We start from the raw sequence: 112,594 nt of genomic DNA on the forward strand, positions 1-112,594 counted from the left end.
CGGCGATATGGACCAGCAGATAGACCGATCCGAAATAAAGCAGGGCCGGGAAGATCGAGACCAGAACGATCTCGATATACGGAACCTGCGTGAACTCGCTCATCAGGAACGCGCCGGCGCCCATGAGCGGCGGCATGATCTGCCCGCCGGTGGAGGCCGCGGCTTCGATCCCGCCTGCCTGCGCGGGGCGGTAGCCGAGCCGTTTCATGAGCGGAATGGTAAAGGCCCCGGTGGCCACCACGTTGGCGATGGCCGAGCCCGAGATCGACCCCATCCCGGCGGAGGCGATGACGGCGGCCTTGGCCGGGCCGCCGCGCTGGCGGCCCGTCGCGGCATAGGCGAGGTCGATGAAGAACTTGCCCGCGCCCGTGACCTCCAGAAGTGCGCCGAACAGCACGAAGATGAAGATGAAGGTGGCTGCGACCCCCAGCGGGATACCGAACAGCCCCTCGGCCCCAAGGGTCAACTGGCTTGCCAGACGGTCGATGGAATAGCCGCGATGATTGAGGATGCCGGGCATGAAATCGGCAAGCCACGGAAGCTCGCCCCGCACGCCCGCGAAGGAATAGACGATGAAGACCGCGCCGATGATGGTCAGCACGCCGCCCACGGCACGGCGCGCGGCCTCCAGCACCACGAGGACCGAGATGATGCCCACGACCACGTCGATCTGGCGCGGGATGATCGCGTTGGCGATGATGTCGATATGCGCGGGCACCCAGTAACCCACAAGCACGCCGCACAGGATCAGCGGCCCGTCGATCAGCCAGCCGACCACCCCGCGCGGGCGGTGCTTACCGAAGACCGGATAGATCAGGAAACACAGGACGAGGATGAAGCCCAGATGGATCGGGCGCTGATAGAACAGCCCGAGCGGCTGGATACCCGCCGCGTAAAGCTGGAACAGCGACAGCGCGATCCCGACGACGGTGATCGCCTTCAACACGATCCAGGGTTGTTTCAGTTCCGGCGTCGTCGCCTCGGTCGTGTCCGTCATCGTGCCTCGTCAGGGGTCAGCGCGATGCGCACCCGTTCATGTTCTGCCAGTGCGGAGAGCGAGATTTCGCGGTCGCCGATCCGCAGGCGGTGGTCCACCTTCATCGAACCGGGGCGCAGGATATAGGCGTTGCCGGGAACCGGCTCGTCCAGATCCTCGATCCAATAGCCGCCTTGCCCGTCCGAGATCTGCGTGCCGCGACCGGGGATGTGGTCAAGCCCGGCGGCGAAGTCGGGCAGGTGGGAGCGGTCCAGCACCATCTTCCCTTCGCGGTAGACATAGCAGTCCGACACTTCGAACCCCTGCACGGAGTGGCGCCAGAGCACGCACCAGCCGTCGCCGGGTGCGACCTGTGCCTCGGTCAGAACCTCTCCGGTGCCCGCAAGCGATGCGGTGAGCGTCCCGGCGGCAGCGGTCATGGAAAAAGAGGAGAGGAGGAGCGCCAGAAGCGCCCCTCCAGAGTGCGCCGTCACGGGCGCAGCTTTTCCGGAATCTCGGCGCCCGCTTCTTCGTAATAGCGGATCGCACCGGGATGCAGCGGGATCGGCGTGGCCGACAGGGTGAACTCGACCGTGGTCTGGTTCGCCGCCGGGTGGACCGCCTGCATGTCGGCGATATTGTCGAACATCGCCTTGGTGATCGCATAGGCCAGATCGTCGGACATTTCCGACGAGGCGACCAGCACGTTCGGCACGCCCAGAACGGTCGTGTCTTCGTCGACGCCTTCGTAGATGCCGCCCGCAAGGGTGGTCTTGGCGAAGAGCGGCTGGATTTCCTGCGCCGCCGCGATCTGTTCGTCCGTCAGTTCGATCACGACGATGTCCTGCGTCGTGGCGAGGTTGAGGATGGACGAGGTCGGGGCACCCACGCTCCAGAAGCCCGCGTCGATGTCGCCGTTTGCCAGCGCGTCGGCGGTTTCGTTGAAGTTCAGGCGCTGCTCGTCGATGTCGTCATAGGTGATTCCGGCGGCGGTCAGCACTTGCTCGGCGTTCACTTCGGTCCCGGACCCCGGCGCACCGATGGACACGCGCTTGCCTTTGAGATCGTCGAGCGACGTGATTCCGCTGTCGGCCAGCGTCACGATCTGGATCATGTTGGCGTAAAGCGACGCGACGCCGCGCACCATTTCCAGTTGCTGACCTTCGAAGCGGCCGGTCCCGGTCTGCGCCTGATACACCGTGTCGGCCAGACCGATGGCGAGGTCCGCGTCACCCGTGGCGACAAGCCCCATGTTTTCGACCGAAGCGCCGGTGACTTCCGCCGTCGCGGTGTAGCCTTCGACATGGTTGTTGATGACTTCGGCCAGACCGCCGCCCATCGGGTAATACACGCCGCCGGTGCCGCCGGTCGCGACCGACAAAGGCGTCTGCGCCATGACGGGGGCAGCAAAAAGCATCGCAGAGGCCAGAGTGGCCTTGAACATATTCATGGATTTCCTCCCAGTTGGTGGGTCTCGTTCGGACCCGTCGTTCCGCAAGTCGGTTATTCCGACCGGACAGATGCATGAAAACCCAAGCGTGGGGCGGGCGTCAACACAAGTGGTTGCGGTAACGGAAATGAATGGGCGTCGGGGCGCGGTCCGGCACCCTCGTCGGCACCGGGCGACCGCGCTGTTTTCACTCCTGAAGACGCCGGTGCCTGAAGGCCGGACACGGGCGCGTCAGGCCCAGATCGTACCCGACCGGATCGTGTTTCGGACCAACGGCGACCTGACCCGGTTTCACCTCCGCACCTTGACGCGGGGGCCGGAAGGTGGCGACTACGGCAAGGAGCTTTGCGCCAAATCTGAGGACACACATGAAATTCGCGACAATCGAACACGACGGCCAACTGCGTTTCGGGCTGGTCGAAGGCGACGCCATTCATCTTGCACCGGAAGGCGACCGCCTGCGCGCGCATCTGGACGGCGACTTCGCGGCCTTGGCGACGCGTCTGCGGGGCGAACCGCCCCTGTCGCTTGCGGGCGTGACCTATGCGCCGGTCGTTCCCGATGCGCAGCAGGTGCTTTGCATTGGCCTGAACTACAAGGATCACAGGGCCGAGACGAAAGGCGAAGTCGGCACGACATACCCCGACAACCCCATCGTCTTCATGCGGTTCGCGACATCTTTGGCCGCGCACGGGGAATCGCTCCCGATCCCCGAGGTGTCCGAGGTGGTCGATTACGAGGCGGAACTGGCCGTCATCATCGGCAAGGGCGGGCGCTACATCGCAAAGGCCGATGCCATGAGCCACGTGGCGGGCTACGCGCCGTTCAACGACATTTCGATGCGCGACTGGCAGATGAAGGGCGAACAGTGGGGGCCGGGCAAGAACTTCCCCAAATCCGGGCCGTTCGGACCCGTCATGGTGACACCTGACGAGATCGGCGATCTGGGTGAGACGGGCATCCGCCTTATCCTCGACGGCGAGGTGCTTCAGGAAAGCTGGATCAAGCACCTGATCTTCGACATCCCGACGCTCATCTCCTATTGCTCGAATTTCGTGGAGTTGAGGCCGGGGGATGTGATCGTCACCGGCACGCCGGGCGGTGTCGGCTTCGTGCGCAAACCACCGATCTTGCTGGCGCCCGGCAAGACCTGCGTGGTCGAGATCGACGGGATCGGACGGCTGGAGAACACCTTCCACGCGGAATGAGCTTTGGGGCTGTCGACCGGGTCGACGGTGCGCCCGACTTGCGCGGTATCGGTCGGCCCGAATGCCAAGTGGCCCCATGCGGGCGCAGGCGCGTGGGGGCGACCCCAACCGCGCTGCGAATGCTTGGCCCTGTCCCAAAACGCCCGATCGCCCGAAACCCAACGAAAAAGCGCGACCCCGAGGGGCCGCGCTTTCGGTCAGGCTGCACGCTGGATCACTGGCGGATCGCGCCGCTCCAGATGTATTCGTCCGGCGTCGGTTTGCGCGAGATGAAGCCGTATTTGGCGAGGTATTCGTTCTCCGCATCCCACGCCTCGGCGTCGAACCCCGTCATGAACGGCGCGATTTCGCGGGTGTCGAGGTATTCCGGCGGCAGTTGCGTCTGCGCCTTGTCGACCGCACGCACCGCATCCGGGTTCGCGTTGGCATAGTCGTTGGCTTTCTGCATCGCCATGATGAAGCGGTTCATCAGATCCGCGTTTTCATCGGCCCAGTTCTTGTTGGCGGCGAACAGCACCGCAGGGAACCCGAAGGTCGAATTGTCGAAAACCTCTTTCAACTCGCGCAGACCCTTCTGGACGGACAGGTTGTAAAACAGACCGATGGGCAGGCCCGCATCGACCGATCCAGCTTCGATGGCCTGAAGCACGCCGGGGAAGGGCAGGTTGACCAGTTCCACGTCGTCACGGGTCATGCCGTTCTGTTCCAGCGTCCGGATAAGCGCCGAACCTTGCGGGCTGGCGATGCCCGGCAGGCCGATCTTCTTGCCCTTGAGGTCCGCGATGGACTGGATGTCGCTGTCGGCGGGCACCATCAGGCCGTAGGTGGCGATGGGGTTCTGATCCTGCGCGTTGACCACCGCGACGATCGGAAGCCCGTTGGCGACGGCCGCCGTCAGGGGCACCGCGCCGGTCATGGCGACGTGACGATCCCCGTTCATGAGCTGGGCGATGGCACCGTCCGGGCTGGCCCCGATCGCGATGTCCAGCTCGATGTTCTGTTCGGCGAAATAGCCTTGCTCCATGCCGATGAAGAGGGCTTCGAATTGGCCGACCGGCGAGCGTTCGACCTTGACGATGTCCTGTGCCGCGGCAGGCAGCGCGAGGGCGCAGGCCAGCGCCACGGCCATGCCGCGCGAGGCTTGGGTGAGTTTGGTGATGATGGTCATGTGTTCCTCCCTGAAATACGCCGATCCGACCCAGAGCGGCGCGTCTTTAGCGCATGATGTGATCCATCACGCGGTTTCTGTATTCGAAGAATTTCGGGTCCGACTTGGTCCTGATCTGGTCGCGATCCGGGCCGAGATCGACGTCCACCGTATCCACGATGGCCGACGGTTTGCCCGACAGCACCACAACCCGGTCCGCCAAATACACCGCCTCGTCGATGTCGTGGGTCACGACGATCACGCTGATCTTCAGCCGCCTGCGAAGGTCGAGCACAAGATCCTCGAGCCCCATTTTCGTCTGCGCGTCGAGCGAGCCGAAAGGCTCGTCCATCAACAGAATATGCGCGTCATAGGCTAGCGCGCGCGCAATCGCGACACGCTGCTGCATGCCGCCGGACAATTCCCACGGATATTGATGCGCCGCGTTTTCAAGTCCCACGTCCGCCAGACATTTGCGCGCGCGTTCCTCGCGTTCCGCCTTGGGCACGCCGCGCCCCTGAAGCGGAAAGGCCACGTTGTCCAGCGTGCGCATCCACGGCATCAACGACCCACGATAATCCTGAAACACCACCCCGATTTCGGCCAGCGGCTCGGTCAGCACCTTGCCCCCGACGCGAACCTCGCCCGAGGTCGCGGGCATCAGGCCGGACAGGCAGCGAAGCAGCGTGGTCTTGCCCGCGCCCGACGGTCCGACGATGCAGACGAAATCCCCCGGATCGACATGCATGTCGAGTTTCTCGATCACCTTCACCGGCCCATAGCTTTTCGACAGGCCATTCACCTGCATGGGTTGCGCGAGAGAGGTGGTCATGTTGCTTCCGTCCATTGTCGTCATCCCGTCTGCGCCCCGGCCTCGCGGAAATACCAGCGAAGCGTCACGCGCTCGATTTGCAGAAACACCGCGCTCAGGACGTAGCCGAGCACGCCGATCAGGATCGTGCCCGCCCAGGTCTCGACCATGGCGAAACGCTGCTTGTTTTCGTTGATGTAGAAGCCAAGGCCCGCCGAGGCCCCGAAGAATTCAGAGATCACCATGAGCACCAGCGCCACGGCGATGGCGACCCGGATGCCGGCCATGATCTGCGGCAGCGACGCCATGAGCAGCACGCGCCGATAGGTCAGCCCGCGCGGAATTCGAAACGCGCGCGCCGTGTCCGACAACTCCTCGGGCATCCCGCGCACGCCGTCGATGGTGTTGAGTAGGATGGGCCAGAGACAGGTGAAGGCGATGATGAAAATCTTGGGCGCGGCGCCGATCCCCAGCGCGATGATGACGATGGGCACGATGGCGGCGGGGGGAACGGACCGCAGGAAATTGAGCATCGGCATCGCCGCCTGCCGCACCTTGCCGTGATCGCCGATGTAAAGCCCGGTGCCGACCCCGATCAGGATCGCGAGGGCAAGGCCCACGGCCATGTTGGACAGGCTGACGAACATATACCCCAAAAGCGGCCCGTCCGTCAGATCGCGCCATAGCACGGCGAGGATTTTGGACAAGGGCGGAAAGTAGAACGACGTGGACGAGGCCGACAGGACATACCACGCCACGACCGCCAGAACCGGCAGCCACCACGCCATGAGGAAACCCCGAAAGGCGTGGGCGCGAAGGGCGGCTTTATGGGGGGATTTCGCCATCTTCACCGCTCCAGATGCCACGGCAGCAGCCGCTTTTCCAAAAGCTCCCACCCAAGGGTCAGAAGCACGCCCAGAAGACCCGCGTAGATCACATAGGCAAAGGCCTCCGGCACCCGGTTGGCGATGCGGCTCAGGTTGATCTGATAGCCCAGACCGTCGATCGGCAGGATGACCTCGGTGCCGACCGCGACGAGGATCGAAACCGTCGTCGCGATGCGCAGTCCGGTCGCGATATAGGGCAGGGCCGAAGGTAGGATGACCCGGAAGAACCGCAGACCGAAAGGAATGCGAAAGATCCGCACGGTATCGAGGATCGTCGGGTCCAGCCGCCGTGCGCCATAGACGGTCTGCACGAGGATCGGAAAGAAACAGGCGATGGCGATGGCCAGCACCTTCATCTGCGAATTCGCCCCGATGATAAGGACGAACAGCGGCAGCAGCGCCACCACCGGAAAGGCCCGCCCGAAGTCGAGGATCTTGCGCGTCGACAGCTCGAACGCCGGGAAGATACCGATGAGCAGGCCAAGGGGAATGGCCACGACCGCCCCAGCGACCGCACCCAGAAACCCGTCCCGCAGGGTGGCCCAGAGCGCGCCCTTGAAGGCCGGGGTGCTCCACAGCGCGACCATCTCGCGCGCGACGTCCGGCACCGGGGGCAGGACGTCAGGGTTGAACACCCCGGTCACGCTCCCAAGCGCCCAGACGAAGATCACGCCAATGACGACGGCGGCTTGTCGGAATGCCAAGCTCAAGACGTCCTCCCATCGCTTGTGCCTGACTATTTGGTCGGGCGTTCAAGCAGTTTCAGCTAACGGCAAGCGGCACCGGTCTGTCAATGCCGCTGGCCACCTTGGATGAGGCGGGCGCACGCATCGCGCCCGTCCAGCGTCGTTCAGTAACCGATGGTGAACCGCTCGCCGGTGTGCTCCGGCTTTTCCAGTTCGTCGACAAGGGCGAGCGCGAAATCCTCGAACGAGATCGAGGTGGGCGCGCCGTCCTTCATCAGCATGTCGTCCTTGCCATAGCGAAACGTCCCGGTCCGTTCGCCGGGAACGAACATTCGCGGCGGCGAAAGGTACGTCCAATCAAGGCCTTCCGAGGCTTTGAGTTGGTCGAGCAGATAGCCGCCCCGGATCGAATTCGGTTTCGCGACATCGGGAAAGCCCGGCTGTTCGACCTCGATCACCCCGTCCGGGTGCATCAGGCTGCCCGCGCCCCCGACGACGAGGTAGCGTTTCACGCCCGACGCCTTGATGGCAGGCAACAGCACGTCCGGGTCCAGGTCCACGAAGCGAACCGACGAAATCACCGTGTCGTGTCCCGCGATCTTGTCGGCAAGGTCGCTGCCGTCCCCGGACACCGCCACCGCGCTGACGCCGGGCAGGTCCGCGACGTTGTCGGGATTGCGCACCAGCGCCGTCACCTCGTGTCCGCGATCCGCCAGTTCCTTCAAGACCCGCGATCCGGCCTTGCCGCTCGCGCCGATCAGGGCAACTTTCATCTCATCCTCCATCCATTCGCTGTGCCGGTATCGGTCAAAGACCGAAGACCCTGCGCGCATTGTCCTCGCCGATCCGTTTGCGTTCATCCGGTGTCAGGTCGAGGGCCGCGAATTTGGCGACCTCCTCGTCCTGCCGTTCCATCGGGTAATCGGCCGCGAACATCACCTTGTCCGCGCCGAGCACCTCGATCGCCGCGCGCATCGGCGCGTTGAAATTCATCCCGCTGGTGGCGACCGTCACGTGGTCGCGAAAGTAGTCGCTGGGCTTGCGGGGGAGCGGTTTGGCCCCGGTCACCCCCATCTCGAACGGATAGCGATTGTCGATCCGGTCGAGCATGAAGGGGATCATTTCGCCCAGATGCCCCAGAACGATCCTGAGCTTCGGGAACCTATCGAACACGCCCGCCGCGATCATGCGCAGCAGGTGCGTGCCGGTTTCGACAGCATAGGCCCAGCCGACCGTGAACCCGGTCATCGCCATCAGGCCGCCCTCGATCCCCGCGGCAGGTTCGCGCGGGTGCAGATAGACGGGCACGTCCAGCGCCTCGGCCGCTTCCAGCAGGGGCCAGAACGACGGGTCGTCGAGATACAGGTCATTGGTGTGGGAATTGACGATCAGACCGTTCAGGCCGAGCGTTGTGATCGCCCGGTGGAGTTCCTTGGCCCCCTCACGCGCGGCCTGTGGCGGCGCGGCGGCGAGACCGCCGAACCGGGCGGGATGGGCGGCAATCGCTTCGGCCAGCCGGTCGTTGGTCAGCCGGGATAGCGCCAAGGCGGTGTCCGGGTCGAACTTCTGCACGCCGGGTGCGGCAAGGGCGAGGATCTGGACCGCGACACCATCGGCATCCATCCGGGCCACCCGGCCCTCACCGATGTCGAGCAGATCGTCCATGAACGGCCCGGCGATGGGCCCGGACTTCATGCTCGGGACGCCGCCTGCGATCCGCGACAGCTCGGCCACGACCTCAGGAATCATGAAGCCTTCTTCGACCGAGACGAGGCCCGGTTTTCGATCCGCCATTTGTCCTCCCCGGGGCCCTGTTCTCGCGCCCTCGGATCGAACGCTAGGTCAGCGAAATTCCCGATGCAAGAAATTAATTGGTCGCCTAACCAAATAAAAATTTCCGCCGGAAAGCCCTGAGAAACAGGGGTATTCGGGAGAACGTCTTGACATAATTGGTCAAATGACCAAACAAATTGAGGTAACGCCGGCCTCCGTCATGGGGCGGGATCGGTCATGGGGCGCGAGGCACGGATGCGGAAAATTCACGCGGTTCAGACGATCCGTCCCCCGTTCAGCGGTCCTGCGACTGACACGGCGATTCGCGGGTCTCGCGCCCGGCACTATCGAAACCTGAACCGGAGGACGACATGACACCCGATGACATCCAGACCATCACGCAGGGCTTCATGAAAAAGATCATGTGGGTCGTGGTGACCGAGCCGGTGGGACCGGAGGACGAGATTCAGGCGATGATGGCCGACCATCTGCGCCATCAGGTCGAGCTCGAGAACCGGGGCGTCCTGTTCGCGGCCGGACCGCTTTTCGACGGCGACGGGCCGCCGGTCGCGGGCATGTTCATCCTGCGCGCCGAGGACGAGGCCGCGGCCCGCGCCATTGCGGACCTCGACCCGATGCACCGCGCCGATCTGCGCAGATACACGCTTCGGCGCTGGATGATGAACGAAGGGCGCATTACCGTCACCGTGAACCTGTCCAACAGCACGCCGGAGCTTCCCTGATGTCCCAGTCCAGACCCGTCATTCACGTCATCCTCGCCAGTGTCCGCGAAGTCCGGCTGGGGGCCGCAATCGCGGACTGGGTGATGGCGCAGGCCCGGACACAGACCGGACTGTCGGTCGAACTGGTCGACCTCAGGGATCATTCCCTGCCGTTGTTCAACGAGCCGCACCATCCGCGCAGCGGCAAGTACACGCGGGAGACGACGAAAAACTGGTCAGCGAAGGTGAGCGAGGCCGACGGGTTCGTTTTCATCACGCCGGAATACAACCACGCCTATCCCGCGAGCCTCAAGAACGCGCTCGACCACCTGAGCGCCGAATGGTCTGGCAAGCCGGTCGGCTTCGTCAGCTACGGGGGCGTCGCGGCGGGCACCCGTGCGGTCGAGGCGCTGTTGCCCGTGATCGCCTGTTTCGAGATGAAGCCGATCATGCAGCAGGTGAACATCCCCTTCGTCGGCGCCGCCGTCGTAGACGGGGTGTTCAGGGCGGGCGACGTGCAGGTGCAGGCGGCCGAGGCGATGTTCGCCGCCTTGGGAAAGGCGCTGGGTGCGGCCTCAGACTGAGGCGACGAGGGCTTTCGCGGCTTCGGCCAGCGTGGCGTCGGTCAGGTCGGCAAGATCCAGAACCCGCTCCGGCTCGGCCTCGCGCCGGATGCGCTTGTAGCGCGGGTCGTAATGCGTCTCGACCAGATCGTGCGCCAGCCCCGCCCAGTTTCCGTCTTGGGCCAACTCGTGCCAGTCCCCCACGACCTCGCGCCCGTGGTATTTCACCAGCCGGTCGAGCGTTCGCGCCAAGCGGTCGGCGTCGTCCACGATATCCGGGTAGCTCGTCACCAGATGTTCGGCGCGGGCGGCGATCGGGGCGGTGACCTCGACATAGGGCGAGGCGAGCATGGCCTTCCACAGGGACGGCGGCACCAGCAGATCGCCGACCTTGCTGCTTTCGGCCTCCACGAAGGTCACACGCGCCGGGTCCAGCCGGGTCAGCGCCATGGCGATCCCGCTTTCAAACGCCTTCTGGCTGGGCTGTTCCTCACCCACCATCCCGAACAGCGACCCGCGATGAGAAGCGAGGCCTTCGAGGTCCAGCACCTGACCGCCCGCCGCCGCGATATGGTGCAGAAGCCGGGTCTTGGCCGTGCCCGTGCCGCCGTCGATCAGCATCAGCCGATGGGGCAGGGGCGCGCGATGCAGCATATCCACCACAAGCCGCCGATAGGTGCGGTATCCACCCTCGATCACATCGGCGCGCCAGCCGATCTGGCTGAGGATCGACGCGAAGGAATTGGACCGCTGCCCGCCGCGCCAGCAATAGACCAAAGGCTTCCAACCGCCTTCGCGGTCGGCCAGCGGCCCTTGAATGTGGGTCGCGGCATTGCGTGCGACCAGCGCCGCGCCGATCTTGCGGGCCTTGAACGGGTCTTCCTGCACATAGATCGTGCCGACCTGCGCGCGTTCCTCGTCGTTCAGCACCGGCAGGCTGATGGCGCCGGGGATGCGGTCTTCGGCGTATTCCGAGGGCGAGCGCGCGTCGATGATGTCGTCGAACCCTAGGGCTGCGAGGTCTGAAAGCGAGGTGATCCTGACGGACATGGGGTCTCCGGTCCTGACGCGGGCGCGTCGCAAGGATGTAGCGGATCGCGCCGCGCAAGGCCAGCCGCCGCACTTGCCTTTGCCGCGCCGCCGGAGGACAAAATCGGGCATGAGCGCCGACGCCCCCATCCTGATCTATTGCCGCTGGGAAGCTGCGGGCGGGATCGAACGAGTCAGCCTGAGGCTTCGCGATTTCCTGCGCCGCAATGGCGTGGCGGCTGAACTGGTCTCGCGCGAGGGGCATCCGGTCTTCGGGGCGGAGGTGCGGCGGCTTGCCGAAACCGATCTTGGTGGACGAACGCTCGTTTTCTCACGCAAGCGCGACCTGATGCACATCGGCTGGCGTGGCCTCGGCGCGCGGCTCGTCTATTGGCGGCATGTGCCGCTGGTCGGGCCTATGACGAAACGCCTGATGGATGCGGCGTTCATCGTGGCGATGAGCTGGCGGGCACCCGTCCTGTGCGTGTGCGATGAACTGGCCGAGCACCTTGCCCGATTGCCCCTTCTGCGCCGCGCCGCGCTTGCCGTCGCCTATGCCCCGGTCGCGCCGGATGTGCCGGCCACCATGCCGATCCGGCGGACGGATCAGCCGAAAAACCTTCTCTACGTCGGACGGCCCGGTGCGCAGAAACGGCTCGACAAGGTGCTTGCCGTGGTGGCCGAAGCGCGGGATGCCGGGCATCCGGTTCGGCTGCGTGTCCACGGCTACCCGCCGCCCAAGGATCAGCCGGACGGCGTGACCTTCGCCCCCCTGGGGTCAGACCCGCAGGCGTCGTTCTCGGAGGCCGACGCCCTGATCGTCTGGTCGGAATACGAGGGCTTCCCGACCATCATGGTCGAAGCCGCCCGCGCGGGCTTGCCGATCATCGCGAACGCCTTCGCCACCGGGCTCAGAGACTTCGAGCGGCGGATCGGTCCGCCCGCGCGGATCGAGGACCGGCCCGAGGCCCTGATGCGGGTCTTTACGCGCCTGCCACGCGGGTCGTATGATCTGAGCGGGGTACGGGACGAAGCACTGTGGCCGGTCTGGGCCAAGGTGCTGGGAGTTTCGATGCGAGACGAATGTTCGAAAAATGACATTCCGCCGCGCGACAATGCCGGTCTGCGGACATCGGATGTGTAATTAATGCTATACAGCGCCACCGCCGTCACTGGCCGTTCCCGCCTGATCCGCCGCCAAGCCGACCTGTTGCACTGGCTGACTGCGCCGCGGCCCGGCCCCGAAGTGCTCTGGTATCTGAACCCGCACACGCTGTCGCACCATCGCGCGGGACATTTCGCGACGAGCGGCGACGATCACGTGGTCATCGACGGTGGCACCACCGCCCGGATCGTGTCGAAGCTGACGGGGGTGCCCTGCGAAAGCCTGTCGTTCGACTACGCGGGCGTGGCCTGTGCGGCGATGGACCGCCTTGCGCAACGCGGGGCGCGGCTGGGTCTGATCGGCGGCACGTCCGAGGAGGTGTCGCGCGTCGCAACTTTTCTGCGCGAACGGCACCCCGGCCTTCGCGTCGTGCTGGCGGCATCGGGATATCGCCCGTCCCAGCGTCAACTGATGAGCGATGTGGCGGTCGCCAGACCTGACGTGCTGCTCGTGTCGATGGGTAGCCCCCGGCAGGAGGCGCTGGCGCTCGCCCTCAAGGCGCGGCTCGACCATCCGACCGCCATCGTGACCTGCGGCGCCTTCGTGCATCAGACCGCGCGTCATCCTTATTATCCCGAGGCCTACACACGCAGGAACCTGCGCTGGCTCTACCGCGCCTTGAACACGCCGCATATCGCGCCGCGCATCCTGCGCCACTACCTGCCGTTCCTCGCCCGCGCCGCGTTGCGCCGACCGCAGCTTCCCCTGCGGGACTAAAGGAACTCCGCCTGATCCTCGCGCGCCGCAATCTGAAGATCCTTCAGGAAATGCGGGTCCGCCGCATGAACCCGGTTCCACGTCGGGATGAACGGCGTCTCATGCGGGTTGTCGAGAAACACGTTGCCGGCGCGGATGATGTTCTCGGCGAACATCTCGATCGACTTCTCTTCCGCGTGGCGGTCGATGACCAGCCCGTTCATCTTGGCATCGTTGTAATACCCGTCGAGCAGATCGAGCGCCGAGCGGTAATAGGTCGCCTTGAGCGTGCGGAACACGTTGGGCGTGAACACCGTCCCATCCGCCGCCAGCTTGCGGAAGATCGCCTTGCAGATGTCGGTCGACATGCGCGACAGTCCGGTCGAGGCGTCTTCGGCGGACAGATCCTGATGCTTGTGATCGTAGGCGTCCGAGATTTCGACCTGACAGACCGACTTCGGCGCAAGGTTGCGCCAGGCTTCGGACAGCACGCCGATTTCCAGCCCCCAGTCCGACGGAATGCGCAGATCCGGCAGGATCGCGGTGCGCATCGCGAATTCGCCGGACAGCGGGTAGCGGAACGACCGCAGGTAGTCGAGATAATCGCGATCCCCGATCACCCGTTTCAGCGCGATCAGGAGCGGTGAGACCAAAAGACGTGTCACCCGGCCGTTCAGCTTTCCTTCGCCGACGCGCGGGTAATAGCCCTTGGCGACCTGATAGGGGAACGTCGGGTTCGCGACCGGATAGACCAGCCGCGCCAGCATCTCGTTCTCGTAGGTCAGGATATCGCAATCGTGGATCGCCATGACGGCGCTGTCGGCGCAGCCGATGAGGTAGCCGATACAGGACCAGACGTTCTTGCCCTTGCCCGGTTCCTGCGGCGCGAGGCCGAGGTTTTCCAGCCGGGCCTGCATTTCAAGCATCCGGGGGCTGTCGTTCCAGATCACGATATGATCCTGCGGCAGGCTCGCGAAAAACGCCCGCGCCTGCCGGAACTGCGCTTCCGTCGCGCGGTCGAGGCCGATGACGATGCGGTGCAGATACGGCACCTTGCCCAGCTCTTCCACGATATGCGGTAAAGCCTCGCCTTCGAGCTCCGAGAACAACGAAGGCAGGATCAGGCTGATCTTGCGGGTCTGGGCGAAGGCCGACAACTCGTAGTTCAATTCCTCCACGCCGCGTGTGCGCAGATTGTGGAGCGTCGTGATGTTGCCGTTCTGGTGGAAATCAGCCATGCCGCGAAGCTCCTCGGGAAAGTTCCAACTCGTCAATAACTTGGCCCACCGACAAGTTCCAGCCTTCGGGGCCGGGGTGGGCCGCGCGGGTGATGCGACCCTCCGCCTCGCCCATCAGGGGGGGAAGGGGCGCGCCGTGCGGATTGGGGATGATGACGCCGAAATCGGCGGCCTCGATCATTTCGGCATCGTTCGGCGCATCGCCCAAGGCCATCGTGTGCCGCGGCGCGAAACGGTCGACCAACTCGGCCATCGCATCGGCCTTGGTCCGTCCGAACGACAGTGTCAGGAACCGCCCGCCCATGCGTGCCGTGATCCCGCGTTCGCCCAGTGCCGCGACGAAGGCCTCGCGGCCCGGTTCGTCACCCGTCCAGATGCCCGGCTCGGAAAAGGCGCGCGCCTTCGCCAGTTCCGCCTTGTCGGTGGGCAGTCCGGTGATCCCGGCCACGCCCGCCGCGTCCAGATCGCCGAACCCGGTATAGGTCTTCCTGAGATCGCCCGGCAGATCGTCCAGCGCCGCGCGCAATCTGGCGTAATCGCCCGAGACCGCAGGGCGCGCCCCCGGCTCCAGTGTCCCGGCGCCGTTTTCGACGATGGCGGGCCACGCCGACAGCCCCAGTTCGTCGCGCAAGGGGCCAACTTCGGTCGCCGTCTTGGACGTGGACAGAACCACGCCGCCGTCCAGACGCGCCAGTCGGTCAAGCGCCGGGCGGGCGGGGGACCAGTCGTAGGTGTCGTGATCCAGAAGCGTGCCGTCGAGGTCGGAAAATATCAGGAGCGGCGGGTGAACCTGCGTCATGCCGGCCTCCGAGTCGGTTCAATGCGTCAGCCGATTGGACAATACCCGCGCAATGGCCGCAACGTCGAACTCGGCGCCCATCGCGTCGAACACGGGGCGCAACGTCTCGGGATCGGCGATTGTGTCCTCATGCCGCAGGTGAAAGCACCGCTCCGGGTGATCCTTGGCGATCGCGGCGAAGATGCCATCCATCCGCGCGATCAGGTCACGCACCTCGGCCTCCGGCTGGCTCGCCCACCAACGCGATTGTGCGACGGCGCCGGCGTCGCGCGAATTGAAGACGATGACCGGGTTTGGGAAACTCCGCAGCACCATGGCGACGAGGGCCGGAAGCGTCTCGGCCCGCTGCGGATAGCGGATTTCCTTGGTGCCGATCCAAGTCGCATCGGTCGGAGGGCAGATGACGCGGGCCGCATAGGCGAGGGCGAGGTCCTGCTCCAATCCGATTTCGTCGATGTTCTGCGCATTGAACCACGGATGATCCACGGCGCGCGGCTCGTCCCCCCAACGACGGTGGGCGCGCGTGGCGCGGGCGGTCGCATCGAACAGAACGCCGAGGGTATCGAAGGTCTCGCCGCCGATATGGCTGCCCGGTGCGGTGTTCAGAAGCCCTTGCAGAAGCGTCGAACCGGACCGGCCATAGGTGATGATGAACACCGTGCCGCGCAGATTCGGATATCGCCTGCGAAAGCGCCTGAGCGGGTCCGTGTCCCGCCGCGCGAGGGCCGCGCGCAGCCTTGCGAGCATGAGCCGGGGGGTCATGCAATGCCCCGCTGCGGCGTGGCGGTTTGCGATCGTTCGATGTGGCCCGCGATGCGGAGGAGCGTATCGCGGAGAGTGCCGTCGCCCGCATCCTGCGCCAGATCGCGCATCGCCGCAGCTTCGCGTGGGTCGAGCGGCATCCGGTCTGCCGCCGGTGCGATCAGGTCATGGTAGTGTCGCGCGAGGGCTACAAGGCTCAAGGTGCTCGCGTCGGTGGTGAGGTGTCGTGACAATTCGGCGTAGCCTGCGTTGACCCGGTCGATCTGTGTTTGCAGCGTCTCAAGCGTCGCCCTTGTCACGGTGAAGGCCGCCGCGTCTGGTGGCAGTTTGCCCAACCGCTCCTCTTCCAGCGTGTCGAGTCCGGGTGTCACGTTCGCGATGGGAGGGTGCGCGCGGCTAAAGGGCACTGTGCGTGTCGACCACAGCATGCGGCGTTTCAGCCACGGTCCTTGGCCCGCATAACGTAAGAGCCTGACGTGACCTGCGCCGAAGGTCCGGGCGAACCGCGCCCGGATCGGGTCTTGCGACAGGAAATCCGGGTTCATCGTCGCGGCGAAGTCGAGGAAGGTGCCGCGCGGCGTCGCGCCACGGCTCACCTGTGCATACCACGAGGTCAAAAGCGCCAAGGGTTCACGCACCGTGAAGATGATCTTGACGGAATAAAGCTCCAACCGGCGGCGCAGGGCGGCCAGCGCCAAGTCGGGGTCTTCGCACAAGGCAAGCTGGACGAATTCCTCGCTTGATATCAAGGCTTTGCGTTGCCGTGTTGAACCAAGTTCAGAATGAAGCGCGCCGAACGCCTCGTCGGTGCTCGGCCCGGTTCCGAACCAGCGTGGCGGGTGGAAGCCATGCTCTGTGGCCAGCGGGATCGCCAGCCCGGCATGGCTAGACGGTGCCGAAACACCACGCCCGGCTTTCGGATACAGCAGGCCCCGCCGCGCCAGCCCGGCGGCGTTGTCGGCGCAGTAGCTTTGGAAGGCCGAGGTGCCCGTCTTGTAGTGGCCGATATGCAGATAGAGCGTTTTCACGGGCTAGTTGATCCAGTGAAACCGGCCGAGCGCCCAGCGGTAGATGCGCAAGAGCCACGGTGTCAGCGCCGGAAATCGCCGCCCCAACCGCCGTCCGGCGATGACCACGCCGTGTTTCCAGGTATCGGGCCGCGACAGGCGCGCGCGCAGGCTGCGGTGCCGTCGTGTCGCCTCCAGCACCTCGAACCAGAACGGGGTCCGGGCGAGCGTCGACCAGAACAGGCCCGCGAATTCGACATCCGGTTCGCGCCAGGGTTTCTGATGCGCAGCGGCGAAATGAACGATGAACGGGTCGGCCTTGGCGGCGAGCGCATCGTTGCGGATCGGCACCGGCACGTTGTCATATGCGCCACGGTCGGAATTGTGGACGTTGAACCGTGCAGGCAGCGTGACGAACCGTTCACGGAAATAGACATTCAGAATGTCCTGATCGCGGAAGAAATAGCGGTTTCCCGCAACCATCTCCCGCAGGTCTCGCGACACCTTCGCCACGTCCATCGCAGCGAAGTTCATCACCATGACGCCTGCGTTGAAATACCGGGAAATCTGGTCTTCGGTCAGCCCCAGATCGTCCGAGAGGTAGGCGTACAGGTCCGGCACCTCCGGGTCGCGCGTGCGCACCCGCGTGGCCAGAACCCGCGTCATCAGCGCATCGGTCACGGCGGCCAGCGGCGCATCGTTCATCTCGGTATCGAACAGCTCCGCGACATCGCCACACAGCACGAGATCCACGTCGAGATAGACGAGGCGCTCCACGTCGGGCAGCAGATCGAACAGAAGGAACCTGTTGTAGGTCGCGTTGCTCGGCGCATGATGGCGGGCGCGATATTCCCGTGAAAACGTGGTCCCTACGTTGATCGCATGAAGCGTGACATTGCCATGCGCGACCGCGAGGGACCTTAGCAAGTCGAGATCCCGGTCACCGATATTCTCGTGCAGATAGAACAGGTTATAAGCCCGGTCCGGCGCCGCTTGTTCGATGAGCGAGGCCACCATCGCCGCAGTCTGGGGCAGGTAGGCCCGGTCCGAGGTGAAGGCCACGTTGACCGCACCGTCATTGAAGCGTGCGCCGCGTGCGAAGGGCACGACGAGGGATCGGCCGAGGTTCAGGATGTTGACCCGCTCGACCCGCGTCTCGGGGTGGTCGCGCAGATATTTGCGCATGAACGTGGTGAAAAGCCGCTCCGCCACGAAGCCGAGGTAGCGAGCATTGTAGGGGCTGACATGGGGGCGCGGAATATCGGCGGACCGCAAGGCTTCGAGCAGGTCGAAGGCCCAGCGGCAATAGGCATCGACAATCTCGCGCCGCGCCAGAAAGACATTGGCCAGCAACAGTTCGCGCCCGGCCCGGACGGCGCGAAAATCGTCCAGATAGGCGGGCGACACCTGCGCCATGCGCGCCTCGACGAAATCCAGATCGCGCGGGTCGTGTTGATCGGCGTAGTTCTCATCCACCGTCATCGGCATCCGGTGCGCGACGGGCAGCACGAGGTCGATCTCGGCGTTGCGCTGAAGCCACGTTTCGGTCGCCGCGGCGTAGTCGTCCAACCGGACGGCCTCGGGCCAGACCTCGGCGGCGGGGGAAGGGTGGGTGCCACTGAAATCCAGAAGCCGCCGGTAGTGCATCAGGCCCACATGCGTGGCATCCGTGTCGTTCTTCCAGGCCCAGTAGAGCGCCGTCAATTCGCTGTATGCGCCGTTATGGGGCGACAGCGTGTCGCCGGTATCGTCCCCGATCATCCCGTCGAGAGGGGCATCCGCCACCGCGCGCCCCACATGGATCGGAATGATCGAAGCACTCGCTACGACGGGCGAGGGAGTGTGAAAGGCCATATAGATCGAGGCTTTCATCGCGGGCTCCGGGGCAGGCTTCGGTCTGTCTACACGGCACACACGGTGCGGGTAAACCTAGGCCGTTTCGCGACCCACCTCATCGCGCGCCATCGATGCCTTTTTCAAAAGCCGCACCAGCGTTTCCGCTTCGTCCACGGACAGCCCCGTCAGGATTTCGTCCTGAAGCACGCGCACCTGCGGGCGCAACCGGTCGAGCATGACCACGCCGTTCTGGGTCAGCCGCAAGGCCTTGGCCCGCCGGTCGGTGGTCGAAGGACGGCGATCCACCAGCCCCTTGGCGACCAGCCGGTCAATGACGCCGCCAATGGTGACCTTGTCATAGGCGACCGTCGTCGCAAGCGTCGCCTGGTCTATGTCGGGGGCGTCCGACAGCGCCGCCAGAACCGCGAACTGGACCGGGGTCACATCCAGCCCGATCTCCGCCATATGCTCGCGAAACAGCCCCGTCGCGATCTGGTTCAGGCGTCGGATCAGGTGACCCGGCATGTCGAAAAAGATGGGGTTCGGTTCGCTCATGCCCGAAACGCTAAACCCCGATGCATCATTTGACAAGTATACTAATGATACGTATACGAACTACAGCGAAGCATGGATCAGGGAGGATATCATGTCGCAACAGCTTGGAACGCTCGAAGACCTGCCCGAAGAGTACCGCGCCGCGATGACCGAGGCGGGGGTCGCGCCGCTCTGGCCGATGATGCGCAATGTGCTCCCGCATGGGGCACCGAACCCGGTCACGAAACCCGGATACTGGAACTACGACGCGATCCGCCCGCTCCTCATCCAGGCCGGCGAACTGACCCCGGTCGAAAAGGCCGAACGCCGTGTGCTCGTCCTGTCCGATCCGGGGCGCGGGGCGGGGGCGATGCAGGCGACGGCCTCGATCTACCTCGGGCTTCAGTTGCTTCTGCCGGGCGAAACCGCGCCGGCCCATGTTCACACCCCGTCCGCGGTGCGCATCGTGGTCGAGGGCAAGGGGGGCTTCACCGTGGTCGATGGCGAAAAGCTCCCGATGGAGGAGGGCGATCTGGTCCTGACTCCCGGCGGCGAATGGCACGATCACGGGCATGAGGGGAGCGAACCCGTGGTCTGGCTCGACGCGCTCGATCTGCCGCTGTTCGTCTATCTGGAAGGGTCTTACGCCGAAGAAGGCCCGCTTCAATCCCAGCGCAACCGGCCCGATGCCAGTCAGGTGGAATACCTGTCCTCGGGCCTTGCGCCCGTGCGCCGCCCCGGCGAGAGCGCGCGCAAGTATCCGATGATGCGCTATCCGTGGGGCCGCACCGAACAGGCGCTGCGTCAGATGGCGGCCTATACCGACGGACCGATCGAACTGGATTACGTGAACCCGGAAACCGGCGAGGCGGTTCTGCCCACGATGGGGTTCACCGCCATGATGATTGGCGCGGGCGATGCGCTGGAACCCGTGCTGAAGTCTTCGTCTGCGGCCTTTCACGTCATCAAGGGGTCGGGCCAAGTCACGATCAACGGCGAAACCCTGACCTACGGGCCGAAGGATACGTTCACGGCCCCGGTCTTTGCGAACATGAGCTTCAGCGCGGCGGACGAGACCTTCATGGTCCGTGTCCACGACCGCCCGCTTCAGGAAAAACTGGGATATTACGAGGAACGCGCGAGATGACCACCTACCTGTTCGAACCCCCGGCAACACCGTCGATTCCGGTCAAGGGCGAGGCCGCCGGATACCCGGTCGTCCGCATTTTCTGCGTCGGCCGCAACTACGCCGCCCACGCCGCCGAAATGGGGGTGGAAGTGGACCGCGAAGCGCCGTTCTACTTCACCAAGAACCCGCAGCATACGCTCCACACCGGATCGACGCTGCCCTATCCACCGGGGACCGAGAACTTCCATTACGAGATGGAACTGGCGCTCACCATCGGCAACCCGGTGTTCCGCGCTTCTCGCGAAGAGGCCGCCGCGGCGATCCATTCCTATGGCTGCGCGCTCGACATGACGCGGCGCGACCTGCAACTCGTCGCGCGGGAAAAGCAGCGCCCCTGGGATCTGGGTAAGGATGTCGAGGGCACGGCGGTCTTCGCCGAACTGACACCCGCCGCCCAGATGGGCGAACTTGGCCCGCAACGCATCCATCTTGAGGTGAACGGCGAGGTCAGGCAGGACGCGACGCTTGCCGATCTGATCCATAGTTGCGTCGAGGTGGTGATGGACCTGTCCAAATTCTACCACCTCGCGCCAGGCGACGTCATCATGACCGGCACGCCCGCGGGCGTCGGCCCGGTGGTTGCGGGCGACCGGATCACGGGCGGAATCGACGGGCTGGCCCCCATCGCGCTCACCATCGGCGAAGCGGAGTGATGCGCCGGTAACCTGCGCGCCCGCGCCGTATTGTTGGACGCCCCGCTGCCCGCTAGCATCGGGGCGTTCGTGTTCGGAGGTCGGGGAATGTGGGGGACTGCGCGCAAGCGGGCGGGATGGGCTGCCGTCACGGCGCTGGGCCTCGTCCTGCTTGCGGCCTGCACCTCGAACCTGCCGGATCGGCAAACCGCCGACGGTCGCCGGGTGGACGGTGCGATCTTTCTTGCGCCCACCGGGCCGGAGCAGGCGGACGCGCGGTTCGACCTTCCTACCGGAGCTTGGCAGACGGCGCGCGTGACGTTGCAGTCCACGACCTTTCGCGATCAGCCCGCCCGCGTAACCTGCGACGCGCCTGCGGTCGTCGATGGCCCCGAGGGCCGAAAATGGGTCCGTCCGGGCGGGCATCAGCGCGTGACCGTTCCGGCGAAAGGGCAGGTGCCCGCGCGGCTTGAGCTGACCTCCGGCGTCACGACCTGCCGCGTAACTTGGGCGGATCATGTCATCACACTCACCCGTCCCGAGGTCGTGGCGCCATCCGTCGCGGCCGTTGACCGGGCGCGCGGCGCCTGCGTCTCGCCGCCGGCCGGCACGCTCGACCCGCTGGCACAGGCGTTCTACGCCCACACCGCCCTGTCGCGCACCTGCGCCCTGCGCCCCGGACCCGTCGAGATCGTCGAGACGCCGATCGATGCCCTCGCCGCGCGTTTGCAGGCGCTGACCGGTGCCACGTTGCGCTGTGCTCACTTGGCCGAGGGCAATCCCGACATCCGGCTCGATTTCTCGAACGCACCGAAGCTCGACCTGATCGTGCTCGCCTCGCTCCACGTCAGGGCCGACTACTGCGGCGCGCTGATGCAGCAGGCGATGACTTGGCACGCCGCGCGCGGGACGCCCGTGCGCATCCTCGCGACCGCCGCGCTGCAAACCGGGAAGGATCGCGATTTCTGGAACGCCTTGGCGGCGCGTTATCCGAACGTCCAGATCCAGTATTACCGCTGGCAACCGCGCGGAATCGCCACGCCCGCGACCGAATTCGCCGCCTTTCACCGGGCGAACCACGTGAAGCTTCTGATCGCGCTGTCCTCCGAACCGGGGCGCTCGCGCCTTATCATGGGCGGGCGCAACCTGCATGACGGGTTCTTCTTCGCCGAACCGTTCGAGATCGAGGATCACCCGGAACTTCGCAGCTACGATGACGAATGGCGCGACGGGCTGGCCTGGTTCGCCACGTTCGAGGATGTCGACCTCGTGATCCGAGACGATGCGACCGTGCGGCAGATCGCGGCACATTTCGGCAAGCTTTGGCGGCGCGACGCGCCCGGTCAGGTGCTTCGCCCCGCCTCGGAGCCCGGCCGGGTCGGGCCGGTTCCGACCGACGGTGTGATGCGTCACTTCATCTCGCAGCCCTGGGCCGACGCTCGCGCGCTGGAAGTGGATTTCGTCCGCATGATCGACGCGGCCCGCCGCGAGGTGACGATCGTGACGCCCTTCCTCTATCCGCCGCCTGCGGTCGACGCGGCGCTGGCGCGGGCGCAGGCCCGTGGGGTCGATGTCACCCTGATCGCGCGGCTCGATTCGACCGAGCCCTCGGCCCCGGTGACGCGCGCGCTGGCCAAGGATTACATGAACCGGCGCTACCGGGACTTCGCGATCTTCGACTACGTGCCGACCGAACGGATGATCCACACCAAGATTCTGGTGATCGACGGGCGGCTCGCCATGTCGTCTTCGGTCAACATGAATGCGCGCAGCTTCGGGCAGGACACGGAGAACGGTTTGATTTTCCTCGACCGGGCGATGGCCGCCCGGCTTGGCGCACTGGCCGAAACCTATCGCCAGCGCGCGCACCGGATCGACGCGCCTCTGCCGCTCACGCCGCTTGAACGCACGCTGGCCGCGATTCCCGCGATCCGCCCGCTGTTCTGACCGTCAGGCCTTTTTCTTGGCAGGCTTCTTCTTGCCTTTTCCGCCCTTGGCGGCCTTTTCGGCAATCAGGTTCACGGCCATTTCCATAGTCACGTCTTCCGGCTTCACGTCCTTGGGCAAGGTCGCGTTGACCTTGGCCCATTTCACATAGGGGCCGTAGCGCCCATCCATGACGTTCACCGGCCCGCCTTCGTCGGGGTGTTCCCCCAGCTCCTTCAGCGCCTTGGCGGCCGCCTGCCGTCCGCGCCCGGGATTGGCCCGCTTTTCCGCCAGCATTTCGACCGCGCGGTTCATGCCGATCTCGAACACGTCCTGCGGGTCTTTGAGGTTGGCGTACACCGGCTTCGCCTCGTCCGGGAGCTGGTGCATGACATAGGGGCCGAACCGGCCGAAGTTCGACTTGATCTCTCCCCCTTCCGGGTGCTGCCCGATGAGACGGGGCAGGGACAGAAGCGTCAGCGCCTTTTCCAGATCCATGTCATCGGCGGACCAGCCTTTCGGAAGGCTCGCGCGATCCGGCTTCTTGTTCTCTTCGCTCACCTCGCCGCGCTGGACGTAGGGGCCGAACCGCCCGGACCGGAGCGAGATTTCCTCGCCGTTCTCGTCCTCGCCCAGGATCCGGTCGCCCTGCGTTTCCTCGCCACCGCCGATGGGCCGGGTGTAGCGACATTCCGGGTAGTTCGAGCAGCCGACGAACCCGCCGGAGCGCGAGGTTTTCAGATGCAGATCGCCCGTGCCGCACAGCGGGCACTTGCGCGGGTCCGACCCGTCCTCACGCGGCGGATAAAGCTGCTTTTCCAGCGCCTTGTCGAGTTTGTCGAGCACTTCCGAGATGCGCAGTTCGCTTGTCTCGGCGATGGCGGCCGAGAAATCGCGCCAGAACCGGGCGAGCAGTTTCTTGTATTCGATCTCGCCCGCCGAAACCTTGTCGAGTTCTTCTTCCAGATCGGCGGTGAACTCATACCCCACGTATTGCCGGAAGAAGTTCAGCAGGAAAATCGTGACGATGCGCCCCTTGTCCTCGGGGATCAGGCGGCCCTTGTCCTTGCGCACATATTCCCGGTCCTGAATCGTCGTGACGATCGAGGCATAGGTCGACGGTCGCCCGATGCCCAATTCTTCCATCTTCTTGACCAGCGTCGCTTCGGTATAGCGCGGCGGGGGCTGGGTGAAATGCTGCTCGGGCGTGACGCTGTCCTTCTTGGTCGCGTCGCCTTCGACCATCTGGGGCAGGCGGTTCGCGTCATCCTCGTCGTCGATGACCACGTCGTCGCGGCCCTCTTCATAGACCTTGAGGAAACCGTCGAAGAGCACGACCTGACCGGTCGCGCGCAGGCCGACCTGACCATCGGACGACCCGATTTCGACAGCCGTGCGTTCAAGCCGCGCCCCGGTCATCTGGCAGGCGATCGTCCGCTTCCAGATCAGGTCGTAAAGCTTGCGCTGGTCGGGCTCCAGCCGCGCGATGTCGTTGGCCGAGGGATCGCGGCTCATCTCGGTCGGGCGGATACATTCGTGCGCTTCCTGCGCGTTCTTGGCCTTGTTCTTGTACACCCGCGGTTCGGCCGGCACGTAATCCTTGCCGTACCGCGTCGCGATCTCGTCGCGCGCGGCGGTCACGGCCTCGGGCGCCATGTCGATGCCGTCGGTCCGCATGTAGGTGATGTAGCCCGCCTCATACAGTCGTTGCGCGGTCGACATGGTCTGACGCGCGCCGAAGCCGAACTTGCGGCTGGCTTCCTGTTGCAACGTCGAGGTCATGAACGGCGCGGACGGGTTGCGGGAGGCAGGCTTGGCCTCGACCGACAGAACGCTCAGGTCCCGCGCTTCGATGGCGGCGACGGCAAGCCCGGCTTGTTGTTCGTTTTCAAGGTCGTAACGGTCGAGCTTCTTGCCCGCATAGCTGACCAGCCGCGCTTCGAACTGCTGGCCGCGCGGGGTCTGGAGCAGGGCCTTCACCGACCAGTATTCGCGCGGGTTGAACGCCTCGATCTCCATCTCGCGCTCGACGATCAGGCGCAGGCAGACGGACTGAACCCGCCCCGCAGAACGTGCGCCCGGCAGCTTGCGCCACAGGACGGGCGACAGGTTGAACCCGACGAGGTAGTCGAGCGCACGCCGCGCCAGATAGGCTTCGACCAGATCGCCATCGACATCGCGCGGGTTCTTCATCGCCTCGGTCACGGCGGACTTGGTGATCGCGTTGAACACCACGCGGCTGACCGGCGTGTCCTTCTTGATCGCCTTGCGTTTGCGCAGGGCTTCCTCGAGGTGCCAGGAAATCGCTTCCCCTTCGCGGTCGGGGTCGGTCGCGAGGATCAGATTGTTGTCTTCCTTGAGCGCGTCGGCGATGGCCTTCACATGCTTTCGGCTGTCGTTCCCGACCTCCCACAGCATCTCGAAATCGTTGTCGGGGATGACCGAACCGTCCTTGGGCGGCAGGTCACGCACGTGTCCGTAGGAGGCGAGCACGGTGTAGTCGCTACCAAGATATTTGTTGATTGTCTTGGCCTTAGCAGGGCTTTCCACGACGACAACGGGCATCAAAATCCTCTCGACTCGAATAAGGCGCTTGGGGGCGTTAGATGGGTCGCGGTCCGGGGGCTTGTCAATGGCGACCCGTTGGCAGGGTCGTGAACGACGCGGCGTCGGGCCTTTACCCGGTCCGCGAAATCAAGCCGCCGGGGGCACGCGAGACATGCCCTTCGAGTTCGAGATCGGTCAGTTCCGAGGCGACGTCGCTCGCGGGCATGGCAAGGTCGCGGACAAGCTGATCCTCCGACACCGGCGAGGGGCCGAGACGGTCGAGGATTAGCTGGTGCAGCGCGGCGGTTTCGGCCAGCGTGCGGGTCTCGGCCGGTGCCGGCGGGATGTCCACCGGCGCCACCTTGGCGACCGGGGCCGGGGCCGGATCGGCGGCGGCCGCCCGCGGTTCCGGCGCGGCGTTCTCGACACCCCCGCCGATCACGTCCAGCACATCCTGGGCCCCGCGCAAAAGCGTCGCGCCGTCCCGGATCAGCCGGTTGCAGCCCGTGGCGCGCGCGTCGAACGGGTGACCGGGAACGGCAAAGACCTCTCGCCCCTGTTCCAGCGCCATCTCGGCGGTGATGAGCGAGCCGGACTTGGCCGCCGCCTCGACCACGACCACCGCGCGCGATAGGCCGGAGATGATGCGGTTGCGCCGCGGAAAATGCCGGGCCTGCGGGGTCAGCGACATGGGCGCCTCCGACAGGCGAAGCCCGTCGCGCCCGATTTCCTCACCCAGAACCGCGTTCTCGGACGGATAGATCACGTCGACCCCGCCCGCCATGACGGCGATCGTCCCGGTTTTCATCGCGGCGGTGTGGGCGGCCGTATCCACGCCGCGGGCCAGACCCGACACGACGACCTGCCCTGCCGCCCCGAGATCGCCCGCGAGCTTGCGTGCCATCCGGGTGCCAAGCGACGAGGCATTGCGCGCGCCGACGACACCGACCGTGGGTCGTGCGAGCAGGTCGAGGTTGCCGATCGCCCAGAGGATCGGGGGCGGATCGGGGATTTCGGCCAACAGAGCAGGGTAGTCCGGTGCGCCGAAACACAGCATCTCGGCCCCGCATTTCACGGCCCAGTCGATTTCCTTGTCCACGACGGGAAGCGGGCAGACGCTGTAATCATCGACGCCCGCGGATTTCGCGACCTCCGGCAAAGCTTCGAGCGCGGCCCGCGCCGATCCGTGTTCGCCCATGAGCCTGAAGAAGGTGGTCACGCCCACGCGGCGTGAGCGCAAGAGGCGAAGCCAGGCCACCCGATCTTCCGTGCTTTGGGGTGGGGTGAGGGGGTGGTTGGAAGGGGATTGCTCCAAGGGTCACCTGATTCCGTCTCTTGCCCTCCCACCATGCGACTCAAATGGTTAACGGTAGGTTACCGCCGCCAAGATCGCATGTGGTCCCGGTCCCCACATGGCCCCGCCCGCTTCGGCACGAGCAATCACCCCCGGCCCGACCCCGCGTCCTCTTCTCTGTTTCGAAAATACTTCGGGAGGTCTGGAGGGCTGGCCCTCCAGAGCCGCCAACGGCGGCTCCCCCTCGCGACGCGCCGAAGCGCGGCGCAACCTCAGCCGGTCTGCGACCCGCCCACGGTCAAGCCGCCGATGCGCAGGGTCGGCTGCCCCACGCCTACGGGCACCCACTGGCCTGCCTTGCCGCAATTCCCGATACCGGGGTCCAGCGCCATGTCGTTGCCGACCGCCTGAATGCGCTTCATCGCCTTGGGGCCGTCGCCGATCAGGGTGGCGCCCTTCACCGGGGCGCCGACCTTGCCGTTCTTCACGCGGTAGGCCTCGGTGCAGGAAAACACGAACTTGCCGTTGGTGATGTCGACCTGACCGCCGCCGAAGCCGACGGCGTAAATACCGTCCTCCAGACCCGCGACGATCTCTTCGGGGCTGGCATCGCCGCCTTCCATGATCGTGTTGGTCATGCGCGGCATCGGCGCATGGGCATAGCTTTCGCGCCGCCCGTTGCCGGTGGCCTCCACCCCCATGAGCCGCGCGTTCTGGCGGTCCTGCATGTAGCCGACGAGCACGCCGTCCTCGATGAGGACGGTGCGCGAGGAGGGGGTGCCTTCGTCATCCACCGTCAGCGACCCGCGCCGATCGGGGATCGTGCCGTCGTCGACGACCGTGACACCCTTGGCCGCGACCTGCTGGCCGATCAGGCCCGAAAACGCGCTCGACCCCTTGCGGTTGAAGTCGCCCTCAAGCCCGTGCCCGACCGCCTCGTGCAGCAGGATGCCCGGCCAGCCATTGCCCAGCACCACGTCCATTTGCCCGGCGGGGGCCGCTTCGGCTTCGAGATTGACCAGCGCGATGCGCAGCGCCTCGTCCACGCTTTTCTTCCAGTGGCCCGGCTCGATCAGGGCCGTGAGACCCGCGCGTCCGCCGCCGCCGTGGCTGCCGCTTTCACGCCGTCCGTCTTTCTCGACGATCACGCTCACGTTCACGCGGGACATCGGGCGAGTGTCGGCGACCAGCGTGCCGTCGGGGCGCAGGATCACGACCTCCTGCAAACTGGCGGCGATGGTGGCGCTGACCTGAACCACGCGGGGATCGCGGTCGCGGGCATATGCGTCAATTTCGCGCAGGGTCTCGACTTTCACCGGGAACGCGGCATCGGTCATCGGGTCGTTGTCGGTGTAGAGCTTCACGTTGGTGCGGGCCGGGCCATCGGCCAGCGTCCCGCCCCCGGCACCGACCGCGAGCCGCGCGGTTTCCGACGCGCGCAGAAGCGAGGCTTCCGAGATTTCGGTCGAATGCGCATAACCCGCCGTTTCGCCGCGAACCGCCCGCAAACCAAAGCCTTCGGACGCATCATAGCTGGCGTTGCGCAGCCGACCGTCGTCGAAAACCAGCGCCTCGGAGCGGCGCCGTTCGAGGAAAAGCTCGCCGTCGTCGGCCCCGTCCGTGGCCGCGCGCAGGATCTGCAAGGCGCGGGCGTCGTCGAGTTGATCGTCGAACGGGCGGAAGGGCGTCTGGTCGGTCATGGGGTCCTTTTCTTCCTGCATTGATCTGCATCAATCGCATGTGAGATCATGCATATGTGCGACCTTGGGTAGCAGGATTTGTCTTGTTCCTAACACCCTAATATGGTTTTAGACGCGCGGGAGACAACGGGATTCCCGACAGCGTTCGTGGAAGACCCAATATTGTGACGCACCCCATGCGTCGAGACAGGAAGATAGGGAAGCAAAGAATGACCAAGACCCTGCGGCCTCTGGCCCTTCTGGCGGCAGTTTTCACCGGCACGGCGGCAATGGCCCAGGACCTCGAGGTCATCGGCAGACCCACGCCCGGCGGCACCGGGTTCCAGCCGGCGGCGACCGACATTTCGCAGGCGACCTTCGCGCTGGACAACCTGCTCCACATCATCTCGATCCTGATCGCGGGCTTCGTCGCCCTGCTGATTATCTGGGTGATCGTCCGTTACAACAAAGGCGCGAACAAGACGCCGGGCACATTCACCCACAACACCGGGGTCGAAATCGCCTGGACCCTGATCCCGATCGTGATCCTCGTCTTCATCGGCGCTCAGTCGCTGCCGGTTCTGTTCAAGCAGCAAGAAATCCCCGAGGGCGACGTCGTCATCAAGGTCACTGGCTACCAGTGGTACTGGGGCTACGAATACGTGGACGAGGAATTCGGCTTCGAAGGCTTCCTTCTCGGCAAGGACGAACTGGCCGAATACGGCTACGACGAAGACCTTTACCTTCTCGCCACCGACACCGCGGTCGTCGTGCCCACCGGCCAGAAGATCGTCATGCAGGTCACCGGCGCCGACGTGATCCATTCGTGGACCATCCCGGCCTTCGGCGTGAAGCAGGACGCTGTTCCGGGCCGTCTGGCCGAGCTGTGGTTCACGGTCGAGCCGGGCATGGAAGGCGTCTACTTCGGCCAGTGCTCCGAGCTTTGCGGCAAGGACCACGCCTATATGCCGATCACGGTCAAGGCCGTGACCCCGGAAGAATACGAAGCTTGGCTGGAAGAGGCGCGCGAAGAATACGCGGGCATTCCCCAGACCGTGAAAGTGGCTTCGGCCGAGTAAGCGGGCAGGGGCCGCACTGAAGCGGCCCCGACCGACACCCAGCGGGCCCGTCCGTGGCGGCGCGGCCTCCGAGGCAAGACGACCATGACTGACACCACCATTCTTGATCAGGATCGCGACGCAGGCTTCGGCGATTACTTCGCCCTGCTGAAACCGCGCGTCATGTCGCTGGTCGTGTTCACCGCTCTGGTCGGCCTTCTGGTCGCCCCCGGTCAGATCAACCCCTTCGTCGGCCTCTGCGCGATCCTGTTCATCGCCGTGGGCGGCGGTGCGTCCGGCGCGCTGAACATGTGGTGGGACGCCGACATCGACGCCCGCATGAAGCGCACGATCAAGCGCCCGATCCCGGCGGGCAAGGTCGAGCCGGGCGAGGCGCTGGGGCTTGGCGTGGCACTCACCGGCTTTTCGGTGATCCTGCTGTTCCTCGCGACCAACTGGGTCGCAGGCGCGCTTCTGGCCTTCACCATCTTTTTCTACGTCGTGATCTACACGATGTGGCTCAAACGCTGGACGCCCCAGAACATCGTGATCGGCGGCGCGGCGGGCGCGTTCCCTCCGATGATCGGCTGGGCGGCTGTCACCGGCGACATCACCATTGAATCGATCCTGATGTTCGCGCTGACCTTCGCCTGGACGCCGCCGCACTTCTGGTCGCTCGCCCTGTTCGTGAAGAGCGACTACAAGGACGCGGGCGTGCCGATGCTGACCGTTACCCACGGTCGCCGGGTGACGCGCAACCACATCCTTGGTTACACCTTCGTCCTCGCCGCCGTGGCGCTGGGCCTCGGCCTGACCTCGATCGGCGGACCTGCCTACATGGCCGTGGCCGTGATCCTGAACGGCTGGTTCATCAAGGGCGCCATCGACATCTGGCGCCGCACGGATGCGGACAGCGAGGCGGACAGCCACCTCGTCGAGCGGAAGTTCTTCAAGTTCTCGCTGTTCTATCTGTTCATTCACTTCGGGATGCTGCTGGTGGAAACCTCGCTCGCACCCCTCGGGCTGGGAGGCTGGTAATGGCTGGTCAACTGCGCGCAACACATGAACTGCACAACCGTCGCCTGTCGCGTAACGTCGGTCTGGGCATCGTGCTCGTCCTGTTCGTGGGGCTCGTCTACGGGCTGACCATCGCCAAGGTCGGCACCGACCCGAACGACGAACTGGGCGCGCCCTGGGCGCAGGCGCAGGAGAAGGCGGCGAAATGAGCGATCGGGACGAGAAACCGAAAAACCCGCTGAAATCGGCGCTGATGCTGTCGGGCGTCGTCGTGTTCATGGGCGCGATGGCCTGGGCCGCCGTGCCGTTTTACGACTGGTTCTGCCGCGTGACCGGGTTCGGTGGCACGACGGGCGTGGCCGCACAGGCCTCGGACACCATCCTCGACAAGACCATCAAGATCCGCTTCGACGGCTCGGTCGAGCGCGATTTCCCGTGGGAGTTCAAGCCGGTCCAGCGCACGATGGAAGTGCGGCTGGGCGAAACCGGCCTTGCGTTCTACGAGGCGACGAACACCTCCGACCGGCCCATCGCGGGCACGGCCAGCTACAACGTCGCCCCCTATTCGGCGGGCGGCTATTTCACCAAGATCGACTGCTTCTGCTTCGAATTGCAGGTGCTCGAACCCGGCGAAAGCGTGATGATGCCCGTCACCTTCTACGTCGATCCGGAAATCACCGAAGACCTTGACGCGAAGTTTGCCAAGGTCATCACGCTCTCCTATACATTCCACGAAACCGATCTGCCCGAGGAATACGCCGCATTGGATGCGACCGTAGCCCCCGAGGCGGATCAGAACTAAAAGTCAGGGACGGAAGACATGGCCCACGCCAAGAACCACGATTACCACATCCTGCCCCCGTCGATTAATCCGCTTTTGGCGGCGGCTGGTGCGTTCGTCATGCTCTTCGGAGCCGTGAAATGGATGCACGACTCCGGTCCGTGGATCTTCCTCGCGGGCCTGCTGGTCGTGCTCTACACCATGTTCTCGTGGTGGTCGGACGTGGTCGACGAGGGCCAGTCGGGCGACCATACTCCGGTGGTGCGGATCGGCCTGAAATACGGCTTCATCCTGTTCATCATGTCCGAAGTCATGTTCTTCGCGGCGTGGTTCTGGAACTTCTTCAAGCACGCCATGTACCCGATGGGCCCGGAAAGCCCGGCGGTCGACGGTGTCTGGCCCCCGGCGGGGATCGAGACCTTCGATCCGTGGCACCTGCCGCTCATCAACACGCTGATCCTGCTTCTCTCCGGGGCGGCGGCGACCTGGGCGCACCACGCGCTCGTGCATGAGAACAACCGCAAGGACATGAAGACCGGCCTGATTATCGCGATCCTTCTGGGCCTGCTCTTCACCTTCTTCCAGGCCTATGAATACTCGCACGCCGCCTTCGGCCTGTCGGGCAACATCTACGGCGCGACCTTCTTCATGGCGACCGGCTTCCACGGCTTCCACGTCATCATCGGCACGATCTTCCTGTTCGTCTGCCTGATGCGCGCCTATGCCGGGCACTTCACGCAGGAACAGCACGTCGGGTTCGAGGCCGCCGCATGGTACTGGCACTTCGTCGACGTCGTGTGGCTCTTCCTCTTCGCCGCGGTCTACATCTGGGGCGGCTGAACGGCCTGACGGTTTTGATTGCGAACGGGCGGGGGAAACCTCGCCCGTTTTTCTATGGGGCAGGGGACACGCCGCGAAATCGCAGTGTCTTGTCTAGAGCCTCGACCGGACCGGTGCTAAAGCCTCGCCATGTTCAAACAGATACTCGCCGCCATCCTCCTGTTCGCCGGCCTCGCGGTGTTCGTCAGCCTCGGGGTGTGGCAGCTCCAGCGGCTCGAATGGAAAGAGGCCATCATCGCCGAGATCGAAAGCCAGATCGGCGGCGATCCGGTGGCGCTGCCCGCGACCCCCGATCCGGGGGCGGACCGCTATCTGCCCGTCGAAATCTCGGGCACCTTCGGCGCGGGCGAAATCCACGTGCTCGTCTCGCACCGCGACTATGGCGCCGGGTTCCGGGTCATCGCGCCCTTCACCACGGACGACGGGCGCGCGATCATGGTGGATCGCGGTTTCATCCCGACCGCGCGGAAAGAGGACCGGCACAACCTCAGCGGCGCGACCGTTCAGGGCAACCTTCATTGGCCGGATGAGCGCGACCGGTTCACGCCGGAGGACGACGAGGCCGGCAACTGGTGGTATGCCCGCGACGTGGACAAGATGGCCGGGGTGCTGGGCACCGAGCCCCTGCTCGTGATCGCCCGCAACGAGACCGATCCGGCGATCCTGCCGATGTCGGTGACGACCGAGGCGATCCGAAACAAGCATTTCGAATACGCGATGACGTGGTTCCTCTTCGCCGTGACGTGGGTGGTGATGACAGGCTTCGCACTTTGGCGTATATGGCGCCGGAACCACGAACAGGCCATTCAGCCGTGACCCACGCCGCCTTGCGACTTGCAGGATTTTCACCCGATCCCCTCGAAAAGGGACGTGAGCCTGCGCAAATCGGCTGGCACCGGGCGGCGAATTCCTTCAAGGACTTCGCAGCGGATTTCCTGGGGAATTCCGCCACGGCGGACGATGAGGACAAGAGCAGATGAAATATGTCTCGACGCGCGGCACCGCGCCGGAACTGACATTCGAAGAAGCCATGCTGACCGGGCTTGCCCGTGACGGCGGACTCTACGTTCCCGAAACCGTGCCGACCATGAGCCATGACGAGATCGCAGCGCTTGCGGGTCAGTCATACGAGGATGTGGCTTTCACCGTGATGCGCCCGTTCATCGGCACGGAATTCCCGGACGGGCAGCTCAAGTCCTGCATCCGCCACGCCTATGAGGGCTTCGGCCACAGCGTGCGCGCGCCGATGGTGCAGCTTGGCCCGAACCACTTCCTGCTGGAACTGTTCCACGGCCCCACGCTCGCCTTCAAAGATTTCGCGATGCAGCTCATCGGCCAGCTCTTTCAGGGCGCGCTGGAGCGGCGGGGCGAAAAGGTCACCATCGTCGGCGCCACGTCCGGTGACACCGGATCGGCGGCGATCGAAGCCTTCCGGGGCTTGGACAACGTCGACGTCTTCATCCTCTTCCCCGATGGCCGGGTGTCCGAGGTGCAGCGCCGCCAGATGACCACCCCGTCCGAGGGCAACGTCCATGCGCTCGCCGTCGAGGGCGACTTCGACGATTGTCAGGCCAAGCTCAAGGATATGTTCAACGATTTCGACTTCCGCGACGAAGTGCGGCTCGCAGGCGTGAACTCGATCAACTGGGCGCGGGTGTTGGCGCAGGTCGTGTATTACTTCACATCCGCCGTGGCGCTGGGTGCGCCGCATCGCGAGGTGTCGTTCACCGTGCCCACGGGCAACTTCGGTGACATCTTCGCGGGCTATATCGCGCGGGCGATGGGCCTGCCGATCCGCGACCTCGTGATCGCGACGAACCAGAACGACATTCTGCACCGCACGCTGGAAACCGGGGCCTATACCAAGGCCGGCGTCACGCCCTCGATCAGCCCGTCGATGGACATTCAGGTCTCGTCGAATTTCGAACGCGTGCTGTTCGACGCCTACGGGCGCATTGGCGCGGTCGTGGCCGAGCAGATGGCGGACCTCGCAAGCGGCGGTTTCACCATCAGTCAGGGGGCCATCGACTTCCTGCGCGGTCAGTTCAAATCGGGCCGTGCGTCCGAGGACGAGACGATGGCCACGATCAAAACGACATACGACACGACGGGCGAGGTGATTTGCCCCCACACAGCCGTGGGCGTGAAGGTCGCGAACGAGCATCTGTCGGAGGTGCCGATGGTGACGCTCGCCACCGCGCACCCCGCCAAATTCCCGGCTGCGGTCAAGGACGCCTGCGGGCGCGATGCCGCCTTGCCGCCGCGCATGTCGGACCTGTTCGAACGCGAAGAACGCGTGACGAAGGTGCCCAACGACCTCGTCGCACTGGAAACACTGATCCGGAGCAAACGCCGCGCATGACCATCAACTACGACACCCTCCCCAACGGATTCCGCGTCGTGACCGAGCATATGCCGGGCATCGAAAGCGTGAGCCTTGGCGTGTGGATCACCGCCGGGGGGCGGCACGAACGCGTCGAGCAGAACGGGATCGCGCATTTCCTCGAACACATGGCCTTCAAAGGCACCAAGACGCGCACGCCGCTTCAGATCGCGGAAGAGATCGAGGATGTGGGCGGCTATCTCAACGCCTACACGGGCCGCGAAGTCACCGCCTATTACGCGCGGGTGCTGCGCGAGGATACGGCGCTCGCCATCGACGTCGTGTCCGACATCCTCCTGAACCCGGTGTTCGACCCGCATGAGATCGAGGTCGAGCGGGGCGTGATCCTGCAAGAGATCGGTCAGGCGCTCGACACTCCCGACGACGTGATCTTCGACTGGTTGCAGGAAGTGGCCTATCCGGGTCAGGCCATCGGCCGCCCGATCCTCGGTCCCGCCGAACGGGTGCAGGCCTTCGCCCAAGGCGACCTCGCGGGCTTCGTGGATGAGCATTACGGCCCCGACCGGATGATCTTCGCCGCCGCGGGGGCCGTCGACCATGACGAGATCATGCGCCTGTGCGAACAGGCCTTCGGCGGGCTTCAGCGCCCGTCGTCCACGCTGATCCAGCCGGCGGGTTTCGTCGGCGGCGAGCGGTCCGAGATCAAGAAGCTCGAACAGGTGCATTTCGCGCTGGCGCTCGAAGGGCCGGGGTATCGCGACGACGCGATCTACACCGCGCAGGTCTATGCCAATGCGCTGGGCGGCGGCATGTCCTCGCGCCTGTTTCAGGAGGCGAGGGAAAAGCGCGGGCTGTGTTACACGATCTTCTCGCAGGCGGGCGCGTGGTCTGACACCGGCCTCATCACGATCTACGCGGGCACCTCGGCGGGCGAGATCAAGGGGCTGGCCGAACTGACCATCGACGAATTGCGCCGCGCCACATCGGACATGACCGAAGCCGAAGTCGCCCGCGCCCGCGCCCAGATGCGCGCCGGGATGCTGATGGGGCTGGAAAGCGCCTCGTCGCGGGCCGAACGGCTGGCGCGTCAGGTGGCGATCTGGAACCGCGTGGTCCCGGTCGAGGAAACGGTGGAGCGGCTGGATGCGGTCACGCTGGAAGGTGTCACCGATTTCGCGACTCAAGTGGCAGGCGATCCGCGTGCCGCGCTCGCGATCTATGGCCCCGGCAAGACCGCGCCGAGCCTCGCCCAACTGACAGAACGGCTCGCCGCCTGATGCTCAGACGCCCGCGCAAGGTTCGGATCGACACCGAGAGGCTGACCTTGCGCCCGCTGACCCATGGCGATTTCAACGCGTGGACGGAACTGCGGGCGGCCAGCCGGGATTTCCTGACGCCGTGGGAGCCGACATGGGCCGCCGACCATCTGACGCGTAAGGGCTTCACCAACCGGGTCTACTGGGTCAATCGCTCGGTCGCGCAGGGGTCCGCCCTGCCGCTGCTCATTATCCGCCGCGCCGACAACGTGCTGGTGGGCGCGATCACGCTCGACAACATCCGGCGCGGCCCGGCGCAAAGCGCCACCTGCGGCTACTGGATCGGTCAGCCCTTCGCGCGCTACGGCTACATGCGCGAGGCATTGACGGCGGTGGTGCACCACGCCTTCACCGAACTGGACCTGTCCCGGCTCGAGGCCGGGTGCCTGCCCGAAAACACCCCGTCGCGGGGTGTGCTGGAAAAATGCGGTTTCAAATACGAGGGCGTCGCGCAAAGCTACCTTCAGATCAACGGGCGCTGGCGCAATCACGTGCTGTATTCGGCGCTGCGATCCGACCGGCGCGGGCGGACCGACGCGGGGTGATCCCCGGTTTTCCGACCGCACAAGCCTTGGGCGGAACCGCATCCGGACCCGCCGATCTTGCGCCCGATGTCGCGTTCCGCTTGCCATTCACGTCAGCAAGGCTTTCCTAATCGACAGAGGGCAGCGTTCTGTCCCGAGTCACGTCACGTTTTCCGAGGCCCCCCATGACGACCCCTTCCTTCCGCGAGTCCATCCTGCGTCACCTCACCTATTCCTTCGGCAAGGATCCGGATCACGCCATTCTTGAGGACTGGCGCATGGCGTTGAGCCTTGGCGTGCGCGACCGGATCGTGGACGCGTGGTTCAAATCCACCAAGCGCACCTACGACACCGGGGCCAAGCGGGTTTATTACCTGTCGATGGAATACCTGATCGGGCGGCTGCTCGAGGATGGTCTGGTGAACCTCGAGCTTGTCGATGAGGCGCGTGAGGTGCTGTCGGAGTTCGGCTACGACTACGACACCGTTCTGGCCGACGAGCCCGACGCGGCACTGGGGAACGGCGGTCTGGGGCGGCTCGCGGCCTGTTTCATGGAAAGCCTGTCGACCATCGGCTGCCCGGCGCATGGCTATGGCATTCGGTATGAGCATGGCCTGTTTCGCCAGAGCTTCGTGGACGGGCGGCAGATCGAACAGCCGGAGTTGTGGCTCGGCCAGCGTCACGCGTGGGAATTCGAGCGGCCCGAGGTGCGTTATCGCATCGGCTTCGGCGGCCATGTCGACGTGCGCGACGGGCATCACCGTTGGCATCCCGGCGAGGAGGTCGAGGCCGAGGCTTTCGACACCCCGACCGTCGGCTGGAAAGGCCGCTGGGCCAACACCCTGCGCCTATGGTCGGGCCGCGCGATCCACCCCTTCGACCTCGACGCCTTCAACCACGGCGATTTCGCACGTGCCGCCGCGCCCGAGGCGCTGGCGCGCACCATCTCCCGCGTGCTCTATCCCGACGACACCACCGAGCAGGGGCGCGAGTTGCGGCTGAAGCAGGAATATTTCCTGACCGCCTCGGCCCTGCGCGACATCCTGCGCCGGTTCTCCAACCAGTTCGGCGACCTGCGCAAACTTCCCGAAAAGGTCGCGATCCAGTTGAACGACACCCACCCGGCCATCGCCGGGCCGGAACTGATCCGCATTCTGGTGGACGAAAAGGGCTTCGACTTCGACGAGGCGATGGAGATTGCTCAGGGCTGCCTGTCCTACACCAACCACACGCTGCTGCCCGAGGCGCTGGAAGCATGGGGCGAGCAGCTTTTCGGCCGCCTCCTGCCGCGCCACATCGGCATCATCGACCGGATCGACGCCACCCACGCGGGCCGCAACCCCAGCCGCACCCAGTCGATGCGCGCCGATCACTCGGTCAAGATGGGGCAGCTGTCCTTTGTCATGGCGCACAAGGTCAACGGCGTGTCGGCGCTCCACACCGACCTGATGAAGACCACCGTTTTCTCGGAACTCCACGGCCTGCACCCCGACCGGATCGTGAACCAGACCAACGGCGTCACGCCGCGCCGCTGGCTTCTGTCCTGCAATCCCGGCCTCGCGGGTCTCATCACCGACAGCATCGGTGAGGGCTGGGTCGACGATCTGGAGCAGCTTTCGAAGCTGGAGCCGTTCATCGACGATGCCGGGTGGCTGGAGAAATTCGACGCCGTGAAGCGCGACAACAAGGTGTGGCTGTCGAACTGGATGCAAGGCACCTACGGGATGCTTGCAGACCCGGACGCGCTCTTTGACGTGCAGATCAAGCGCATCCACGAATACAAGCGCCAGCACCTGAACATTCTCGAAACCATCGCCCTCTGGCAGGAGATGCGCGAGAATCCGAACGCGGACTGGACCCCGCGCCTCAAGCTTTTCGGGGGCAAGGCCGCGCCGGGGTATTTCTTCGCCAAGGACATCATCCGGCTCATCAACGACGCGGCCAGCGTCATCAACAACGATCCGGTGACGCAAGGGATGCTCAAGATCGCCTTCCTGCCGAACTACAACGTCTCGCTCGCCGAGCGGATGATCCCGGCGGCGGACCTGTCGGAACAGGTCTCGACGGCGGGGAAAGAGGCGTCGGGCACGGGCAACATGAAGCTTGCGCTGAACGGCGCGCCCACCATCGGCACGCTCGACGGCGCCAACGTGGAAATCCGCGAACGCGTGGGGGCGGACAACTTTTTCCTCTTCGGGATGACGGCGGACGAGGTGATGGAACGGCGGGCGGTCGACGGCCACGCAGGCCTGGCGATCGCGGCGGATGAGCGGCTAAAAGGCGCGCTCGGCCTGATCCGGTCCGGGCGCTTCTCGCCCGGCGATCCGGACCGCTATCGCGGCATCACCGAGAACCTCGAAGGCCCCGACTACTTTCTCGTCTGCTCGGACTTCACCGACTACTGGCGTGCGCAGCGCGAGGTGGACGTCGTGTTCCGGGACGACAAGGCGTGGGACCGGATGGCGGCGCTCAACACCGCGCGCTCCGGCTGGTTCTCGTCCGACCGGACGATCCGGGGTTACATGGCCGACATCTGGGACGCGGAAAGCCTGTTGTGAGCGGAATTTGACCGGGGTCATTGATCCATGCGGCGAAGCGGTTAGGGTCGGACTATGGGCGCTAACATGACATCCCCGACCGACGTGCAGCGTCTGCTCGACGCCGATCACGACGACCCCTTTTCGGTGCTCGGGCCGCATAAGGCCGGGGACGGCCGCGTCGTGACGGCGTTCGATCCCGGCGTGGCGCGGGTGTCGGCGCTGGTCGGTGACCAGATCTTTCCACTGGACCCTGTCGAAGGCGCGCCGGGCCTGTTCCGTGGGCCGGTGGCCGGGACCGATCCCTATACCTTGCGCGGCGAAACCGACGAGGCCGCGTGGGACTGGGACGATCCCTACCGCTTCGGCCCCGTGCTGGGTGAGATCGACGAGTACCTGTTGGGCGAGGGCAATCACCTCAGGCTGTGGGAGGCGCTGGGCGCCCATGTGACCGAACATGAGGGCACCCAAGGCACGCATTTCGCGGTCTGGGCGCCGAACGCGCGGCGGGTGTCTCTGGTCGGTGACTTCAACCTGTGGGACGAGCGTCGCACGCCGATGCGCAGACGCGGCGGAACGGGGGTGTGGGAGATTTTCGTGCCGGGCTTGGGCGACGGGGCGCTCTACCGCTACGACATCAAGGGCGCGGACGGCACCGCCCAGCCGCGCAAGGCCGACCCGGTGGGCTTCGGGTCCGAGCACCCGCCCGCGAACGCCAGCGTCGTGCGCGACATCTCGGGCTACGGCTGGTCCGACGATCTGTGGATGCACACCCGCCCCGAACGCCACGACCGCCGCGCCCCGATCTCGATCTATGAGGTGCATCTGCCGTCATGGCGCAGGAAGGACGGGGGGCGGCCGTTTTCCTATGTCGAGGCGGCGGACGAGCTGGTGGCTTACGCCAAGGACATGGGATTTACCCATATCGAACTGATGCCGGTGTCCGAATATCCCTTCGACGGCTCCTGGGGCTATCAGCCCATCGGGCTTTTCGCGCCGACGATCCGCTGCGGCCTGCCGCACGAATTCCGCGATCTGGTGAACGCCGCGCACCGAGCCGGGATCGGCATTCTGCTCGACTGGGTGCCGGGGCATTTCCCGACCGACGCACACGGGCTGGGTCGCTTCGACGGCACGCCGCTTTACGAACATGCCGACCCGAAAGAGGGGTTTCACCACGACTGGAACACCCTGATCTACAACTACGGGCGGCGCGAGGTGTCGAACTACCTGATCGCCAACGCCTTGTATTGGCTCGAAGAATACCACGCCGACGGGCTGCGCGTGGATGCCGTCGCCTCGATGCTCTACCGCGACTACTCGCGCCCTCAGGGCGAATGGGTGCCGAACAAGGATGGGGGGCGCGAGAATTACGAAGCCATCGACATGCTGCGCCGGATGAACACCGCGACCTACGGGCAAGACGCCGGCATCATGACGGTGGCCGAGGAAAGCACGGCCTATCCCGGCGTCTCAGCCCCGGTCGATGCGGGCGGGCTGGGCTTCGGGTTCAAATGGAACATGGGCTGGATGAACGACACGCTCGAATACATCCGGAAAGACCCGATCTACCGCGCCCATCATCACCACCAGATGACCTTTGGCCTGAACTACGCCTTCTCCGAGAACTTCATTCTGCCGATCAGCCATGATGAGGTGGTGCACGGCAAAGGCTCGATGATCGGCAAGATGCCGGGGACCGGGTGGGAGAAGTTCGCGAACCTGCGCGCCTATTACGGCTTCATGTGGGGCCACCCCGGCAAGAAGCTTTTGTTCATGGGGCAGGAGATCGCGCAATGGGCCGAGTGGAACCATGACGGCGAGGTCGATTGGGCCTGTCTGGGCGATGACAACCACGCCGGGATGCAGGCGCTGATCCGTGACCTCAACCGGCTCTACACCTCCACCCCCGCGCTTTACGCCCGCGACGCGGACCCCGAGGGGTTCCAGTGGATCGAAGGCGGGGACACGCGCAATTCGGTGTTTTCGTGGATCCGGCAGGGCGAAGCGGGCGATCCGCCCGTCGCGGTGATCTGTAATTTCACGCCGCAGGAACAGACGGGCTATCGCATCGGTTTGCCCCATACGGGCCTCTGGCGCGAGGCGCTGAATACCGATGCGGCGATCTACGGCGGGGGCAACCGGGGCAACCTTGGCGGCGTCACCGCGACCGAGGGTGCCAGCCACGGCTTGCCGGCCATTGCGGAACTGACCGTGCCGCCGCTGTCGGCGGTCTATCTCGTGCACGAGGGGTAACGGCGGCCCGGCCGCCATCAGAGAGGAGAGGAAAGCCAATGCCGAACAGGAACCAGAGACTGGCCGCGCGAAGCATGGCCTTCGTCCTTGCCGGGGGGCGCGGCTCGCGCCTGCATGAACTGACGTCGAGCCGGGTGAAACCGGCGGTCTATTTCGGCGGCAAGAGCCGGATCATCGACTTCGCGCTGTCGAACGCGCTGAACTCCGGCATCCGCAAGATCGCGCTTGCCACGCAATACAAGGCCCATTCGCTGATCCGCCATTGTCAGCGCGGCTGGAACTTCTTTCGGGCCGAGCGCAACGAGTTTCTCGATATTCTACCCGCCTCGCAACGCTATAACGAACAGACGTGGTATCGCGGCACGGTGGATGCGGTGGCCCAGAACATCGACATCATCGACAGCTACGACGTGGACTACATCGTGATCCTTGCGGGCGACCACATCTACAAGATGGACTACGAGGTGATGATCCGGCAGCACGTCGAAACCGGGGCCGAGGTGACCGTGGGATGCCTCACCGTCGACCGGCACGAGGCGAGCGCGTTCGGCTGCATGGCGGTGGACGAGGGCGACCGGATCACGTCGTTCCTCGAAAAGCCCGCCGACCCGCCGGGGCTGCCGGGCGACCCCGACCACACGCTCGTCAGCATGGGCATCTACGTGTTCAGTTGGAAATACCTGCGCGAACGCCTGCTGGCCGATATCGAGGACGAAGGGTCGAGCCACGATTTCGGCAACGACATGATCCCCGACATCGTGCGAACCGGCCACGCGCAGGCGCACCGCTTCGGTGACAGCTGCGTGCGCGCACCGGGCGCCCCAGCCTATTGGCGCGACGTGGGCACGGTGGACGCGTTCTGGCGGGCGAACATCGACCTCACGACTTTCGACCCCGAGCTTGACCTTTGGGACACCGACTGGCCGATCTGGACCTATTCCGAGCTGACCCCGCCCGCCAAGTTCATCCATGACGAAAAGGATCGGCGCGGCTCGGCGGTCAGTTCGATGATCGCGGGGGGCTGCATCGTGTCGGGCACCGAAATCCGTGAATCGCTGCTCTTCACCCAGTGCCACACCAATTCCTATTCCTCGCTCGAACGGGTCGTGGCGCTTCCGCGTGTCTATGTCTCGCGCCATGCGCGGCTGACCGATGTGGTGGTGAACCGGGGCGTCCATATCCCCGAGGGGCTGGTGGTGGGCGAAGACCCGGAGGAGGATGCCAAGTGGTTCCGCGTGACTCCCGGCGGCGTCACGCTCATCACACAAGACATGCTGGACAGGCGGGCGGCGAGCCTATGACCAAGGTGCTCTCGGTCGCCTCGGAATGCGTGCCGCTGATAAAGACCGGCGGGCTGGCCGACGTGGTCGGCGCGCTGCCTGCCGCGCTTGCCGGGCAGGGCGTCGAAATGCGCGTTCTGGTGCCGGGCTATCCAAAAGTGATGGCCGCGCTGGGCAAGGCCAAGGCCGTGTTGACGTGGGACGACCTCTTCGGCGGCCCGGCCAGCCTGCGGGCGGGCAAGCTGGGTGACGGGGTGCTCTACGCGCTCGATGCGCCGCACCTTTTCGACCGGGAGGGCGGGCCTTACAACGACGCCTCCGGGGCCGACTGGCCCGACAATCCGCAACGCTTTGCGGCCCTGTCGCTCGCGGGCGCGCGGGTGGCGGCGGAGGGGATCAAGGGGTGGTCGCCCGATGTGCTTCACTGCCACGACTGGCAAGCAGGCCTCGCGCCGCTTTATCTGCGCGAGATGGGGGCAGGCGACCGGGTGGCCAGCGTTATCACGATCCACAACATCGCGTTTCAGGGCATGGCACCGGGCGACATGGCGGGTGCCCTTGGCCTGCCGCCGGGCGAGTTCACGCAGGACGGGTACGAATTCTGGGGCGATATCTCGGCGCTCAAGGCCGGGCTGGTCTATGCCGACAAGATCACCACCGTCTCACCCACCTATGCCGCCGAGATCATGACGCCTGAGTTCGGTGTCGGGATGGATGGGCTGTTGCAGGCACGGCAGGCTGACATTGTGGGCATCCTGAACGGGATCGACGGCGAGGCGTGGAACCCGCCCTTCACCAAACCTTCGGGCAAGGCCAAGCACCGGGCCGCGCTTCGGCGCGAATTCGACCTGCCCGATTGGGATGGCCCGGTCTGCGTCGTCGTCTCGCGCCTGACCGAACAAAAGGGTCTGGACCTTCTGCTGATGGCGCTGCCCGCGCTTCTGGACAACGGCGGGCAACTGGTCTTGCTCGGCACCGGCGAGCCGGGGCTCGAGGCCGCTTACCGTGACTTCGCCGCACAGCATCCGGGCGTGGCGGTGACCATCGGGTATGACGAAGACCTCGCCCACCGGATGATCGTCGGCGGTGATGCGATCCTCGTCCCGTCGCGATTCGAACCCTGCGGGCTGACGCAGCTTTACGGTCTGCACCACGGCACGCTGCCTGTCGTGGCCCTTACGGGTGGTCTGGCCGATACCGTCATAAACGCATCGCCTGCCGGATTGGCAGCGGGGGCCGCCACGGGCATTCAATTCAACCCCGTCACCGCGCAGGCCCTTGCGCAGGCGCTGATGAAACTGGTCAATCTGTATCACGATCAACCGACCTGGACGCAGATGATGAAAAACGCGATGGCCGCCCCGGTCGACTGGGGCCATTCCGCCGCCGAATACGCGGCGCTTTATGCGGGGATGGTCAAGGCCGGATGAGCGACAGACAGGTGTATGCCGGGGACCCGACCCGGCTTGGCGCGCATGTCGTGGGGGATGGCGTCAGCTTTTCGGTGTTTTCCGAGAATGCCGAGGCGATGCATCTGTGCCTGTTCGACGCGGACGGGCGCGAGACGCGGATCGCGCTGCCGGAGCGTGACGGCGACGTCTGGCACGTCCATGTGCCGGGCATCGGGGTGGGCCAGCACTATGGCTTTCGGGCCGAGGGTCCGTTCGACCCGAAAGCCGGGCATCGCTTCAATCCCGCGAAACTGCTGATCGACCCCTACGCGCGCCAATTGACCGGCCAGCCCGACTGGAACGACGCGCTTTTCGGCGGGGCCGAGGCACCCGACGACCGCGACAGCGCCCCATTCGCCGCCAAAAGCATCGTCGCCGACCCGACCTTCGACTGGGGCGGGGGCCACGCGCCCGTGACGGCGCTCGATCAGACGGTGATCTACGAGGCGCATGTCAAAGGGTTCACGCACCTCATGCCGGGGGTGGATGCGCCGGGAAGCTTTGCCGCCATGGCCTCGGACCCCGCGCTCGACCATCTGGTGAAGCTGGGCGTGACGGCGGTGGAGCTTCTGCCGGTCCATGCCTTTCTCAACGACCGGTTCCTCGTCGAAAAGGGGCTGGTGAACTACTGGGGCTATCAGACCGTCGGCTTCTTCGCCCCCGCGCCGCGTTACCTGTCCACAGGCCGGATCGACGAGTTTCAACAGATGGTCGCGCGCTTCCACGCCGCCGGGATCGAGGTCATCCTCGACGTGGTCTACAACCACACCGGTGAGGGCGACGAACTTGGTCCGACACTCGGTTTCCGCGGGCTCGACAACGCGAGCTACTATCGCCTCGCAGAAGATCCGAGCCAGTATGTGAACGACACCGGCACCGGAAATACGCTCAACCTCGAACACCCGATGGTTCTGCGCATGGTGCTGGACAGCTTGCGCTATTGGGCGGGCACCATGGGGGTGGACGGGTTCCGGTTCGACCTGTGCTCGACACTCGGGCGCACGGCGGAGGGGTTCGACCGGAACGCCGCGTTCTTCAAGGCGCTGAGACAAGACCCGTTGCTCGCCACGAAAAAGCTGATCGCCGAGCCGTGGGACATCGGGCCGGGGGGCTATCAGCTTGGCGCCTATCCGCCGCCCTTCGCCGAATGGAACGACCAGTATCGCGACGGTGTGCGCCGGTTCTGGCGCGGCGATCTGGGGCACGTGCCGGTGCTTGCGGACAAGATCACCGGGTCGGCGGGCCAGTTCGACCATTCCGGCCGGGCCGCCACATCCTCGGTCAACCTGCTGACCGCGCATGACGGCTTCACGCTGACGGACGTGGTGAGCTACGCCGAAAAGCACAACGAGGCCAACGGGGAAGACAACCGCGACGGGCATGGCGAGAACCATTCCGACAATATGGGGGCCGAAGGACCGACCAAGGACAAGCAAATCGTCGCGGCGCGGGCGCTGAGGCGGCGCAACATGATGGCGACGCTGCTTCTGTCGCAAGGCACGCCGATGATCCTTGGCGGTGACGAGATCGGGCACAGCCAGAACGGCAACAATAACGCCTATGCGCAGGACAACGACGTGACGTGGATCGACTGGGCACGCGCGGACGAGGCGTTTCGCGCCTTCACCGCGCGCCTCATCGCGTTCCGCAAGCGCCACCCGATCCTGCGTCAGAAACGGTTCCTGCACTCGGTGCCGCGCAAGGTCGACGGGGTGATCGACCTGTTCTGGTGGCGCCCGGACGGGCAGGAAATGACGCGCTCCGACTGGACCAACGGCCACAACCAGACGCTGTGCGCCGAGTTGCGTATCGCCTCGGGCACGCCGTCCTATGCACAGCGCGAGGATGCGATCTACCTTGCCTTCAACGCAGGCGATGCGGTGGCGCTGCAACTGCCCGCCTGCCCGGACGGCTTCCATTGGGTGCGCCACATCGACACCGCGCAGCCTCTGGCCGAACCCAAGGCGGTGTCCGGCGCCTACGATCAGGCCGAGACCGCCGTGGCCGCGCTGTGCATGGAGCGGATATGAGCGCGCTCGACGACCGCGCCGCACGGGCGGGCATCCTGAGCGAATACCGCGACCTGTTCGGTGTCTGGCGCGAAACGTCGGCGGAGACCAAGGCGGCCCTGCTGGCCGCGCTGGGCCTGAGCGAAACCGACCCGCCCGAGCCGGAGCGCGCCCTGCCGCGGTGGCATATCTGCGAACTGGGCGACGCCCCCGAGCTGACAGCGACCCCGTGGTCCATCGCCTACGAGGACGGCACCGAGGGCGAGGGGCAGGGGCCGTTGCCGCCGTTGCCCCTCGGCCGGCATCGGCTGGCGGCGGGCGGCGAGGTCTGCTGGCTGCTCGTCGCGCCCGCGCGGCTGCCGCTTCCCGAGCGCAGTTGGGGCCTGATGGTCCCGCTGGCCGGGCTCAGGCCCACGACCGTCGGCGGAATCGGGGGCTACGGCGACCTTGCCCGCATGGCCGAAGGGGCCGCCCGGCAGGGGGCGGCCTTTCTGGGGATCAACCCGATCCACGCGGGCTTCCCCGCCGATCCGGGCGCGTTCAGCCCCTATACACCGTCGCACCGCCGCCGCTTTGCCTCGGTCTACCTCGACACCGACGGGGCGCCGGGGGGCGATCTGATCGATTTCGGGGCCGAAACTCCGGCGCGCATGGCTGCGCTCGAAGTCCGGTTCGCGGCCGAGGGCGACGATCCGGCCTTTGCGGCGTGGCGGGCCGAACAGGGCGCTGGGCTTGACCGTTTCGCGACGTATCAGGCGCTGTCCGAACGCTTCGGCGCCTATTGGGATACGTGGCCGGTGGCCTATCAGACCCCGGACGATCCCAAGGTCGCGCAGGCCGCGCGCGAGATGGCGGATCGCGTCGATTTCCATGCCTGGCTTCAGTTTCAGGCCGAAACAGCGCTTGGTGCTGCGCGTGACCGGGCGGCGGACGCGGGCATGGCGCTGGGCCTCTACCTCGACCTTGCCGTCGGCACCCACCCGCACGGGGCCGAAACGTGGGAGGACCGCGACACGTTCGCTTTCGGGGCGAGCCTTGGCGCACCGCCCGACTCCTTCGCGCCGCAGGGCCAGAACTGGCAACTGGCGCCTTTCAACCCCGTGAAGCTGATCGACACCGGGTTCGAGGCGCTTGCCGCCACCCTGCGCCAGCAATTGCGGTTCGCGGGTGCGCTCAGGATCGACCATATCCTCGGGTTCGAACGCGCCTATCTGGTGCCGGATGGCCTACCGGGGGCCTATGTCCAGATGCCCCGCGACGCGATGCTCGCCGTCGCCCGGATCGAGGCCGCGCGGGCCGGTGCGGTGATCGTGGGCGAAGACCTTGGCGTGATCCCGGACGGGCTGCAACAGGCATTGCAAGACAGCGGCATTCTAGGCTGTCGCCTTGCCTGTTTCGAACATCGCGAAGATCCTCCGGTGTTCAAACGGCCCGAAAACTATGACGAACCGGTTATCGCGAGCTTCACCACCCACGACCTGCCGACGTGGAAAGGCTGGCGCGAAGGGCGCGAGATTTCGGTGCGGCGCGACATTGGCCTGACCCCGCCCGAGCACGCGCAGGGCATGTTCGACTGGCGTGGGCGCGAAGTGTCTGGGTTCGACTGGCTGTCGGGCCAGTTCCGGGGCGACGCGCCCCCGGAAAGCGCCGAGGCGATGTGGTCGGTTCTGGCCGCCACGCGGTCCCGGCTGGTGTCGGTGCAGGTCGAGGACGTTCTCGGCCTGTCGGCCCAGCCCAACCTGCCCGGCACGGTGACGGAATACCCGAACTGGCGCCAACGCCTGCCCGCCGGACCTGACGAGATCGCGGCGAGCGAGGGCCTGTCGTCGGCGGCCCGGATCATGGGCGACGCGGGCCGGACAGGCACCTGAGCGGCGCGGCGCACCGCCGCCCGCACCCTCGGCAGGCCGAAACAGGGTTGCCGGATCGGATTTTCCCCCTAAAAATAAGTGAGTTTCGACTTTCGATATTGTGCCGCCCACCGCGCGCGGCGTTTCGGATTGCTTAGAATGTATTGGTTCGGGGGGACCGCATTATGTCTGCACGCGTTATCGACCTTTCTTTTCTGACCACGGCGCAGGGCGTCATCATTCAGGGCGACGCGGCGGAAGACCAAGCCGGCTACAGCGTGTCCAACGCGGGTGACGTGAACGGCGACGGATATGACGACGTGATCGTCGGGGCCCCTTACGGCGACAATGGCGGCGGGAATTCAGGCGAAGCCTATGTGATCTTCGGTAAGGCGAACGGGCTTGCGAACATCGATCTGACGAGCCTGACCCTGACCGATGGGTTCATCATTCAGGGCGACACGGGCGGCGACAATGCGGGGCAGAGCGTTTCCGGCGCCGGCGACGTCAACGGCGACGGCATCGATGATCTGATCGTCGGCGCTCCCGGCGGCGACGACGGCGGCGGGCAGGCGGGCGAGGCCTATGTGATTTTCGGCAAGTCGAGCGGTATCGCGAATATCGACCTGTCGAGCCTGACCCTCACCGACGGGTTCATCATTCAGGGTGACGTGGCGAACGATCAGGCCGGTCACAGCGTCGCAGCGGCTGGCGACGTGAACGGTGACGGGATCGACGATGTGATCGTCGGCGCCTACGGGAGCGACGACGGAGGCAGCAACGCAGGCGAGGCTTATGTCATCTTCGGCAAGTCGAGCGGCATCGCGAACATCGACCTGTCGACCCTGACGCTGACCGACGGGTTCGCCATTCAGGGTCGTGCAGCGTCCGACTCCGCGGGGTGGAGCGTCTCTTCCGCAGGCGACGTGAATGGCGACGGCATCGACGACGTCGTGATCGGCGCGTTGAACGGCGACATCGGCGGGATCAACGCGGGCGAGGCCTATGTGATTTTCGGCAAGTCGAGCGGGATCGCGAATATCGACCTCGCAAGCCTGTCCCTGTCCGACGGGTTCCTGATCCACGGGGACAACGCAGGCGATCAGGCCGGTATCAGCGTTTCGGGCGCAGGCGATGTGAACGGCGATGGCTACGACGACGTGATCGTTGGCGCCTTCTTCGGCGACGACGGTGGCCCCAACGCGGGCGAAGCCTATGTGATTTTCGGCAAGTCGGGCGGTTTTTCGCATATCGACCTGACGGGCCTGTCCCCGTCCGTCGGAATCATCATTCAGGGCGACGTATCGACCGACTTCGCGGGCTACAGCGTGTCTGCCGCAGGTGATGTGAACGGTGACGGGATCGACGACGTCATCGTCGGCGCCTATTCCGGGGACGACGGTGGCGTACACTCGGGCGAGGCGTATGTAATCTTCGGCAAGGCGAGCGGGATCGGTCATATCGACCTGTCGACCCTGACGGCGGCGGACGGTTTCATCATTCAGGGTGATGCAGCCGGGGACGGCGCGGGACACGGAGTCTCGGGCGCGGGCGATGTGAACGGCGACGGGTTCGCCGATGTGATCGTCGGGGCGCTTTGGGGCGCAGACGGCGGCACGGATGCGGGCGAGGCCTATGTCATCTACGGCGGCTCCGCGACCGGGTTCGCGTCCGAGGTCGACATGTCCAGCCTTACGCCGCCCTACGGGGTCAGCATCCTCAACAGCGGTGCTGCATCGTCGGTCTATCTGGGGCGCGCGGTGTCGGGCGTCGGAGACGTGAATGGCGACGGGGTCGACGACGTCATCGTGGCCGAACCGTATTCCACCAACGGCCTGTCGCAGAACGGCGCGGCCTATGTCATCTTCGGCAAGGCGGGCGGCTTCACGGGCGACATCGACGTCGACGGGCTGACGGCGACGGACGGCTTCAAGCTGATCGGGGAGGGGGCCTTCGACCGCCTCGGCGACTACGCCTCGGCCACAGGCGCGGGCGACGTGAACGGCGACGGCATCGACGATTTCGTGATCGGCGCGCGGTTGTGGGACGAAGACGGCGCCTCGTCCGCCGAGGGCGCGGGATACGTCATATACGGCAAGACCTCGGGCCACGGGACCATCGACCTCGATACGCTCACGCAGACGGACGGTTTCGCGATCTACGGCAACGACATTTCCGGCGCTTTCGCGTCGGACGTCGCCGGGGCGGGTGACTTCAACGGCGACGGCATCGATGACGTGATGTTCGCCTCGCCCAACCTTCCCGGCCCCGATGGCGCGAACCAGGGCAAGACGTACGTGGTCTTCGGTGTGGCCGGCTCGCGCGCCAACACCGATGTCGCAAGCCTCGCGCCCGGCAGTTACATCGAGATCACGGGCGACGCCGCCATCGATTACTCGGGCCACGGCGTCGCCCATGCGGGCGACGTGAACGGCGACGGGATCGACGACATCATCATCGGCGCGCTCGGGGCGAACGGTGCTCAGAATGATTCCGGCGCGGCTTACGTCATCTTCGGCAAGTCGTCGGGGCTGGCCGACATCGACCTTGGAAGCCTCTCCTCGTCGGACGGGTTCAAGATCAATGGTGAGTTCACCGGCGATCAGTTCGGCTTCGACGTCGCGGGCGGAGGCGACGTGAACGGCGACGGGCTGGACGACGTGGTGGTCGGCGCGCGCTACAACGACGAGAACGGCACGTTCTCGGGCGCGGCCTACATCGTCTATGGCCGCTCCACGCCCGTTTCGACCATCGCGGCGGGCAGCCTGACCGCGAGCGAGGGGTTCATCGTCTATGGCGGGGCGACGCAGGACTATGCGGGTCTGGCGATCGCGATCGTGGGCGACATGAACGGCGACGGGCTTTCCGAAGTCCTCGTCACCGCGCATGGTCAGGACGACTCTGCCGTGGGCGCTGGCGCAGCCTATGTGATCTACGGGTCGACCACCGGGCCCGGCACGGTCAATCTCGACGACCTCTCTCCCGCTGTTGGCTTCGCGATGAACGGCGAATACGGCGGCGACAATTTCGGCATCGCGGCGGCGGCGGCCGGTGACGTGAACGGGGACGGGCTTGCCGATATAATGATCGGCGCCAACCTGAACGACGACATCGCGGCCAGTTCCGGCAAGGCCTATATCGTCTACGGTCGCGGCCCCTCGTCGCCGGTCGACCGCAGTGGATCGGCCGAACCGAACACGCTTTTGGGCAGCCCGTTCGACGACATCCTGAACGGCCTCGGCGGCGAGGACGATCTTCAGGGGTGACGGGGACGACACGCTCGACGGTGGGGATGACGACGACCGGGTGCTGGGTGGCACGGGTTCCGACACGCTTAGGGCGGGGCCGGGCGCGACTGGGTTCGGGGTGGCGACGACGGCGACATGGTCGAAGGCAGGGATGACCGCGATATGCTCTTCGGTGACGATGGCGACGACGATCTGGACGGTGGCGACGGCAACGACCGGCTCGAGGGCGGGCTGGCGCGGATGACCTCGACGGCGGGCTCGGGGGCGCGGATCTGGCGGTCTACAAGAAGTCCGCCGCCGGCGTGACGGTCGATCTCGGCGCAGGCACCGGCACCGGCGGCGACGCGCAGGGCGACACGCTCACCGGCATCGAACGGGTGATGGGGTCTGACCATGGCGACACGCTCACCGGCGACGCGAACGCCAACCTGCTCATCGGGCGTGGCGGCGACGACGTGCTGACGGGCCTCGGCGGGCGCGACAAGCTGCGCGGCGACGCGGGTGAAGACGAGCTTTACGGCGGCGACGAGCGCGACGTGCTGGACGGCGGCGCCGACGACGACATCCTCGACGGCGGCGACGGCGACGACCGGCTGACCGGCGGCGCGGGAGGCGACGACATCGACGGCGGCGCGGGCGAGGACACGGCGCTTTACACCGGGTCGGGGTCGGGGTGACGATCAGCCTCGCGGCGGGCTCGGCCTCGGGCGGCGACGCGACGGGCGACACGCTGACGGGCATCGAGCACCTGACCGGTTCGGACCACGCCGACACGCTGCGCGGCGACAGCGGGGCCAACACCCTGAACGGGCGTGGCGGCGCGGACATCCTGTTCGGCTTCGAGGGCAACGACCGGCTGATCGGCGGCGACGGCGACGACACGCTCCTGAACGGGGCCGAGGGGCGCGACGTCTTGATCGGCGGCGGCGGGCGCGATTTCATGATCGGCGGGGCGGACGCGGACCGGTTCGTCTTCCGCGAGGGCGACACCGGGACCGGCGCGGCTGCCGACCGGATCGACGATTTCGAGGCCGGGGTGGACCGCATCATCCTGCGCTCCATCGACGCCGACACGACCACGGGCGGCGATCAGGCCTTCGCCTTCGGCGGCACGCTGACATTGAGCCAGTCCGGCGGCGACACCATCATCGCGCTCGACACCGACGGCGACACGGTGGCGGATGCGGAGATCCACCTCACCGGGCTGCTCACGCTCACGGCGGGGGATTTCGTGCTGTAGGGGGCGGGGCGTGAATCCGGTCCCCGCCGCTCCCCATGCTATGTGCCGCGGCGCCGCGCCGCTGTTTTTTTGTGAGTTATGAAAAGCTTGCTCTGATGGCCTTGGCTTCTATGCTGGTATCGAGATTTGATGTGTCGGCGGTCGCCCGCTTTTTCGCGGCGCGTGGTTTCGATTTCAAAAAAACGCTTTGGTTCGGGGGGACCTCATTATGGCTGCACGCGTTATCGACCTTTCGATTCTGACCGCTTCGCAGGGGTTCATCATTCAGGGGGATGCCGCAAACGACGAGGCTGGCTACTCGGTTTCGATTGCAGGTGATATGAACGGGGACGGTATCGACGACGTCATCGTTGGCGCAAGATATGGCGATGACGGTGGTTCGGGAGCTGGCGAGGCTTACGTCGTTTTCGGGAAGTCCACCGGGCTCGGAACGATCGACCTGTCCTCACTGACCGCGAGTGATGGCTTCATCATTCAGGGCGATCTCAGCAATGATGTCGCTGGCACCAGCGTGGCCGCCGCCGGTGATGTCAACGGCGACGGATTTGCCGATGTGATCATAGGCGCCCCCCAAGGTGACGATGGCGACCCGAACGCAGGCGAAGCATATGTGATCTTCGGCAAGGCGTCCGGTCACACGAATATCGATTTGTCGAGCCTAGCAGCGAGTGATGGCTTCATCATCATGGGGGCGCTCGGCAGCGACTTTGCGGCCCTCAGTGTCGATGGCGCGGGCGACGTAAACGGCGACGGGTTCGACGATGTGATCATCGGCGCGTGGGGTAGCGACTACGGCGGTTCAAACGCAGGCCGTGCCTACGTGGTGTTTGGTAAATCCACCGGATTTTCGACGATTGACCTGTTCACCCTCGCTGCGAGCGATGGGTTCGTCATGCAAGGAGACCTCGCAAACGACGGGGCCGGATACAGTGTCGCAGGCGCGGGAGACGTAAACGGTGACGGGTTTGACGACGTCGTTGTCGGGGCCTACCAAAACGACAGTGGCGCGGTAAACGCAGGCGCGGCTTACGTGGTCTTCGGCAAGTCGACCGGTTTCAGTACGATCGACTTTTCATCTTTTGCTCCTACCGATGGGTTCACCATACTGGGTGCTGCCGAAGGCGACCTTGCGGGCTACAAAGTATCCAGCGCAGGCGACGTGAACGACGACGGGGTCGAAGACCTGATCGTCAGCGCGATTAACAACGACAATGGAGCTCCTAGCGGGGGCGAAGTCTATGTCATTTTCGGCAAGACTTCCGGGTTCTCGAATATCGACACATCGACCCTCGCCGCGAGCGACGGGTTCATCATCCGGGGTGGGGGCGAATACGATTACCTCGGCTGGAGTGCCAGTGCCGCAGGCGACGTCAATGCGGACGGAATCGACGACATTATCGTCGGTTCGATCAATAACGATGAGGGCGGGAGCAACGCTGGCGGGGCGTTCGTCATATTCGGCAGATCGACGGGATTTGGCACAATTGAAGTGGACGCCCTCGATTCGAAAGATGGATTCTTCATACAAGGTGACGTTGACAGTGACCAAGCTGGGACAAGCGTCTCCGGCGCAGGTGATGTGAATGGTGATGGAATTGACGACCTGATCGTAGGGGCGCCCTATGGTGACGACGGCGGCATTAACGCTGGCGAGGCCTATGTGGTCTACGGCGCCTCGGCCACCGGCTTCGGCGCAAACGTGAACCTTTCGACGCTGCTGCCCACCTACGGTTTCTCGATCATCGGCAAGACGGCGAACGACTCGTCCGGTGCCTATCTGTCGGATGCGGGGGACGTGAACGGCGACGGAATCGACGACGTCCTGATCGGCGCGGTCGGAGCCACCCATTTCGGGGCAGCGAATTCCGGGTCGGCCTTCGTCGTCTTCGGCAAGGCAGGCGGCCCGACCACCGATATCGACCTCAGCACCCTCACGGCGACAGACGGGTTCGAAATCACGGGTGAGCCGCTGTCGCAATTATCGTTCAGGTCCTCTAGCGCCGGCGATGTGAACGGCGACGGGATCGACGACCTGATCATCGGCGCGCGCGCTTACTTCGGGACAGGCGCGGCCTATGTCATCTACGGCAAATCCTCCGGCATCGGTACCATCGCCGCAGGCAGCCTGACCGATGCGGACGGCTACCGGATCACGGGCATAGCGTCTGGCGATCAATTCGGGTTCTCGGTGGCCTCGGCGGGCGACATCAACGACGACGGCTTCGACGATGTGATCGTCAGCGCGCCCTACGGCGAAGACAGCGGCGAAAACAACATAGGCCACAGCTATGTCATCTTCGGCCAGGCCGCTGACCGCTCCGGCTTCTCCATCGACACGTTGGCGGCGTCCGACGGCTTCAGGATCAAGGGGGAGGCCGACAGTAATTTCGCGGGCTGGTCCGTTGCCGATGCGGGCGATTTCAACGGCGACGGCATCGACGACTTCGTGGTCAGCGAGCGTAATGGAGATGGCACTGCCATCAATTCCGGGACCGCATGGGTCATCTTCGGCAAGACGACGGGCTGGGGCGATATCGACCTCGGTTCTCTGGGTGCCGGAGAAGGGTTCGCCATCGCCGGCAAAGCGGTGAACGACCAGTTCGGCTATTCTGTGGCAGGCGCCGGCGACGTGAACGGCGACGGGTTCGACGACATCATCGTCGGGTCGCTTTCCGACGACACCGCGTCGGCCGGAGCGGGTGCGGCCTACGTCATCTACGGCAGTGCGAGCGGCCATTCCGATATCGACATTGACGACAACGGCGCGACCGAGGGGTTCGCCATCCTCGGCAAGTCCGGCAAGACCTATTTCGCCTACGACGTCGACGGGGTCGGCGACATGAACGGCGATGGGTACGACGATGTTGTGGTCGGGGCCTACCGTTACACCGAGACCGCGACTTACTGGGGTGCGGCATATGTCATCTACGGCGGGCCGACCGGATTCGGCGATGTGGATATAGACAACCTGACCCCGGCCCGCGGTTTCGAAATCTATGCCGAGGTCGAGGGCGACTATCTGGGCTACGACGTGTCGGCGGCGGGCGATGTGAACGACGACGGGCTCGCCGATCTGCTGGTCGGGGCCTATTTCAACGACGAGGGCGGCAACAACGCGGGCAAGAGTTATATCATGTACGGGCGTCTGCCGGGTGTCGGGATCGACCGCACCGGCACGGGGGATGGTCAGACCCTTTTGGGCAGCCATCTGGACGACATCCTGAACGGTCTCGGCGGCGAGGACGATCTACAAGGGGTGACGGGGATGACACGCTCGACGGTGGGGATGACGATGACCGGGTGCTGGGTGGCGCGGGTTCCGACACGCTCAGGGGCGGGGCCGGACGCGACTGGGTTCGGGGTGGCGACGACGGCGACATGATCGAGGGCGGGGATGACCGCGATATGCTCTTCGGTGACGAGGGCGACGACGATCTGGACGGTGGCGACGGAAACGACCGGCTCGAAGGGGGCGCGGGGGCGGACGACCTCGACGGCGGCCTCGGGGCCGCGGATCTGGCGGTCTACAAGAAGTCCGCGGCGGGTGTGACCGTGGACCTGGGCGCCGGCACCGGCACGGGCGGCGACGCGCAGGGCGACACGCTCACCGGCATCGAACGGGTGATGGGCTCGGATCACAATGACGTTCTGACCGGCGACGGGGCCGACAACATGCTGATCGGTCTTGGAGGGCAGGACATCCTGCTCGGGCTGGACGGCAACGATCGGTTGGTCGGTGGGGATGGATGGGATGCCCTCTACGGAGGCGCGGATCGTGACATCCTGATCGGCGGCGAGGGCGACGACTACATGGACGCCAGCTTCGGCGACGACAAGCTGATCGGCGGCGCGGGTGGCGACGAGATGTATGGCCGATCGGGAATCGACACAGTCCTCTACACCGGGTCGAGCGCCGGGGTGACGCTGGATCTCGGCGCCGGGACGGCCTCGGGCGGCGATGCCGCGGGCGACACCTTGTCCGAGATCGAGAACGCCCAGGGTTCGGATTTCGACGACGATATCACCGGCGACGGCGGCGCGAACAGGCTGATTGGGCGCGACGGGGCCGATACGCTGTCCGGTCTCGGCGGCGACGATTTCCTGCGCGGCGACGCGGGCGACGACACGCTGGTGGGCGGCGCGGGCCGCGACCGGATCTTCGGCAACGATGGGGCGGACGTCATGACCGGCGGGTCGGACGGCGACACGTTCGTGTTCCGCGAGGGCGACACCGGGCTGGGCGCGGCAGCGGACCGGATCACCGACTACGAAGTCGGGGTGGACCGCATCATCCTGCGCTCCATCGACGCCGACACGACCACGGGCGGCGATCAGGCGTTCACCTTCGGCGGCACGCTGACGCTGAGCCAGTCGGGCGGCGACACCATCGTCGCGCTCGACACCGACGGCGACACGGTGGCGGATGCCGAGATCCATCTCACCGGGCTGCTCACGCTCACGGCGGGGGATTTCGTGCTGTAGGGGCGATAGGCTACCCCAGCCTGCCGCTCGGCCCGAAACCCCGGACCCGACACAGCGTCTGGCATCCACGGGGCGACCATCCCTTGACGCGCCCGCGGTGCAAAATCACAGTGCGCCGGCGGTCTCGCATCAGGCGAGGCAAAGGGAGGACGCATGAAAGGCGAGGCGCCGGGGGACAGCCCGATCACCGCAGGTGGGGCGATTTTCACCAAGCTGAAAGCACTCGGCGTCAGCCACGTGTTCACCAATGCCGGCACCGATTTTCCGCCGATCATCGAAGGGCTTGTCGAGGCGCAGCGGCGCGGGTTGGACCTGCCGCTGCCCGTCACGGTCCCGCATGAACATGCCGCCGTGTCGATGGCGCACGGGTTCTATCAGGTGTCGGGGCGCGCGCAGGCGGTGATGCTGCACACGAACGTCGGCCTGTCGAACGGCGCGACCGCGATCATCAACGCGTGGTGCGACCACATCCCGATGATCGTCATGTCGGGCCGCACGCCGACCACCGAACGGGGGCGGTTCGGGGCGCGCACGGTTCCCATCGGCTGGGGGCAGGAGATGTTCGATCAGGAGGCGCTGATCCGCGAGGCGACCAAATGGCAATACGAAATCCGCTTTCCCGAACAGGTGCCCGAGCTTCTGGATCGCGCCTGGGCGATCGCGAATTCCGGACCGAAGGGGCCGGTCTACCTGAGCCTCCCGCGTGAAGTGCTGTGCGAACCTTGCCCGGCAGAGGGGATTTCGGCCCCGCCGCGCATGACTCCGGTGACGACCGCACCCGATGGCGATGCGGTCGCGCGGGCGGCGAGGGCGCTCGCCCAAGCGGACAACCCGGTCATCATCGCGCAGCGCGGGGCGGGGGGTGCCGACGGGTTCGCCGCCCTGACCCGGTTCGTCGAGGATCACGCGATCCCGCTGGTGCATTATTGGCCGAACCAGATCGCCATTCCCATGGGCCACCCGATGCAGGTCGGGGCGGACCCATCGCCGTGGCTGGCCGAAGCCGACGTCGTGCTGGCGCTGGACTGCCTCGCGCCGTGGATGCCCGATGGTGTCACGTTGCGTGACGATGCGACGATCATTCAGGCCGCGCCCGACCCGCTGTTCGGGCGCACGCCGGTGCGCAACTTCCCGGCGGACATCACGCTCGCCGGAGACGTCGGCGCGACCCTTGCCGCACTGATCCCAGCGGTCGGTGCCGAGCCGCGCGACGAAACCCGGATCGCCACGCGGCGCAAGCGGGTCGCGGCGGCGAGCGAAACATCGCGTGCGGCGGTCATGGCCCGCGCCGAGGCGGGGGCGAGCGCGCCCATGACGAAAGACTGGGTCAGCCTGTGTCTGGGCCGTGCGCTCAAGGGTCGGCGCGCAACCGTGTTTCACGAGCTTGGCTGCCCGCTCCAGCCGCTCGACCTCGACCAGCCCGACAGCTACTTTCAGGAACCGTTCTCCGGCGGCCTCGGCTGGGGGATGCCCGCCGCGATCGGGGCCAAGATGGCCGACCCGGACCGGCTGGTGGTCGCGACCGTGGGTGACGGCAGCTACATGTTCGCCAACCCCACCGCCTGTCATTTCGTGGCCGAGGCGCAGAATGTCCCGGTGATCGTGCTCGTGCTCAACAACGAGGAATGGGCGGCGGTGCGATACTCGGTTCAGGGGCTCTACCCCGAGGGCGAAAGCAAGACCGCGAACGAGGTGCCGCTGACCTCGTTGCGCCCCAGCCCCGATTTCGCCAAGGTGGCCGAGGCGAGCCGGGCCTATACCGAGACGGTCACCGACGGGCGCGATCTGCCCGCCGCGCTCGACCGGGCGATCCGTGTCGCGGAGGAGGAACAGCGTCAGGTGCTGCTCAACATCGCGATTGCGCGGGGGTAGTCCGGACCGAATGCCCATTCCGATGGAGCAGCCATGCGCGCCGGAATAATCACGAAACGTGCTTTGCGGGACGGGGTGTCCAAGTTAACACTGGGTCACTAGTGGAGAAAAGCAGGCGTGCAGCGCACGGGTTTCGCGCGGCAAAGGCACGGCAATGGTGTGGGTGACGGTATGAAAGACGGCAATCAGGACGGAACCCAGGCGATCCGGCGCGCGGCGGCGATCCTGAAGCAGATCGCGCATGTGTCTGGCGACGCGCCCAAGACCCTGCGCACGATTTCCGAAGCCGTGGGTCTGCCCCGCTCGACCACCCACCGCATTCTTAAAAGCCTCACCGACACCGGGCTGGCCGCCTACAACGCCGACACCCGCCGTTACGAGGTGGGGATGCTCAGCTACGAGCTCGGCCTCGCCGTCAGCGACCGGGTGCTTGGCCTCGCCCCGTGGACGGCCTGCGTGGACCGCGTGGCCGAACGTGCGAACGTGACCACCTACCTGATGCGCCGCTCGGGGTTCGAGGCGGTGTGCATCCACAAAGCCGAAGGCCGCACCGTGATCCGCGTGATCCCGGTCGAGGTCGGCCAGCGGCGCTATCTGGGCGTCGGGGCGGGGGCCACCGCGCTTCTCGCCGGGCTGCCGGACGCGACCGCCGAGCGGGTGATCGCGGCCATCGCACCGGAATTCGACGCCTTCGAAAGCCTGAGCGCCGACAGCGTGCGCGACGCGATGGATCGCGCCCGCCGCACCGGATTTGCGGAAAGCCGGGGGCAGGCCTATTCGTCGATCTACGGGCTTGGGCGCGGGGTCAAGGCGTTCTCGGCGGAACCCGACCTTGCCATTTCCATCGCCGTCCACGCGCAGGATGTGGACGACGCCCGGATCGCCGCGTGGAAACGGATCATCGATGAGGAAATCGCAGCCACACAGGGCACGCGGCATCGGGGTGACGATACGTCTGAATGACCGGGCGGCGTTCAAGGCGGTTGAACCTGCGACGCGCGTGCATATCGTGCTCACCATGATCGAACAGGTCGACCCCGACACGTTAACGGAGCAGATGGCATGAGTACGGTTAGCGAAGGACAGGAACTCTGGACGGCCAGCCCGGAGCGTCGGGCACGGGCCGAACTGACCCGGTTCCTTGCATGGCTCGCGGGCGAGCGCGACGTGTCGCTCGCCGGATATCGGGAATTGCAGGTCTGGTCCGTCGAAGACCCGGCGTCGTTCTGGCGCGCGGTCTGGGATTATTTCGACGTGATCCACGAGGGCGAGATCGAGCAGGTGCTGACCGACGATCCGATGCCGCGTACGCGCTGGTTCACCGGAACCCGGCTGAACTATGCCGAGAACATCCTGCGCCACGAAACCTCGGGCGACCCGGAGCGCCCGATGATGATGCACTGTGCCGAGACGCGGCCGGACATCGCCGCGATAAGCTGGGCCGATGTCGCCGGACAGGTGCGCAAACTGGCGACCCGGATGCGCGAAATGGGGATCGAGCCGGGCGACCGTGTGGTGGCCTATATGCCGAACATCCCCGAGACCTTCATCGCCATGCTGGCGACCACCGCAATCGGCGGCATCTGGTCCTCGGCCGCGCCGGAGTTCGGCGCTCAGACCGTGATCGACAGGTTCAGCCAGATCGAACCGAAGCTCGTCTTTGCGGTGACCGGCTACCGCTACGGCGGCAAGGATTACGACCGCTCGGGCGAACTGGCGGGCATCCTCGCGGCCCTGCCGACGGCCGAGCGGCTGGTCCTGCTCGACTACCTTCCCAACGCCGGGCGGCCCGTCTTCGCGGGCGAGACGCTGGACTGGGCCGAACTGTTCACCGGCCCGGACGTGGCGCGCGCGGATTTCGCCTTTACCCGCGTGCCGTCCGATCATCCGCTTTGGGTTCTGTTCTCTTCCGGCACGACGGGCCTGCCGAAGCCGATCACGCAGGGGCACCACGGCATCGTCGTCGAACATCTGAAGAAGGCATCCTTCCAACTCGATATGCACAAGGACTCGGTTTATTTCTGCTATTCGACGACGGGTTGGATGGTGTGGAACACCCTGATGGCCGGACCGATGCTGGACGGCAAAGTGGTTCTCTACGACGGGCACCCGGCCTATCCCGACGCCCGACTGATGTGGCGCATCATGGCAGAAACCGGCGTCACCACCTTCGGCGTATCACCCACCTTCATGCAGATGGTGCGCGGGGCGGGCATTCGTCCGGGGGAAGAGTTCGACCTGTCCGCGCTGGAAACCATCCTGCTGACCGGATCGCCCGCGACACCGGAGATTCTGGCCTGGACGCACGAGGCGGTGAAACGCGATCTTTATGCCACCTCGCAATCGGGCGGCACCGAAGTGTGCTCCGGCATCCTCGGCGGGTCGAGCCTGCTGCCGGCCTATGCCGGCGAGATTCAGGCCCCTGCGCTGGGGTGCGATGCGGTCGCCTTCGACGAGGCGGGGCAGCCGGTCGTGGGCGAGGTGGGCGAACTGGTCATCCGACAGCCCATGCCCTCGATGCCGCTCTTTCTGTGGGGCGACGAAGGGTTCGCGCGCTACACCGACAGCTATTTCGACGTCTATCCCGGCATCTGGCGTCACGGCGACCGGGTGCGGTTCAACGAACGTGGAGGGTCATACGTTCTTGGCCGCTCGGACGCGACGCTCAACCGCTTCGGCGTGCGCATCGGGTCGGCCGAGATCTACCGGACGATGGAAACCTTCGATGAGATCGCGGACAGCCTGATCGTGTGCATCGAGGAAAAGGATGGGGGCTATTACATGCCGCTGTTCGTCCAGATGGCGAACGGCAGCCTCTCCGATGCCTTGAAGGCCGAGATCGCGCGCCGCCTGCGAGCCGAACGGTCGCCGCGCCATGTGCCGGACGAGATCGTCGAGGTGCCGGAGATACCGACCACGCTCACGGGCAAGAAGATGGAGGTTCCGGTGCGCCGGATGCTTCTGGGCGAAAACCCGGACAAGGTCGCGTCGAAAGATGCGACCCGGAACCCGGCGGCACTCGACTGGTTCGCGGCATTCGCGCAGTCGCGGCTCGCCGACGCCTGACCCTGAAACGAAAACCGCGCCCCGATTTGGGGCGCGACGTTATCTCATGCGCCGTGCGGATACCCGCGCGGCATCTCGCAACAGCTCAGAGCAGTTCGAGGTTCGCGGCGGATTCGCGACCGTCGCGGCCCGCCTGAAGCTCGTACGACACCTTCTGGTTGTCGGCGAGGCCGGTGAGGCCCGAACGCTCGACAGCCGAGATGTGGACGAAAACGTCTTTGCCGCCTTCCGACGGTTCGATGAAGCCGAAGCCTTTGGTTGCGTTGAACCATTTCACGGTGCCAGTGGCCATTCCGTAGTCTCCTTTAGTAGTCTGCCCGCAGGATGCGGCAGGTCGGCGTAGTAGTCTGGATCGAGGGAAGTAACGCCGGTGTGGTCGGAGACTTGGTCGAAAAAGATAACGTCTGCGCCACGTCCATATCAGGCAATCACGAAATCGCCAATGCAATTCGGTGTGAAGTGGTCAGGCAATCGCCGGGGCCGGCCGCAAAGGCCATCCGCGCGCCCGCGGCGCGATGCTTGATCCGGCAGGTGCATGGCACGCGCTCTCTCGATCATCCCGCACGGCGCTGCTATCAACGTCCCAGACAGCGGAGGACGCGATATGATGACCCGACTTCAGGCGAACGATGGCCACGGTTTCGAGTGCTGGATCGAACCGGCACAGGGCGAACGGCGCGGCGGGATCGTCGTCATTCAGGAAATCTTCGGGCTGACCGACCAGTTGAAGGGCGTCGCGCGCCTGTATGCCGCCGAAGGGTATGAGGTGGCGATTCCCGCGCTTTTCGACCGTCAAGAACGCGGCGCGGTCATCGCGTTCGACGATCCGGGGCGGGGGCGCGACCTGATGGCCAAGGCCGATCTGGACCAGACCATGATGGACATCGGCGCGACGGTCGAAGCACTCGCCGCCAAGGGGGGCAAGGTCGGCGTGATCGGGTTCTGCTGGGGCGGCGGCCTTGCGCTCAGATCCGCCCAGACGCTCGACATCGCGGGCGGCGTGGCGTTCTACGGCACGCGGATGCCCAGCTACCTCGACCGGCCCCTGAAAGCTCCGATGCTCGCGCATTTCGGCACGCAGGACGACCATACACCGCCCGAAGGAATCGCGGAGGTGAAAGCCTACCTGCCCGAAATCGAAACGCATATGTACGAGGCCGGGCATGCTTTCGCCAACGATCAGCGTCCAAGCTACGTGGCCGATGTCGCGGCGCTGGCACATGATCGGACGAAAGCGTTCTTCGCCACCCATATCGGCTAGGCGCGGCATATTCCAATTCCCGCCCGTGGGTGATTGACTGGGCTTTAGATCAGACAAGGGGTGACGATGCGGATCGACCTCAACGCCGACCTTGGCGAAAGCTTCGGCCCGTGGGTCATGGGGCATGACGACGAGATGCTCGCGCTGGTGACCAGCGCCAACGTCGCCTGCGGCGGGCACGCGGGCGCCCCCGAGACTATGTTCGCCACCCTGAAACGCGCCGCCGAACTGGGTGTCACGGTCGGCGCGCATCCGGGCTATGCCGACCGCGAAGGGTTCGGCCGGCGTGTGATCCCGATGGCGCCGGGCGAGGTGACCCGGATGGTCACCGCCCAGATCGGCGCGCTCGTCGGCATGGCGGGTCTGGCGGGCACGAAAGTGGCTTACGTCAAACCCCACGGCGCGCTCGCCAATCTCGCGGGCCGGGACGAAGAGGTGGCCGAGGCGATCGCGGATGCCGTCGCGTGCTTCGTTCCGGCGCTCGCGATCCTCGCCATTTCCGGCACGAAGCTGGAGCAGGTGGCGAAGGCGCGGGGCATGGCAGTCTATTCCGAGGTCTTCGCGGACCGCGCCTATCAGTCCGACGGGCAACTGGTGCCGCGCGGCACGCCGGGGGCGGTTCTGCACGATGCGGGCGAAGCGGCGGATCGGCTCGTCGGTTTCCTCGAAACGGGCCGGATGCCGGTGCTGGGCGGTGGCGAGGTAGCGTTGGAAGCTCATTCGATTTGCGTGCACGGCGATAACCCGGCGGCGGTCGAAACGGCGCGCAGCATACGCGACGCTCTGTCCGCCAAAGGCATCACGCTGGCCCCGTTTCTGGCGTGAGCGGCTGGCCGCGATACCGCGCCGTGGCCGATCACGCGCTGCTCGTCAGTTTCGGGACCGAGATCGGGGACGAGATGAGCGCGCAAGTCCTCGCCCTCGATGCGCGATTGGCGCAATCCACACCCGCCGGGGTGATCGAATGGGTGCCCGCGCTGGTCAATCTGCTGGTGGATTTCGACCCGGAGGCGACCGATCACCGCACGGTTCAGGGCGAGATAGAACGTATGCTTGCCAATCCGGTCCGAACGGATCAGCAGGGACAGGAGCGCGTCATCGAGATTTGCTATGACGCTGCCTTCGCCCCGGATCTGGAAGCGGTGGCCGATGCGGCCGGGATGACGACCGAAGACGTGATCCGCACGCACCGCGACGCGGCCTTTCGGGTGCGTATGTACGGGTTTGCGCCGGGCTATGCCTATATGTCCGGCGTGCCGGAGGCGATCCGCGTTCCGCGCAAGTCGGCGGCCCTGCGCGACGTCCCGGCGGGCAGCGTCATCATCGCGGGGCCACAATGCCTCGTGACCACGCTCACCATGCCGACCGGCTGGTCGATCATCGGGCGGTCGCCGACGCCCATCCTGCGCTCGGATGCCGATCACCCGTTCCTGTTCGACGTGGGCGACCGCGTCCGGTTCGCCCAGATCGACCGGGACACCTATGAGGCGCGGATGGCGGAGCGGGGCGATGGCTGACGCGGTGCTCACCGTCACCTTCGCCGGGCCGCAGGTCAGCTTTCAGGACGGCGGGCGGCGCGGCTGGATGCGCTTCGGCGTGCCCGCGTCCGGGCCGATGGACCGCTTCGCCCATGCCGCCGCCAACCGCGCGTTGGGCAGGCCAGCCGGGGCCACCGCCATCGAGGTGTCGATGGGCGGCCTGTCCCTGACCTGCGAGAGCGGCACGGTGAGTTTCGCGGTCTGCGGCGGCGGCTTCACGCTCGACCATGCCGGGGCGCGGGTCGAAGGCTGGGTGGTGCGCACCCTATCGGCCGGCGAAAGCCTGACGATCCGCGCGGGCAAATGGGGCAGCTGGTGCTATCTCGCATTCGCGGGCGAGGTCGAAGCGCAGGCTTGGCTCGGCGCCACCGCGACCCACGCGATCTCGCAGTTCGGCGGCGGGGCGCTGACAACGGGACAAAGGATCACCCTGCGCAATGCCGAGGCGACCCCGCCACGAGAAGGCCCGTTGCCCGCGCCACCCCTGCCGGGCCCGAACGCGCGCCAGCCGGTCGTGCCCGGCCCGCAGGAGGACCGGTTCGCGTCGGGCGCGTTGGACACCCTGACCCGCGAACCCTTCACCGTGACCCCCGCCTATGACCGGATGGGGATGCGGCTGGACGGCCCCGAACTGGCCCTCGCCGACGCCCTGTCGATCCCGTCCGAGCCGACCCTGCGCGGCTCGATCCAGGTGGCGGGCGACGGGGTGGCGACCGTGCTCCTCGCCGATCACCAGACGACCGGGGGTTATCCGAAGATCGCGACGCTGGTTTCGACCGCGACCGATGCGCTGGTGCAGGCGCGGGCGGGCGACAAGGTGCGGTTCGTCGCCGTATCGCCGGACGAGGCCATCATGCGCGCACGGCGTGACCTTGCGACGCGGCAAGCCTGGCTCGACGAGATCGCCGTGCCGCGCGGAAGCTTGGAAGACCGGCTGATGCGGGCGAACCTCATCAGCGGGGTTCATCACGGCGGCGACGAGTGATCCGGTGGACCTTGCCCGCCCGCCCACCTATCAAGAACGAAACAGGAGAGGGAGGCCGGGATGGTTACGTTGCATGATTACTGGCGGTCGTCGGCAAGCTACCGGCTGCGGATCGCGATGGGCCTTGCCGGAATGGAATGGGAGGCGGTGACGGTCGATCTTCAGGCGGGCGCACAGACCTCCGAGGCGCATATGAGCCGCAATCCGCAGGGGCTGGTCCCGGTGCTGGAGATCGACGGGCACAGCTTTACCCAATCGCTGTCGATCCTCGAATACCTGGATGAGACCCGCGATCTGGGACTGCTGCCGAAAGACCCGGCAGGCCGTCAGGCGGTGCGCGCCCTGTCCTATGCCATCGCGATGGAGATCCACCCGGTCTGCAACCTGCGCGTGGCGAAACATGCGGTGGCGGCGTCGGGGGGCGCGATCACCATGCAGGGCTGGATGCAGACCTTCATCGGACCGGGGCTTGCCGCGTTCGAAACCATGCTGGACGGGGGCGATTTCTGCTACGGCGACGGGGTGACCATGGCCGACATCTGCCTCGTGCCGCAGCTTTACAACGCCCGGCGCTGGGAGGTCGATCTGGCGCCGCTGCCGAAGATCCGGCATATCTCGGACAGGCTGGACGAAATCCCCGCCTTCGCCGCTGCCCACCCGGATCTCGCGCCGCACTGAGGGCGTGACCTGACGGTGCGGGCTTGCGCCCGCGCTCTCAGATATGAGGGGCAGGCCCCTCAAACTCCGCAGGTCTAAACGAGGGGCAAGCCCCTCATACTCCCCGGCGAGAGGGCGCTGCCCTCTCGTGCTCTCCCGAGGTTTTTTGAAACAGAGAAGATCAGGAGGCGGGCGTCGTCGCGGCGGCGCGCAGCGCGTCGAGCGCGGGGCGCGGGTAGGTTTCGAGCGTGCGGGCGATTGCCGTGCGGGCCTGCGCACCGGGCCAGTTCGGGCCGAGGATGAGGTCGGGGAGCGTGCCGTGGCGCAGGCGCATCCGGCGCCAGTGGTGAAAGGCGATGAGCCGCAGGATGGTGCGCGTCATGAGGTCGCCCGGCGCCGGGCCGAGGCTTTCGAGCGCCTGTGCCAGCCGGGTGTAGTCCGCGAGGGCTTCGGGCGAGATCACCACGGATGCGATCCAGTCGGGCAGGGCGGCGGTGTCAAGCGTGGTGACCAGCGCGTCCGACAGGGCCGGGTCGAGCGGCCCGGTGGTGAGCGCCGACCGGGTGCCCGGGAACACCGTGTCGTCGGGCAGAGCGTCGATGAAATCCTGCGTGGCCATCGCCGGTTCCGGCAGGACCAGCGACACCGGAACCGGGGCGGGCGGCGCGGCGGCGTAGATCACCGGGCGCACGGCCTCGGTGCGGGCGCGACCCTCGGGCGTCAGGGCGTAGGACGAGACGCGCCCGTCGCGCTCCGCCTCGATCCAGCCGTCGCGTTTCAGCCGGTGAAGTGCCACGCGCAGCGCCTGATTGTTGATCCCCATGCCTTCGACCAGCCGGGTAAGGAGCGGCCCCTCGATCCGGTCTTCGGGGGCGCGGCACAGATCGCCCATGATCGTGACGACCACGGACCAGACCTTGAGCGGTCCGAGGGCCAGAAGCCTATCGATGTCGGGGGATGCGGTCATGGGGCGAGGGTATCCCCGCCCCATGCGGGTCTCAATAGGCGTTCATCGTCAGGAGCGTATAAGTCGCCACCAGCGCCTCGTCCTGATTGAGGATCGTGACGTGCCAGCGCACCTCGCCATACGCGTCGGTACGCCGGGTCTTGCGCTTGACGGTCAGCTTCACGTGGATGCTGTCGCCCGCCACCACCGGCTGCATGAACCGCAGGTCGTCGAGGCCGGTGTTGGCCAGAACCGGGCCTTCGTTCGGCTCGACGAAGAGCCCCGCCGCGAAGCTGAGGAGCAGGTAGCCATGCGCCACCCGGTCCGGGAAGAACGGGTTTCGCTTGGCGGCCTCGGCGTCCATGTGGGCATAGAACGTGTCGCCGGTGAACGTGGCGAAATGTTCGATGTCGTCGAGGGTGATTTGGCGGGCGTCGGTGGTGATCGTCTCACCGATTTCGAGGTCGGTGAAGGTCCGCGTGAAGGGATGCGCCGGGACCGGTTTTTCCGTCGCGCCGGGCACGAACTGGTTCCCGATAGCTTGCAGCATGTCGGGCGAGCCCTGGATGGCGGTGCGCTGCATGAAGTGCTTCACGCCCCGGATCCCGCCCATTTCCTCGCCGCCGCCCGCGCGGCCGGGGCCGCCGTGGATCATGTGGGGCAGGGGTGCGCCGTGGCCGGTCGCCTCCTTCATAGAGGTGCGGTTGTTGATGTAGATCCGCCCGTGATAGGCGCCCGCGCCGGTCGCGACCTTGATCGCGGTGTCCGGGTCGTTCGAGATAAGCGAGGTGACGAGCGAGCCCTGACCGCGATTGGCAAGGTCGATCGCGTGGTCGAGATCGCGGTAGCCCATAATGGTGGACACCGGGCCGAAGGCTTCGGTCTCATGCACCTTGGTCGCCGCGTCGGGGTTGGCGCAGTGGTAGAGCATCGGGGGCAGGAACGCGCCCTTTTCGCGGTCCGCGCCGTGAACTTCGAAATTGTCCGGGTCCCCGATCACGCGCTCGGCCTCGGTGCCGAGGATCGCGATTTTTTCAAGCACGTCAGCGCGTTGTCCGGTCGAGACGAGCGCACCCATGCGGGTCGCCTCGTTCGCCGGGTCACCGATGACGTTTTTCGCCAGCCGCTCGCGCAGGGCGTCGATCACGGCTTCGACATGCGCCTCGGGGGCGAGGATGCGGCGGATCGCGGTGCATTTCTGCCCCGCTTTCACGGTCATCTCGCGCTGCACTTCCTTGACGAACAGATCGAACTCCGGCGAGCCGGGTTCGGCATCGGGGCCAAGGATGGACGAGTTCAGGCTGTCGGCTTCCGCCGTGAAGCGCACGGCGTTTTGCAGGATCGCCGGGGTCGAACGAAGTTTGAGCGCGGTGTCGGCGGAGCCGGTGAAACTCACCACGTCCTGACAGGTCAGCCGGTCGAGCATGTCGCCGGTGCCACCCGCGACGAGTTGCAGCGCGCCCTCGGGCAGGAGGCCCGAGTCCAGCATCAGCTTCACGCACAGCTCGGTCACATAGCTGGTGGCCGTCGCCGGTTTCACGATGGCGGGCATACCGCCGAGCAGGGTGGGGGCCAGCTTTTCCAGCATCCCCCAGACCGGGAAGTTATAGGCGTTGATATGGACCGCGACGCCCTGCATGGGCGTGTAGATGTGCTGACCCTTGAAGGTGCCGTGACGCGAGAACTCTTCGACATCGCCGTCGAGCAGCACATGGCCGTCCGGCAATTCGCGCCGCCCCTTGGAGGCGAAGACGTAGAGCGTGCCGATGCCGCCGTCGATGTCGAACCCGTGGTCGCCTTGGGTGGCCCCGGTGGCAAAGGAGATGTCGTAAAGCTTCTGCTTGTGCTCGGTCAGGTACTGGCCCAGCGCCTTGAGCATCTTGGCGCGTTCGTGAAAGCCCATCTTGCGCAAGTTGGGCCCGCCCACATTGCGCGCATGGTCGAGCATCGCCTGCACGTCGAGGCTGTCGTTGCCCGCGGTCGCAATGACTTCGCCAGTCACGGCCGAGGCGATGTTGCGCGCGCCGGCACCCGGTTTCACCCATTCGCCAGCGGCATAGCTGGACACGTCCATGATGGTCATGGTCATCCTCCCTTACGTTGCGTTTTCCCTGAGTCGGGATCGAGAACATTATTGACCGACCAGTCGGTTTAAGCAAGTATGCCGCAACACCAAGGGAGGATGGTATGAGCGACACGGTGCTCGTGGACCGGCAAGACGGATGGGTGGAGATCACTCTTAATCGTCCCGACCGGCTGAACAGCTTCAACGAAGATCAGCATCTGGCCCTGCGCGCGGCATTGGACGCGGCGGCGACGGATGGCACGCGGGCCGTGCTTCTGACCGGCGCGGGCAAGGGGTTCTGTGCCGGGCAGGATCTGGGCGACCGCGACCCGCGCAAGACCGACAAGATCGACCTTGGCTATACCGTGCGCACCTTCTGGGCCCCGCTGGTGCGCCAGATCCGGGCGCTCGAGATGCCGGTGGTCTGCGCGGTGAACGGCGTAGCGGCGGGGGCGGGATCGTCGCTCGCGCTCGCCTGCGACATGGTGATCGCGTCGGAGAAGGCCAAGTTCATCCAGAGTTTCGCCAATGTCGGGCTGATCCCCGATACCGGCGGCTCTTTCTCGCTGACCAACCTCGTCGGACCGGCCCGCGCACGGGGCCTCGCGCTGACCGCCGAGCCGCTTCCTGCCGCGACCGCCGAAGCCTGGGGCCTAATCTGGAAATGCCTGCCCGAGGACGAATACCTCACCACCGCGCGCGCGCAGGTGGCCAAGTTCGCCAAGGGGCCGACCTTTGGCTATGCCCAGACGAAAAAGGCGATTCACGCGGCCGAGACCAACACGATGGACGCGCAGCTCGACCTTGAAGCCGAGCTTATGTTCCAGTGCGGCACCTCGCCGGACTATGCCGAAGGCGTGGGCGCCTTCCTCGACAAACGTAAACCATCCTTCACCGGGGAGAAGCCGCAATGACACCCAAGGACCGCGCCGAAAATGCCTGCCGCGCGATGTGGGACAACGACCAGTCGTCCAAGTGGTTCGGCATGGAACTGGGCGAGGTGGACGAGGGCCGCGCCACCATGACCCTCACCGTCATGCCGCACCACTGCAACGGTCACGCGATCTGCCACGGCGGCGTGATCTTCGCGCTGGCCGACAGCACCTTTGCCTTCGCCTGCAACAGCCGGAACCAGTCGACGGTGGCCCAGCACAACATGATCTCGTTCCTCGCACCGGGGAAAGAGGGCGACGTGCTGACCGCCGTGGCCGAGGAACTTTATATCAAAGGCCGCTCCGGCATCTACGACATCACCGTCACCAATCAGGACGGCACCCGGATCGCCGAGATGCGTGGCATGTCCCGCGCCATTCCCGGCACCCTGTTCGAGGAGGAAACGAAATGAAAGACCTGACCCCGGACCGCGCCACGCTGGACCCCATCGAGATCGCCTCGATCGACGAGATCCGCAGCTTACAACTCGACCGGCTGAAATGGTCGGTGCGCCACGCCTATGACAATGTGCCGATGTACAAACAGCGGTTCGACGAGGCTGGGGTGCACCCGGACGACCTGCAATCGCTTGCTGACCTGTCGAAATTCCCCTTCACCTACAAGGGCGACTTGCGCGACAACTATCCCTTCGGCCTCTTCGCCGTGCCGCGTGAGCAGATCGTGCGCCTGCACGCGTCCTCCGGCACCACCGGCAAGCCGACCGTCGTGGGTTACACCGCAGGCGATATTTCCAACTGGGCCGACCTGATCGCGCGGTCCCTGCGCGCCTCCGGCGTGCGCCCCGGCGACATCGTTCACAACGCCTATGGCTATGGCCTCTTCACCGGCGGTCTGGGCGCGCATTACGGGATCGAACGGCTTGGCGCGACGGCGGTGCCGGTGTCGGGCGGCATGACCGAGCGGCAGGTGACGCTCATTCAGGACTTCAAGCCCAAGGCGATCATGGTGACGCCGTCCTACATGCTCAACATCCTTGAGCAGTTCCACAAACAGGGCCTCGACCCGCGCGAAAGCTCGCTCGAAGTGGGCGTGTTCGGCGCCGAGCCGTGGACGGATTCGATGCGCAAGGAGGTCGAAGAGGCCTTCGACATGCACGCCGTCGACATCTACGGGTTGTCCGAGATCATGGGGCCGGGCGTCGCCAACGAATGCGTCGAGACGAAGGATGGCCCGGTCATCTGGGAGGATCACTTCCTGCCTGAAATCATCGACCCCCAGACCGGCGACGTGCTGCCGGATGGCGAGTTGGGCGAGCTGGTGTTCACCACGCTCACGAAAGAGGGGCTGCCGATGATCCGCTATCGCACCCGCGACCTGACCCGTCTTCTGCCCGGCACGGCGCGGTCGATGCGGCGGATGGAAAAGATCACCGGACGCTCGGACGACATGATGATCCTGCGCGGCGTCAACGTCTTCCCGACCCAGATCGAGGAGCAGGTTCTGGCGACCGGGGGCCTTGCCGCCCATTTCCAGATCGAGCTTTACAAGTCGGGCCGGATGGACGGGATGCGCGTCTTCGTGGAAGCCATGCCCGACAGCACGGACGAGGCGTCCAAGAACGCCGCCGCACGGATGCTGACCAAACGGATCAAGGACGTGGTTGGCGTTTCGACCGAAATCGTCGTAGGGAACCCCGGCGACGTGGCCCGGTCGGAAGGCAAGGCCAAGCGCGTGGTGGACAACCGGGACAAGGGCTGATGGCGGCACGTTCGATCGCACGCGACCATGACGAAAAGCGCGGCCAGATCCTTCTGGCCGCGGCCAAGGTGTTCGCGACCGAGGGCTACGACCGCTCGTCCATGACCCGGCTGGCCGAGGAATGCGGAATCTCCAAGGCCAACATCTATCACTACTATCCGTCGAAAGAGGCGCTGCTTTACGACATCCTCGACAGCCACCTCCGGGCCCTGCGCGACACCGTGCTGGGGCTGGACCTCGCCGGGCTGACGGCAGAGCAGCAGCTTCGCGAAGTGGTGCGGGCGATCATGCTGGCCTATGGGGGTTACGATTACAAACACCGCATCCAGATGAACGAAATGGCGCTTCTGCCCGACGACCAGCAGCGCGAATTGCGCGGGCTTCAACGTGATCTCGTGCGGTTCCTGTCGGACATTCTGTCCCACATCGCGCCGGACCGGTTCGAAGGCGACGCGGGCAAGCTGCGCGGGGCCACGATGGCCGTGTTCGGCATGTTGAACTGGTATTTCACATGGGCGCGCGGGGCAGGGGCCTCCGAGCGCGAGGACTATGCGGCCATCGTCGCCGACATGGTGCTGGGCGGCGTCAAGCAGGTCTGAGCGCCGCTCATCCGAGCGGGCGGCGCATCTTCGCGACGGGAGGCGGGACGGCGCTCGAACAGCGCCGCCGGTTTCACCCTTCCAGCCCGAACCCGTCGAGGATGGGACGTATACGTCCTTCCCACGCCGATTTGAGCGTCGCGTTGTCCTGCCGACGCAGACCCATCGCCTTCAACTGCTCAAGCCGCCCGGCATCCCCGATCCCGAAGCTCACGCCCACGCGGGGCATCCAGTAGTCCACGCTCGCTTGCAGGTTCTCGCCCTGTTCGACCAGAGCGGCGACGCCATCCTCGGCCAGCTTGGCGTGATGCGTCTCGACCTTGAGGATGTCGCGGAACGCCTCGGCCAGCGGCTGATAGCTCACCTGCCGCAACTCTTCGAGCTGCGTCACCACGGCGGTGCCCATGAGGAGGTTCATCACCACCGAATCCGCCCAGCCCGTGAAGGGGTAGTTGAACACGGCGAGCCGCATGTCCTGCTCGATCCGGGTCGCGCCGATGTCGGCGTCGCGGTCGAGCCGCGTGTCCCAGGGATGCTGCTGGACATATCGGTCGGTATCGGCCCCGAACTCGCCCATCAGCGCCAGCACCCGGTCGGCATTAGCCAGCTTTTCGGCCACGATCCGGGCGGCCGCGCCCCGCGCCTTGATGCCGGGGGCGAGGTTGATCGCATCCGCGAACCCGGCGGCGCCCGCGAGGTTCGAGTCCACGAAGGTCGCCATCAGCTTCAACAACTCCGCCCGGTAGCGCGGCGGCACGTTGCCGGGCGAAGTCAGGCGACCACCTGCGGCGAGGTAGTCGGACAGGGTCATTTCCGCGAAATCACTGGTCATAATCCACCACCACCTTGTCGGTTACCGGATAGCTCTGGCAGGACAGGACATAGCCCTTTTCCACCTCGTAATCTTCGAGCGCGTGGTTCGTCAGCATCTCGACCTCGCCCTCGAGCACCCGGCAGCGGCAGGTCGAACAGACGCCCGCCTTGCAGGCATAGGGCGCGTCGAGGTTGTCGGACCGGGCGGCATCGAGCACGGAGAGTTCCTTGGACGCCGACACCGTGCGCGTGGATCCGTCCAGCGTGACCACGATCTGCGCCTCGTTGGCGGTCGATCCGGCCTCTTTCGACACCACCCGCTTTTTCAGCCGCCCGGGCTGGGCGGAGGCGAAGAGTTCGAATTTGATCTGATCCTCGGCGAGCCCTGCGGCCTTCAGCCCGGCGGCGATCCCCAACATCATGGGTTCCGGCCCGCAAATGAACGCGGTGTCGGTTCCTTCAGCGTCGAGAAAGCCGGAGCGGAACAGCTGACCGACCTTTTCCTCGGTCACCAGCCCAGTGAACAGGTCGATCTCCTGCGCGTCGGTTTCGAGGATATGGATCACCGACAGGCGACCCATGAAGGTGTTTTTCAGGTCTTCGAGTTCCTCGCGGAACATGATCGTCGCGACGCCCTTGTTGGCGTAAACCAGCGTAAAGGTCGAACGCGGCTCGCGCGCCAGCGTCGTGCGCAGGATCGAAAGGACCGGGGTGATGCCCGAACCACCCGCGAAACCGACATAGTTCTTGCCCGCCGAGGAATCGAGTTCGGTGTAGAACCGACCCATCGGCGGCATCGCCTCAAGCGTATCGCCCACCTTCAGCTCTTCGTTGGCAAAGGTCGAAAACGCCCCGCCATCGACCCGCTTGATGCCCACTTGCAGGATGCCGTCATCCTTGCCCGCGCAGATCGAATAGGACCGGCGCAGTTCCTCGCCGTCGAAATCGCGGCGGAAGGTCAGGTATTGCCCTTGGATAAAGTCGAACGCCTCGGCGTCGTCGTCCTTGGGTTTCAGCGACACGACGACCGCATCGCGGATCGTCTTTTGAATGCCGGTGACTTCGAGTTCGTGGAAGCGTGCCATCCGCTCCTCCTCAGATGCACTTGAAATAGTCGAAAGGCTCAAGGCAGTCTTTGCACCGCCACTGTGCCTTGCACGGGGTCGAGCCGAACTGGCTCAGTTTCTCGACGTTGGAACTTGCACAATTCGGACATTTGTCCGGGCCACCTGCCGGTTTCGGCGGCGCAATACCGTACTTTTCCAACTTTTCGCGTCCGCGCTGGCTCATCCAGTCCGTCGTCCAGGCAGGGCTGAGCTGCCGCTTGAGTTCGATCCGTTCCAACCCATGCTCGCGCAGCGCCGTCTCGATCTCCATGTTGATGAGCGAGGTGGCCGGGCAGCCGGAATAGGTGGGCGTGACCGTGACGACGCAGGTGTCGCCATTCCAGCCCACATCGCGGATGATGCCCAGATCCGTCAGCGTGATCGCGGGGATTTCGGGGTCGGGAATGGTGTCGAGCCAGTCCCACACCTGTTCTGTAGACGGGTGGGCCATCGGCTCACCACTCCTGCCCCGGATAGGCGCGTTGCAGCCACTGCATCTGGGTCAGGATATGGCCCAGATGCTCGGTATGCATCCGCCCGTCCTTGCCCGAACCGCGGTGCCCGAAATGCGCCTCCGGCACCTCCAGCGTCGCCTCGGCCAGCACGGCGCGCACTTCGGCGTCCCATGCGTCCTGCAACGACTTCGGATGCGGGATCACGCCGGCCTCGGCCATCGCCTCGTCCACCTCGTCGGTGATGAAAAGCTCTTGGGCATAGGGCCACAGCACGTTCAGCGCATCCTGCATCCGGCGGTGGCTTTCCTCGGTCCCGTCGCCCAGCCCGATCACGGTCCCTTCCGAGCGTTCGACGTGATAGGCGGCCTCTTTCGCGGCCTTCTCGGCGATCTCGGCGATCTGCCTGTCAGCCGATTTTGTAAGAGCTTCGAGGTTCATCCGGTTGAACACGTCGAACAGGTATTGCCGCATGATCGTCTGGCCGAAGTCGCCGTTGGGCAGCTCGACGAGCAGCACGTTGCGGAAGTCCCAAGCGTCGCGCAGGAAGGCCAGATCGTCGGCGGACCGCCCCTTGCCCTCGACTTCGCCCGCGTATTCCAGCCAGAGGTTCGTCTGGCCCAGCAAATCGAGCGCGGTATTGGCGAGCGCGATGTCCTCTTCCAGCACCGGCGCGTGGCCGCACCACTCGCTCACACGATGGCCGAGGATAAGCGTATTGTCTCCGAGCCGCAGAAGCGCCTCGAACTTCGGGTCAGATTGTTGGGTCATTACATATGCCCCACTTCGTCCGGGATGTCGTAGAAGGTCGGGTGACGGTAGATCTTCGACTCGCTGGGTTCGAAGATCGGACCCTTGTCGCCCGGCGCGGTCGCCGTGATGTGGCGGGCTTCCACCACCCAGATCGACACGCCTTCGTTGCGGCGGGTGTAGACGTCGCGCGCATTCTTGACGGCGGTTTCCGCGTCAGGGGCGTGCAAGCTCCCCACGTGACGGTGGCTCAGGCCATGCTGGCCGCGAATGAAGATTTCCCACAGGGGCCATTCTTTGCTCATGTCAGCGTTCCTTATTCCGCGGCCACTTTGGCGGCGCGTTTCTTTTCACCGTGGGCCAGCAGCCCCTCGCGCACCCATGCGCCGTCGTCCCACGCTTTGCGGCGGGCTTCCAGACGGCCGTTGTTCACGGGGCCCGCGCCTTTGAGCACGTCGAAGAACTCGTCCCAGTCCGGCTCGGCGAAGTCGTAGCCGCCCTTTTCCTCGTTCCACGCGAGCGTGTCGTCGGGGATGGTGAGGCCTAGGTATTCGGCTTGCGGCACGGTCTGATCGACGAATTTCTGGCGCAGCTCGTCGTTGGTGTTGATCTTGATCTTCCACGCCATCGACTGTTCCGAGTGAACGGAGTTGGCGTCGGACGGGCCGAACATCATCAGCGACGGATACCAGAAGCGGTTCAGCGCATCCTGCGCCATGCGTTTCTGCGCCTCGGAGCCTTTCGCCATCTTCATCATGATGTCGTAGCCCTGTCGCTGGTGGAACGACTCCTCCTTGCAGATGCGGATCATCGCGCGGGAGTAGGGGCCATAGCTCGTCCGTTGCAGCGGCACCTGGTTCATGATCGCCGCGCCGTCGACCAGCCAGCCGACCGCGCCGATGTCGGCCCATGTCAGCGTGGGGTAGTTGAAGATCGACGAGTATTTCATCTTGCCCGAGAGCAGTTGCTTGGTCAGGTCGTCGCGGCTGACGCCCAGCGTCTCGGCGGCGCAGTAGAGGTAAAGGCCATGCCCCGCTTCGTCCTGCACCTTGGCGAGCAGGATCATCTTGCGCTCCAGCGTGGGGGCGCGGGTGATCCAGTTGCCTTCGGGAAGCTGACCGACGATTTCCGAATGCGCGTGCTGACCGATCTGCCGGATCAGCGTCTTCTTGTAGCCTTCGGGCATCCAGTCGCGGGGTTCGATGCGGATGTCCGCATCGACCTTTTCCTGAAACGCACGTTCCTCCGGCTCCATTTCTTCCAGCGATTTCACGCCTTGGCCGGTGGATTTGACCATTTGAGCATACATGTCGTCGGTCCTCCTGAGTTGCGGGTCAGACCCGCTCGATAATCATTGCGGTCCCTTGGCCCACGCCCACGCACATCGTGCACAGGGCGTAACGCCCGCCCCGCCGCTTGAGTTCATAGGCCGCCGTCAGCACCAGACGCGCGCCGGACATGCCCAGCGGATGCCCGATGGCGATGGCGCCACCGTTGGGGTTCACCCGGTCGTCGTCGTCCGCCACGCCCAGTTCGCGCAGCGTGGCAAGGCCTTGGGACGCGAAGGCTTCGTTCAATTCTATCACATCCATGTCGTCCATGGTGAGCCCGGTTTTCGCGAGCACCTTGCGCGTCGCGGGCACCGGGCCGATCCCCATGACGCGCGGCTCGACACCGGCGGCCTGCATCGACACGACGCGGGCGAGGGGGGTGAGGCCGTGGGCCTTCAGCCCGGCATCGGAGGCCATTAGGATCGCCGCGGCCCCGTCGTTCACGCCCGAGGCATTGCCCGCGGTGACGCTCAGGTCCGGTCCGTTCACGCCCTTGAGCTTGGCAAGCTGCTCGACCCCGGTGCCGGGGCGCGGGTGCTCGTCGGTGTCCACGACGACCGGATCGCCCTTGCGCTGCGGCACGCTGACCGGCGTGATCTCGTCCGCGAACTTGCCCGCCTCATGCGCGGCGGCCCAACGGGCCTGCGACCGGGCGGCGAAGGCATCCTGATCCGCGCGGCTGATCTGGTAATCTTCGGCCACGTTGTCGGCGGTTTCGGGCATCGAATGGGTGCCGTAGTCGGCGTTCATCTTCTTGTTCACGAAGCGCCAGCCGATCGTCGTGTCATAGACCGCGTTCTGGCGTGCGAAGGCGCTGGTCGCCTTGGGCATCACGAAGGGCGCGCGGCTCATGCTTTCGACACCGCCCGCGATGGCGAGGTCGTAGTCGCCCGCCTTCAGCCCGCGCGACGCCATGCCCACGGCATCCATGCCGGAGGCGCAGAGGCGGTTGACGGTCGTGCCCGGAACATCCGTCGGCAGGCCCGCCAGAAGCGCGGCCATGCGCGCCACGTTGCGGTTGTCTTCGCCCGCCTGGTTCGCGTCGCCATAGATCACGTCATCCAGTTTCGCCCAGTCCACATTGGGGTTGCGCGCCATGAGGGCGGCAATCGGGATCGCGGCGAGGTCATCGGTGCGGACCGAGGACAAGGCACCGCCGTAGCGGCCGATGGGCGTGCGCTGTGCGTCACAGATGTAAGCGTTCGACATGGATCCTCCCAGATCACGGCATAGTTTTTTCGACCGCACGGTCGACTTAATCAAGCACACGATTCGATGCAAGAAAAAATGTTACCGAAGATATTCACGTTTTCATTTTCTGTAACGTATTGCCGCCCACCAAGGCCTGCATCGGCGCCCGGCCACGATGACCGCGACGATACGCCGGGCGAAAACGAACAGGTGCCCCTGTTCACGGTCCGATCAAAATCGCATACTCACCAGAAGGGTTTGTGGCGTGAACGCCGCCGAAGAGCGAGCCAAGAGGGGAACCGTGCAGTCACCATTCTACGACAAATTCAAAGCCGAGATGGACCGGCTCGGCGGATTTCATAACGCGCATGTGCATCTCGACCGGGCCAATACGCTGGACGACGGATTCGTCGACCACGGGCGCGTGCAGGTGCTGGAAAGCTCGCATATTTCGCTTCAGAAGAAGCACAAGCTGATCGCGAGCGTTCACGAAGGCCCGGCCTACGACCCCGAAAACCTCGACGCCCGCGTGCGCGCCACGCTCGACGTGATGGTGGGCGCGGGCACGCGGCTGGTGGATACGATGGTGGACGTGACCCCCGACCGGGTCGGCACCTCGGCGCTGGATCAGATCATGGGGATCGCGCGCGACTACGGCAATCGGCTGACCCTGCGCGCCGCCGCATATACCCCGCTGGGCTTTCGCGATGACGAGCCCGAACGGTGGCGGGTGTTCGAAGAGGGCGTGAAGTCCGCCGATTTCATCGGTTGCCTGCCCGAGGCGGACGATGTGGACGACTATCCCGACAACATCGGGTTCGAGGAACATTGCGTGCGGATGCTCGATCTGGCGCGCACGACCGGCAAGATGCTCCATGTCCACACCGACCAACTCAACATCCCGCAGGAAAACGGCACCGAACGGTTGATCGAAGTCGCGCGGCGCGAGGGCGTGCTGGAGGGTGACGAGCCGCAGGTCTGGGCGGTCCACGCCATTTCCCCCTCGACCTATGACGACGCCCGGTGGGAGGCCTATGTCGAGGCGCTGCTGGAGACGAACATCGGCATCATCTCCTGCCCCTCGGCGGCCATTGGGATGCGCCAGCTGCGCCCGATCATGACCCCGACCTACAATTCCATCGTGCGGGTGCTGGAACTGGCCGCCGCAGGGGTTCCGATCCGCATGGCCTCGGACAACATCGCCGACATGTGCTCGCCCACCACGACGGCGGACCTTACCGACGAGGTGTTCATGCTCTCGGCGGCGCTGCGCTATTACAAGGTGGAGATCCTCGCCAAATTCGCGGCGGGCGTGCCCCTGACTGACGACGAACGCGCGGCCCTGCGCGAGCATCTGGACCGGAACGATGAGGAAACTGAAAAGCTGGTTCGGCGCTGGGCGGGCTAAACCCGCCGCGCCCGACCTTCCCGTCGATCTGCTGTCGGACGCCTTCGTCGCGGACCCCGCGCCGACATGGGCGTGGCTGCGCGAAAATGCGCCGCTCGCCCCGGTGAAATCCGGCGGCTACGTGATGACGCGGGCCGCCGACATCAAGGCGGCCTTCACCGATGCCCGGCTGGGCAACGCGCCCTCGCGGTTTTCCATGCTGGCCGAGAAGAACCGCGACCGCTACGTGGCGGCGGACGTGGCCGCGAACATCCCGCCCTTCCTCGACAAGCCCCGGCACGTGGACATGCGCAAACCCCTGTCGGCTGCCTTTTTCGACACGTTCGACGGGGCCGAGGCGTGGATCGGCCCGCTGGCCGAAGCGCATCTGGCCCGACTGGCCGGGCAGGGGCCGCAGGATATCATCACCGGTTTCGGACGCCCCTTCGCGACGCGGGCCATGGCCCGGTTCGTCGGCCTCGACCGTGACCCGGCGGCCATCGCGCGGGCGACCGGGGCGCTTTTCAAGCTGTTCGCGCCGATCACCGACCGCGCCGGGTTCGACGATGTGAACGCAGGGCTTGAGGCGACCCGACACTATATCGCCGGGGCCGTCGCGGCCCGCCATGCCACCCCCGGCCCGGATCTGATCTCGCACCTCATCGCGCGGGGCGGGCTGACGGACATCGAAATCGGGGACCATGCGCTGCTGGTCCTCGCCGACGGGATCGAGAACATCGAGGCCGCGATCGCGCAGGTTCTGATCCGTCTGGCGTCGGACCCCGATCACCTTGCAGCCCTGCGGCCGGGCGAGGGCGACATCGCTGCCACCGTGATGGAGGTTCTGCGGCTGGAAACCCCGGCCCAGACGATCCCCCGCGTCGTGCGTGAAGCGCATGAGCGCGACGGGGTGCAACTGACCGAAGGCACCCCGATCTTTCTGGCCCTTGGCAGCGCCAATCGAGATCCCGACCTGCACCCCGATCCCGACCGCTTCGACCCCACGCGCGACCATTCGGGCGTGCTGATGTTCGGGCAGGGGCGCCATCGCTGCATCGGCGCGCCGCTGGGGCAGATGCTGGTCACCCAAGGCGCGCGGGCGCTGGTCGACCGGCCTTTCACGCTCGTCACCGATCCGGCGCGGATCACCTACCACGAACGTCTGGGCCACCGCTGGCCGGTCGAGGTGCTGGCCCGGATCGACTGACCCGCCCCCGTGGGACAGGACATTTCCGCGCCAAGGTGATAGGCTGAACACTGGCGGACATGGGACCGAAGGGGCAAAGACAGCGATGGACACCGGATTGCATCCCTATCGCTGGGTGGTCGTGGCCGCCTCGGCCCTGATCCTCGCGCTTGCCATGGGTTCGATCGTCAACGGCATGTCGGCCTACGTCGTGCCCTTGGAAGAGGCGCACGGCTGGGAGCGCGGCGATATCTCCCTCATCAACGTGGCCGGCATCCTCGGCATGGCGCTGGGCGGGATGATGATGGGGATGCTCGCCGACCGGATCGGCACGCGACCCGTGGTTCTGATCGGGGTGAGCGTCATGGGTCTGGCCTACCTCGCCTCGTCTCTCGCCGCCACGCTCTGGCATTACTACGCGCTCATGTTCCTTGCCGGGTTCTTCGGCGCATCGGCTATCTTCGCCCCGGTCATGTCCATCGTCGGGAAATGGTTCCCCGTGGGCGCGGGGCTCGCGCTGGGCATCGCCTCGGCGGGGCAGGCTCTGGGGCAGGGCGGCGTGCCGTTCGCCTCGGCGATCCTCATAAAGTCGGTGGGCGTTTCCGGCGCGCTCGCGCTGACCGGCGGGGCGATGCTGGTGCTGCTGATCCCGCTTGCGCTTCTCCTGCGCCCGGTCGCCACCGCCGGGGCATCGGCGCAGGCACCGGACGAAAGCGGCTATCCCCCCATTCGCCTCGTCGTGCCGACCATGTGCCTTGCGATTTTTCTGTGCTGCACCTGCATGTCGGTCCCGCTCATGCACCTCGTCCCCTACATTCAGGGCTGCGGCTTCACGGCGGACGAGGCGGGCGGCGTCATCTTCCTGATGCTCATGGTCGGCATCGTCGGGCGCGTCGCGTTCGGGAAGTTCGCGGATATCATCGGGGCCATCCCCGCCTACATGGCGGCGACCGCTTGGATGGCGCTACTGATCTACGGGTTCATCCTGATCAACGACCTGTCGGCCTTCTACCTCTACGCGCCGATCTACGGCTTCGGATACGCAGGCGTCATGACCGGCGTGCTCACAACGCTCGCGGCCCACACCCCGCCGTCGCGGCGCGGCTATGCGATGGGCATGGTGACGATGTTCGGCTGGTTCGGTCACGCCAATGGCGGCTACATGGGCGGCCTGCTCTACGATCTGACGGCGGACTACGCCATCGCCTATGGCCTCGCCGCGCTGTTCGCGGCCCTGAACCTCGTGGTGGTCGGCTGGCTCTACTGGCGCATCCGGGGGATGGGGGGCGTGGCCCGGCTGGCCTGATCCGCATTGTCCCGGCCAATACAGCGAATTGGTTGACGGATTTTCCCAAGCTTTTCACCGCGCGGCCCGTTGCGGCACACAGCCCTCGCTTTCCCGAAACCGAAACCTGTGAGTAATCTATTCCCAGTGACCCGGCCACGCGCGCCCGCGAGAGGCGCCACCGGGCCAGCCGATTAGCGAACAGCCAAAGGCGTCAGGGAGGACAACATGGCGATCACACTGAAAATCAACGGCGAGGAGAAGAGTGTCGAGGCGCCGCCCGACATGCCGCTTCTCTGGGCCATCCGGGACGTGCTCGGCATGACCGGAACCAAGTTCGGCTGCGGCGTGGCCTCCTGCGGGGCCTGCACCGTGCATGTCGACGGCGAGCCGACACGCTCCTGTCAGGCGCAGGTGGGCGACCTCGAAGGGGCCGAGATCACGACGATCGAGGGCCTGAACTCCGACGTCGCCGCGGCGGTGCAGTCGGCCTGGGCCGATCTGGACGTCGTGCAATGCGGCTACTGCCAGTCGGGCCAGATCATGTCGGCGGTCGGCCTTCTGACCGAGAACGCCAAGCCGACGGACGAAGACATCGACAGCTACATGTGGGGCAACGTCTGCCGCTGCGCGACCTATACGCGTATCCGGGCCGCGATCCACGAAGCGTCGAAGCGGATGGAGGCCTGATATGAACATCAAGACCACACGCCGCGCCTTCTTGCAGGGCGCAACCGCGGCCTCGGCCGCGATGGTCGTCGGGCTGAACGCCAAGGGCAGCTGGGCCGCCGCGCATGGCGGTGCGTTCATGCCGAACCCCTTCGTCAAGATCGCGCCGGATGGCAAGGTCACGGTCGTCCTGAAGCATTTCGAGATGGGGCAGGGCACCTCGACCGGGCTGTCCACGCTGCTGGCCGAAGAGCTCGATGCGAACTGGGACGACGTGGACATCGAATTCGCCCCCGCCGATACCGCGACCTACATGAACACCCTCATGGGCGTTCAGGGCTCGGGCGGCTCCACCGCCATCGCCAACAGCTACATGCAGTATCGTGAAGCCGGGGCCGCCGCGAAATCGCTGCTGGTTCAGGCCGCCGCCGCCGAATGGGGCGTCGATGCGGGCGAGATCGAGGTGAAGGACGGCATGGTAAGCCACGGCTCGAACAGCGCGTCCTTCGGCGATCTGGTCGGCCTCGTGCCCGAGGGCGCGTCCCCGAACCCGCAACTCAAGGACCCGAGCGCCTTTACCAAGATCGGCGCCGACAAGCTGCCGCGCAAGGACAGCAACGCCAAGACCACCGGCACCGCTACCTTCGCGATGGACGTGATGCCCGAGGGTGTCGTCTTTGCCGTGCTCCAGCGGTCGCCCAAGTTCGGCGGCACGCTCGCCTCGTTCGACGCGTCGGCGGCGATGGAGGTCGAGGGCGTCGTGGACGTCAAGCAGATCCCGATGGGCGTGGTGGTCTATGCCACGAACACATGGGCCGCGATGAAGGGGCGCGAGGCGCTGACGACCGAGTGGGACTTCTCGAATGCCGAGACCCGCTCCTCGGACGAGATGGAGGCGGAATATGCCACCGCGCTCGACCGGGCCGAGGGTCTGGCGGCCAAGGCCGAAGGCGACACCGCAGGGGCGCTCGAAGGTGCGGCCAAGACCATCGAGGCGGAGTTCCACTTCCCGTTCCTCGCACACGCGCCGATGGAGCCCCTGAACAGTGTCGTCCAGATCAAGGACGGCAAGGCCCAGTGCTGGGACGGCTGCCAGTTCCACACGGTGACGCAGGGCGCGGTCGGGGCCGTCTCGGGCGTCGGGCCGGAGAACACTTCGATTGAGACCGTCTATGCGGGCGGGTCGTTTGGGCGTCGGGCCAACTTCACCTCGGATTACGAGGTCGAGGCGACGATGGCCGCGATGGCGCTGGGCGATGGCCGCCCGGTCAAGCTGGTCTGGTCGCGTGAAGACGACGTGCGCGGCGGTTACTATCGCCCGATGACCAAACACCGGGTGCGCGCGGGCGTGGATGCCGACGGCAACCTCGTCGGCTGGCATTCGATCATGGCCAACAAGTCGATCTTCAAGGGCACGCCGATGGGCGAGGCGGTGATCGTGAACGGCGTCGACCTGTTCTCGGTCGAGGGCGTCGCGGACACGGAATACGCCATCCCGAACATGGACGTGACGCTTCACGACATGGAGACGGCGGTGCCGATGCTCTGGTGGCGCTCGGTCGGACATTCGCACTCCGGCTACGCGATGGAGGTCGCCATGGACATGGCCGCCGAAGCCGCGGGCCGCGATCCGGTGGAGTTCCGGCAAGACCTGCTGGCGAATGCCCCACGGTCGCTGGGTGTCCTGAACCTCGCCGCCGAAAAGGCGGGCTGGGGCGGCGACATGCCCGAAGGCTGGGGCCGTGGCGTCGCGGTGCACAAGAGCTTCAACACCCATGTGGCGCAGGTGGCCGAAGTGTCGGTCACCGACGGCAAGGTGAAGATCGAGCGCATCGTGGCCGCCGTGGACTGCGGCGTGCCGGTGAACCCGGACGTGATCCGCGCGCAGGTCGAGGGGGCGATCGGCTATGGCCTGTCCCACGTCATGCGCCAGAAGATCACCTTCACGGACGGCGAAGTCGATCAGTCGAACTTCCCCGATTACGAGCCGCTGAGGATCTCGGACATGCCCAAGATCGAAGTGCATATCGTTCAGTCGAGCGAGGCGCCCACGGGCATCGGCGAGCCGGGTCTGCCGCCCGCAGGTCCGGCGGTCGCGAACGCGATCTACGACGCGATGGGCAAGCGGGTGATGCACCTGCCGATGGTGGACGACGGGATCGAATTCTCCTGACCCCGCCTGATTGTTGAATGGCGCCCCCGGTTCCGGCCGGGGGCGTTTTTTATGGGTTTCGCCGTGGGCTGCGCCCACGTCGACCCAGGCGGGAGGGCGCTGCCCTCCCGCACCCTCCCGAGGTTTTTTGAAACGAAGAAGGGGGCGGGGTCAGGCCGTAACGGTCCAGGGCGTGTCGAAGTGATGTTCTTCGAGGTTGGCACCCGCCCCGATCCGGTCGATCACGGCGAAAAGGCCGGGGGCCTCAAGCGGGGTGAGGACGCCGTGCCAGGTACCCCGGTGAAAGTTGATCGCCTGTCCGGGGGCGGTGAGAAAGGCGTCTGGCGTGCCGGGCGTGCCGTCCATGTCCGGGGCCACGATGACGAGGAACGAGGTCATCGACATCGGCACGAAGCATTGCGACCCGTCCGGGTGACGCTCCACCAGATCGAGCGTGTAGGGGAGCGCGCGCGGCTCGGCCTTGAACAGGCTCACGCCCGCGCGTCCGTCCGAGAAGTCGAGCGTTGCGCGGTCGTGGTAGCGGCCGCACATGCCCTGATTGATGATTTTGTCGGGGTCGCCTGCCGTGTCGAGCACGTCGCCATAGGGCGCGAAGGCTTGGGCGGTGAGGGGGCGGGCCGTGATCGTGCGACTCACCCGAGTTTTTCCTTCAGCCGCAGGAGCGCGATGCGTTCGACCTGTTTGCAGGCTTCAGTGAATTCCGTCTCGGTGTCGTTCTCGACCCGCCGCGTGAAGGCGTTCAGGATGCCCTGTTTGTCGTGGTCGCGCACCGCGATGATGAAGGGAAAGCCGTGCTTTTCGACATAGTCGGTATTGAGCCGGGTGAAGTCCGCGCGTTCCGCGTCGGTCAGCGCATCCAGTCCGGCGCTCGCCTGTTCCGACGTGCTTTCGGCTGTGAGCCGCTTGGCGGCGGCGAGTTTGCCGGCGAGGTCGGGGTGAGCGTTCAGCACGCCCAGCCGTTCCTCGTGGCTGGCCGACCGGAACACGCGGGCGAGGGCGCTGTGCAGACCGATGGCACTGTCATGGGCCGGGCCCAGCTCCATCTCCCACGCGCGTTCCGCGATCCAGCAGGAATGTTCGAAAATTCCGCCGAACTGCGCGACGAAATCCGTTTTTTCCCATGTATGAGGTTCGATTTGTGTAACCGGCGGATGCGCGTCGGCCCAATGGCGGGCGATGTCGATGCGGCGCGGGGTCCAGACGCCTTCGAAGCTCTGGATGTAGTCGATGAATTTTTTCAGACCCATCACGCGGCCCGGTCGGCCGACGATCCGGCAATGCAGTCCGACCGACATCATCTTGGGCGCGCCCGCCAGCCCCTCGGCATAAAGCGCGTCGAAACTGTCCTTGAGATAGGTGAAGAAGTGCTCGCCCGTGTTGAACCCCTGCGCGGTTGCGAAGCGCATGTCGTTCGCGTCCATCGTGTAGGGGATGACGAGCTGGTCGCGTTCGCCCACGCGCAACCAATAGGGCAGGTCGTCGTCGATCGTGTCCGAGACATAGGCCAGTTGCCCGGTTTCGGCGGCCAGTCGCACGGTGTTCATCGAACAGCGGCCCGTATACCAGCCTTCGGGCGGGGTGCCGACGACTTCGGTGTGCAGGCGTATGGCCTCGTCTATGGCCGCGCGTTCCTCCGCTTCAGGCATGTCCTTGTGCTCGACCCATTTGAGGCCGTGGGAGGCGATTTCCCACTCCGCCCCGACCATCGCCGCGACCTGTTCCGGCGAACGGGCGAGCGCCGTGGCCACGCCGTAGACCGTCGGCTTGATCCCGGCCCCTGTGAACAGCCGGTGGAGCCGCCAGAACCCGGCCCGCGCGCCGTAGTCGTAGTTCGATTCCATGTTCCAGTGGCGCTGGCCGGGCCAGGGCGCGGCCCCGATGATCTCGGACAGGAACGCCTCGGACGCCGCGTCGCCGTGCAGGACGTTGTTTTCGCCGCCTTCTTCGTAGTTCACCACGAATTGCACCGCGATCCGGGCCCCGTTCGGCCACATCGGATCCGGCGTGGTCGGGCCGTAGCCGCGAAGATTGCGTGGATATCTTATCATCGGCTGCCCCTTATCGTCACCGGACGGTCAACGCTGCCCCAAATTTGAGCAAAAACACCTTCGAATGGATATTCCCTTGTGAAGGGATTGGAAACGCCTTTCACTCAAGCCATTGTAAGCACGCGGGTTTGGCCAGAACATCACCCGCAGACGATGGGACAAGACGAAAAAATGAGCGGATACCTTACGACTCACGTGCTGGACACGGCACGGGGCACCCCTGCCGCCGGGATCGAGATCGCGCTCTACCGCGTCTCGGGCAATTCCCACAAGAAGATCGCGACGGCGGTGACGAATGCGGACGGGCGGACCGACGGCCCGATCCTGCCGGAAAGCAAATTCAAGACCGGCACCTATGAGCTGATCTTCTTTGCGGGCGACTATCTGCGCCGGACGGGCGCAGCCGAGGGCGAGACGTTGTTTCTGGATCAGATCCCGATCCGGTTCGGGATGGACGAGGAATGCCACTATCACGTGCCGCTCCTCCTCTCGCCCTACGGTTATTCGACGTATCGGGGGAGCTAGGTCGTGTACGGGATCATCATTCTCGACTGGCTCGAATTCGCGGTGCGCTGGCTGCATGTCGTCACGGCGATCGCGTGGATCGGCTCGTCTTTCTATTTCATCGCGCTCGACCTCGGCCTGCGCCCCTCGACCGACCGCCGCTCCGGCGTGAACGGCGAGGCGTGGCAGGTCCACGGGGGCGGGTTCTATTTCATCCAGAAATACCTCGTCAGCCCCGCGCGGATGCCGGACGAACTGACGTGGTTCAAATGGGAAAGCTATTCGACATGGCTGTCGGGGGCCGCACTGTTGATGCTGGTCTATTGGGCCGGGTCCGAGATGTACCTGATCGACGCGGCCAAGATGGACCTGTCGCCCGTGGTCGCGATCCTGATCTCGGCGGCCTCGCTGACGGTCGGCTGGATCGTCTACGATTTCCTGTGCAAATCCCCGCTGGGCGAGCGTCCGACGCTGCTCATGCTTCTGCTGTTCGTCCTGCTCATGGTGATGGGCTGGGGCTACAACCAGATCTTCACGGGCCGTGCCGTCATGATCCACCTGGGCGCGTTCACGGCCACGATCATGACCGCCAACGTGTTCTTCATCATCATGCCGAACCAGCGGATCGTGGTGAAAGACCTGATCGCGAAGAAAGCGCCCGATCCGAAATACGGAAAGATCGCCAAGCTCAGGTCGACCCACAACAACTACCTCACGCTTCCGGTCATCTTCCTGATGCTGTCCAACCACTACCCGCTGGCCTTCGCGTCGACCTATAACTGGGTGATCGCGGGCCTCGTGTTCCTGATGGGGGTGACGATCCGGCATTTCTTCAACACGCATCACGCCCACAAGGGCAACCTGTGGTGGACGTGGCTGGTGACGGCGCTTCTGTTTCTGGGGGCGGTCTGGCTTTCGACGCTGGGCACGCAGGCCGACACCTATGACGAGAGCGAGGCGCGGGCGCTGACGCCGCATGAAGAGCGTTACGCCAGCGTCGCGGAATTCGAGGACGTGCTCTGGGTCGTGCAGGGTCGGTGTTCGATGTGTCACGCGCGCGAGCCGGGGTGGGACGGGATCGCGACCGCGCCGAAGGGCGTGGTGCTGGAAACGCCCGCCGACATCGCCGCCGAAGCGCAGCGCATCTACATTCACGCGGGCCTGACGGATGCGATGCCGCCGGCCAACATCACCTATATGGAACCCGAGGAACGCGCGATCATCCGGGCGTGGATCGAGGCGGCGGGATAGAGTTTCGAATGGGCGTGCGCCCATCCGATCCGCTGGAGGGGCGCTGCCCCTCCAGACCTCCCCGAAGTATTTTTGAAACAGAGAAGAGGGACCGTGGCTTTTCACGACGGGGGTGCCTGTCTATAAGGCCGCGAGACCATTGGAGTTTGCGACATGCGCAAAGCGAAGGTGAGCCGGTCTACGGCCGAAACCGAGATCACCGTCGAGATCGACCTCGACGGCACCGGGACCTATGACAACGACACGGGCGTGGGGTTCTTCGACCACATGCTCGACCAGTTGTCGCGCCATTCGCTGATCGACATGACGATCCGGGCCAAGGGCGATTACCACATCGACGACCACCACACGGTCGAGGATACGGGGATCGCGCTGGGTCAGGCCCTGCGCGAGGCATTGGGCGACAAGAAGGGCATTGTGCGTTACGGCGCGTGTCACTTGCCGATGGATGACGCGCAGGTGCGCGCCGCTCTGGACCTGTCGGGACGGCCCTATCTGGTGTGGAACGTCGATATTCCGACGCCGAAGATCGGCACGTTCGACACCGAACTGGTGCGCGAATTCTTCACGGCATTCTCCGGCAACGGCGGCATCACGCTCCACGTCGATCGCCTGCACGGGTTCAACAGCCACCACATCGCCGAGGCCGCGTTCAAGGCGGTGGCGCGGGCGCTGCGCGTCGCGGTCGAGACCGACCCGCGCAAGGCCGATGCGGTGCCGTCGACCAAAGGGGCGCTGTGACGTGGTCACGGCCCTGATCGACTACGAAAGCGGCAACCTGCACTCCGCCGAAAAGGCGTTTCAGCGCATGGCGCGCGAGGTGGGGGCGGGGGACGTCATCGTCACCTCGGACCCGCATCTCGTCGCATCGGCGGACCGGATCGTATTGCCCGGCGACGGGGCCTTTCCAGCCTGCAAACAGGCGCTTTTTGACCATCGCGGCATCTATGAGGCGATGGAGCGCGCGGTGTTCGAGCGCGGCGTGCCCTTCATGGGTATCTGCATTGGAATGCAGATGCTGGCGACCCGCGGGCTTGAGTATTCCGAGACGGACGGGTTCGACTGGATCGGCGGCGACGTGGTGCATATCGAGCCGGGATCGGACAAGAAGGTGCCGCACATGGGCTGGAACGATCTGGTGATCGACAACCCCCACCCGGTGCTGGACGGGATCGGGACGGGCGATCACGCCTATTTCGTCCATTCCTACCACTTCCGCGTGGCGGACCCGGCGCACCGGCTGGCCTATTGCGATTACGGCGAAGAGATCACGGCCATCGTCGGCCGCGACAACATGGTCGGCACCCAGTTCCACCCGGAAAAATCACAGGCCATCGGGCTGATGCTCATCGCCAATTTCCTCGATTGGCGCCCCTGACCTTCTCTGGTCCGAAAATACCTGGGAGGGGGTTTGGGGGAGGCTGGCCTCCCCCAACGGATCGGCGCGGGCGCAAGCCCGCGGCGACATCACTGGATGCGGGTCCAGTTCTGGTTGGCACACAGAAGGCCGCCCGCGACACAGCCCTTGAGCGACAGCGCGTTGCCGTTCACCTGCATCTTGCCGATGTAGATCTTGTCGTTGGACGGGCGCCACACGCTGCCTTCATAGGCGCCACCCCCCTTCGGCTCCATGTTGATGACGATGGGCTTGCCGATGTTGGGCGACTGGTATTCGCCGGACGAGTTGAACGTGCGCGTGATAAAACCGCAGACCTTCTGGCCGCATTGCTTCATCGTCACATGGGCATAGGCGCCGTCGTCGATCTGGGTTTTCCAGATGCCGAAGGCGGCATCCTGGGCCAGTGCGGGCAGACCTATCACGGCGAACGCGGCGGCGAGTGCGAGTTTATTCATGGAATCCTCCCTGTTTCGGGCATCGTCCATGAAGTCTCACGCCAATACAACATTGACGTGAAGCCAACTCTCGATCGTGCCGGCGGCGCGCCGCTTATTGCACGCGGTTCCACGTCTCATTGCGGCAGAGCGGGCCGAGACAGGCCGACACGGTCATGGTGCCGCCGTTGACCTTGAGCTTCAGTGGCGCGGATTGCCCGGTGTCGGGCCTGCGGATGCGCCCGCCTTCGAACTGGCCGCCGCCGACCGGCTCCATGTTGATCACGATGGTCTTGCCAAGCGATCCGCCCTCGATCTCGCCGTCGGGGCCGAAGGTGCGGGTCACGACGCCGCAGATCTTGCCCGAGCAGGGGCCGAAGCGGACGAAGGCATAGTCGCCGTTATAGGTGGCTGTGCGCCATGTGCCGGACAACCCGGTGTCGGCATGGGCGGCGCCGCCCGACAGGGCGAGGGCCGCGGCGGTGGCGAGCGGTTTCAGGAAATGCGTATTCATGTTGTCCGTCCTCTGTAGCAATGTCTGCCGCCCCAATGTGTGCCGAACGAACGGTTCGGCGCGGATGTTCCGCCTGTCTTGTCGTTGGGGGCTACGCATGTTTAATGCCCCCAGATCAATCTGACCCTTCCAGCGACCCGGAGCCGCCATGATCCTCTATCCCGCCATCGACCTCAAAGACGGCCAGTGCGTGCGCCTGTTGCGCGGCGAGATGGAGGCCGCGACGGTGTTCAACGACGACCCGGCGGCGCAGGCCAAGGCGTTCGAAGCGGCGGGGTGCGAGTGGATACATCTGGTCGATCTGAACGGCGCTTTCGCGGGCGCGCCGGTCAACGCGGCGGCGGTCGAAGCGATCCTGTCCGCGATCTCGGTGCCCGCGCAACTGGGCGGCGGCATCCGCGACATGGCGACCATCGAGACATGGATCGACAAGGGTCTGTCGCGCGTGATCCTCGGCACGGTCGCCGTGGAAAACCCCGATCTGGTGCGCGACGCGGCGCGCGCGTTTCCCGGCAAGGTGGCCGTGGGCATCGACGCGCGCGGCGGCAAGGTCGCGACGAAAGGCTGGGCCGAGGAGACGGATGTCGAGGTCACCGACCTCGCCAAGTCTTTCGAGGACGCGGGCGTTGCCGCGATCATCTATACCGACATCAACCGGGACGGGGCGATGCAGGGCCCGAACGTCGAAGCCACCGCCGCGCTGGGCAATGCCGTGTCGATCCCGGTGATCGCGTCCGGCGGCGTCTCGTCGCTCGACGATCTGCGCGCGCTCAAGTCCTGCGGTGCGCCGCTGAACGGCGCGATTTCGGGCCGCGCGCTCTACGACGGCGCCATTGATCTGGCCGAGGCGCTCGCGGTTCTGAAGGCCTGACGCTTTTTCGCTGGCACGGCGCGGCCCGACCCATAATCTGCGGGGAGAGGAGGATGCCATGTCGACGAAAGCCACCCGTGCGCCAAATCGCCCGCCCGTCCTGATCCGCGCCGGGGACGGTGCGCATCGTAACGGCCCGTGGTCCGGCAGCGTGTCGTCCGAGGCGTTGGGCACAGATACTTTCGTCCTCTTCGCCCGGTTCGACGAAGTCGGGTCCGGCCCCGTCCTGCACGTCCATCCTTACGACGAGATCTTCGTGGTGAAGTCCGGCAGGGCGATGTTCACCGTCGGGGACGAGACGTTTGAGGCAGGCGAGGGAGACGTGGCCATGGCCCCCGCCAATACGCCGCATAAGTTCAAGAACATCGGGCCGGGGCCGCTTTACACCATGGACATTCATCTGAACGGTGAATGGATTCAGACCGACCTTTATGACCCGGATGCGGGCTGAGGCTACATCGAGCCTGCGGTGACGGGATAGGCGCCCGCCGTGCACATCCGGCTGTCCTCCGAGGCGAGGAACAGGACCATGCGCGCGACCCAGACCGGGTCGATCATCTCGGGCAGACATTGTGCTTCGCGGTGCTTGGCCTCGCCTTCGGGGGTGAGCCAGAGTGTCTTCTGCCGCTCGGTCATGATCCAGCCGGGCACGACCGTGTTCACGCGGATGCCATCCGGGCCAAGGTCGCGCGCCATCGTGCGCGTGAGCCCTTCGATCCCGGCCTTGGCAGTCGCGTAGGCCGGAAAGTTGCCGACGGTTTCGTGCCAGGAGTTGGAGCCCATGTTCACAATGCTGCCGCCACCCGCCGCCGCCATGCCGGGGGCGACCGCCTGAATGGCGAAGAAGGCGTGGCGCAGGTTGGTCTCCATCCGCTCGTCCCAGTATTCGGGGGTCACGTCGCGCCAGTCATGCCGATCGTCGCGCGCGGCGTTGTTGACCAGCACGCGGGCGGGGCCGTTCGCGGCCTCGAGCGTGGCGATGGCAGCGCGGAGCGCATCGATGTCGGTGAGGTCGGCCTCGGCAAAGGTGACGTTTGCGCCGAGTTCGCCTGCGAGCGCCAGTCCGGCGTCGCGGTCGCGGTCGATGAAGCCCGCTTTGGCCCCTTGGGCGGCGAAGCCCCGCACGATCTCGGCCCCGATCCCGCTGGCCCCGCCCGTGACCACCACGGCGCGCCCGGCGAGCGAGGGATATGTCGCGAAGTTGTCCATCAGCCGTCCTCCCTTTGCGCGGACCCTGACGTGGGGCGCGCGCGGGCGCAAGCCGCCACTGGCAAAGCCGGGGCAAACCGTCTATTCCGACCGCGACGATCCCCGGAGGGCACATGCTCAAGACCCGCATCATACCTTGCCTCGACGTGGCCGATGGCCGCGTGGTCAAGGGCGTCAATTTCGTCGATCTGCGGGACGCGGGCGACCCGGTGGAGGCCGCCAAGGCCTATGACGCCGCTGGGGCGGACGAGTTGTGCTTTCTCGACATTCACGCGACGCATGAGAACCGGGGGACGATGTTCGATCTGGTCCGGCGCACGGCCGAGCAGTGCTTCATGCCGTTGACCGTGGGTGGCGGGGTGCGCACGCATGAGGACGTGCGCGCGCTTTTGCTCGCGGGGGCCGACAAGGTCAGCTTCAACTCCGCCGCCGTGGCCAACCCCGACGTGATCGCCGAGGCCGCCGAACGCTTCGGTTCGCAATGCATCGTCTGCGCCATCGACGCCAAGACGGTCGCGGGCGGCGGGTGGGAGATCTTCACCCACGGCGGGCGCAAACCGACCGGCATCGACGCGGTCGAATTCGCGAAGACGGTTGTCGCGAAGGGGGCCGGGGAAATCCTGCTCACCTCGATGGACCGCGACGGCACGCGCGCGGGCTTCAACCTGCCGCTCACCCGCGCCATTTCGGATGCGGTGGACGTGCCGGTCATCGCCTCGGGCGGCGTCGGCACGCTCGACCATCTCGTCGAGGGCGTGACGGAAGGCGGGGCGAGCGCCGTGCTGGCCGCGTCGATCTTTCACTTCGGTGATTTCACCATCCGCGAGGCCAAGGAGCACATGGCCGCCGCGGGCATCCCCATGAGGATCGAATGAGCGCGCTGGACCGACTTGCCGAAACCATCGAGAAACGCCGGGGCGTGAACCCGCGCGACAGCTGGACCGCCGCATTGCTGGCCCGCGGGCCGGAAAAATGCGCCGAGAAATTCGGGGAAGAGGCGGTCGAGGCGATCATCGAGGCGGTGAAGGGCGACCGGGAAAAGCTGACCTCCGAGGCGGCGGATGTGCTTTACCATCTGCTCGTCATGCTGGCCGCCCGCGATGTGCCGTTCGGGGATGTGCTGGCGGAGCTCGATCGCCGGGAAGGCACGTCGGGGATTGCCGAAAAGGCATCGCGGTAGACGGATCGGGCCGGGCTTGCGCCCACCCCGACCCGTGCGAGAGGCCAGCCTCTCGCGCTCTCCGAAGTATTTGAAAAACGAAGAAGATCAGGACGTGCAGTCGATCCGGCCCCACCAGCGGCGGCGGTCGCGGCTGACGATCGGGACGGCGAGCGCGGTGAGGCGTGGGCCGGGGGCGCCGTCGGCCATGACGACCGCGCGGCGGGCGACGCGGGCGGCGTGTTTTATGGTTGCTGGGCTGGGCGACCAGTCGGACGCAAAAAGACGGACGAGGTCGAGCCCATGCGCGCCGTCCTGCGGCCAAGCGAACATCGGGTCCAGCGCGACGACGTCGAAACTGTTGTCGGGCTGGGCCGCGAGGAACGTCTCGGCGTGGGCGGCGACGTGTTCGATTCGGCGCATGGCGGGGATCAGGGCCGGCGCCGCGTCATATCGGGCAAGGCCGCGTGCGACGATGAGGGCGAGGATCGGGTCTGCCTCGAGCGCGACGACGCGGCCCGCGGGGCCGACCGTCTGCGCAGCGACGATCGCGTCCGCGCCCATGCCGCAGGTGCAGTCGAGCACATGGTCGCCGGGTCCGATCCCGGACGAGGCGATGAAATGGTCGGTACGGCCCGCATCGCCCGCGCGGCGGGCGGCGAGATTGGGGTGAAATCCCAAGCGGCGGCTGCCCCGAACGACGGTGATCGCCTCACGCTTGACCACCAGCCCCACCGGGCGCCCGGTTTCACGCGCATGATGGGCGATGGAGCGGCCCGCGCGTTCGGCGAAGGGCAGGGCGAAGCGGTGCGCGATCCCTTGCGCGTCGGCCACCTCGTCCGGGTCCGGTTTCTTGCGCGTCGTGACGAACAGGTCGCCCGGCGCCAGCCGATCAGCCAAGGAGGCGCGGGTATTCGATGGCGGGGCAGCGGTCCATCACCACGTCGATCCCTGCCGCGCGGGCGGCGGCGGCGGCATCTTCGTTCACCACGCCCAGCTGCATCCAGATGAATTTGAGGGCGGGGAGCGCCTCGAGCGCCTCGTCCACCACCGGCCCAACGGCGTCCGAGCGGCGGAAGATGTCGACCATGTCGACGGGCCAGTCGCGGGGAATGTCGGAGAGCGAGGCGACGACCGTTTCGCCAAGCGCCTCCTGCCCGGCCTGACCGGGGTTCACCGGGATCACGCGGTAGCCCTTGGCGGACAGAAACCGGGCGACCCGGTTCGACGGGCGGGCCTCGTTCGGCGACCAGCCGACGACGGCGATGGTCTTGGTGTCTGTCAGGATGCGGGAGATGAATTCGTCTGAATAGCTCTGTGTCATGGCGCGACAGTATCCCAAGCGGAGTTGGAGGAAAGCGGTCATTCGGTCGCGGCGGCGCGATGGCGCTGCGGGGCCAAAAAAAAGCGCCCGGAAGGGGACCCGGGCGCAGTTTGTGGAACGAGGGACAGTGAAGTGAGATTGCGGGCGTTCCACCACCCGGTCTCGCCATGACACATATGATGCGCCCACCGCAGAAAAAGGGTGAATAAAGAATCTGTGAAAGGATGGGAGCATTCGGCGGGAATTGGCCGACCCTTCGCGGTCAGCCGGTCTGCGCGTCCCGATAGAGTGCCCATTCATCGACCATTTGCCCATCTGGAAGGCGGCAATAGCCGGTCTGACCGTCCGGCCCGTCCTTGATGACGGTCTCGCCGCCGATACTGCCGCAATGAACCGAAGCGGGGTTCGCCATATCGACGAGCGGGGCCTCGTCCGTCTGCGGCGCGCAGGCGGCGAGCGTGACGGGCAGGGCCGCGAGGGCCAGGAAACGCGGGATGGTCATGAGGGCAGTCTGCGCCGATCAGGGCCGTGGCGCAACGCCCTGTGCCCGCGTGACGGCATAGAGCGAGACGGCGGCGGCGTTGGACACGTTCAGCGATCCGAACTCGGCGGCGAAGGGGATTTTCACCAGCGCATTGCAGGTTTCACGGGTTTTCTGGCGCAGCCCCGGCCCCTCGGCCCCCATCACCAGAGCGACGGCGTGTCCCGAAAGCGGGGCGAGCGCGTCGGCGATGTCGTCATCGGCTTCTCCGGCAAGGCCCAGAACGGTGTAGCCCATGTCCTTGAGCGTCCCCATCGCGTCGGCGAGGTTCGTGACGCGCAGATAAGGCTGCCGTTCGAGCGCGCCGGATGCGGTCTTGGCGAGAGCGCCGGTTTCGGGTGCCGAATGGTGCTTGGTGCCGATCACGGCGCGGGCACCGAACACCTCGGCCGAGCGCAGGATCGCGCCCACGTTGTGCGGATCGGTCACGCGGTCGAGCAGGACGACGACGGGCGGCCGGTCGCCGTCCCCCATGCAGACTTCCTCCAGCCGGCCCCAGTCGAGCGGTTTGACTTCGAGCGCGGCACCCTGATGGACCGAACCGGGGTCGAGCGGAACGGGAAACTTGCGCGGGTCCGCCACTTCGGGCTCGATCCCGCCCGTGGCGATGGCGTCGGCCAACTTGTCGGCAGCGTTTTTGGTGACGACGAGTCGCAGTTTGTCGCGGCGCGGGTTCACCAGCGCGTCGCGCACCGCATGCAGACCGAAAAGCCATACGGTTTCCGCCGCCGCAGCCCTCTTGGACTTCTCTTTTTCGACCACCCATTTCGGTTTCTTCGACACGCGCGCACCCCTGTTTCGACAGGCCCGGACAATGCGCAGCCACCGGGGCCGAGTGCAAGGGATTTTCGGCTTGACGGGTCAGGGGCGCACAGGTAATCAGCCCCCCACGCGCCGGGGGCAACCCCGGTTCGGGCGACGAGCTGCAAGGTGCGGCAGCGGACTGTAACTCCGCCGGGGAGACCCATGCCTGGTTCGATTCCAGGGTCGCCCACCACTCCCCCACATCGAAATGCCGCTACGGTTCCAGCCGCTCGACCGTCGCGACCGCGCCGAAGCCCGCGACCGTTGCGCCGCCGAAGACGAAAAGCGCGCCGTCCAGGGCGGCGGCGGTCGTGCCGTGGCGGGGCGTTCGCAGATCGGGCAGGGGCGACCAGGTGTCGGTGTCGGGGTCGTAGACCCAGCTTTCGGCGAACACGCTCGGGCGTGGGACGAAGACCTCGCCGCCGAACGCATAAAGCTTTCCGTTCAAGACGGCGGCGGACAGGCCGCCTTGTGCCTCGGGCATCGGCGCACGGGTGTCCCATGCGCCCGTGGCGGGGTCGAATACCTCGTGCATAGCGACATTGCGGATTTGGCCGTCCGCGCCGAACTGTCGCCCGCCGACCACATGGATGCGCCCGTCTATCACGCCGCCTGCGGCGCTGTTGCGGGCCGTGGGGGCATCCGGCCCGCGTGTCCACCGGCCCGCGACAGGGTCGAAGACGTCCATCCGGGCGGTGTCGGCGTGGTGTTCGAACCGATCCGCCCCGTCGCGCCGGGGAACCCGCCCGCCGATCACGTGGATCTTGCCGCCGACCACCGCGCTCACATGCTCGCCGCGCGGCACGGGCAGGGGCGGCGCATCCCGCCACGCACCCTCCGTCAGGTCGAAGGCCAGAACCTCGTCCACCGCCGCCCAGACCGGCGGAACACCCTGAAACCCGCCGAGCGCGAACAGCGTGTCGCCGACGACCGATACGCCGACATGGTGGCGCGGCGCGGGAAGGGGCGGCAGGTCGCGCCACGCATCCGCCAGCGGATCGTAAGCCCGCGCGGCGTCGGTCGGGCGGCCCCGGTCGTCGAAGCCGCCGAGCGTGTAGAACAGGCCGTCATGCGTGTCGCCATAGATTTCCTGCGCCGGCGCGGGCATCGGCGCGACCGGCACCCAATCGGCAAGGGCTGCGCCCGGCCAGGTGGCACAGGCGACGACCAAGGCTTTCCACATTCGCGAACCCTCCCGCTGCGTGCTGCCATGGTCAAAGCATTTGTCCTTCCGGTCAAACCCTGTAACCATTGCGCCGCGAACGATCGGCAGGGAGGCACCATGATAAGCCAGCAACTCAACGACACCATCACGCGAGTCGGGCCGGGAACGCCTGCGGGCGAGGTGCTGCGCCGGTATTGGCAGCCTGCCGCGCTGAGCGACGAGTTGGCGGGCAAGCGGCCCGTGGTGCCCGTCACGCTTCTGGGCGAGGAACTGGTCCTGTTTCGCGATTCCGAGGGCGAGTTGGGCCTGATCGACCGGCACTGTCCGCATCGTGGGTCGGACCTGTGTTACGGGCGGCTCGAGGACAACGGGCTGCGCTGCCCGTTCCACGGCTGGCACTTCGACCGGACCGGGCAATGCGTCGACCAACCCGGCGAGCCGGAAGGCTCGAAGATGCATGAGAACATCAAGACCACCTCCTATCCCGTTGAAGAACGGAACGGAATCGTTTTTGCCTACATGGGGCCGGGCGTTCCGCCGCCGTTCCCGAACTTTGACTGTTTCCGGGCGCCCGACAGCCATGTTTTTGCCTTCAAGGGGCTATGGGAGTGTAACTGGCTTCAGGCGCTTGAAGTGGGCATCGACCCCGCGCACGCTTCGTTCCTGCATCGGTTTCTGGAGGACGAAGACCCGTCCGACGGCTACGGTAAACAGTTCCGCGACAAGGCGGCGAATACCGAGATCCCGATGACCCAGCTTCTGCGCGACTACCCGCGCCCCGAGATCGAGGTCGAGGAAACGGACTATGGAATGCGAGTCATCGCGCTGCGCCATCTGGACGACGGGCGCACCCATGTGCGGGTGACGAACCAGATTTTCCCCGAGGCGATCACGATCCCGATGAGCCGCGAGATGATTATCACCCAGTGGCACGTCCCCGTCGATGACGAGACCTGTTACTGGTACTCGATGTTCACGAGCTTCGGTGACCCGGTGAACAAGGAGCTGATGCGCGAGCAGCGTCTGGCCGAGCATCGGCTGCCCGACTACGCACCGCTCAAGAACAAGCGCAATCAGTATGGCTACAACGCGGACGAGCAGGATCGGCTGACCTATACCGGCATGGGCCTCGACATCAACGTGCACGACCAGTGGGCGGTGGAATCGATGGGGCGCATTCAGGACCGGACCAAGGAACACCTCGGCAAGACCGACAAGGCGATCATCGCGAACCGGCGGCGGCTGCGCGCGGCGATCAAGGCGCTTGAAGAGGGGAACGAGGACGCTCTGCCGATGAAGAACGGCACGGATGTTGCCGCGCTGACCGGGCCGCTTGCGAACGACACGATCTCGAACGATGGGGATTGGGTGCGCGCCTATACCGAAGGCGATGCGGCACGCCGTGCGGCCTGCACGGGTTGGGACGCGAAGGTCGGGTGAACGGGTGAGCGCGGACAGGGACAGGATCGCCTCGGGCGCGCTGGCGCGGCTTGGGCTTCTTAGCGACGACCAAGCGGCGGCGGGGGCCGAACTTCTGGCGCATGTGCGGGCCGAAGGCCTTGAAACGGTGCGCGTGCTGTTCACCGATCCGCATGGCGTGCTGCGCGGCAAGGCGATCGCGGTGCGGGCGCTGGGGTCGGTGCTGGCGGATGGGATGAAGGTGCCCTCGACGCTGTTGCTCAAAGACACGTCGGGGCGGACCGCCTTTCCGGTCTGGTCTGGGGATGACGTGCCCATGGCCGGGGCGGCGGATGTGCTCTTGGTGCCGGATGTGGCCACCTTCCGGCGTCTGCCGTGGTCACCGCATTCCGGCTGGCTCCTGTGCGACGTCCGTAGGGGTGACGGGGCCGAGGTGCCGTTCGATCCGCGTGCGATCCTGCGCCGTCAGGTGGCGCGGCTCGCAGAACGCGGGATCGAGATGCGGATCGGGCTGGAAGTCGAGTTTCACGTGTTCGACGTGGTGGACCCGCGTCTGAACCATGCCGACACCACGATGCCGCCCGCGCCGCCAGACACGCGCACGTTGGCCCCCGGCTACCAGTTCCTGACCGAAACCGTCTATGCCCAGCTCGAACCCCTGATGGACCGCCTGCGCCGTGCGGCGGACGAGATCGGCCTTCCGGTCCGCTCGACCGAGGTCGAGATGGGACCAAGCCAGTTCGAGTTCACCTTCGACCCCGCCGATCCGGTCACGCAGGCCGATGCCATGGTCATGTTCCGCACCTTGGTGAAAGAGGTCTGCGCCGCAGATGGTAAGCATGCGACCTTCATGTGCCGTCCAAGGGTCGACAACGCCGCCGCTTCGGGCTGGCACGTGCATCAGTCACTCGTATCCGCTGAGAGGGGCGTGAACCTTTTCACAAGCGATACCAACGGCTTGAACGACCTTGCAGGTCAGTGGGTCGCGGGGCTCTTGGCCCATGCGGGCGAAAGCTGTGTTCTGACCACGCCCACCGTCAACGGCTACAAACGCTACACGCAATTCCAACTCGCACCCGACCGCATCGCTTGGGGGATGGACAACCGGGGGACCATGCTGCGCGCGCTTGTCGCGCCGGGCGATCCGGCCAGCCGGATCGAGAACCGCGTCGCGGACCCGGCGGCGAACCCTTACCTTCTGTTCGCGTCGCAGATCATCAGCGGCCTCGCCGGGATCGAGGGCGACCTGACCCCGCCCGCCCCGGTGGAACGGCCCTATGGCGAAGGGCCGGAGCCGCTGCCCGCGTCGTTGGGCGACGCGATCGCCGCCTTCGCGGCCTCGGATCTCTATGCCGATGCGCTCGGGGCCGAGACGGTCGCACATTTGCTGACGCTCAAGCGGGCCGAATGGTCCCGCTATCTCGCCGCCGTGTCGGAGTGGGAGCAGGCCGAATATTTCCGGCTGTTCTGATGGATTTCGACCTTACCGCCTATCTCGCCCGGCTCGAATTGCCGAACCCCGGTTCGGGGCGCGAAGGGCTGTTCCGGCTGCACCGCGCGCATATGACCCATGTGCCGTTCGAGAACACCGAACCGCTGCTGGGCAAGGTGCCGTCTCTCGCGCCCGAGGATCTGTTCGACAAGATGGTGACGCGCCGGCGCGGTGGCTACTGTTTCGAGCACAACGGGCTCTACGCCGGTGCCCTGCGCGCGCTCTGCTATGACATCACGCCGCTCCTGGGGCGCGTGCGCAACGGGGCGCCCGAAGGTGGGGCGCGCACGCATCAGGCGCATCTGGTCGATATCGACGGCGAGACCTGGCTGACCGACGTGGGCTTCGGGGGGCATAGCCCGCTCGTCCCGCTCGCGCTTCGCTTCGACGTGGACCACGAAGCGCCGAACGGGCGCTATCGGTTCCGTGCGGACGCCGCGAGCGGCGAGACGGTGATCGAGCGTCTGGCAGGGGCGGACTGGGTTTCGCTCTGGGGCTTCGACGACTACCCGGTGCGCCCCGTGGATATCGAGGCGGCGAACGTGGTGACGGCGTGCTGGGACAAAGCGCCGTTTCCCGCGAACCTCATGGCCTCGTTCCATGGGCCGGGGGGCCGCGTGACCCTGTTCAACCGGGCGTTTTCGCGCGGGCTGCCCCCGGATCTGGACACGCGGATGATCGCGGATGCAGATGACCTCGCCTCGGTCCTGCGCGACGAGTTCACGCTCGACCTGACCGCAGATGAGCTGGACGCGATCTGGAAGAAGGTTGAAGGCGCGCCCGTATCTCGTTGAAACAAATGCGATTCTCTATTCTGCGGCCGTAAGCTCTTTGGTGTCTTCGGTGCCGAAGCTGCCTTCGCCCATGCGACGACGATAGACTTCCGTCGCATTCGCGTCGGGGTGCTTTTCGCAAAAGGCGATCTGGTCCTTCATCTCGCGCTTCACGTATTCGCTGAACGGCCCAAGGTGGGCATAGAGCGCGGCGCAGTAGAGCGCGTGCTTGATCGCGCGGGGTTTCTTGCGCAGCACATAGGCCAGCAGCCGCCAGTAATGCCCGCGCAGATCGGGGCGCTTCGTCGTTGCGTTCCAGAAGAAGGTCATCAGATGCTTGGCATCCTTGACGATCATCTTCCGGCTCAGATCGCCCGACGGACCGGACGGGTCGAGAAGGTCGACCATGTTGCGCACGCGCTGGAAAAAGCTCTCAGGCGCCATGATGGTGTCGACGACCGTGTAGTATTCGCCAAGAATATCCTTGCGCGGGCGCAGGGTCTGGAAGTTCAGGCCCGAGACGCACTGATCCCCGTCGTCGTCCTTTTCGAGCACGCCGAACATCGGGTCGAGCCGCCCCTCGGCTTCGAGCCGGCGCTGTAGCTGCGTGTTGGGCAGGGCGGTCAGAAGCCCGACCATGGCGACCGGGATCGACGCCTCCTCGATCAATTCGATCATGCCTTGGGCCGCATGTTCGCTTTCGTTGTCGAAGCCCACGATGAACCCGGCGATCACGAAAATCCCGTAGCTCTGGATGGTATGAATCGACTTGGCGATGTCGCGTTTGGTGTTCTGCTTTTTCTTCATCGCGACCAGCACGTCGGGGTCCGGGCTTTCGATGCCGACGAAGGTGGTGAAGAAGCCCGCGTCGCGCATCAGTCCCAGAAACTCGTGGTCATCGGCGAGGTTGAGCGAGGCTTCGGTGGAAAACTCGAACGGAAACCCGTGCGCGCGCTGCCATTCGACCAGCTTGGGCAAAAACGCCTTCACGGACTTCTTGTTGCCGATCAGGTTGTCGTCCACGAAATCGACGTGGCCCCGGTAGCCCATCTCGTAGAGCCGGTCGAGTTCGCTCAGGATCTGGTCTTCCATCTTGGTGCGCGGTTTGCGCCCGAACAGCTCGATAATGTCACAGAATTCGCACAGGAACGGGCAGCCGCGCGACAATTGGACGTTGATCATCAGGTAGTCGTCGAGGTCGAGCAGGTCGTAGCGCGGGATCGGTGTCGTGGTGACGTCGACGGTATGAAGCGGCGCGCGGAATTCGCCGGACCGGATGCCGGAGCGCAGCGCGGCGATGACCTCGTCCAGCACGCCCTCCGCCTCGCCGATGACGCGAATATCGACGTCGGCATACATTTCCGGGTGGGAACTGACATCCGGTCCGCCGACCACGGTGACCTTGCCGCGTGCCTTGCACCGGGCGGCCTCGTTCAGAAGGTGGCGCTGTTGCGAGATCATGCCGGAGAACATGACGATATCGGCCCAGTCGATCTGGTCGTCGGTCAATTCCTCGGTGTTGGTGTCCACAAGACGCACGGGCCAGTCGCCCGGCAGCATCGCCGCGACCGTGATAAGGCCCAGCGGCGGGGCCGGGTATTTCGCATTGGTGAGTTCGCAGGTCTCGAGGAAATTCCAGAACGAGACGTTCGAAAACTTCGGGTAAACCAATAGGACCTTCGGCGTTGGGTCAGCCATGACGTGCTCCCATATCCGTTGCGTTTGAAATTGCTGGCCTTTGGTAAAGCGTAACCTGAAACCCGTTTTTTCCGGATTCATTTCTTGGGGCGCGTCGGCAAATTCGCGTGACGGCTGGTTTTATGGGGCAATTCGGGGCTAGCGCGTCGCGGCGTGGGTCGCATCAGGCAAGGGCACACGTCCCGCCTTGGTCGTCGGGGATGGCGCGTGCCCATGTCGAGATTACCTTAGGGAAATCAGAGGCTTGCGTCGGGTCGGCTATCTTGGCGTCAGGGAGGGAACGACCTCTATCCGCGTCCCCGTCGCCCGTCAGACCATCTCTTCCGGCACCCCCGGCAAGGGTTCGCCCATTTTTTCGGCAGGCTCCACATCATAGGGCAGTATAAAGTGTTTACGGTCTTCCGGTGCGCGTTTCGCGTTGTCCTGCGCGGCCCGGGTCCATGTCGCGGCGCGGGTCAGGTCGCCCGGCGCGCCGTCCGGGAACCAGTGGTCGCAGCAGCGCGAAAACACCTGTTCCGCACGTCCCGGTTCCGCCAGTTCGATGCCCGTTTCGCTGTCCCACCGCATCGAGCGGCCGTTCAGGTTGGCCGACGACACGATCGCCGCGCGGTCGTCGATCACCATCACCTTGGCGTGGATATAGATGATCGGGGCGTCGTAATGCGTGTCGCGCCCGTCGGTTTGCATCCGGCGCGGTTGCGCGGGCGCGCCGAAGAACACGCGGTCGCCGAAGGCGTCGCGCAGGCGCTCGACGGCGGTGCTTTGCAGTTGCTCGCCGTATTTGGCGTCCATGTCGTCGCTGCTGTCGAACGCCACATCCTCGGGCGCGGCGGGCAACAGAACGACGAGTTGCAGATCGGGTTGAGCGGCGGCGGCCGTCACCAGCGCGTCGGTGATCGGTGTCGAACGCAGGAATTGCGTCTCGATGAAGATGTACCGTTTCGCCGTGCGGATCAGCCTGAGATGGGCCTCTTCCAACTCGCGCAGAACCTCATGCGGCGCCAGTCGCCGCCCGCCGGGAACGTCGCAGGACAGCGTGCGCAGAACGCCGCCGAACGCGGAGGGCTGCACTTCGCCCGCCGTGACCGCGCGAAACTCCCGCAAGTGCCGAAGCCCGGCCTTGGCCACTTCGCCGGTGACGATCAGTTGCACATCGTGCCACGTCTTTTCGGGCGCGCGGCGGTGATGTTTGTCGTCGTAGCGGCGCGGGTTCAGGTCCAGCCCGCCGACGTAGAGCACACGTCCGTCGGCGACTGCCATCTTCTGATGATGGGTGGCCGGCACGAGCGGGGCGGGCGGCCAGAGACGCGGCCACATCTTCCCGGCCCGGCTGCGGATCATTTGGCGGAACCGGGGGCGGTGGGCGAGCACGGTGTCGCACTCCTCCCGGTCCATCCCGGTCAGGCGGTTGCATTCGTCGCGCAGTTTCCGGCGGGTCACCGGCATGAACAGGACGCGATGCGCCCAGCCGACGCGGGCCGGATGCATGTGCACGTCGATGTCCAGCAGGTCGGGATTGCGCGACGCCTCGGCGGCGGCGAGGCAATCGTCGCGACACCGCCACGACAGCTCGTGCAGATCGGGCCGGGCGACCGGATCGAAGTCGGTGATGATGATCGTGAAGCGCACGCCCTCATCCAGCTTGTGCCGCAAGAGGTCCGACCACGTTTCGCCCACCGCCTTGGCCTCGTCGCTGTATAGGTGCGTCGTCGGGTCGAAGATCCGCATCGAAATCCACACGTCGCGCCGCGCGTTCAACACCATGCGCTCGAAAGCCGGATAGGCTTCGGACGCGGTGATCAGGACCTGCGCCGTTTCGGTCTGCATGTCATGCGCTCCTTGGTCCGGGTCACGGGGGCTTTGCGTGTCAGTGTCGAACATACAGTGGAAAGCCCCGCCGCCCTGTGCGGGTTCCCTGTCCGACCGAAGAATCCGGCGCCGATATCGGGCCGCGCGGCAGATGCGCGGGATTGGCCTATTCCTTTGGCCTCGGGATGTCTGTTAAGTCGCCCCGGACCCAAGGGACGGAGGCATGCATCCTCCGACACACTGGCAGGAGGACCCATGAGGCTCAAGGATTGTCATAACTTTCACGATTTCCGTACTCTGGCCAAGCGCCGCCTGCCGGGACCGATCTTCAACTACATCGACGGCGCGGCGGATGACGAGGTCACGTATCGGCGCAACTCGGACAGTTTCGATCAGGTCGATCTTTTGCCCAAGGTGTTGCGCGGAACCGACGAGATCGACCTATCGGTCGAGATCATGGGACAGAAGCTCGCCTTGCCGTTCTACCTGTCGCCCACGGCGCTCCAACGGCTGTTCCATCACCGGGGCGAGCGGGCCGTGGCGGCGGCGGCCGAGAAATACGGGACGATGTTCGGGGTGTCGTCGCTGGGCACCACGTCGCTGGAGGAGCTTCGGCGCAAGCACAAGACGCCGCAGGTCTATCAATTCTACTTCCACCGTGACCGGGGCCTGAACCGCGCGATGATGCAGCGCGCGAAAGAGGCGGGGGTGGACGTGATGATGCTGACCGTCGATTCCATCACCGGGGGCAACCGCGAGCGTGACAAGCGCACCGGCTTTTCGATCCCGTTCCGGCTGACGCTGGGCGGCATGGCGCAGTTCGCGATGAAACCCGCCTGGGGCATCAACTACGTCACGCACGAGAAATTCAGCCTGCCGCAACTCGACGAACACGTCGACATGGGCGGCGGCACCCTGTCGATCGGGCGCTATTTCACCGAGATGTTGGACCCGACGATGAACTGGGACGATCTGGCCGAGATGGTCGAGGAATGGGGCGGCAAGTTCTGCCTCAAGGGGATCATCCACCCCGAGGATGCGGCACGGGCCGCCGAGGTCGGGTGCGACGCGGTGATCCTGTCGAACCACGGCGGACGACAACTCGACGGCTCGCGCGCGCCATTCGATGGGCTGGCCGAGGTGGTGGATGCGGTCGGCGACAAGCTGGACGTCATCATGGACAGCGGGGTTCAGCGCGGCACCCATATCGTCAAGGCCCTGAGCATGGGCGCCAAGGCGGTCGGGATCGGGCGCGGCTACCTGTTTCCGCTCGCGGCAGCCGGGCAGGCCGGGGTCGAACGGATGGTCGGTTTGCTCAGGGACGAGGTGGAGCGCGACATGCGCCTGATGGGGGCGGCCAAGGTGGCGGACCTGAGCCGCGACAACCTGCGCTGGCGCTAGAGGGGCCCCATGCGGGTGCCGGGTGACCGGCCCCCGCCATAGCGTTACCGGAAAACGAAAAAAGCCGCCCGAAGGCGGCTTTTCCGTCATCCTCGAAAGAGGGTCCACTTGGAGCGGGCGAGGCGATTCGAACGCCCGACCCTAACCTTGGCAAGGTTATGCTCTACCCCTGAGCTACGCCCGCATCCTGTGGTGAGCGGTGATGTATAAAACAGTGCTCGGACCTGCAAGGGCAAAATCGCGCGGATTGCAAATTTTTTTGGCCACCGCGTTTTGGGCGAGGTGTCACGCTTCGGCCGCGCCGAGATCGAGCTTGGCGAACATGCCGCGAAAGACCGCCTCGGCGGCCTCGCTTGGCACCAACCTTCGATTGCCCGCAACCGCGAGGCTCGCGTACCCGTGGACGAGCGACCAGACCGTCAGCTCGGTCTGGACCGCGTCGTCCTTCGCGAAGGGGGCGCAAATCCGCACGAGGACGCCATAGGCGGCGTCGGACGCGTCGCGCAGGTCCGGGTCGTCGTGACCGTGGACGTTCGGCCCGAACATTAGGCTGAAGACCCCGCTGTAGGCCCAGGCGAACCGCAGGTATCCAAGACAGGCCGCCAAGACCACGTCGCGCGGTGTTCCATCCGCTTCCGCGATGGCGGCTTCCATCGAGGCGGTGAAACGTCGGTAGCCTTCGGCCACGACGGCGGTGCGCAGGTGGGCGAGCGACGGGAAGTGGTGGGCCGGGGCGGCGTGGCTGACCCCGGCCATCGCGGCGACCTTGCGAATCGACAGGGCATCCGGCCCCTCGGATTGGATCAGGTCCAGCCCCGCCTGGATCAGCGCAGCCCGCAAGTTCCCGTGATGATGGGGTTTTTTCGTCGGCATAGGGGCACCGTATCACCAAACTTGACAGCGTCAAGCAAATCGCAGAACTTGACGGTGTAAAGTTTATTTGAGGATACCGACATGACTCGCCGCCTGCTGCTCATTTTCGCGACCGTTCTGACGGTCTCCATCGCTTTCGCCTCCTATCGCTTCTTCGGGCTGGGGCTGCGCGCGGCGTTTCCGGATATGGCCGTCCACATCGACACGGTCCGGCTCGCGTTTCTGGCCCATGTGGTCGCCGCCCCGATCGCGCTCGCGGCGGCGACGTTCCAGCTTATGCCGCGCCTTCGGTCGCGCCGGCCCGCGCTGCACCGCTGGACGGGGCGGGTCTATGGCGTGGCGATCTTGATCGCCGCCATCGGCGCGCTGGTCATGGCACCGGTGTCCAATGGTGGCCCGTTGGCGTCGCTGGGCTTCGGGTTGCTCGCAATCCTGTGGCTGGGCACCACGGCAATCGGCATCTCGCGCGCACGGAAGCGCGACATCGACGCGCATCGCCGCTGGATGACACGCTCTTTCGCGCTGACCTTCGCGGCGGTGACGCTTCGGCTGGAACTGGTCGTGCTCACCATCGCCGGTCTGACATATGTCGAGGCGATCGAGATCCTCGCCTGGGGGTCGTGGGTGCCGAACCTTCTGGTCGCGGAGTGGCTGCTGCGCCGTCCGCGCCGCCTGCGCGTCAGGGCCGCGACCGCATGACCTTGTCCAGTTGGGTCAGGTCCTGCGTCATCGCCCGACGCATCGCCAGCGCCATCACCGGCATCAGCACCGCCTTGAACCCACTGGGAAACCCGCGATTGGTCAGCCGCATATGCGTGCCCTTCGGGGCATCCGACCATTCATAGATCGTCTGCATGGGGAAGGGGCCTTCCTCGGTCGACATGACGAGCCGTTCGCCGTGCAGATGTTCGCGGATTTCATAGGTATAGGCGATGCGCCGCCCCATGAACTCGGCGACGAAGGCGGCACGTGCACCCGGGTCGGTCGAGGGGTCGGTGCGCCACTCGACGGATTTGATGTTGCGATACCAGCGCGGCGCATTCCCCATGTCGGCGGCGAACCCGGCCACATCGGCCCTTGCCGCGCGGATCACGCGCTCCACACTCACATCGACAGGGCGCACCATCGCCGTTCCTTTCGCTCTTTGCCCAACCGTCTGTTGCGTCCCGTCGGGTGTCAACGGGCAGGGTGACGACGGTAGTGCTTGACTTGATGCGCGCGCTGCGGCCCTTTTGGGATATTGGACCCAAAGTATTAGTATCGGAGACGTTCCATGATCTGCCGTTTCGCGCCCTTGGCGGCGCTCGCGCTTGCCGCCACCCCCGTAACCGCACAGGACGCCGCGCCGCCGCCGCTGTCGCCGCTGTCCGTCGAGGTTCTGAAACTCGACACGGTGCTGCATTCCGACGTCAACGCAGGCTCGATCTGCTGTGCGCCCGAGATGCTGGTGAGCGGTGAGGCCGAGGATTTCGTCTATATCAAGGTCGTCTTCGACGTGGCCTGGTCCGAAGAGGTCGACCGCGTGTCCTACTCCGGCTCACAGGCGCAGGCGCTGAAGCTGCCCGGTGTGGACGACCCCGACGCGTGGCTGCGCCCGTGGGGGCATATCAACTGGTATCCGGCGGTCGAAATCCGGCCACCGAACCTCAGCCAGTCGCGCCCGCGCAAATGGCCCGACGAAGACAAGGACGCGGTGTTGAGCGGTCTCTGGACGGTGCCTTCGGACGCGACCGAGGCGGTGCTGCTCATCGGCAAGGACGACGAGCCGCAGCTGGAGGTGCCGATCGACCTGTCAGGCCCGGTCGGGGACTTGCCGGCCGCGGCGACGCTGTGGGACGTGACCATCGACAGCCTGTCGGTGATGGACGAGGTGGCGACCTCCCGCGAAAGCCGGGGCCGGGTCGTGAACGGCGTGGTGAAACCGACGATGGGGCAGATCGTGGCGGTGTCGGTCACGATCAATCCCAAGCAGAACACGCTCGTCGATCAGGAAGAGGGCAACAATGCCGCCTATTTCCAGACCGAAACCTTTCAGCTTGTCGGGCCCGAGGGCCTGCCGCTGGTGCCCATGGGGCAGGATCGGCGCGGGACGATTGGTAACGACGTGTCCAACACCGAGAACTGGTCGGGCGAGGGGACGAGTGGCGAGACGGATCGCACGTTCTATTTCCTCGGGTCCGGTGCGCCCCGCACCTATCGCCTGTATTTCGAAACGACCGAGGTGGCGACCGCCGACCTCGGCTAGGGTCGCACGGGTCCGGTCAGCCTTTGTCCTCGACCGGACCGTCCGCCGCTTTCCACGCCGTGAAGCCGCCCTTCAGGTGCGCGCAGGCGAACCCCATGTCCTCAAGCGCCGCAGCGGCGAGGGCCGAGCGCCAGCCGGAGGCGCAGTGCAGCACATAGCGTTTGCCCTCCTGTCCGAAGACGTCGCGGTAATAGGGGCTGTCGGGGTCGACCCAGAACTCCAGCATCCCGCGCGGGGCGTGGACCGAACCGGGGATGCGCCCCACCTTTTGCAGCTCACGCACATCGCGGATGTCCACGATCACCGTGTCCGGGTCGTCCATGGCCGCGATCAGGTCCGATGCCTCGACCTCATCGATCCGGGCGCGGGCCTCTTCCACCAGTTGCGCGGCGGTTTTCGTGAGTTTCGCCATATCTCCCCCTGTCTCAAGCGAGGTAAAACTGCGCCAGCCTTGGGTGAGTCACAAGGAATATCGAAAGATCAAATGAGACGGACCCATAACGCAGTCCGAGGCGTATTTTGGGCCGGAAGCGAGATGCGTGACGATATATTGCGTTGCGCGTCCCACTGGCTTGTCATAAAGTGCTCATTTTTGCATCATTGCGCAATTTGTGATATGATTGTTTCGTGCAAGGGATCTTGCGCTTTCAAACATCGGGGGAACTACAATGAGAAAAACTCTCATTTCTATTGCCGTGGCTGCACTTGTCACGGCACCTTTTGCCGTGGTCGCCGACAGCGCCAACTGGTCGGAGGAAAAGGCGGCGCAAGTCGATCAGAACCGGAACACCAATTCCGGTAACGGCAACGGCGGCGAGCGCCAGAGAAACAACGGATCCTGGACCTCGACCACCAATGGCGAAACCGGTGGCCGGGACAACGATCCCGGAAATTCCGGGAACCAATGCCAAGGCGGCAAGAACTGCTGATGGTCACCAACCGACGGAGCGCCATGGCGCTCCGCCGACCCTGCCAAGGCGCCTTGTCGGTCACCCCAAAGCGGCGGCGCGCACCCAATTCTGACAGACGCGGGACAGCCAGTCGCCGTCGATGTCCTCTCCAAGCTTGAAACAAGCGATGGCGCGCTGGTCCGAGGGCCAGGTCAGCCGGCCTTCGGGTTCGTCGCTCAGCCGGGCGCCGGTGTCGGTGTCTTTCGCCTTCGCGCCACGATGAAAGATCACGCGCACCTGACCGCCCTTGGGCGGCAGGTTCAGCGTTATGAGGTCGCGTCCCGCCATCGCGAAACTGGGCGCGTTCCACTTCTGGCCGAGCGTCGCGTCGGGCAGGGCGGCGTGAATGATGGCGACGAGCCGTTGCGCCAGAGCCTGCATGTCGTCGGTTTCGGCCTTGCCCGCCATCGCCCTCTCCTTCGCCTGCCGCGAGACTACGGGGGATGCGCGTGTGGCGCCAGCCCGCACGGTCGAGATGGACTTCGCGGCATGGGCATGCCAAGGGTAGGGCATGAATACTTCGGTTCTGAACTGTTGGGTCGCGACCCTGTCGCGAATTACGAACCCGGTCTGATCGACCGGGCTTTCCGTGTAATCCCACCATTCCGAACACCTAACGAGGTATCCCATGACCCGTTCCACACCCATGTTGCACCTGCTGTGCGGCAAGGCCGCGTCCGGCAAATCCACGCTCGCCGCCCGGTTGGGCAAGGCTCCGAACACCCTTGTCATCGCCGAGGATGCGTGGCTTTTCGCGCTGTTCGGTGACGAGATGACGACTTTGGCCGATTATGTCCGCTGCGCCGCCAAGCTGCGCGCGGCAATGGCGCCGCACGTGGGCGCGCTGCTGAGGTCAGGCACGTCCGTTGTGCTCGACTTCCCCGCAAACACGGTCGAAACGCGCCGCTGGATGCGCGAGATGATCGACGCGTCGGGCGCGAGGCATCAGATGCATCTACTCGACGTGCCGGACGACGTCGCCAAGGCGCGGCTTCGGGCGCGCAATGCGGGCGGCGATCACCCTTTCGCGGTGACGGAGGACCAGTTCGACAGGCTCACCAAGCATTTCGTCCCCCCGTCCGAGGACGAGGGGTTCGAGGTGGTGCGCCACGTGAACGCGTGAGGGCCGGGGCGACGCGCGCCCCAACCCGTCATTCCTCGTATTCGACCAGCAGGTCCTTGGCGTCGATCTGGGCGCCGGGGGTGACGTGGACGGCTTTCACCACTGCTGCCTTTTCGGCGTGAATCCCCGTCTCCATCTTCATGGCTTCGATGGTCAGCAGCAGGTCGCCCTGCTTGACCTTGGCCCCCGCCTGCACGGCAACACTCGCCACCACGCCCGGCATCGGTGCGCCGAGGTGGAGCGGGTTGGCCGCGTCCGCCTTGGGCCGCGCCGCCTGCGTCGCCTTGGCCGACCGGTCGGCCACGCGGATCGTGCGCGGCTGGCCGTTCAACTCGAAGAACACCTTGGCCTCGCCTTCTTCGTTGGTCTCGCCCACCGCGCTCATGCGGATCACCAGCGTCTTGCCGGGGTCGATCTCGGCCTCGATCTCGTCGCCCGGTTCCATGCCGTAGAAATAGGTCAGGGTCGGCAGGGTGCGGACCGGTCCATAGGTCCGGTGGCGGCCCATGTAGTCGAGGAAGACCTTGGGATACATGAGGTATCCGTTCAGGTCCTCGTCATCCAGCTTGAAGCCCTCAAGCTCCTTCGACACCTCGGCGCGGGTTGCCTCGATGTCGATGGGGTCCAGATGCTTGCCGGGGCGGTCGGTGTCGGGCTTGTCGCCCTTGAGCACCTTTTTGACGATACCTTTCGGGAAGCCCCCCGGCGGCTGGCCAAGGTTGCCCTTCATCATGTCGATCACACTGTCGGGGAAGCTGACGTCGGTCTTGGGGTCTTCGACCTCTTCTCGGGTCAGGCCCTGGCTCACCATCATC

Annotated in this window: 107 protein-coding genes, 2 tRNA genes and 2 pseudogenes (2 of these 111 running past the window's edge); 64 read left to right on the plus strand and 47 right to left on the minus strand. The window is 65.6% G+C overall.

Translation table 11 applies throughout. The features are described 5' to 3' along the window. The 3 genes in view from HOY44_RS16305 to HOY44_RS16315 are tightly spaced (each overlapping or abutting the next) and all read right to left on the minus strand, a layout consistent with a single transcriptional unit that may run on beyond the window. A protein-coding gene (locus HOY44_RS16305) for a TRAP transporter permease (protein WP_287436109.1) crosses the window boundary here: on the minus strand, positions 1-997 show its 5' portion. 974 nt of this gene lie to the left of the window's left edge; 997 of the gene's 1,971 nt are visible here — the first part of the coding sequence; its start codon is at positions 995-997; the stop codon falls past the left edge of the window. Beyond that, the gene (locus HOY44_RS16310) at positions 994-1,470 is read right to left on the minus strand and encodes a DUF1850 domain-containing protein (RefSeq protein WP_287436111.1); all 477 of its coding nucleotides are present in this window, start codon (positions 1,468-1,470) and stop codon (positions 994-996) included. Before HOY44_RS16310 ends, HOY44_RS16305 begins: the two co-directional genes overlap by 4 nt. Further along, complete coding sequence (locus HOY44_RS16315) at positions 1,467-2,426, minus strand: TAXI family TRAP transporter solute-binding subunit (protein ID WP_008329933.1); 960 nt, start codon at positions 2,424-2,426, stop codon at positions 1,467-1,469. The genes HOY44_RS16310 and HOY44_RS16315 overlap by 4 nt, the downstream gene beginning before the upstream one ends. A gap of 368 nt (positions 2,427-2,794) precedes the next feature. Between HOY44_RS16315 and HOY44_RS16320 the strand changes: the two genes are divergently transcribed. Beyond that, positions 2,795-3,634: a fumarylacetoacetate hydrolase family protein gene (locus HOY44_RS16320; protein WP_287436113.1), complete on the plus strand. Its 840-nt coding sequence runs from the start codon at positions 2,795-2,797 to the stop codon at positions 3,632-3,634. A gap of 214 nt (positions 3,635-3,848) precedes the next feature. On the opposite strand, the gene HOY44_RS16325 is transcribed toward HOY44_RS16320, so the two are convergent. The 6 genes from HOY44_RS16325 to HOY44_RS16350 all read right to left on the minus strand — a co-directional run bounded on the left by HOY44_RS16325 (position 3,849) and on the right by HOY44_RS16350 (position 8,959). After that, positions 3,849-4,802 (minus strand): ABC transporter substrate-binding protein, encoded by a 954-nt coding sequence (locus HOY44_RS16325; RefSeq protein ID WP_287436115.1) that lies wholly within the window; start codon positions 4,800-4,802, stop codon positions 3,849-3,851. Positions 4,803-4,848: 46 nt separating this feature from the next. Beyond that, a complete protein-coding gene (locus HOY44_RS16330; RefSeq protein WP_287436117.1) occupies positions 4,849-5,613 on the minus strand; it encodes an ABC transporter ATP-binding protein in 765 nt (254 codons plus the stop codon). Positions 5,614-5,633: 20 nt separating this feature from the next. Then, on the minus strand, positions 5,634-6,437 hold the full coding sequence (locus HOY44_RS16335; RefSeq protein ID WP_287436119.1) for an ABC transporter permease: 804 nt from the start codon (positions 6,435-6,437) through the stop codon (positions 5,634-5,636). 2 nt (positions 6,438-6,439) lie between these two features. Further along, positions 6,440-7,189: an ABC transporter permease gene (locus HOY44_RS16340; protein ID WP_287436121.1), complete on the minus strand. Its 750-nt coding sequence runs from the start codon at positions 7,187-7,189 to the stop codon at positions 6,440-6,442. Positions 7,190-7,329: 140 nt separating this feature from the next. Next, positions 7,330-7,938: an NAD(P)-dependent oxidoreductase gene (locus tag HOY44_RS16345; protein WP_287436123.1), complete on the minus strand. Its 609-nt coding sequence runs from the start codon at positions 7,936-7,938 to the stop codon at positions 7,330-7,332. Positions 7,939-7,972: 34 nt separating this feature from the next. Next, positions 7,973-8,959: an amidohydrolase family protein gene (locus HOY44_RS16350; protein WP_287436125.1), complete on the minus strand. Its 987-nt coding sequence runs from the start codon at positions 8,957-8,959 to the stop codon at positions 7,973-7,975. A 350-nt stretch (positions 8,960-9,309) separates the two neighbouring features. Here HOY44_RS16350 and HOY44_RS16355 point away from each other — a divergent pair, with 350 nt between their 5' ends. Beyond that, complete coding sequence (locus HOY44_RS16355; RefSeq protein WP_287436127.1) at positions 9,310-9,681, plus strand: YciI family protein; 372 nt, start codon at positions 9,310-9,312, stop codon at positions 9,679-9,681. After that, a complete protein-coding gene (locus HOY44_RS16360) occupies positions 9,681-10,244 on the plus strand; it encodes an NADPH-dependent FMN reductase (RefSeq protein WP_287436129.1) in 564 nt (187 codons plus the stop codon). The genes HOY44_RS16355 and HOY44_RS16360 overlap by 1 nt, the downstream gene beginning before the upstream one ends. Here HOY44_RS16360 and mnmH read toward each other — a convergent pair. Beyond that, complete coding sequence (gene mnmH, locus HOY44_RS16365; RefSeq protein ID WP_287436131.1) at positions 10,236-11,273, minus strand: tRNA 2-selenouridine(34) synthase MnmH; 1,038 nt, start codon at positions 11,271-11,273, stop codon at positions 10,236-10,238. The two genes, HOY44_RS16360 and mnmH, sit on opposite strands and share 9 nt — an antisense overlap. Before the next feature lie 109 nt (positions 11,274-11,382). On the opposite strand from mnmH, the gene HOY44_RS16370 reads away from it, so the two are divergent. Next, positions 11,383-12,396, plus strand: a complete 1,014-nt coding sequence (locus tag HOY44_RS16370; RefSeq protein ID WP_287436133.1) for a glycosyltransferase — start codon at positions 11,383-11,385, stop codon at positions 12,394-12,396. A 3-nt stretch (positions 12,397-12,399) separates the two neighbouring features. Further along, positions 12,400-13,134: a WecB/TagA/CpsF family glycosyltransferase gene (locus tag HOY44_RS16375; protein WP_287436135.1), complete on the plus strand. Its 735-nt coding sequence runs from the start codon at positions 12,400-12,402 to the stop codon at positions 13,132-13,134. Here the strand turns inward: HOY44_RS16375 and HOY44_RS16380 are convergent. The 6 genes from HOY44_RS16380 to HOY44_RS16405 are packed head-to-tail and all read right to left on the minus strand — an operon-like array spanning position 13,131 to position 19,310. Then, positions 13,131-14,351 carry a glycosyltransferase family protein gene (locus HOY44_RS16380; protein WP_287436137.1) on the minus strand — a complete coding sequence of 407 codons (1,221 nt, stop codon included), beginning with the start codon at positions 14,349-14,351 and terminating at the stop codon, positions 13,131-13,133. The two genes, HOY44_RS16375 and HOY44_RS16380, sit on opposite strands and share 4 nt — an antisense overlap. Then, positions 14,344-15,150 carry an HAD-IIB family hydrolase gene (locus tag HOY44_RS16385; protein WP_287436139.1) on the minus strand — a complete coding sequence of 269 codons (807 nt, stop codon included), beginning with the start codon at positions 15,148-15,150 and terminating at the stop codon, positions 14,344-14,346. The genes HOY44_RS16380 and HOY44_RS16385 overlap by 8 nt, the downstream gene beginning before the upstream one ends. 18 nt (positions 15,151-15,168) lie before the next feature. Beyond that, positions 15,169-15,912 (minus strand): sulfotransferase family protein, encoded by a 744-nt coding sequence (locus tag HOY44_RS16390; RefSeq protein WP_287436141.1) that lies wholly within the window; start codon positions 15,910-15,912, stop codon positions 15,169-15,171. Continuing rightward, positions 15,909-16,940, minus strand: coding sequence for a hypothetical protein (locus HOY44_RS16395; protein ID WP_287436143.1), 1,032 nt, complete (start codon positions 16,938-16,940; stop codon positions 15,909-15,911). The genes HOY44_RS16390 and HOY44_RS16395 overlap by 4 nt, the downstream gene beginning before the upstream one ends. A gap of 3 nt (positions 16,941-16,943) precedes the next feature. After that, positions 16,944-18,791: a DUF4422 domain-containing protein gene (locus HOY44_RS16400; protein ID WP_287436145.1), complete on the minus strand. Its 1,848-nt coding sequence runs from the start codon at positions 18,789-18,791 to the stop codon at positions 16,944-16,946. Positions 18,792-18,848: 57 nt separating this feature from the next. After that, the gene (locus tag HOY44_RS16405; protein WP_008329907.1) at positions 18,849-19,310 is read right to left on the minus strand and encodes a MarR family winged helix-turn-helix transcriptional regulator; all 462 of its coding nucleotides are present in this window, start codon (positions 19,308-19,310) and stop codon (positions 18,849-18,851) included. Between the two features lie 91 nt (positions 19,311-19,401). Between HOY44_RS16405 and HOY44_RS16410 the strand changes: the two genes are divergently transcribed. From HOY44_RS16410 to HOY44_RS16420, 3 genes are all read left to right on the plus strand, one after another. After that, a complete protein-coding gene (locus tag HOY44_RS16410; RefSeq protein WP_287436147.1) occupies positions 19,402-20,436 on the plus strand; it encodes a cupin domain-containing protein in 1,035 nt (344 codons plus the stop codon). Next, positions 20,433-21,131, plus strand: a complete 699-nt coding sequence (locus tag HOY44_RS16415) for a fumarylacetoacetate hydrolase family protein (protein WP_287436149.1) — start codon at positions 20,433-20,435, stop codon at positions 21,129-21,131. Before HOY44_RS16410 ends, HOY44_RS16415 begins: the two co-directional genes overlap by 4 nt. An 87-nt stretch (positions 21,132-21,218) precedes the next feature. Further along, the gene (locus tag HOY44_RS16420) at positions 21,219-23,057 is read left to right on the plus strand and encodes a phospholipase D-like domain-containing protein (protein ID WP_287436151.1); all 1,839 of its coding nucleotides are present in this window, start codon (positions 21,219-21,221) and stop codon (positions 23,055-23,057) included. Between the two features lie 3 nt (positions 23,058-23,060). On the opposite strand, the gene topA is transcribed toward HOY44_RS16420, so the two are convergent. The 3 genes from topA to tldD all read right to left on the minus strand — a co-directional run bounded on the left by topA (position 23,061) and on the right by tldD (position 28,577). Then, entirely contained in the window at positions 23,061-25,601 is a 2,541-nt protein-coding gene (gene topA / locus HOY44_RS16425; RefSeq protein WP_287436153.1) for a type I DNA topoisomerase, read from the minus strand. 112 nt (positions 25,602-25,713) lie between these two features. Then, positions 25,714-26,841 (minus strand): DNA-processing protein DprA, encoded by a 1,128-nt coding sequence (gene dprA, locus HOY44_RS16430; RefSeq protein WP_287436155.1) that lies wholly within the window; start codon positions 26,839-26,841, stop codon positions 25,714-25,716. Between the two features lie 308 nt (positions 26,842-27,149). Further along, the gene (gene tldD, locus HOY44_RS16435) at positions 27,150-28,577 is read right to left on the minus strand and encodes a metalloprotease TldD (protein WP_138424572.1); all 1,428 of its coding nucleotides are present in this window, start codon (positions 28,575-28,577) and stop codon (positions 27,150-27,152) included. A 209-nt stretch (positions 28,578-28,786) separates the two neighbouring features. Here tldD and coxB point away from each other — a divergent pair, with 209 nt between their 5' ends. The 25 genes and pseudogenes from coxB (at position 28,787) to HOY44_RS16560 (ending at position 61,727) form a co-directional block, all read left to right on the plus strand. Continuing rightward, the gene (coxB, locus tag HOY44_RS16440; protein WP_008329894.1) at positions 28,787-29,635 is read left to right on the plus strand and encodes a cytochrome c oxidase subunit II; all 849 of its coding nucleotides are present in this window, start codon (positions 28,787-28,789) and stop codon (positions 29,633-29,635) included. A gap of 84 nt (positions 29,636-29,719) precedes the next feature. Beyond that, entirely contained in the window at positions 29,720-30,652 is a 933-nt protein-coding gene (gene cyoE / locus HOY44_RS16445) for a heme o synthase (RefSeq protein ID WP_008329892.1), read from the plus strand. Beyond that, on the plus strand, positions 30,652-30,840 hold the full coding sequence (locus HOY44_RS16450; RefSeq protein ID WP_008329890.1) for a cytochrome c oxidase system small membrane protein: 189 nt from the start codon (positions 30,652-30,654) through the stop codon (positions 30,838-30,840). The genes cyoE and HOY44_RS16450 overlap by 1 nt, the downstream gene beginning before the upstream one ends. Beyond that, positions 30,837-31,433, plus strand: coding sequence for a cytochrome c oxidase assembly protein (locus tag HOY44_RS16455; RefSeq protein WP_138424570.1), 597 nt, complete (start codon positions 30,837-30,839; stop codon positions 31,431-31,433). The genes HOY44_RS16450 and HOY44_RS16455 overlap by 4 nt, the downstream gene beginning before the upstream one ends. Positions 31,434-31,451: 18 nt before the next feature. Further along, positions 31,452-32,252, plus strand: a complete 801-nt coding sequence (locus HOY44_RS16460) for a cytochrome c oxidase subunit 3 (protein ID WP_008329887.1) — start codon at positions 31,452-31,454, stop codon at positions 32,250-32,252. A 129-nt stretch (positions 32,253-32,381) separates the two neighbouring features. Further along, entirely contained in the window at positions 32,382-33,068 is a 687-nt protein-coding gene (locus HOY44_RS16465) for an SURF1 family protein (RefSeq protein ID WP_287436161.1), read from the plus strand. A 160-nt stretch (positions 33,069-33,228) separates the two neighbouring features. Then, positions 33,229-34,614, plus strand: coding sequence for a threonine synthase (gene thrC, locus HOY44_RS16470; protein WP_287436163.1), 1,386 nt, complete (start codon positions 33,229-33,231; stop codon positions 34,612-34,614). Further along, positions 34,611-35,873 (plus strand): M16 family metallopeptidase, encoded by a 1,263-nt coding sequence (locus tag HOY44_RS16475; RefSeq protein WP_008329881.1) that lies wholly within the window; start codon positions 34,611-34,613, stop codon positions 35,871-35,873. Before thrC ends, HOY44_RS16475 begins: the two co-directional genes overlap by 4 nt. Further along, entirely contained in the window at positions 35,873-36,457 is a 585-nt protein-coding gene (locus tag HOY44_RS16480; protein WP_008329876.1) for a GNAT family N-acetyltransferase, read from the plus strand. The genes HOY44_RS16475 and HOY44_RS16480 overlap by 1 nt, the downstream gene beginning before the upstream one ends. A 164-nt stretch (positions 36,458-36,621) precedes the next feature. After that, positions 36,622-38,994: a glycogen/starch/alpha-glucan phosphorylase gene (locus HOY44_RS16485; RefSeq protein ID WP_287436166.1), complete on the plus strand. Its 2,373-nt coding sequence runs from the start codon at positions 36,622-36,624 to the stop codon at positions 38,992-38,994. A gap of 66 nt (positions 38,995-39,060) precedes the next feature. Then, positions 39,061-41,229: a 1,4-alpha-glucan branching protein GlgB gene (gene glgB / locus HOY44_RS16490; RefSeq protein ID WP_287436168.1), complete on the plus strand. Its 2,169-nt coding sequence runs from the start codon at positions 39,061-39,063 to the stop codon at positions 41,227-41,229. Between the two features lie 38 nt (positions 41,230-41,267). After that, positions 41,268-42,530: a glucose-1-phosphate adenylyltransferase gene (gene glgC, locus HOY44_RS16495; RefSeq protein WP_040884513.1), complete on the plus strand. Its 1,263-nt coding sequence runs from the start codon at positions 41,268-41,270 to the stop codon at positions 42,528-42,530. Further along, positions 42,527-43,939, plus strand: a complete 1,413-nt coding sequence (gene glgA, locus HOY44_RS16500; protein ID WP_287436170.1) for a glycogen synthase GlgA — start codon at positions 42,527-42,529, stop codon at positions 43,937-43,939. Before glgC ends, glgA begins: the two co-directional genes overlap by 4 nt. Further along, positions 43,936-45,990 carry a glycogen debranching protein GlgX gene (gene glgX, locus HOY44_RS16505; RefSeq protein ID WP_287436172.1) on the plus strand — a complete coding sequence of 685 codons (2,055 nt, stop codon included), beginning with the start codon at positions 43,936-43,938 and terminating at the stop codon, positions 45,988-45,990. The genes glgA and glgX overlap by 4 nt, the downstream gene beginning before the upstream one ends. After that, the gene (malQ, locus tag HOY44_RS16510; protein WP_287436174.1) at positions 45,987-47,840 is read left to right on the plus strand and encodes a 4-alpha-glucanotransferase; all 1,854 of its coding nucleotides are present in this window, start codon (positions 45,987-45,989) and stop codon (positions 47,838-47,840) included. Before glgX ends, malQ begins: the two co-directional genes overlap by 4 nt. 164 nt (positions 47,841-48,004) lie before the next feature. Next, the gene (locus tag HOY44_RS16515; RefSeq protein WP_287436176.1) at positions 48,005-51,085 is read left to right on the plus strand and encodes an integrin alpha; all 3,081 of its coding nucleotides are present in this window, start codon (positions 48,005-48,007) and stop codon (positions 51,083-51,085) included. Then, positions 51,072-51,128, plus strand: a pseudogene (locus tag HOY44_RS16520) (hypothetical protein); the annotation flags it as partial. The gene HOY44_RS16515 and the pseudogene HOY44_RS16520, both read left to right, overlap by 14 nt. 74 nt (positions 51,129-51,202) lie before the next feature. Next, positions 51,203-51,373: a hypothetical protein gene (locus HOY44_RS16525; RefSeq protein WP_287436178.1), complete on the plus strand. Its 171-nt coding sequence runs from the start codon at positions 51,203-51,205 to the stop codon at positions 51,371-51,373. After that, entirely contained in the window at positions 51,370-51,744 is a 375-nt protein-coding gene (locus HOY44_RS16530) for a calcium-binding protein (RefSeq protein ID WP_287436181.1), read from the plus strand. Before HOY44_RS16525 ends, HOY44_RS16530 begins: the two co-directional genes overlap by 4 nt. Next, complete coding sequence (locus HOY44_RS16535) at positions 51,741-52,307, plus strand: calcium-binding protein (RefSeq protein ID WP_287436183.1); 567 nt, start codon at positions 51,741-51,743, stop codon at positions 52,305-52,307. The genes HOY44_RS16530 and HOY44_RS16535 overlap by 4 nt, the downstream gene beginning before the upstream one ends. Before the next feature lie 319 nt (positions 52,308-52,626). Next, positions 52,627-55,392 (plus strand): annotated as a pseudogene (locus tag HOY44_RS16540) (beta strand repeat-containing protein); the annotation flags it as partial. Between the two features lie 215 nt (positions 55,393-55,607). Next, on the plus strand, positions 55,608-56,789 hold the full coding sequence (locus HOY44_RS16545) for a calcium-binding protein (protein WP_287436185.1): 1,182 nt from the start codon (positions 55,608-55,610) through the stop codon (positions 56,787-56,789). Positions 56,790-56,942: 153 nt separating this feature from the next. After that, a complete protein-coding gene (locus tag HOY44_RS16550) occupies positions 56,943-58,661 on the plus strand; it encodes a thiamine pyrophosphate-requiring protein (RefSeq protein ID WP_287436188.1) in 1,719 nt (572 codons plus the stop codon). 171 nt (positions 58,662-58,832) lie between these two features. After that, positions 58,833-59,624 (plus strand): IclR family transcriptional regulator, encoded by a 792-nt coding sequence (locus HOY44_RS16555; RefSeq protein WP_287436190.1) that lies wholly within the window; start codon positions 58,833-58,835, stop codon positions 59,622-59,624. A gap of 99 nt (positions 59,625-59,723) precedes the next feature. Beyond that, positions 59,724-61,727: an acetoacetate--CoA ligase gene (locus tag HOY44_RS16560; RefSeq protein WP_287436192.1), complete on the plus strand. Its 2,004-nt coding sequence runs from the start codon at positions 59,724-59,726 to the stop codon at positions 61,725-61,727. Between the two features lie 85 nt (positions 61,728-61,812). Here the strand turns inward: HOY44_RS16560 and HOY44_RS16565 are convergent, their stop codons facing one another. After that, on the minus strand, positions 61,813-62,019 hold the full coding sequence (locus tag HOY44_RS16565) for a cold-shock protein (RefSeq protein ID WP_008329858.1): 207 nt from the start codon (positions 62,017-62,019) through the stop codon (positions 61,813-61,815). Between the two features lie 315 nt (positions 62,020-62,334). On the opposite strand from HOY44_RS16565, the gene HOY44_RS16570 reads away from it, so the two are divergent. The 5 genes from HOY44_RS16570 to maiA all read left to right on the plus strand — a co-directional run bounded on the left by HOY44_RS16570 (position 62,335) and on the right by maiA (position 66,189). Next, the gene (locus HOY44_RS16570) at positions 62,335-62,988 is read left to right on the plus strand and encodes a dienelactone hydrolase family protein (RefSeq protein ID WP_287436195.1); all 654 of its coding nucleotides are present in this window, start codon (positions 62,335-62,337) and stop codon (positions 62,986-62,988) included. A gap of 66 nt (positions 62,989-63,054) precedes the next feature. Next, a complete protein-coding gene (locus tag HOY44_RS16575) occupies positions 63,055-63,813 on the plus strand; it encodes a LamB/YcsF family protein (RefSeq protein ID WP_287436197.1) in 759 nt (252 codons plus the stop codon). Beyond that, entirely contained in the window at positions 63,810-64,505 is a 696-nt protein-coding gene (locus tag HOY44_RS16580) for a 5-oxoprolinase subunit B family protein (RefSeq protein WP_287436199.1), read from the plus strand. Before HOY44_RS16575 ends, HOY44_RS16580 begins: the two co-directional genes overlap by 4 nt. Then, positions 64,498-65,511 (plus strand): 5-oxoprolinase subunit C family protein, encoded by a 1,014-nt coding sequence (locus HOY44_RS16585; RefSeq protein ID WP_287436201.1) that lies wholly within the window; start codon positions 64,498-64,500, stop codon positions 65,509-65,511. The genes HOY44_RS16580 and HOY44_RS16585 overlap by 8 nt, the downstream gene beginning before the upstream one ends. 60 nt (positions 65,512-65,571) lie before the next feature. Continuing rightward, the gene (maiA, locus tag HOY44_RS16590) at positions 65,572-66,189 is read left to right on the plus strand and encodes a maleylacetoacetate isomerase (RefSeq protein WP_287436203.1); all 618 of its coding nucleotides are present in this window, start codon (positions 65,572-65,574) and stop codon (positions 66,187-66,189) included. 160 nt (positions 66,190-66,349) lie between these two features. Here maiA and HOY44_RS16595 read toward each other — a convergent pair whose 3' ends face one another. After that, positions 66,350-67,135: a PaaX family transcriptional regulator C-terminal domain-containing protein gene (locus HOY44_RS16595; RefSeq protein ID WP_287436205.1), complete on the minus strand. Its 786-nt coding sequence runs from the start codon at positions 67,133-67,135 to the stop codon at positions 66,350-66,352. Positions 67,136-67,166: 31 nt separating this feature from the next. Beyond that, complete coding sequence (paaZ, locus tag HOY44_RS16600; RefSeq protein ID WP_287436207.1) at positions 67,167-69,197, minus strand: phenylacetic acid degradation bifunctional protein PaaZ; 2,031 nt, start codon at positions 69,195-69,197, stop codon at positions 67,167-67,169. Between the two features lie 104 nt (positions 69,198-69,301). Here paaZ and paaG point away from each other — a divergent pair, with 104 nt between their 5' ends. The 4 genes from paaG to HOY44_RS16620 are packed head-to-tail and all read left to right on the plus strand — an operon-like array spanning position 69,302 to position 72,430. Then, the gene (paaG, locus tag HOY44_RS16605) at positions 69,302-70,093 is read left to right on the plus strand and encodes a 2-(1,2-epoxy-1,2-dihydrophenyl)acetyl-CoA isomerase PaaG (protein WP_287436209.1); all 792 of its coding nucleotides are present in this window, start codon (positions 69,302-69,304) and stop codon (positions 70,091-70,093) included. Next, entirely contained in the window at positions 70,090-70,524 is a 435-nt protein-coding gene (gene paaI, locus HOY44_RS16610) for a hydroxyphenylacetyl-CoA thioesterase PaaI (RefSeq protein WP_287436211.1), read from the plus strand. The genes paaG and paaI overlap by 4 nt, the downstream gene beginning before the upstream one ends. Beyond that, complete coding sequence (gene paaK / locus HOY44_RS16615; protein WP_287436213.1) at positions 70,521-71,831, plus strand: phenylacetate--CoA ligase PaaK; 1,311 nt, start codon at positions 70,521-70,523, stop codon at positions 71,829-71,831. Before paaI ends, paaK begins: the two co-directional genes overlap by 4 nt. Continuing rightward, positions 71,831-72,430 (plus strand): TetR/AcrR family transcriptional regulator, encoded by a 600-nt coding sequence (locus HOY44_RS16620; RefSeq protein WP_287436215.1) that lies wholly within the window; start codon positions 71,831-71,833, stop codon positions 72,428-72,430. Before paaK ends, HOY44_RS16620 begins: the two co-directional genes overlap by 1 nt. Positions 72,431-72,503: 73 nt before the next feature. Here HOY44_RS16620 and HOY44_RS16625 read toward each other — a convergent pair whose 3' ends face one another. Genes HOY44_RS16625 through pcaF form a run of 7 tightly spaced genes read right to left on the minus strand, consistent with a single transcriptional unit; the run spans position 72,504 to position 78,091 of the window. Continuing rightward, positions 72,504-73,262: a Phenylacetic acid catabolic protein gene (locus tag HOY44_RS16625; protein WP_008329831.1), complete on the minus strand. Its 759-nt coding sequence runs from the start codon at positions 73,260-73,262 to the stop codon at positions 72,504-72,506. Next, a complete protein-coding gene (locus tag HOY44_RS16630; protein WP_287436218.1) occupies positions 73,252-74,328 on the minus strand; it encodes a 2Fe-2S iron-sulfur cluster-binding protein in 1,077 nt (358 codons plus the stop codon). The genes HOY44_RS16625 and HOY44_RS16630 overlap by 11 nt, the downstream gene beginning before the upstream one ends. Positions 74,329-74,338: 10 nt before the next feature. Then, on the minus strand, positions 74,339-74,800 hold the full coding sequence (gene paaD, locus HOY44_RS16635) for a 1,2-phenylacetyl-CoA epoxidase subunit PaaD (protein WP_287436220.1): 462 nt from the start codon (positions 74,798-74,800) through the stop codon (positions 74,339-74,341). A 4-nt stretch (positions 74,801-74,804) separates the two neighbouring features. Next, complete coding sequence (paaC, locus tag HOY44_RS16640; RefSeq protein ID WP_287436222.1) at positions 74,805-75,572, minus strand: 1,2-phenylacetyl-CoA epoxidase subunit PaaC; 768 nt, start codon at positions 75,570-75,572, stop codon at positions 74,805-74,807. Then, positions 75,572-75,856 (minus strand): 1,2-phenylacetyl-CoA epoxidase subunit PaaB, encoded by a 285-nt coding sequence (paaB, locus tag HOY44_RS16645; protein ID WP_008329826.1) that lies wholly within the window; start codon positions 75,854-75,856, stop codon positions 75,572-75,574. The genes paaC and paaB overlap by 1 nt, the downstream gene beginning before the upstream one ends. An 11-nt stretch (positions 75,857-75,867) precedes the next feature. Further along, positions 75,868-76,860, minus strand: a complete 993-nt coding sequence (paaA, locus tag HOY44_RS16650) for a 1,2-phenylacetyl-CoA epoxidase subunit PaaA (protein WP_287436224.1) — start codon at positions 76,858-76,860, stop codon at positions 75,868-75,870. A 25-nt stretch (positions 76,861-76,885) separates the two neighbouring features. Then, complete coding sequence (gene pcaF, locus HOY44_RS16655) at positions 76,886-78,091, minus strand: 3-oxoadipyl-CoA thiolase (RefSeq protein ID WP_138424196.1); 1,206 nt, start codon at positions 78,089-78,091, stop codon at positions 76,886-76,888. 283 nt (positions 78,092-78,374) lie between these two features. Here pcaF and HOY44_RS16660 point away from each other — a divergent pair, with 283 nt between their 5' ends. The 5 genes from HOY44_RS16660 (at position 78,375) to HOY44_RS16680 (ending at position 84,773) form a co-directional block, all read left to right on the plus strand. Beyond that, positions 78,375-79,481 (plus strand): amidohydrolase family protein, encoded by a 1,107-nt coding sequence (locus tag HOY44_RS16660; RefSeq protein ID WP_287436227.1) that lies wholly within the window; start codon positions 78,375-78,377, stop codon positions 79,479-79,481. After that, on the plus strand, positions 79,441-80,667 hold the full coding sequence (locus HOY44_RS16665) for a cytochrome P450 (protein ID WP_287436229.1): 1,227 nt from the start codon (positions 79,441-79,443) through the stop codon (positions 80,665-80,667). Before HOY44_RS16660 ends, HOY44_RS16665 begins: the two co-directional genes overlap by 41 nt. Positions 80,668-80,752: 85 nt before the next feature. After that, positions 80,753-81,952 (plus strand): MFS transporter, encoded by a 1,200-nt coding sequence (locus HOY44_RS16670; protein ID WP_287436231.1) that lies wholly within the window; start codon positions 80,753-80,755, stop codon positions 81,950-81,952. Positions 81,953-82,159: 207 nt separating this feature from the next. After that, positions 82,160-82,621: a (2Fe-2S)-binding protein gene (locus HOY44_RS16675; protein ID WP_138424192.1), complete on the plus strand. Its 462-nt coding sequence runs from the start codon at positions 82,160-82,162 to the stop codon at positions 82,619-82,621. 1 nt (position 82,622) lies between these two features. Continuing rightward, positions 82,623-84,773 (plus strand): xanthine dehydrogenase family protein molybdopterin-binding subunit, encoded by a 2,151-nt coding sequence (locus tag HOY44_RS16680; RefSeq protein WP_287436234.1) that lies wholly within the window; start codon positions 82,623-82,625, stop codon positions 84,771-84,773. Between the two features lie 150 nt (positions 84,774-84,923). On the opposite strand, the gene HOY44_RS16685 is transcribed toward HOY44_RS16680, so the two are convergent. Then, positions 84,924-85,409, minus strand: coding sequence for an ureidoglycolate lyase (locus HOY44_RS16685; RefSeq protein ID WP_287436236.1), 486 nt, complete (start codon positions 85,407-85,409; stop codon positions 84,924-84,926). Then, on the minus strand, positions 85,406-86,821 hold the full coding sequence (gene puuE, locus HOY44_RS16690; RefSeq protein ID WP_287436238.1) for an allantoinase PuuE: 1,416 nt from the start codon (positions 86,819-86,821) through the stop codon (positions 85,406-85,408). The genes HOY44_RS16685 and puuE overlap by 4 nt, the downstream gene beginning before the upstream one ends. Positions 86,822-86,992: 171 nt before the next feature. Here puuE and uraH point away from each other — a divergent pair, with 171 nt between their 5' ends. The 4 genes from uraH to hisH all read left to right on the plus strand — a co-directional run bounded on the left by uraH (position 86,993) and on the right by hisH (position 89,954). Next, complete coding sequence (gene uraH / locus HOY44_RS16695; RefSeq protein ID WP_040884505.1) at positions 86,993-87,346, plus strand: hydroxyisourate hydrolase; 354 nt, start codon at positions 86,993-86,995, stop codon at positions 87,344-87,346. 3 nt (positions 87,347-87,349) lie between these two features. Next, positions 87,350-88,576: a urate hydroxylase PuuD gene (locus tag HOY44_RS16700; protein WP_287436241.1), complete on the plus strand. Its 1,227-nt coding sequence runs from the start codon at positions 87,350-87,352 to the stop codon at positions 88,574-88,576. Positions 88,577-88,729: 153 nt separating this feature from the next. Beyond that, complete coding sequence (gene hisB / locus HOY44_RS16705; RefSeq protein ID WP_287436243.1) at positions 88,730-89,317, plus strand: imidazoleglycerol-phosphate dehydratase HisB; 588 nt, start codon at positions 88,730-88,732, stop codon at positions 89,315-89,317. A 1-nt stretch (position 89,318) separates the two neighbouring features. Continuing rightward, positions 89,319-89,954, plus strand: coding sequence for an imidazole glycerol phosphate synthase subunit HisH (gene hisH, locus HOY44_RS16710; protein ID WP_287436245.1), 636 nt, complete (start codon positions 89,319-89,321; stop codon positions 89,952-89,954). A gap of 89 nt (positions 89,955-90,043) precedes the next feature. On the opposite strand, the gene HOY44_RS16715 is transcribed toward hisH, so the two are convergent. Both HOY44_RS16715 and HOY44_RS16720 read right to left on the minus strand, forming a co-directional pair. Further along, complete coding sequence (locus HOY44_RS16715; RefSeq protein ID WP_287436247.1) at positions 90,044-90,430, minus strand: DUF2147 domain-containing protein; 387 nt, start codon at positions 90,428-90,430, stop codon at positions 90,044-90,046. 94 nt (positions 90,431-90,524) lie between these two features. Beyond that, on the minus strand, positions 90,525-90,923 hold the full coding sequence (locus tag HOY44_RS16720) for a DUF2147 domain-containing protein (protein ID WP_287436249.1): 399 nt from the start codon (positions 90,921-90,923) through the stop codon (positions 90,525-90,527). Positions 90,924-91,071: 148 nt separating this feature from the next. On the opposite strand from HOY44_RS16720, the gene hisA reads away from it, so the two are divergent. Both hisA and HOY44_RS16730 read left to right on the plus strand, forming a co-directional pair. Continuing rightward, entirely contained in the window at positions 91,072-91,794 is a 723-nt protein-coding gene (gene hisA, locus HOY44_RS16725) for a 1-(5-phosphoribosyl)-5-[(5-phosphoribosylamino)methylideneamino]imidazole-4-carboxamide isomerase (RefSeq protein WP_008329778.1), read from the plus strand. A 58-nt stretch (positions 91,795-91,852) separates the two neighbouring features. Further along, a complete protein-coding gene (locus tag HOY44_RS16730) occupies positions 91,853-92,245 on the plus strand; it encodes a cupin domain-containing protein (RefSeq protein ID WP_287436252.1) in 393 nt (130 codons plus the stop codon). Positions 92,246-92,247: 2 nt separating this feature from the next. Here HOY44_RS16730 and HOY44_RS16735 read toward each other — a convergent pair whose 3' ends face one another. After that, positions 92,248-93,003, minus strand: a complete 756-nt coding sequence (locus HOY44_RS16735; RefSeq protein WP_287436253.1) for an SDR family NAD(P)-dependent oxidoreductase — start codon at positions 93,001-93,003, stop codon at positions 92,248-92,250. A gap of 113 nt (positions 93,004-93,116) precedes the next feature. On the opposite strand from HOY44_RS16735, the gene hisF reads away from it, so the two are divergent. After that, positions 93,117-93,878, plus strand: a complete 762-nt coding sequence (gene hisF, locus HOY44_RS16740; protein ID WP_138424181.1) for an imidazole glycerol phosphate synthase subunit HisF — start codon at positions 93,117-93,119, stop codon at positions 93,876-93,878. Then, a complete protein-coding gene (locus tag HOY44_RS16745) occupies positions 93,875-94,183 on the plus strand; it encodes a phosphoribosyl-ATP diphosphatase (RefSeq protein WP_287436255.1) in 309 nt (102 codons plus the stop codon). The genes hisF and HOY44_RS16745 overlap by 4 nt, the downstream gene beginning before the upstream one ends. 87 nt (positions 94,184-94,270) lie before the next feature. On the opposite strand, the gene HOY44_RS16750 is transcribed toward HOY44_RS16745, so the two are convergent. From HOY44_RS16750 to rlmB, 4 genes are all read right to left on the minus strand, one after another. After that, on the minus strand, positions 94,271-95,062 hold the full coding sequence (locus HOY44_RS16750; protein ID WP_287436258.1) for a class I SAM-dependent methyltransferase: 792 nt from the start codon (positions 95,060-95,062) through the stop codon (positions 94,271-94,273). Next, positions 95,055-95,486, minus strand: coding sequence for a CoA-binding protein (locus HOY44_RS16755; protein WP_287436260.1), 432 nt, complete (start codon positions 95,484-95,486; stop codon positions 95,055-95,057). Before HOY44_RS16755 ends, HOY44_RS16750 begins: the two co-directional genes overlap by 8 nt. A gap of 262 nt (positions 95,487-95,748) precedes the next feature. After that, positions 95,749-95,988 carry a putative hemolysin gene (locus HOY44_RS16760; RefSeq protein WP_287436262.1) on the minus strand — a complete coding sequence of 80 codons (240 nt, stop codon included), beginning with the start codon at positions 95,986-95,988 and terminating at the stop codon, positions 95,749-95,751. A gap of 18 nt (positions 95,989-96,006) precedes the next feature. Continuing rightward, positions 96,007-96,810, minus strand: a complete 804-nt coding sequence (rlmB, locus tag HOY44_RS16765; protein WP_287436263.1) for a 23S rRNA (guanosine(2251)-2'-O)-methyltransferase RlmB — start codon at positions 96,808-96,810, stop codon at positions 96,007-96,009. Positions 96,811-96,940: 130 nt separating this feature from the next. On the opposite strand from rlmB, the gene HOY44_RS16770 reads away from it, so the two are divergent. Beyond that, positions 96,941-97,024 (plus strand) — tRNA-Tyr (locus tag HOY44_RS16770). A gap of 21 nt (positions 97,025-97,045) precedes the next feature. Here the strand turns inward: HOY44_RS16770 and HOY44_RS16775 are convergent. Then, positions 97,046-98,014, minus strand: coding sequence for a Kelch repeat-containing protein (locus HOY44_RS16775; protein ID WP_287436265.1), 969 nt, complete (start codon positions 98,012-98,014; stop codon positions 97,046-97,048). Positions 98,015-98,113: 99 nt separating this feature from the next. Here HOY44_RS16775 and HOY44_RS16780 point away from each other — a divergent pair, with 99 nt between their 5' ends. The 3 genes from HOY44_RS16780 to HOY44_RS16790 are packed head-to-tail and all read left to right on the plus strand — an operon-like array spanning position 98,114 to position 101,701. Then, positions 98,114-99,436 (plus strand): Rieske 2Fe-2S domain-containing protein, encoded by a 1,323-nt coding sequence (locus tag HOY44_RS16780; protein ID WP_287436267.1) that lies wholly within the window; start codon positions 98,114-98,116, stop codon positions 99,434-99,436. A 4-nt stretch (positions 99,437-99,440) separates the two neighbouring features. Then, positions 99,441-100,886 (plus strand): glutamine synthetase family protein, encoded by a 1,446-nt coding sequence (locus HOY44_RS16785; protein WP_287436269.1) that lies wholly within the window; start codon positions 99,441-99,443, stop codon positions 100,884-100,886. Next, positions 100,886-101,701 (plus strand): arylamine N-acetyltransferase family protein, encoded by an 816-nt coding sequence (locus HOY44_RS16790; RefSeq protein WP_287436271.1) that lies wholly within the window; start codon positions 100,886-100,888, stop codon positions 101,699-101,701. Before HOY44_RS16785 ends, HOY44_RS16790 begins: the two co-directional genes overlap by 1 nt. A 15-nt stretch (positions 101,702-101,716) precedes the next feature. Here the strand turns inward: HOY44_RS16790 and HOY44_RS16795 are convergent, their stop codons facing one another. Both HOY44_RS16795 and HOY44_RS16800 read right to left on the minus strand, forming a co-directional pair. Next, positions 101,717-103,378: a B12-binding domain-containing radical SAM protein gene (locus HOY44_RS16795; protein ID WP_287436273.1), complete on the minus strand. Its 1,662-nt coding sequence runs from the start codon at positions 103,376-103,378 to the stop codon at positions 101,717-101,719. Between the two features lie 309 nt (positions 103,379-103,687). Further along, positions 103,688-105,205, minus strand: a complete 1,518-nt coding sequence (locus HOY44_RS16800) for a phospholipase D family protein (protein ID WP_287436275.1) — start codon at positions 105,203-105,205, stop codon at positions 103,688-103,690. 237 nt (positions 105,206-105,442) lie between these two features. On the opposite strand from HOY44_RS16800, the gene HOY44_RS16805 reads away from it, so the two are divergent. Continuing rightward, positions 105,443-106,588 (plus strand): alpha-hydroxy acid oxidase, encoded by a 1,146-nt coding sequence (locus HOY44_RS16805; protein ID WP_138424169.1) that lies wholly within the window; start codon positions 105,443-105,445, stop codon positions 106,586-106,588. A 109-nt stretch (positions 106,589-106,697) separates the two neighbouring features. Here the strand turns inward: HOY44_RS16805 and HOY44_RS16810 are convergent. Both HOY44_RS16810 and HOY44_RS16815 read right to left on the minus strand, forming a co-directional pair. Beyond that, positions 106,698-106,772, minus strand: a tRNA-Gly gene (locus HOY44_RS16810). Between the two features lie 101 nt (positions 106,773-106,873). Beyond that, the gene (locus HOY44_RS16815) at positions 106,874-107,461 is read right to left on the minus strand and encodes a TetR/AcrR family transcriptional regulator (protein ID WP_287436277.1); all 588 of its coding nucleotides are present in this window, start codon (positions 107,459-107,461) and stop codon (positions 106,874-106,876) included. 81 nt (positions 107,462-107,542) lie between these two features. Between HOY44_RS16815 and HOY44_RS16820 the strand changes: the two genes are divergently transcribed. After that, positions 107,543-108,160, plus strand: coding sequence for a DUF2306 domain-containing protein (locus HOY44_RS16820; RefSeq protein WP_287436279.1), 618 nt, complete (start codon positions 107,543-107,545; stop codon positions 108,158-108,160). Here the strand turns inward: HOY44_RS16820 and HOY44_RS16825 are convergent. Next, positions 108,141-108,587: an SRPBCC family protein gene (locus HOY44_RS16825; RefSeq protein WP_287436281.1), complete on the minus strand. Its 447-nt coding sequence runs from the start codon at positions 108,585-108,587 to the stop codon at positions 108,141-108,143. The two genes, HOY44_RS16820 and HOY44_RS16825, sit on opposite strands and share 20 nt — an antisense overlap. Positions 108,588-108,734: 147 nt before the next feature. Between HOY44_RS16825 and HOY44_RS16830 the strand changes: the two genes are divergently transcribed. After that, positions 108,735-109,706, plus strand: a complete 972-nt coding sequence (locus HOY44_RS16830) for a hypothetical protein (RefSeq protein ID WP_287436283.1) — start codon at positions 108,735-108,737, stop codon at positions 109,704-109,706. Between the two features lie 16 nt (positions 109,707-109,722). Here HOY44_RS16830 and HOY44_RS16835 read toward each other — a convergent pair whose 3' ends face one another. Next, complete coding sequence (locus HOY44_RS16835; protein ID WP_287436285.1) at positions 109,723-110,118, minus strand: rhodanese-like domain-containing protein; 396 nt, start codon at positions 110,116-110,118, stop codon at positions 109,723-109,725. Positions 110,119-110,374: 256 nt separating this feature from the next. Between HOY44_RS16835 and HOY44_RS16840 the strand changes: the two genes are divergently transcribed. Then, a complete protein-coding gene (locus HOY44_RS16840) occupies positions 110,375-110,635 on the plus strand; it encodes a hypothetical protein (protein ID WP_287436287.1) in 261 nt (86 codons plus the stop codon). A gap of 60 nt (positions 110,636-110,695) precedes the next feature. Here the strand turns inward: HOY44_RS16840 and HOY44_RS16845 are convergent, their stop codons facing one another. Beyond that, complete coding sequence (locus tag HOY44_RS16845; protein WP_287436289.1) at positions 110,696-111,304, minus strand: DUF1801 domain-containing protein; 609 nt, start codon at positions 111,302-111,304, stop codon at positions 110,696-110,698. Between HOY44_RS16845 and HOY44_RS16850 the strand changes: the two genes are divergently transcribed. Further along, positions 111,285-111,779, plus strand: a complete 495-nt coding sequence (locus HOY44_RS16850) for a P-loop nucleotide/nucleoside kinase family protein (protein ID WP_287436291.1) — start codon at positions 111,285-111,287, stop codon at positions 111,777-111,779. The two genes, HOY44_RS16845 and HOY44_RS16850, sit on opposite strands and share 20 nt — an antisense overlap. A gap of 28 nt (positions 111,780-111,807) precedes the next feature. Here the strand turns inward: HOY44_RS16850 and HOY44_RS16855 are convergent, their stop codons facing one another. After that, a protein-coding gene (locus HOY44_RS16855) for a pyruvate carboxylase (RefSeq protein ID WP_287436292.1) crosses the window boundary here: on the minus strand, positions 111,808-112,594 show its final stretch. 2,660 nt of this gene lie beyond the right edge of the window; only the last 787 of its 3,447 coding nucleotides appear in the window; its start codon lies off the right edge, out of view; the stop codon is at positions 111,808-111,810.

Origin of the sequence: Maritimibacter sp., from assembly GCF_016774595.1 — a bacterium.
Classification (GTDB): domain Bacteria; phylum Pseudomonadota; class Alphaproteobacteria; order Rhodobacterales; family Rhodobacteraceae; genus Maritimibacter; species Maritimibacter alkaliphilus.

Excerpts from the sequence above, each read along its gene's own strand:
- HOY44_RS16315 (WP_008329933.1), bottom strand. The coding sequence starts at position 2,426 with ATGAATATGTTCAAGGCCACTCTGGCCTCTGCGATGCTTTTTGCTGCC.
- HOY44_RS16320 (WP_287436113.1), top strand. The coding sequence starts at position 2,795 with ATGAAATTCGCGACAATCGAACACGACGGCCAACTGCGTTTCGGGCTG.
- HOY44_RS16325 (WP_287436115.1), bottom strand. The coding sequence starts at position 4,802 with ATGACCATCATCACCAAACTCACCCAAGCCTCGCGCGGCATGGCCGTG.
- HOY44_RS16330 (WP_287436117.1), bottom strand. The coding sequence starts at position 5,613 with ATGACCACCTCTCTCGCGCAACCCATGCAGGTGAATGGCCTGTCGAAA.
- HOY44_RS16335 (WP_287436119.1), bottom strand. The coding sequence starts at position 6,437 with ATGGCGAAATCCCCCCATAAAGCCGCCCTTCGCGCCCACGCCTTTCGG.
- HOY44_RS16345 (WP_287436123.1), bottom strand. The coding sequence starts at position 7,938 with ATGAAAGTTGCCCTGATCGGCGCGAGCGGCAAGGCCGGATCGCGGGTC.
- HOY44_RS16350 (WP_287436125.1), bottom strand. The coding sequence starts at position 8,959 with ATGGCGGATCGAAAACCGGGCCTCGTCTCGGTCGAAGAAGGCTTCATG.
- HOY44_RS16355 (WP_287436127.1), top strand. The coding sequence starts at position 9,310 with ATGACACCCGATGACATCCAGACCATCACGCAGGGCTTCATGAAAAAG.
- HOY44_RS16360 (WP_287436129.1), top strand. The coding sequence starts at position 9,681 with ATGTCCCAGTCCAGACCCGTCATTCACGTCATCCTCGCCAGTGTCCGC.
- mnmH (WP_287436131.1), bottom strand. The coding sequence starts at position 11,273 with ATGTCCGTCAGGATCACCTCGCTTTCAGACCTCGCAGCCCTAGGGTTC.
- HOY44_RS16370 (WP_287436133.1), top strand. The coding sequence starts at position 11,383 with ATGAGCGCCGACGCCCCCATCCTGATCTATTGCCGCTGGGAAGCTGCG.
- HOY44_RS16375 (WP_287436135.1), top strand. The coding sequence starts at position 12,400 with ATGCTATACAGCGCCACCGCCGTCACTGGCCGTTCCCGCCTGATCCGC.
- HOY44_RS16380 (WP_287436137.1), bottom strand. The coding sequence starts at position 14,351 with ATGGCTGATTTCCACCAGAACGGCAACATCACGACGCTCCACAATCTG.
- HOY44_RS16385 (WP_287436139.1), bottom strand. The coding sequence starts at position 15,150 with ATGACGCAGGTTCACCCGCCGCTCCTGATATTTTCCGACCTCGACGGC.
- HOY44_RS16390 (WP_287436141.1), bottom strand. The coding sequence starts at position 15,912 with ATGACCCCCCGGCTCATGCTCGCAAGGCTGCGCGCGGCCCTCGCGCGG.
- HOY44_RS16400 (WP_287436145.1), bottom strand. The coding sequence starts at position 18,791 with ATGAAAGCCTCGATCTATATGGCCTTTCACACTCCCTCGCCCGTCGTA.
- HOY44_RS16405 (WP_008329907.1), bottom strand. The coding sequence starts at position 19,310 with ATGAGCGAACCGAACCCCATCTTTTTCGACATGCCGGGTCACCTGATC.
- HOY44_RS16410 (WP_287436147.1), top strand. The coding sequence starts at position 19,402 with ATGTCGCAACAGCTTGGAACGCTCGAAGACCTGCCCGAAGAGTACCGC.
- HOY44_RS16415 (WP_287436149.1), top strand. The coding sequence starts at position 20,433 with ATGACCACCTACCTGTTCGAACCCCCGGCAACACCGTCGATTCCGGTC.
- HOY44_RS16420 (WP_287436151.1), top strand. The coding sequence starts at position 21,219 with ATGTGGGGGACTGCGCGCAAGCGGGCGGGATGGGCTGCCGTCACGGCG.
- topA (WP_287436153.1), bottom strand. The coding sequence starts at position 25,601 with ATGCCCGTTGTCGTCGTGGAAAGCCCTGCTAAGGCCAAGACAATCAAC.
- tldD (WP_138424572.1), bottom strand. The coding sequence starts at position 28,577 with ATGACCGACCAGACGCCCTTCCGCCCGTTCGACGATCAACTCGACGAC.
- coxB (WP_008329894.1), top strand. The coding sequence starts at position 28,787 with ATGACCAAGACCCTGCGGCCTCTGGCCCTTCTGGCGGCAGTTTTCACC.
- cyoE (WP_008329892.1), top strand. The coding sequence starts at position 29,720 with ATGACTGACACCACCATTCTTGATCAGGATCGCGACGCAGGCTTCGGC.
- HOY44_RS16450 (WP_008329890.1), top strand. The coding sequence starts at position 30,652 with ATGGCTGGTCAACTGCGCGCAACACATGAACTGCACAACCGTCGCCTG.
- HOY44_RS16455 (WP_138424570.1), top strand. The coding sequence starts at position 30,837 with ATGAGCGATCGGGACGAGAAACCGAAAAACCCGCTGAAATCGGCGCTG.
- HOY44_RS16460 (WP_008329887.1), top strand. The coding sequence starts at position 31,452 with ATGGCCCACGCCAAGAACCACGATTACCACATCCTGCCCCCGTCGATT.
- HOY44_RS16465 (WP_287436161.1), top strand. The coding sequence starts at position 32,382 with ATGTTCAAACAGATACTCGCCGCCATCCTCCTGTTCGCCGGCCTCGCG.
- thrC (WP_287436163.1), top strand. The coding sequence starts at position 33,229 with ATGAAATATGTCTCGACGCGCGGCACCGCGCCGGAACTGACATTCGAA.
- HOY44_RS16475 (WP_008329881.1), top strand. The coding sequence starts at position 34,611 with ATGACCATCAACTACGACACCCTCCCCAACGGATTCCGCGTCGTGACC.
- HOY44_RS16480 (WP_008329876.1), top strand. The coding sequence starts at position 35,873 with ATGCTCAGACGCCCGCGCAAGGTTCGGATCGACACCGAGAGGCTGACC.
- HOY44_RS16485 (WP_287436166.1), top strand. The coding sequence starts at position 36,622 with ATGACGACCCCTTCCTTCCGCGAGTCCATCCTGCGTCACCTCACCTAT.
- glgB (WP_287436168.1), top strand. The coding sequence starts at position 39,061 with ATGACATCCCCGACCGACGTGCAGCGTCTGCTCGACGCCGATCACGAC.
- glgC (WP_040884513.1), top strand. The coding sequence starts at position 41,268 with ATGCCGAACAGGAACCAGAGACTGGCCGCGCGAAGCATGGCCTTCGTC.
- glgA (WP_287436170.1), top strand. The coding sequence starts at position 42,527 with ATGACCAAGGTGCTCTCGGTCGCCTCGGAATGCGTGCCGCTGATAAAG.
- glgX (WP_287436172.1), top strand. The coding sequence starts at position 43,936 with ATGAGCGACAGACAGGTGTATGCCGGGGACCCGACCCGGCTTGGCGCG.
- malQ (WP_287436174.1), top strand. The coding sequence starts at position 45,987 with ATGAGCGCGCTCGACGACCGCGCCGCACGGGCGGGCATCCTGAGCGAA.
- HOY44_RS16515 (WP_287436176.1), top strand. The coding sequence starts at position 48,005 with ATGTCTGCACGCGTTATCGACCTTTCTTTTCTGACCACGGCGCAGGGC.
- HOY44_RS16525 (WP_287436178.1), top strand. The coding sequence starts at position 51,203 with ATGGTCGAAGGCAGGGATGACCGCGATATGCTCTTCGGTGACGATGGC.
- HOY44_RS16550 (WP_287436188.1), top strand. The coding sequence starts at position 56,943 with ATGAAAGGCGAGGCGCCGGGGGACAGCCCGATCACCGCAGGTGGGGCG.
- HOY44_RS16555 (WP_287436190.1), top strand. The coding sequence starts at position 58,833 with ATGAAAGACGGCAATCAGGACGGAACCCAGGCGATCCGGCGCGCGGCG.
- HOY44_RS16560 (WP_287436192.1), top strand. The coding sequence starts at position 59,724 with ATGAGTACGGTTAGCGAAGGACAGGAACTCTGGACGGCCAGCCCGGAG.
- HOY44_RS16565 (WP_008329858.1), bottom strand. The coding sequence starts at position 62,019 with ATGGCCACTGGCACCGTGAAATGGTTCAACGCAACCAAAGGCTTCGGC.
- HOY44_RS16570 (WP_287436195.1), top strand. The coding sequence starts at position 62,335 with ATGACCCGACTTCAGGCGAACGATGGCCACGGTTTCGAGTGCTGGATC.
- HOY44_RS16575 (WP_287436197.1), top strand. The coding sequence starts at position 63,055 with ATGCGGATCGACCTCAACGCCGACCTTGGCGAAAGCTTCGGCCCGTGG.
- HOY44_RS16585 (WP_287436201.1), top strand. The coding sequence starts at position 64,498 with ATGGCTGACGCGGTGCTCACCGTCACCTTCGCCGGGCCGCAGGTCAGC.
- maiA (WP_287436203.1), top strand. The coding sequence starts at position 65,572 with ATGGTTACGTTGCATGATTACTGGCGGTCGTCGGCAAGCTACCGGCTG.
- HOY44_RS16595 (WP_287436205.1), bottom strand. The coding sequence starts at position 67,135 with ATGACCGCATCCCCCGACATCGATAGGCTTCTGGCCCTCGGACCGCTC.
- paaZ (WP_287436207.1), bottom strand. The coding sequence starts at position 69,197 with ATGACCATCATGGACGTGTCCAGCTATGCCGCTGGCGAATGGGTGAAA.
- paaG (WP_287436209.1), top strand. The coding sequence starts at position 69,302 with ATGAGCGACACGGTGCTCGTGGACCGGCAAGACGGATGGGTGGAGATC.
- paaI (WP_287436211.1), top strand. The coding sequence starts at position 70,090 with ATGACACCCAAGGACCGCGCCGAAAATGCCTGCCGCGCGATGTGGGAC.
- paaK (WP_287436213.1), top strand. The coding sequence starts at position 70,521 with ATGAAAGACCTGACCCCGGACCGCGCCACGCTGGACCCCATCGAGATC.
- HOY44_RS16620 (WP_287436215.1), top strand. The coding sequence starts at position 71,831 with ATGGCGGCACGTTCGATCGCACGCGACCATGACGAAAAGCGCGGCCAG.
- HOY44_RS16625 (WP_008329831.1), bottom strand. The coding sequence starts at position 73,262 with ATGACCAGTGATTTCGCGGAAATGACCCTGTCCGACTACCTCGCCGCA.
- HOY44_RS16630 (WP_287436218.1), bottom strand. The coding sequence starts at position 74,328 with ATGGCACGCTTCCACGAACTCGAAGTCACCGGCATTCAAAAGACGATC.
- paaD (WP_287436220.1), bottom strand. The coding sequence starts at position 74,800 with ATGGCCCACCCGTCTACAGAACAGGTGTGGGACTGGCTCGACACCATT.
- paaC (WP_287436222.1), bottom strand. The coding sequence starts at position 75,572 with ATGACCCAACAATCTGACCCGAAGTTCGAGGCGCTTCTGCGGCTCGGA.
- paaB (WP_008329826.1), bottom strand. The coding sequence starts at position 75,856 with ATGAGCAAAGAATGGCCCCTGTGGGAAATCTTCATTCGCGGCCAGCAT.
- paaA (WP_287436224.1), bottom strand. The coding sequence starts at position 76,860 with ATGTATGCTCAAATGGTCAAATCCACCGGCCAAGGCGTGAAATCGCTG.
- pcaF (WP_138424196.1), bottom strand. The coding sequence starts at position 78,091 with ATGTCGAACGCTTACATCTGTGACGCACAGCGCACGCCCATCGGCCGC.
- HOY44_RS16665 (WP_287436229.1), top strand. The coding sequence starts at position 79,441 with ATGAGGAAACTGAAAAGCTGGTTCGGCGCTGGGCGGGCTAAACCCGCC.
- HOY44_RS16670 (WP_287436231.1), top strand. The coding sequence starts at position 80,753 with ATGGACACCGGATTGCATCCCTATCGCTGGGTGGTCGTGGCCGCCTCG.
- HOY44_RS16675 (WP_138424192.1), top strand. The coding sequence starts at position 82,160 with ATGGCGATCACACTGAAAATCAACGGCGAGGAGAAGAGTGTCGAGGCG.
- HOY44_RS16680 (WP_287436234.1), top strand. The coding sequence starts at position 82,623 with ATGAACATCAAGACCACACGCCGCGCCTTCTTGCAGGGCGCAACCGCG.
- puuE (WP_287436238.1), bottom strand. The coding sequence starts at position 86,821 with ATGATAAGATATCCACGCAATCTTCGCGGCTACGGCCCGACCACGCCG.
- uraH (WP_040884505.1), top strand. The coding sequence starts at position 86,993 with ATGAGCGGATACCTTACGACTCACGTGCTGGACACGGCACGGGGCACC.
- hisB (WP_287436243.1), top strand. The coding sequence starts at position 88,730 with ATGCGCAAAGCGAAGGTGAGCCGGTCTACGGCCGAAACCGAGATCACC.
- HOY44_RS16715 (WP_287436247.1), bottom strand. The coding sequence starts at position 90,430 with ATGAATAAACTCGCACTCGCCGCCGCGTTCGCCGTGATAGGTCTGCCC.
- HOY44_RS16720 (WP_287436249.1), bottom strand. The coding sequence starts at position 90,923 with ATGAATACGCATTTCCTGAAACCGCTCGCCACCGCCGCGGCCCTCGCC.
- hisA (WP_008329778.1), top strand. The coding sequence starts at position 91,072 with ATGATCCTCTATCCCGCCATCGACCTCAAAGACGGCCAGTGCGTGCGC.
- HOY44_RS16730 (WP_287436252.1), top strand. The coding sequence starts at position 91,853 with ATGTCGACGAAAGCCACCCGTGCGCCAAATCGCCCGCCCGTCCTGATC.
- HOY44_RS16735 (WP_287436253.1), bottom strand. The coding sequence starts at position 93,003 with ATGGACAACTTCGCGACATATCCCTCGCTCGCCGGGCGCGCCGTGGTG.
- hisF (WP_138424181.1), top strand. The coding sequence starts at position 93,117 with ATGCTCAAGACCCGCATCATACCTTGCCTCGACGTGGCCGATGGCCGC.
- HOY44_RS16745 (WP_287436255.1), top strand. The coding sequence starts at position 93,875 with ATGAGCGCGCTGGACCGACTTGCCGAAACCATCGAGAAACGCCGGGGC.
- HOY44_RS16755 (WP_287436260.1), bottom strand. The coding sequence starts at position 95,486 with ATGACACAGAGCTATTCAGACGAATTCATCTCCCGCATCCTGACAGAC.
- HOY44_RS16760 (WP_287436262.1), bottom strand. The coding sequence starts at position 95,988 with ATGACCATCCCGCGTTTCCTGGCCCTCGCGGCCCTGCCCGTCACGCTC.
- HOY44_RS16775 (WP_287436265.1), bottom strand. The coding sequence starts at position 98,014 with ATGTGGAAAGCCTTGGTCGTCGCCTGTGCCACCTGGCCGGGCGCAGCC.
- HOY44_RS16780 (WP_287436267.1), top strand. The coding sequence starts at position 98,114 with ATGATAAGCCAGCAACTCAACGACACCATCACGCGAGTCGGGCCGGGA.
- HOY44_RS16790 (WP_287436271.1), top strand. The coding sequence starts at position 100,886 with ATGGATTTCGACCTTACCGCCTATCTCGCCCGGCTCGAATTGCCGAAC.
- HOY44_RS16795 (WP_287436273.1), bottom strand. The coding sequence starts at position 103,378 with ATGGCTGACCCAACGCCGAAGGTCCTATTGGTTTACCCGAAGTTTTCG.
- HOY44_RS16800 (WP_287436275.1), bottom strand. The coding sequence starts at position 105,205 with ATGCAGACCGAAACGGCGCAGGTCCTGATCACCGCGTCCGAAGCCTAT.
- HOY44_RS16805 (WP_138424169.1), top strand. The coding sequence starts at position 105,443 with ATGAGGCTCAAGGATTGTCATAACTTTCACGATTTCCGTACTCTGGCC.
- HOY44_RS16815 (WP_287436277.1), bottom strand. The coding sequence starts at position 107,461 with ATGCCGACGAAAAAACCCCATCATCACGGGAACTTGCGGGCTGCGCTG.
- HOY44_RS16820 (WP_287436279.1), top strand. The coding sequence starts at position 107,543 with ATGACTCGCCGCCTGCTGCTCATTTTCGCGACCGTTCTGACGGTCTCC.
- HOY44_RS16825 (WP_287436281.1), bottom strand. The coding sequence starts at position 108,587 with ATGGTGCGCCCTGTCGATGTGAGTGTGGAGCGCGTGATCCGCGCGGCA.
- HOY44_RS16830 (WP_287436283.1), top strand. The coding sequence starts at position 108,735 with ATGATCTGCCGTTTCGCGCCCTTGGCGGCGCTCGCGCTTGCCGCCACC.
- HOY44_RS16835 (WP_287436285.1), bottom strand. The coding sequence starts at position 110,118 with ATGGCGAAACTCACGAAAACCGCCGCGCAACTGGTGGAAGAGGCCCGC.
- HOY44_RS16840 (WP_287436287.1), top strand. The coding sequence starts at position 110,375 with ATGAGAAAAACTCTCATTTCTATTGCCGTGGCTGCACTTGTCACGGCA.
- HOY44_RS16850 (WP_287436291.1), top strand. The coding sequence starts at position 111,285 with ATGACCCGTTCCACACCCATGTTGCACCTGCTGTGCGGCAAGGCCGCG.
- HOY44_RS16845 (WP_287436289.1), bottom strand. The coding sequence starts at position 111,304 with ATGGGTGTGGAACGGGTCATGGGATACCTCGTTAGGTGTTCGGAATGG.